Origin of the sequence: Streptomyces sp. NBC_01260 (assembly GCF_036226405.1) — a bacterium.
Lineage (GTDB): Bacteria > Actinomycetota > Actinomycetes > Streptomycetales > Streptomycetaceae > Streptomyces > Streptomyces laculatispora.
The window spans coordinates 971,074-1,086,416 of the sequence record NZ_CP108464.1; the positions used below are offsets into that span (position 1 = coordinate 971,074).

The 115,343-nt window shown below is 72.0% G+C and carries 78 protein-coding genes and 7 pseudogenes; 37 read left to right on the forward strand and 48 right to left on the reverse strand.

Annotated elements, in window-relative coordinates; all coding sequences use genetic code 11:
- Positions 1 to 150: 150 nt before the first annotated feature.
- The 5 genes from OG322_RS04430 to OG322_RS04450 all read right to left on the reverse strand — a co-directional run bounded on the left by OG322_RS04430 (position 151) and on the right by OG322_RS04450 (position 6,420).
- Complete coding sequence (locus tag OG322_RS04430) at positions 151 to 375, reverse strand: hypothetical protein (protein ID WP_123463954.1); 225 nt, start codon at positions 373 to 375, stop codon at positions 151 to 153.
- A gap of 31 nt (positions 376 to 406) precedes the next feature.
- A complete protein-coding gene (locus tag OG322_RS04435) occupies positions 407 to 2,560 on the reverse strand; it encodes an RICIN domain-containing protein (RefSeq protein ID WP_329307706.1) in 2,154 nt (717 codons plus the stop codon).
- A gap of 166 nt (positions 2,561 to 2,726) precedes the next feature.
- On the reverse strand, positions 2,727 to 4,127 hold the full coding sequence (locus OG322_RS04440) for a chitinase (protein ID WP_123463951.1): 1,401 nt from the start codon (positions 4,125 to 4,127) through the stop codon (positions 2,727 to 2,729).
- On the reverse strand, positions 4,127 to 5,401 hold the full coding sequence (locus OG322_RS04445; protein WP_329306066.1) for a ricin-type beta-trefoil lectin domain protein: 1,275 nt from the start codon (positions 5,399 to 5,401) through the stop codon (positions 4,127 to 4,129). Before OG322_RS04445 ends, OG322_RS04440 begins: the two co-directional genes overlap by 1 nt.
- 452 nt (positions 5,402 to 5,853) lie before the next feature.
- On the reverse strand, positions 5,854 to 6,420 hold the full coding sequence (locus tag OG322_RS04450; RefSeq protein ID WP_123466305.1) for a GNAT family N-acetyltransferase: 567 nt from the start codon (positions 6,418 to 6,420) through the stop codon (positions 5,854 to 5,856).
- Between the two features lie 194 nt (positions 6,421 to 6,614).
- On the opposite strand from OG322_RS04450, the gene OG322_RS04455 reads away from it, so the two are divergent.
- From OG322_RS04455 to argB, 3 genes and pseudogenes are all read left to right on the forward strand, one after another.
- The gene (locus OG322_RS04455) at positions 6,615 to 7,334 is read left to right on the forward strand and encodes a DUF2470 domain-containing protein (RefSeq protein ID WP_311316976.1); all 720 of its coding nucleotides are present in this window, start codon (positions 6,615 to 6,617) and stop codon (positions 7,332 to 7,334) included.
- A 25-nt stretch (positions 7,335 to 7,359) separates the two neighbouring features.
- Positions 7,360 to 7,587: pseudogene (locus OG322_RS41490) on the forward strand (isochorismatase family protein); the annotation flags it as partial.
- Positions 7,588 to 7,753: 166 nt separating this feature from the next.
- Positions 7,754 to 8,572, forward strand: coding sequence for an acetylglutamate kinase (gene argB, locus OG322_RS04465; RefSeq protein ID WP_123466301.1), 819 nt, complete (start codon positions 7,754 to 7,756; stop codon positions 8,570 to 8,572).
- Positions 8,573 to 8,619: 47 nt separating this feature from the next.
- On the opposite strand, the gene OG322_RS04470 is transcribed toward argB, so the two are convergent.
- The 4 genes from OG322_RS04470 to OG322_RS04485 form a co-directional block, all read right to left on the reverse strand.
- Positions 8,620 to 9,150 carry a GNAT family N-acetyltransferase gene (locus OG322_RS04470; protein WP_443066526.1) on the reverse strand — a complete coding sequence of 177 codons (531 nt, stop codon included), beginning with the start codon at positions 9,148 to 9,150 and terminating at the stop codon, positions 8,620 to 8,622.
- Positions 9,151 to 9,338: 188 nt separating this feature from the next.
- Complete coding sequence (locus OG322_RS04475; RefSeq protein ID WP_206432423.1) at positions 9,339 to 10,238, reverse strand: ABC transporter ATP-binding protein; 900 nt, start codon at positions 10,236 to 10,238, stop codon at positions 9,339 to 9,341.
- 80 nt (positions 10,239 to 10,318) lie between these two features.
- Positions 10,319 to 11,419 carry a FecCD family ABC transporter permease gene (locus tag OG322_RS04480; RefSeq protein ID WP_123463948.1) on the reverse strand — a complete coding sequence of 367 codons (1,101 nt, stop codon included), beginning with the start codon at positions 11,417 to 11,419 and terminating at the stop codon, positions 10,319 to 10,321.
- Positions 11,416 to 12,483 (reverse strand): FecCD family ABC transporter permease, encoded by a 1,068-nt coding sequence (locus tag OG322_RS04485; protein WP_443066527.1) that lies wholly within the window; start codon positions 12,481 to 12,483, stop codon positions 11,416 to 11,418. The genes OG322_RS04480 and OG322_RS04485 overlap by 4 nt, the downstream gene beginning before the upstream one ends.
- Before the next feature lie 244 nt (positions 12,484 to 12,727).
- On the opposite strand from OG322_RS04485, the gene OG322_RS04490 reads away from it, so the two are divergent.
- Both OG322_RS04490 and OG322_RS04495 read left to right on the forward strand, forming a co-directional pair.
- Complete coding sequence (locus tag OG322_RS04490; RefSeq protein ID WP_329306067.1) at positions 12,728 to 14,425, forward strand: ABC transporter ATP-binding protein; 1,698 nt, start codon at positions 12,728 to 12,730, stop codon at positions 14,423 to 14,425.
- A 65-nt stretch (positions 14,426 to 14,490) separates the two neighbouring features.
- Positions 14,491 to 16,317: an ABC transporter ATP-binding protein gene (locus OG322_RS04495; protein WP_329306068.1), complete on the forward strand. Its 1,827-nt coding sequence runs from the start codon at positions 14,491 to 14,493 to the stop codon at positions 16,315 to 16,317.
- A gap of 62 nt (positions 16,318 to 16,379) precedes the next feature.
- Here OG322_RS04495 and OG322_RS04500 read toward each other — a convergent pair whose 3' ends face one another.
- From OG322_RS04500 to OG322_RS04520, 5 genes are all read right to left on the reverse strand, one after another.
- A complete protein-coding gene (locus OG322_RS04500) occupies positions 16,380 to 17,633 on the reverse strand; it encodes an alpha/beta hydrolase family protein (protein ID WP_329306069.1) in 1,254 nt (417 codons plus the stop codon).
- 227 nt (positions 17,634 to 17,860) lie between these two features.
- On the reverse strand, positions 17,861 to 18,070 hold the full coding sequence (locus tag OG322_RS04505) for an MbtH family protein (protein WP_123463937.1): 210 nt from the start codon (positions 18,068 to 18,070) through the stop codon (positions 17,861 to 17,863).
- Complete coding sequence (locus OG322_RS04510) at positions 18,067 to 32,379, reverse strand: amino acid adenylation domain-containing protein (RefSeq protein ID WP_443066528.1); 14,313 nt, start codon at positions 32,377 to 32,379, stop codon at positions 18,067 to 18,069. Before OG322_RS04510 ends, OG322_RS04505 begins: the two co-directional genes overlap by 4 nt.
- A 123-nt stretch (positions 32,380 to 32,502) precedes the next feature.
- On the reverse strand, positions 32,503 to 33,546 hold the full coding sequence (locus tag OG322_RS04515; RefSeq protein WP_221198138.1) for an iron-siderophore ABC transporter substrate-binding protein: 1,044 nt from the start codon (positions 33,544 to 33,546) through the stop codon (positions 32,503 to 32,505).
- A 143-nt stretch (positions 33,547 to 33,689) separates the two neighbouring features.
- Positions 33,690 to 35,039: a lysine N(6)-hydroxylase/L-ornithine N(5)-oxygenase family protein gene (locus OG322_RS04520; RefSeq protein ID WP_329306071.1), complete on the reverse strand. Its 1,350-nt coding sequence runs from the start codon at positions 35,037 to 35,039 to the stop codon at positions 33,690 to 33,692.
- A 248-nt stretch (positions 35,040 to 35,287) separates the two neighbouring features.
- On the opposite strand from OG322_RS04520, the gene OG322_RS04525 reads away from it, so the two are divergent.
- Complete coding sequence (locus tag OG322_RS04525) at positions 35,288 to 36,235, forward strand: methionyl-tRNA formyltransferase (protein WP_123463929.1); 948 nt, start codon at positions 35,288 to 35,290, stop codon at positions 36,233 to 36,235.
- Positions 36,236 to 36,396: 161 nt separating this feature from the next.
- Positions 36,397 to 37,461: a lipoate--protein ligase family protein gene (locus OG322_RS04530; protein ID WP_329307709.1), complete on the forward strand. Its 1,065-nt coding sequence runs from the start codon at positions 36,397 to 36,399 to the stop codon at positions 37,459 to 37,461.
- Between the two features lie 10 nt (positions 37,462 to 37,471).
- Here OG322_RS04530 and OG322_RS04535 read toward each other — a convergent pair whose 3' ends face one another.
- Together OG322_RS04535 and OG322_RS04540 are read right to left on the reverse strand one after the other, a co-directional pair.
- Entirely contained in the window at positions 37,472 to 38,161 is a 690-nt protein-coding gene (locus tag OG322_RS04535; RefSeq protein ID WP_329306072.1) for a response regulator transcription factor, read from the reverse strand.
- Positions 38,158 to 39,306: a sensor histidine kinase gene (locus tag OG322_RS04540; protein ID WP_329306073.1), complete on the reverse strand. Its 1,149-nt coding sequence runs from the start codon at positions 39,304 to 39,306 to the stop codon at positions 38,158 to 38,160. Before OG322_RS04540 ends, OG322_RS04535 begins: the two co-directional genes overlap by 4 nt.
- 169 nt (positions 39,307 to 39,475) lie before the next feature.
- Between OG322_RS04540 and OG322_RS04545 the strand changes: the two genes are divergently transcribed.
- Together OG322_RS04545 and OG322_RS04550 are read left to right on the forward strand one after the other, a co-directional pair.
- Positions 39,476 to 40,456 carry a carboxymuconolactone decarboxylase family protein gene (locus OG322_RS04545; protein WP_329306074.1) on the forward strand — a complete coding sequence of 327 codons (981 nt, stop codon included), beginning with the start codon at positions 39,476 to 39,478 and terminating at the stop codon, positions 40,454 to 40,456.
- Positions 40,453 to 41,262, forward strand: a complete 810-nt coding sequence (locus OG322_RS04550; RefSeq protein ID WP_123463898.1) for a class I SAM-dependent methyltransferase — start codon at positions 40,453 to 40,455, stop codon at positions 41,260 to 41,262. Before OG322_RS04545 ends, OG322_RS04550 begins: the two co-directional genes overlap by 4 nt.
- 24 nt (positions 41,263 to 41,286) lie before the next feature.
- Here OG322_RS04550 and OG322_RS04555 read toward each other — a convergent pair whose 3' ends face one another.
- Together OG322_RS04555 and OG322_RS04560 are read right to left on the reverse strand one after the other, a co-directional pair.
- Positions 41,287 to 42,738: an amidase gene (locus OG322_RS04555; RefSeq protein ID WP_123463896.1), complete on the reverse strand. Its 1,452-nt coding sequence runs from the start codon at positions 42,736 to 42,738 to the stop codon at positions 41,287 to 41,289.
- A gap of 372 nt (positions 42,739 to 43,110) precedes the next feature.
- Positions 43,111 to 43,473 carry a hypothetical protein gene (locus tag OG322_RS04560; RefSeq protein WP_124285603.1) on the reverse strand — a complete coding sequence of 121 codons (363 nt, stop codon included), beginning with the start codon at positions 43,471 to 43,473 and terminating at the stop codon, positions 43,111 to 43,113.
- Between the two features lie 199 nt (positions 43,474 to 43,672).
- On the opposite strand from OG322_RS04560, the gene OG322_RS04565 reads away from it, so the two are divergent.
- Entirely contained in the window at positions 43,673 to 44,446 is a 774-nt protein-coding gene (locus tag OG322_RS04565; protein WP_123463892.1) for a hypothetical protein, read from the forward strand.
- A gap of 85 nt (positions 44,447 to 44,531) precedes the next feature.
- On the opposite strand, the gene OG322_RS04570 is transcribed toward OG322_RS04565, so the two are convergent.
- The 3 genes from OG322_RS04570 to OG322_RS04580 all read right to left on the reverse strand — a co-directional run bounded on the left by OG322_RS04570 (position 44,532) and on the right by OG322_RS04580 (position 46,544).
- Positions 44,532 to 45,347: an SAM-dependent methyltransferase gene (locus OG322_RS04570; protein WP_123463890.1), complete on the reverse strand. Its 816-nt coding sequence runs from the start codon at positions 45,345 to 45,347 to the stop codon at positions 44,532 to 44,534.
- Between the two features lie 82 nt (positions 45,348 to 45,429).
- On the reverse strand, positions 45,430 to 45,648 hold the full coding sequence (locus tag OG322_RS04575) for a DUF397 domain-containing protein (RefSeq protein WP_242644420.1): 219 nt from the start codon (positions 45,646 to 45,648) through the stop codon (positions 45,430 to 45,432).
- Between the two features lie 29 nt (positions 45,649 to 45,677).
- Complete coding sequence (locus tag OG322_RS04580; RefSeq protein WP_123463886.1) at positions 45,678 to 46,544, reverse strand: helix-turn-helix domain-containing protein; 867 nt, start codon at positions 46,542 to 46,544, stop codon at positions 45,678 to 45,680.
- 363 nt (positions 46,545 to 46,907) lie between these two features.
- On the opposite strand from OG322_RS04580, the gene OG322_RS04585 reads away from it, so the two are divergent.
- Positions 46,908 to 47,312 carry an ATP-binding protein gene (locus tag OG322_RS04585; RefSeq protein ID WP_241200285.1) on the forward strand — a complete coding sequence of 135 codons (405 nt, stop codon included), beginning with the start codon at positions 46,908 to 46,910 and terminating at the stop codon, positions 47,310 to 47,312.
- A gap of 142 nt (positions 47,313 to 47,454) precedes the next feature.
- On the forward strand, positions 47,455 to 47,862 hold the full coding sequence (locus tag OG322_RS04590) for a recombinase family protein (protein WP_260146911.1): 408 nt from the start codon (positions 47,455 to 47,457) through the stop codon (positions 47,860 to 47,862).
- An 87-nt stretch (positions 47,863 to 47,949) separates the two neighbouring features.
- On the opposite strand, the gene OG322_RS04595 is transcribed toward OG322_RS04590, so the two are convergent.
- Positions 47,950 to 48,951 carry a TIGR03842 family LLM class F420-dependent oxidoreductase gene (locus OG322_RS04595; protein WP_124285602.1) on the reverse strand — a complete coding sequence of 334 codons (1,002 nt, stop codon included), beginning with the start codon at positions 48,949 to 48,951 and terminating at the stop codon, positions 47,950 to 47,952.
- Between the two features lie 11 nt (positions 48,952 to 48,962).
- Entirely contained in the window at positions 48,963 to 50,363 is a 1,401-nt protein-coding gene (gene hydA, locus OG322_RS04600; RefSeq protein WP_124285601.1) for a dihydropyrimidinase, read from the reverse strand.
- 348 nt (positions 50,364 to 50,711) lie between these two features.
- On the opposite strand from hydA, the gene OG322_RS04605 reads away from it, so the two are divergent.
- Positions 50,712 to 50,936 carry a hypothetical protein gene (locus tag OG322_RS04605; protein ID WP_329306075.1) on the forward strand — a complete coding sequence of 75 codons (225 nt, stop codon included), beginning with the start codon at positions 50,712 to 50,714 and terminating at the stop codon, positions 50,934 to 50,936.
- 124 nt (positions 50,937 to 51,060) lie between these two features.
- Positions 51,061 to 51,660 (forward strand): hypothetical protein, encoded by a 600-nt coding sequence (locus OG322_RS04610; RefSeq protein ID WP_329306076.1) that lies wholly within the window; start codon positions 51,061 to 51,063, stop codon positions 51,658 to 51,660.
- 95 nt (positions 51,661 to 51,755) lie between these two features.
- Here OG322_RS04610 and OG322_RS04615 read toward each other — a convergent pair whose 3' ends face one another.
- The 5 genes from OG322_RS04615 to OG322_RS04635 all read right to left on the reverse strand — a co-directional run bounded on the left by OG322_RS04615 (position 51,756) and on the right by OG322_RS04635 (position 56,298).
- On the reverse strand, positions 51,756 to 53,039 hold the full coding sequence (locus OG322_RS04615) for an aspartate aminotransferase family protein (RefSeq protein ID WP_329306077.1): 1,284 nt from the start codon (positions 53,037 to 53,039) through the stop codon (positions 51,756 to 51,758).
- Positions 53,036 to 53,878, reverse strand: coding sequence for a nitrilase-related carbon-nitrogen hydrolase (locus OG322_RS04620; protein ID WP_123463875.1), 843 nt, complete (start codon positions 53,876 to 53,878; stop codon positions 53,036 to 53,038). The genes OG322_RS04615 and OG322_RS04620 overlap by 4 nt, the downstream gene beginning before the upstream one ends.
- A gap of 186 nt (positions 53,879 to 54,064) precedes the next feature.
- Entirely contained in the window at positions 54,065 to 55,411 is a 1,347-nt protein-coding gene (locus tag OG322_RS04625; RefSeq protein WP_329306078.1) for a hypothetical protein, read from the reverse strand.
- Between the two features lie 153 nt (positions 55,412 to 55,564).
- A complete protein-coding gene (locus tag OG322_RS04630) occupies positions 55,565 to 55,945 on the reverse strand; it encodes a PPOX class F420-dependent oxidoreductase (protein ID WP_123463871.1) in 381 nt (126 codons plus the stop codon).
- An 83-nt stretch (positions 55,946 to 56,028) separates the two neighbouring features.
- Positions 56,029 to 56,298 carry a helix-turn-helix domain-containing protein gene (locus OG322_RS04635; protein ID WP_123463870.1) on the reverse strand — a complete coding sequence of 90 codons (270 nt, stop codon included), beginning with the start codon at positions 56,296 to 56,298 and terminating at the stop codon, positions 56,029 to 56,031.
- Positions 56,299 to 56,339: 41 nt separating this feature from the next.
- Here OG322_RS04635 and map point away from each other — a divergent pair, with 41 nt between their 5' ends.
- Complete coding sequence (gene map / locus OG322_RS04640; RefSeq protein ID WP_123463869.1) at positions 56,340 to 57,107, forward strand: type I methionyl aminopeptidase; 768 nt, start codon at positions 56,340 to 56,342, stop codon at positions 57,105 to 57,107.
- A gap of 6 nt (positions 57,108 to 57,113) precedes the next feature.
- Here the strand turns inward: map and OG322_RS04645 are convergent, their stop codons facing one another.
- Complete coding sequence (locus OG322_RS04645) at positions 57,114 to 57,935, reverse strand: glycoside hydrolase family 75 protein (protein ID WP_329306079.1); 822 nt, start codon at positions 57,933 to 57,935, stop codon at positions 57,114 to 57,116.
- Between the two features lie 147 nt (positions 57,936 to 58,082).
- Positions 58,083 to 59,891 (reverse strand): gamma-glutamyltransferase, encoded by a 1,809-nt coding sequence (ggt, locus tag OG322_RS04650; protein ID WP_123463868.1) that lies wholly within the window; start codon positions 59,889 to 59,891, stop codon positions 58,083 to 58,085.
- Between the two features lie 176 nt (positions 59,892 to 60,067).
- Here ggt and OG322_RS04655 point away from each other — a divergent pair.
- Positions 60,068 to 60,325, forward strand: a pseudogene (locus OG322_RS04655) (ISAs1 family transposase); the annotation flags it as partial.
- A gap of 260 nt (positions 60,326 to 60,585) precedes the next feature.
- Here OG322_RS04655 and OG322_RS04660 read toward each other — a convergent pair.
- Positions 60,586 to 60,786 (reverse strand): annotated as a pseudogene (locus OG322_RS04660) (transposase); the annotation flags it as partial.
- A 116-nt stretch (positions 60,787 to 60,902) separates the two neighbouring features.
- On the opposite strand from OG322_RS04660, the pseudogene OG322_RS04665 reads away from it, so the two are divergent.
- Both OG322_RS04665 and OG322_RS04670 read left to right on the forward strand, forming a co-directional pair.
- Positions 60,903 to 61,169 (forward strand): annotated as a pseudogene (locus OG322_RS04665) (ISAzo13-like element transposase-related protein); the annotation flags it as partial.
- Positions 61,170 to 61,432: 263 nt separating this feature from the next.
- Positions 61,433 to 63,127 carry an ISAzo13 family transposase gene (locus OG322_RS04670; RefSeq protein WP_329306080.1) on the forward strand — a complete coding sequence of 565 codons (1,695 nt, stop codon included), beginning with the start codon at positions 61,433 to 61,435 and terminating at the stop codon, positions 63,125 to 63,127.
- A 64-nt stretch (positions 63,128 to 63,191) separates the two neighbouring features.
- On the opposite strand, the pseudogene OG322_RS04675 reads toward OG322_RS04670, so the two are convergent.
- Positions 63,192 to 63,368 (reverse strand): annotated as a pseudogene (locus tag OG322_RS04675) (IS6 family transposase); the annotation flags it as partial.
- A gap of 201 nt (positions 63,369 to 63,569) precedes the next feature.
- On the opposite strand from OG322_RS04675, the gene OG322_RS04680 reads away from it, so the two are divergent.
- From OG322_RS04680 to OG322_RS04700, 5 genes are all read left to right on the forward strand, one after another.
- On the forward strand, positions 63,570 to 63,935 hold the full coding sequence (locus OG322_RS04680) for a WXG100 family type VII secretion target (RefSeq protein WP_164494471.1): 366 nt from the start codon (positions 63,570 to 63,572) through the stop codon (positions 63,933 to 63,935).
- A gap of 81 nt (positions 63,936 to 64,016) precedes the next feature.
- Complete coding sequence (locus OG322_RS04685; RefSeq protein WP_123463867.1) at positions 64,017 to 64,331, forward strand: WXG100 family type VII secretion target; 315 nt, start codon at positions 64,017 to 64,019, stop codon at positions 64,329 to 64,331.
- Positions 64,332 to 64,412: 81 nt separating this feature from the next.
- Positions 64,413 to 65,759, forward strand: coding sequence for an EsaB/YukD family protein (locus tag OG322_RS04690; RefSeq protein ID WP_123463866.1), 1,347 nt, complete (start codon positions 64,413 to 64,415; stop codon positions 65,757 to 65,759).
- Positions 65,760 to 65,850: 91 nt separating this feature from the next.
- On the forward strand, positions 65,851 to 68,568 hold the full coding sequence (locus OG322_RS04695) for a right-handed parallel beta-helix repeat-containing protein (RefSeq protein WP_329306081.1): 2,718 nt from the start codon (positions 65,851 to 65,853) through the stop codon (positions 68,566 to 68,568).
- A gap of 90 nt (positions 68,569 to 68,658) precedes the next feature.
- A complete protein-coding gene (locus OG322_RS04700) occupies positions 68,659 to 68,982 on the forward strand; it encodes a WXG100 family type VII secretion target (RefSeq protein WP_123463864.1) in 324 nt (107 codons plus the stop codon).
- A gap of 142 nt (positions 68,983 to 69,124) precedes the next feature.
- On the opposite strand, the gene OG322_RS04705 is transcribed toward OG322_RS04700, so the two are convergent.
- Positions 69,125 to 69,754 carry a hypothetical protein gene (locus OG322_RS04705; RefSeq protein ID WP_124285598.1) on the reverse strand — a complete coding sequence of 210 codons (630 nt, stop codon included), beginning with the start codon at positions 69,752 to 69,754 and terminating at the stop codon, positions 69,125 to 69,127.
- 171 nt (positions 69,755 to 69,925) lie between these two features.
- On the opposite strand from OG322_RS04705, the gene OG322_RS04710 reads away from it, so the two are divergent.
- The 3 genes from OG322_RS04710 to OG322_RS04720 all read left to right on the forward strand — a co-directional run bounded on the left by OG322_RS04710 (position 69,926) and on the right by OG322_RS04720 (position 93,218).
- On the forward strand, positions 69,926 to 70,378 hold the full coding sequence (locus OG322_RS04710; RefSeq protein ID WP_123463862.1) for a WXG100 family type VII secretion target: 453 nt from the start codon (positions 69,926 to 69,928) through the stop codon (positions 70,376 to 70,378).
- A gap of 121 nt (positions 70,379 to 70,499) precedes the next feature.
- On the forward strand, positions 70,500 to 74,648 hold the full coding sequence (gene eccCa / locus OG322_RS04715; RefSeq protein ID WP_124285597.1) for a type VII secretion protein EccCa: 4,149 nt from the start codon (positions 70,500 to 70,502) through the stop codon (positions 74,646 to 74,648).
- Positions 74,649 to 74,735: 87 nt separating this feature from the next.
- A complete protein-coding gene (locus OG322_RS04720; protein ID WP_329306082.1) occupies positions 74,736 to 93,218 on the forward strand; it encodes a hypothetical protein in 18,483 nt (6,160 codons plus the stop codon).
- Positions 93,219 to 93,355: 137 nt separating this feature from the next.
- Here the strand turns inward: OG322_RS04720 and OG322_RS04725 are convergent, their stop codons facing one another.
- The 3 genes from OG322_RS04725 to OG322_RS04735 form a co-directional block, all read right to left on the reverse strand.
- Positions 93,356 to 94,291, reverse strand: a complete 936-nt coding sequence (locus tag OG322_RS04725; protein WP_329306083.1) for an RICIN domain-containing protein — start codon at positions 94,289 to 94,291, stop codon at positions 93,356 to 93,358.
- A 294-nt stretch (positions 94,292 to 94,585) separates the two neighbouring features.
- Positions 94,586 to 94,735, reverse strand: a complete 150-nt coding sequence (locus OG322_RS04730) for a hypothetical protein (RefSeq protein WP_164494469.1) — start codon at positions 94,733 to 94,735, stop codon at positions 94,586 to 94,588.
- Positions 94,726 to 94,965: a hypothetical protein gene (locus tag OG322_RS04735; protein ID WP_164494468.1), complete on the reverse strand. Its 240-nt coding sequence runs from the start codon at positions 94,963 to 94,965 to the stop codon at positions 94,726 to 94,728. The genes OG322_RS04730 and OG322_RS04735 overlap by 10 nt, the downstream gene beginning before the upstream one ends.
- 6 nt (positions 94,966 to 94,971) lie before the next feature.
- On the opposite strand from OG322_RS04735, the pseudogene cas2e reads away from it, so the two are divergent.
- Positions 94,972 to 95,247 (forward strand): annotated as a pseudogene (gene cas2e / locus OG322_RS04740) (type I-E CRISPR-associated endoribonuclease Cas2e); the annotation flags it as partial.
- Between the two features lie 112 nt (positions 95,248 to 95,359).
- Here cas2e and murJ read toward each other — a convergent pair.
- Positions 95,360 to 97,048: a murein biosynthesis integral membrane protein MurJ gene (murJ, locus tag OG322_RS04745; protein WP_266413076.1), complete on the reverse strand. Its 1,689-nt coding sequence runs from the start codon at positions 97,046 to 97,048 to the stop codon at positions 95,360 to 95,362.
- A 195-nt stretch (positions 97,049 to 97,243) separates the two neighbouring features.
- Here murJ and OG322_RS04750 point away from each other — a divergent pair, with 195 nt between their 5' ends.
- Positions 97,244 to 97,480: a hypothetical protein gene (locus OG322_RS04750; RefSeq protein ID WP_123463854.1), complete on the forward strand. Its 237-nt coding sequence runs from the start codon at positions 97,244 to 97,246 to the stop codon at positions 97,478 to 97,480.
- A 58-nt stretch (positions 97,481 to 97,538) separates the two neighbouring features.
- Here the strand turns inward: OG322_RS04750 and OG322_RS04755 are convergent, their stop codons facing one another.
- From OG322_RS04755 to OG322_RS04775, 5 genes are all read right to left on the reverse strand, one after another.
- Positions 97,539 to 98,411 (reverse strand): amino acid ABC transporter permease, encoded by an 873-nt coding sequence (locus tag OG322_RS04755; protein WP_329306084.1) that lies wholly within the window; start codon positions 98,409 to 98,411, stop codon positions 97,539 to 97,541.
- The gene (locus OG322_RS04760) at positions 98,408 to 99,052 is read right to left on the reverse strand and encodes an amino acid ABC transporter permease (protein WP_329306085.1); all 645 of its coding nucleotides are present in this window, start codon (positions 99,050 to 99,052) and stop codon (positions 98,408 to 98,410) included. The genes OG322_RS04755 and OG322_RS04760 overlap by 4 nt, the downstream gene beginning before the upstream one ends.
- A 16-nt stretch (positions 99,053 to 99,068) precedes the next feature.
- Positions 99,069 to 99,980, reverse strand: a complete 912-nt coding sequence (locus OG322_RS04765) for a glutamate ABC transporter substrate-binding protein (protein WP_123463848.1) — start codon at positions 99,978 to 99,980, stop codon at positions 99,069 to 99,071.
- A 14-nt stretch (positions 99,981 to 99,994) separates the two neighbouring features.
- Complete coding sequence (locus OG322_RS04770) at positions 99,995 to 100,738, reverse strand: amino acid ABC transporter ATP-binding protein (protein WP_123463837.1); 744 nt, start codon at positions 100,736 to 100,738, stop codon at positions 99,995 to 99,997.
- A 156-nt stretch (positions 100,739 to 100,894) separates the two neighbouring features.
- On the reverse strand, positions 100,895 to 101,335 hold the full coding sequence (locus tag OG322_RS04775) for a DUF6278 family protein (RefSeq protein ID WP_123463834.1): 441 nt from the start codon (positions 101,333 to 101,335) through the stop codon (positions 100,895 to 100,897).
- A gap of 469 nt (positions 101,336 to 101,804) precedes the next feature.
- On the opposite strand from OG322_RS04775, the gene OG322_RS04780 reads away from it, so the two are divergent.
- Complete coding sequence (locus OG322_RS04780) at positions 101,805 to 103,001, forward strand: Cmx/CmrA family chloramphenicol efflux MFS transporter (protein ID WP_329306086.1); 1,197 nt, start codon at positions 101,805 to 101,807, stop codon at positions 102,999 to 103,001.
- The gene (locus OG322_RS04785) at positions 102,994 to 103,263 is read left to right on the forward strand and encodes a mycoredoxin (RefSeq protein WP_123463829.1); all 270 of its coding nucleotides are present in this window, start codon (positions 102,994 to 102,996) and stop codon (positions 103,261 to 103,263) included. The genes OG322_RS04780 and OG322_RS04785 overlap by 8 nt, the downstream gene beginning before the upstream one ends.
- Positions 103,264 to 103,276: 13 nt before the next feature.
- On the opposite strand, the gene OG322_RS04790 is transcribed toward OG322_RS04785, so the two are convergent.
- The 4 genes from OG322_RS04790 to OG322_RS04805 all read right to left on the reverse strand — a co-directional run bounded on the left by OG322_RS04790 (position 103,277) and on the right by OG322_RS04805 (position 108,156).
- A complete protein-coding gene (locus OG322_RS04790; protein ID WP_329306087.1) occupies positions 103,277 to 104,056 on the reverse strand; it encodes an exodeoxyribonuclease III in 780 nt (259 codons plus the stop codon).
- Positions 104,057 to 104,103: 47 nt separating this feature from the next.
- Positions 104,104 to 104,757, reverse strand: coding sequence for an MBL fold metallo-hydrolase (locus tag OG322_RS04795; RefSeq protein ID WP_185095558.1), 654 nt, complete (start codon positions 104,755 to 104,757; stop codon positions 104,104 to 104,106).
- Positions 104,758 to 104,779: 22 nt separating this feature from the next.
- Positions 104,780 to 106,057, reverse strand: a complete 1,278-nt coding sequence (gene pcaDC / locus OG322_RS04800) for a bifunctional 3-oxoadipate enol-lactonase/4-carboxymuconolactone decarboxylase PcaDC (protein WP_123463823.1) — start codon at positions 106,055 to 106,057, stop codon at positions 104,780 to 104,782.
- A gap of 1,229 nt (positions 106,058 to 107,286) precedes the next feature.
- The gene (locus tag OG322_RS04805; RefSeq protein WP_329306088.1) at positions 107,287 to 108,156 is read right to left on the reverse strand and encodes a hypothetical protein; all 870 of its coding nucleotides are present in this window, start codon (positions 108,154 to 108,156) and stop codon (positions 107,287 to 107,289) included.
- Here OG322_RS04805 and OG322_RS04810 point away from each other — a divergent pair.
- Genes OG322_RS04810 through OG322_RS04830 form a run of 5 tightly spaced genes read left to right on the forward strand, consistent with a single transcriptional unit; the run spans position 108,127 to position 111,427 of the window.
- Complete coding sequence (locus OG322_RS04810; RefSeq protein WP_329306089.1) at positions 108,127 to 108,837, forward strand: ATP-binding protein; 711 nt, start codon at positions 108,127 to 108,129, stop codon at positions 108,835 to 108,837. The genes OG322_RS04805 and OG322_RS04810 overlap by 30 nt on opposite strands.
- Entirely contained in the window at positions 108,834 to 109,241 is a 408-nt protein-coding gene (locus OG322_RS04815) for a roadblock/LC7 domain-containing protein (RefSeq protein ID WP_260146907.1), read from the forward strand. The genes OG322_RS04810 and OG322_RS04815 overlap by 4 nt, the downstream gene beginning before the upstream one ends.
- Entirely contained in the window at positions 109,238 to 109,606 is a 369-nt protein-coding gene (locus tag OG322_RS04820; protein ID WP_123463817.1) for a DUF742 domain-containing protein, read from the forward strand. Before OG322_RS04815 ends, OG322_RS04820 begins: the two co-directional genes overlap by 4 nt.
- The gene (locus OG322_RS04825) at positions 109,587 to 110,195 is read left to right on the forward strand and encodes a GTP-binding protein (RefSeq protein WP_123463815.1); all 609 of its coding nucleotides are present in this window, start codon (positions 109,587 to 109,589) and stop codon (positions 110,193 to 110,195) included. Before OG322_RS04820 ends, OG322_RS04825 begins: the two co-directional genes overlap by 20 nt.
- Complete coding sequence (locus tag OG322_RS04830) at positions 110,192 to 111,427, forward strand: cytochrome P450 (RefSeq protein WP_123463813.1); 1,236 nt, start codon at positions 110,192 to 110,194, stop codon at positions 111,425 to 111,427. The genes OG322_RS04825 and OG322_RS04830 overlap by 4 nt, the downstream gene beginning before the upstream one ends.
- Before the next feature lie 40 nt (positions 111,428 to 111,467).
- Here OG322_RS04830 and OG322_RS04835 read toward each other — a convergent pair whose 3' ends face one another.
- Entirely contained in the window at positions 111,468 to 112,496 is a 1,029-nt protein-coding gene (locus OG322_RS04835) for a terpene synthase family protein (RefSeq protein ID WP_123463811.1), read from the reverse strand.
- A gap of 537 nt (positions 112,497 to 113,033) precedes the next feature.
- Between OG322_RS04835 and OG322_RS04840 the strand changes: the two are divergent.
- Both OG322_RS04840 and OG322_RS04845 read left to right on the forward strand, forming a co-directional pair.
- Positions 113,034 to 113,284: pseudogene (locus OG322_RS04840) on the forward strand (DDE-type integrase/transposase/recombinase); the annotation flags it as partial.
- A gap of 176 nt (positions 113,285 to 113,460) precedes the next feature.
- The gene (locus OG322_RS04845) at positions 113,461 to 114,015 is read left to right on the forward strand and encodes a DinB family protein (RefSeq protein ID WP_123463807.1); all 555 of its coding nucleotides are present in this window, start codon (positions 113,461 to 113,463) and stop codon (positions 114,013 to 114,015) included.
- A gap of 211 nt (positions 114,016 to 114,226) precedes the next feature.
- Here OG322_RS04845 and OG322_RS04850 read toward each other — a convergent pair whose 3' ends face one another.
- Complete coding sequence (locus OG322_RS04850; protein WP_123463806.1) at positions 114,227 to 115,087, reverse strand: phosphotransferase; 861 nt, start codon at positions 115,085 to 115,087, stop codon at positions 114,227 to 114,229.
- Between the last annotated feature and the right edge of the window lie 256 nt (positions 115,088 to 115,343).

Here is a 115,343-nt window from a genome sequence, read left to right on the forward strand (position 1 = left end):
CGCCAAGGGGTGATCAAGGAATATCGCAGACCGTATTTCGCATACAGTCCGCAAGGCAAGAGGGGTGCTCACATAGCGGACGGTTTTTACTGACGATCGGATAACGGCGGGTGCGGAAGGCGTGAAGGCACCTGTCCGCACCCGCCGATGTCAGCCCTGCGCGATGAGCCAGTGACACTGTGCGGCCGGGCGGGCGTCCACCGAGGTCGTGACGACCGGGCTCCCGGGCGCCGGGCCTCCCCCGCCTCCCAGCCATTTCAGCCCGTTCACCACGAACCGGCTCTGCGTCTCACTGGCGAATCCGACGCGTTGCGGGGCGGCCTTCGGGGCGCCGATGCCTCCGCGGACTCCGACGGTGGCCCTGGATGCTGTCATGCGGAACCGTCCTTGTGAACGTCGCGCGTACTCAGGGCTGGCTGACGAGATTGGCCACGTTCGAGGAGGAGTTGGAGGGACCGCCCCGACCGTTGATGACGTGGCGGATCGTTCCGGTCCCGCCGAGCGAGACGGTCACCATGCTCTGGAACCGCACGTTCGGGTTGTCCGGGACCTCGAAGGCGTGCTCGGCCGCCACGGCCGGGTTCGAGCTGAAGAAGCAGTAGCTGCCGAGCCCGTACGCCTGATGGCTGGTGACCGAGGCCGCGACCTTGTAGGCGGCGTAGCCCTGGATGGAGCCGTTCATCCAGGACGCCTGGTCGGGCACGTCGTACGGCATCTCGTTCTGGTAGAAGTACGTGCGCCCGCCGTTGCCGTTCCAGATCGTCTGGTGCTTCTGGTAGTGCTCGACGAACAGTCCGTACATCGTCACGTCGTCGCCGTTGACGACGAGTCCGGTGTCCGCCTTGTTGCTGTTCCAGCCGATGCCGGTGCCGTGGTCGCCGCGCCAGATCCACATGTGGTCGCCGATGACGTGGTCGCTGTTGACCACCAGGCTGGTGGTCGCCCGGCCCACGGCCGCGCCGCCGACCCGGAAGAAGACGTCGTGCAGCGAGGTCGGATTCGCCGCGTGCGCGGCCGAGGAGCCGGCCGGGCCGACCTCCATCAGGGTCGGGGAGTTCGTCGTCCCGGCGTCGAAGAGGATGCCCGCGACCTTGACCCCGTCGACGTCCGCCACTGTCATCGCGGTGACCCCGTTGTCCGGAATGAACGTGGCGAGGCCGAGACCCAGGACGACGGTGTCGGGCCTGGTCACCTTCAGGGTCTGGTCGAGGTGGTAGACACCGGGGGTGACCAGCAGGTTCTTGCCCTCGGCCAGCGCGGCGTTGATTTGCGCGGCCGTGGCTCCCGCCTTCACGACGAAGAACTTGTCCAGGGAGAGCGAGGTGCCCGCGGCGTTGCCGCCCGCCCAGGTGGTGCCGGAGGCGTTGTCACGGAGGGCCGGGACGAACACCTGGTAGGCGCCGCTGCCGTCCACGTACAGGAAGGGCTTCTCCCGGATCACGGGGGCCTGGTTCACCGTGGTGTAGGGCGGGTTGGGGAAGCTGGTGGCCGGTACTCCCTGGCTGCCGACGAAGACCATGTTCCAGTTGGAGCCGGTCCAGCTGCCGAGCGTGGAGTTACGGGTGATCCACTGCTGCTGCGTACCGGACCGCACCTGGCCGTCGATCTTGGTGTCGGCCATGAAGCCGCCGCTCGCCCAGCCGCCGTCGTCCAGGGCCAGGTTGCCGCGCACATGCATGCGCCGGTACGGGGCCGCCTGGGACACGGCCCAGCGGTCGGTGCCGCCGGTCGGGTTCACCGAGAGGTTCTCGGCGCCGCGCCAGAAGTTCTGGGTTGCGTTCTGCGGCGGGAACCAGTCCGCCTCGGCGTGGACGGCGCCGTTGATCGTCACCGAGTCGGGCGACTGGCCGAGTCCGAGGACCTGGGTGTAGAAGCCCACGTTGACGTCGTTGCTGTACGTACCCGGCTTGAACATCACCGCGTAGCGCTGGTTGCCGAACTGGTTGGTCTCCTGCTGCCGGAAGATCGTGTCGAGCCGGCCCTGGATGGTGGACGACGGCATCGACGGGTCGAAGACCACCACGTTCGGCCCGAGGTCGACATCGCCCGGCGCGGTGGCGACCGGTGTGACCTGGAACCGCTGGGCCGCGGAGTTGTTGCAGGTGTACTGGACGAGCTGGACGCTGTCGGCCATGGAGGCGGCGGGCACGTCCAGGCACTTGCCGCTGTTGCGGTTGACGAAGTGGTAGGCGCCGCCGCCCTCGTCGACGGGCTGCCACTGCTGGTTGGTGCCGCCGCCGTACGCCCAGAGGTGGACGGCGGCGTTGTCGGCGGTGGACACGTTGCTGACGTCCACGACCTGGTTGGCGTCGTTGCGGTTGTTGATGCGCACGTAGCCGCCGCTGGTCGCGGTCAGACTCCACTGCTGGGCGGTGGAGTTGTTGCACGTGTACTGCTGGACGGCGGTGCCGTTGACGGTCGCGGCGGAGCGGGCGTCCAGGCACTTGCCGCTGCCGCTGTTGACGACGGTCGCCCAGCCGGTCGGCAGTGCGGCGGCCGCCGCGGCGGCGCGCGGGGCGCTCCCGGCCGGGACCGCGGCCGGGGCGGGGGTGGCGGCCAGGACCGACCCGGCGAGGGCGCCGACCGCGAACACCGCGGTCAGCGCCCGCCGTCGGCGGGTCGGCGAGGGGCCGGATCGGCCCTCCGTGGGCCTTCGGACAGATCTGAGCACGGTTTACTCCTGTGCGGGTGACTGTGCGGGTGAGACGGTGCGATGGGCGGGACGGTCAGCCGGCGTACTGGGCGAACACCTTCGTGAAGTCCCAGGGCTGCTGGGAGACGCCCGAGCAGGTGTCGGCGCCGCCGCCGGTGCACGGGCGGTCCCGGTTGACGGACCAGAAGGTGAGCCGGGCCAGATGGCGCTGCTGGGCGTAGGCCAGGATGGTGCGGAAGTCCGCGACCGTCACCGTCTCGTTGTCGTCGGTAATGCCGTTCATCGAGGAGATCCCGGTGTGCCGGTATGCCTGGTCGTCCGTGTATCCGTAGGCGTTCTTGACCGCGTTCTTCAGCCCTTCGGCCGCGCTGACGGTGAGGTTGCCCATGTTCTTGCCCGCCCCGCCGAAGTCGAACGGCATGATCGTCCAGCTGTCCACGGTCAGCCCGGAGGCCGAGGCCTTGCGGATGAGGCTGTCGTCGGGTCCGCTCTGGCCGGTACCGAACGTGACGTACAACTTGATGCCCGGGTTGGCGGCCTTCACCGTCTTCAGGGCGTCGACCGTGCGCTGCTGCACCGTGGCACTGGCGTACGCGTCGGCCTCGATGTCGATGTCGATCGCCTTGAGTCCGTAGGCGTTGATCACCTTCTGGTACGCGGCCGCCAGCTCGGCGGCGCTGGAGCAGGAGCTCTCCAGCTTGTTGCCGCTCCACCCGCCGAAGGACGGGATGACATCGCCGCCCGCGGCGCGGACGGTGTTCACCGTCTGCTGGTCGACACCGCCGGTCAGCGGCCTGCCGCCGTCCCACTGCGGGTTGCAGTAGCCGTTGCTGAGGACGAAGGCGAGCGTGAACCACTTGACGCCGGTGGCGTTCATGACCGTGGTCGGGCTGGGCGGGCTGCCCCAGCCGTTGTAGAGGTAGGGCGCGACCGCCATGGCCCCGGGACCGGCCGGGTCTCCCCCTCCTCCCCCGACGGCGGGCGCGGTCCACTTCTGGTTGGCGGCCCCGGTGCAGGTCCAGATCTGGAGCCGGGTGCCGTTGGCCGAACTGTTCCCCGTGGCGTCCAGGCACTTGTCCGCCTGCGGGTTCACGATGTCGCGCGCGCCGCTCACGCTCCAGCGCTGGGCCGCCGAGCCGTTGCAGTCCCACAGCTGTACGACGGACCCGTTCGCCGTTCCGCCCGACGCGACGTCAAGACACTTGCCCAGCGCCTTGACCGTCCCGTCGCCGCCCAGGCTCCACTGCTGGGCGGCGGAGCCGTTGCAGTCGTAGAGCTGGACGGGAGTGCCGTTGGCGGTGCCGCCCGCGGCGATGTCGACGCACTTTCCGCCGACCCCGGTGATCTGTCCGGTGGCGGCGGCCGCGCCCAGGGCGGGCGAGCCGGTCAGCCCGGCGAGGAGGGCCGCGGCGGCCACGACTCCCAGGGCGCTCCGTACGGCGGGTGCGTGCCCGCGCAGCAGGTCTCGGCGCATCAACTGTTCACCGTCCACTTCTGGTTGGTGGCCCCGGTACAGGTCCAGATCTGGAGCCGGGCGCCGTTGGCCGAACTGTTCCCCGTGACATCGAGGCACTTGTCCGCCTGCGGGTTCACGATGTCGCGCGCCCCACTGACCGCCCAGCGTTGGGCCGCCGAGCCGTTGCAGTCCCACAACTGGACGACGGACCCGTTAGCCGTCCCGCCCGACGCGACGTCAAGACACTTGCCCAGCGCCCTGATCGTCCCGTCACCGCCGACGCTCCACTTCTGGGCGGCGGTGCCGTTGCAGTCGTAGAGCTGGACGGGGGTGCCGTTGGCGCTGCTCGCCGCGGCCACGTCGACGCACTTGCCGGCCAGGCCGGTGATGGTCCCCGAACCGGCCGGGGGCTGGCTGTCGCTGGTGGTGACGCGTACGTGGTCGACGACGAGTTGCTGGGGGAAGGTGGTGTTGTTGTCGGGGTCGCCGGGCCAGTAGCCGCCGACGGCGAGGTTGAGGATGAGGAAGAAGGGTTTGTTGAAGGCCCAGGTGTTGCCGCCGGTGTCGGCGGGGGTGCGGTGCTGGTAGACGTTGCCGTCGACGGACCAGGTGACGGAGTCGGGTGCCCAGTCGATGGCGAAGGTGTGGAAGGCGTCGGCGAAGGCCTGGCCGCCGGGGAGGGTGTATCCGGCGCCGATGCCCGCGGAGCCTGAGTAGCCGGGGCCGTGCAGGGTGCCGTGGACGGTGGAGGGTTCGAAGCCGACGTTCTCCATGATGTCGATCTCGCCGGAGTTGGGCCAGCCGACCTGTCCGATGTTGTCGCCGAGCATCCAGAAGGCGGGCCACATGCCCTGGCCGCGCGGGATCTTCATCCGGGCCTCGACGTGGCCGTAGGTCTGGGTGAACTTGCCCGAGGTGTTCAGCCGGGCGGAGGTGTACTGGCAGGCGCCGTACCAGCACTGGTAGTTGTTCGGGTTCTCCTTGCGCGCGGTGATGACCAGATGGCCCTGACCGTCCAGCGCGGCATTGCTGCTGCCCGCCGTGTAGTACTGCCGCTCATGGTTGTTGACGTTGTCACCGGTCTCGGTCTGCCATCTGGCGCCGTTGACCGCCGAGCCGGCGGAACCGTCGAACTCCTCGTCGAACGTCATGGTGGCCGAGGCCGCGGCGCCCGAGAGGGCGGGTGACCGCGCGGGGGCGCCGCCGCCCACGAGAGTAGTCGTGACCAGGGCAAGGGTCACAGCCGAGAGTACGGAGCGCAGCAGACGCCGCGACAAGCGTGGGGAGTCCATGACTCTCCCTTCCTGTGCATGAGGGGGAAAGAGAATCTGTCATGCATATGACATGACAGACGCAGGGCGCACTGGGACATGCCGAAGCTGCGCCGACCGGGGCGGGATGCCGCTTGGGGAGTGGGGCGAGTGCGGGTGGGAGTGCAGGCACGTGCGGTGAAATCACTGTGGGGGCACTGTGGAACTGCTGTGCACGGAGGCTTAATTCACTACGTGATTTAAGAAGTGAACCAATGGACTGTCAAGACCCTGGTCTGTACCAGTACACGTCCGCACCCTCACCCCGTCCGGCTTGGGCGGACATGCCTCAGGTGTCCACGCCACCACTCACGGCTCACCGGCAACAGGCGCCGCGTGAACAAGAGTCAAAGGCGGTACGCCCGATGCGCGACTGCGACCGTCGACCTCATGACGCCCACCCCATCGCGGACCCCGCGCCCCGGCGCCCCGAGTCAGGCCGGACCGCCGGCCTGTCGCACGTGCAAGTGACCGTCCCTCGGAAAGGAGGGCGGCCAGGCCGGAAGGACCCGGCGAAACCCGTACCGGGCCTTCTCCGCCACCCGGCAGGAGGCGGGATTGTCCACCTGGTGGAGCAGGTTGAGGCTTTCCAGGCCTTCGGCCGCGAAAGCCTGGAAAGCCCAGCCGGTGAGAGCCTCCAGAGCCCTGGGGGCCACCCCGCGACCGCGGGCGTGCGCCACCGTCCAGTAGCCGACCTCTGCGGACTCCCGGCCGGAACCCGCCCCCTTGATGACGACGCTGCCCACCAACCGCCCCTCGCCGGGACCGGGGCGCTCCTCGCGCACGGCGAAGCCCAGCCGCTCCCCGGTGACCCAGCCGCACCTCTGGACCTCCAGCCACCCCCGTACGTCCTCAGGGGTCTCCAGGGGGCCGCTCGCCCCACGACGCAACGCGGGGTCGCGGAACGCCTCGACCAGCGGCTCGATGTCCCCGTCACCCCAAGGGCGCAGCAGGAGCGCGGAAGCGGACGGCGTCGCGTCCACCCGCAAGGTGATGTTCATCAAAGTCCTCCCCGGAAGGCTCATCCGATCGTCCCTCATCCCGTGAGCTGTGGTCCGTACGGTCACAGGTCTCGGACCAGGGGCCGCAGGAGCCCCACAGCGCATCGCGCCAGGACGGCACACGGCGCATGACACATGGCGACACAACTAAGGTTAGGCTTACCTAATTCACATCCGTTCAACAGGGAGTCCCCTTGAGCATCGAAGCCGACACAGACACCGTCCCGGCCGGGCCGACCGACGCGGAGCAGGTCCGCACGGTGCTGTCCCGCGCGACCTCACTGTCCCTCACCACGACCGGGCAGGCCTACGACCTGATCGGACTGCACTCGGTCAGCACCAAGGGGCAGGTCACCCTCCACCCCCACCCCGGCAGCCCCCTGGCCCAGGAGGCCGTCGACGCGCCCATGCGCAGCCTTGCCGCCCTGCTGGAGTTCACCGACATCGCCCCCACCCCGCTGCGCGACCGCGTCCGCGCCAGGGTGACGGTCTCCGGCTGGCTGGCGCCCGCGGGCGGCGGCGCACTGCGGCTCGACGCGGCGCGGGTCTCCCTGCGGACCCCGGCGGGCGCGACGGATGTCGGGCTGGACGAGATCGCCCTCGCCGAACCCGACCCGCTGGCCGTCGAGGAGGCCGCCATGCTGACTCATCTGGCCGACTCTCACGAGGAGTTGATGGCCGGCCTGCTCGGGCTCGCGGGATCCCGGCTGCCGCGCGGCATGATCCGGTCGCTCCCCCTCGCCCTGGACCGCCACGGCATCACCCTGCGCTGCGAGTACGAATCCGGCCACTGCGACCTCCAGTTGCTCTTCCCGGCACTCGCACGCGACGCCACCGACGCCGGTGAGCAGATCCGGCGACTCCTCACCGCACCCCGGAGCTGTGCGCACCAGCACCACCACTCACACTCCTGACCCCAACGCCTTTCTGCACAGCCATCTCGGCCGGCTGCTGCGCTCCACGGGCCGCGATCAGCTCATCGTGTGCGGTGTGCACGCCCATCTGGGTGTCCTGCTGACCGCCGCGGACGCCTTCATGAACGATATTCAGCCCTTTGTCGTCGCCGATGCCGTGGCCGATTTCTCCGCCGAGGAGCACTCCATGGCGCTTCGCTGGGCGGCTCGCAGCGCGGTGGTCCGCACGACCGACGGCCTGCTGCGCGATCTGCTGCTCGGCCGGGTCCCCCCGCGACGCGTGACGGCATCCCCCACCTCTGGAGAGACGGAACAAGATGACCGTACGGGTCGCGACGGCCGGAGCCGGCGTCCATGAACAGTCACCACGGCCCGGGAACGGGATACGGACGGAGCCCCGCACCGGCCCGCTCCCGCCCATGGACTTGCGGGGCCGGGTGGTGGTGGTCAAGTTCGGCGGCAACGCCATGGTGGACGGCTCGCTCCAGGAGATGTTCGCGCGCGATGTCGTGGAGCTGTGGCACTGCGGCCTGCTCCCGGTGGTGGTGCACGGCGGGGGCCCGCAGATCAGCGCGATGCTCGACCGCCTCGGACTGGAGGTCCGCTTCGAGGCCGGTCTGCGCGTGACCACCGAGGAGACCCTCGACGTGGTGCGGATGGTGCTGACCGGACGCGTCCAGCGTGAACTGGTCGGTGCGATCAACGCACATGGGCCCTTCGCCGTGGGCCTGTCCGGCGAGGACGCCCACACCATGACGGCCGTGCGCCGCTCCGCCCGGGTGAACGGGCTGCCGGTGGACATCGGCCTGGTCGGCGACATCGTGAACGTGGCACCGGACACCGTCCGTTCGCTGCTGGAGCTGGGCCGCATCCCGGTGGTGTCACCCCTCGCGCGCGGCACCGGGGGGCAGGTCTACAACGTCAACGCCGATCTCGCGGCGTCGGCCCTGGCGGTCGCCCTCGGCGCCGAGCGGCTGGTGATGCTCACCGATGTCGAGGGACTGTACGCGGACTGGCCGCACAGCACCGAGGTCATCGAGCGCCTGACCGCGGCCGAGTTGGACGGTCTGCTGCCGGGGCTGGCGAGCGGCATGCTCCCGAAGATGGAGGGCTGCCTGCGGGCGGTCCGCGCCGGAGTGGGACGGGCGCAGGTCCTGGACGGCCGGGTGCCGCACGCCGTACTGCGCGGCACCCTGGACGAGAAGAGCCCCGGGACCACCGTCCTCCCGGACGCCTGAGGTGCCAGTGGTGGCGTGCCCCCGGCGTCCGGGGCACGCCACCGTCGTCACAGCGCCCGGGCGAGCACGCGCGCACCCCGCCGGGGGTCCAGAGTGCGCACCCAGGCGCGCGGAGCCAGACCCGGGCGGACCGGAGCGAAGCCATGGCGCAGGAAAAGGCGCCCGCTGCCGGTCGTCGCGGTGAACAGCGCCCCCAGCGACTGCGCCCGCGCCTCGGCGAGTGCCGCGCCCAGCAGCCGCGCGCCCAGGCCGGTGCCCTGCCGCTGCCGGGCGACACAGAAGTTGTAGAGAACCCCCGCGGCGGTCGCGCCGTGATCCTCACCGGGGTGGACACCGAGCGAGAGGCAGCCCCGAAGAGCGCCATCGGGTTCCTCGGCGACCAGGAAGTCGGCCGCCCGGGCGGCATAGACGCGGGCGGGCCGTCGGCGCAGTTCTCCCGAGCGGACGAACGGCTCGGAAAGCGCGACGAGAGCGGCGGCATCCGCTGGGCGCGCCCGGCGCACCCGGACCACGTCGGGAAGGGGTGCGTGCGGGGTGCGTGTCAGCGCGGTGGCGGAGTGCGGCGTAGCCGTGATCAAGGCGTTCCTTCCTCGGGTTCCACCGTGCGCGAAGGGCGGCCGGATCGCCGCACACCCTGGTGAACCATGTGAGTTAAGTTAGCCTTACCTAATTTCATTTATCAAGTCGGTACTCCAGGGGCGGTGTTGGTGCGGCACCGCACACCGCGACGGGCGTGAACACCGGGGTTCGCTGGCCGCCGGAGCACTCAGCGCACGGCCCGGCCGGTCTCGGCCGTCATGGAGTCGACGGGGGCCACGGGGCCGGCGCTCCGGACCGGGACGTCCTCGGGCACGTACCGCTGCGGCGCGGCCGGCACCATCAGGGGCGTGCCGGTCTCCGGGTCGTCGATGATCCGGCAGGGCAGCCCGAACACGTCCTCGACCAGTTCGGCGGTCATGACGGTGGCCGGATCGCCCTCGGCCGCGATCGTGCCGCCGGGCCGCATCACGATGAGGTGAGTGGCGTAACGGCACGCCTGGTTGAGGTCATGCAGCACCGCCACGACGGTGTGCCCCTTGCGGGCGTGCAAGTCGGCGCAGAGATCAAGCACTTCGACCTGGTGGGCGATGTCGAGGAACGTGGTGGGCTCGTCCAGGAGCAGGATCGAGGTCTGCTGCGCCAGCACCATCGAGAGCCAGACCCGCTGGCGCTGCCCCCCGGAGAGGTCGTCGACCGGGCGGTCGGCGAGATCCAGCACACCGGTCTGCCGCATCGCCTCCAGAACGGCCGCCTCGTCGTCGGCGGACCACTGCTTCAGCATTCCCTGGTGCGGATAGCGACCGCGCGCCACCAGGTCCCCGACGGTGATGCCGCCGGGCGCGGTCGAGGACTGCGGGAGCAGGCCCAGCCGGCGGGCGACCTCGCGCGAGCGGTACGTGGCGATCCCGGCGCCGTCCAGATACACCTGCCCGGAGCGGGGTTTGAGCATCCGCGCGAGTGCCTTGAGGAGCGTGGACTTGCCGCAGGCGTTCGGCCCGATGATGACGGTGAAGGAGCGGTCGGGAATCTCGACGCCGAGCGAACTGACCACGGTCCGCTGCTCGTAGGAGAGTGTCAGGTCCTCGGCCCGCAGTCGCGCGGCCGCCGCCGGGGGCGTCCCGTTCATATGAGTCCCCTCCGTCGTCGCGGAGTCCGCGCTCGGGCCGGTCCTTTCGGACATGCGTGTCGTGCGTGGCGTCTTTCGGGTCATGCGCGGCTCTTTCGCGACTCGGTGATCAGCAGCCAGATGAGGTAGAGCCCCCCGATGGTCCCGGTCGCCGTACCCACCGGGAGCAGTGAGGGGGCGAAGAGGCGCTGCGCCAGCAGGTCGCTCGCGGCCAGCAGCAGGGCGCCCATGAGGGCGGCGGGGACCAGCGCGGGGCCCGATGCCCGGGTCAGCCGCCGGGCGAGCTGGGGCGCCGCCAGCGCGATGAACCAGATGGGCCCGGTCACCGCCGTGGCGAAGGCGGCGAGGGCCACGCTGATGACGAGCAGCAGCGCCCGGGTGCGCGCCACGTCGACCCCTAGCGCCATGGCGGTGACGTCGCCCATCTCCACCATGGAGAGCCGGCGGGCGAGGAAGAAGGCAGGCGGGAGCAGGACGAGGACCGCGATCCCGATGGTGTTCGCCTGCTGCCAGCCCCGGTTGGTGAGGCTGCCGATCAGCCACGCCTGCGCCTCCAGCGCCTCCTGCCAGGTCGCCCGGGTGATCAGATACGAGTTGACGGCGAGCAGCAGTGCGCTGACGCCGATGCCGACGACGACCAGCCGGAAGCCCTGAAGTCCTCTGCCCAGCATGAGGAGGTACATGGCGGCGGCGGTGGCGAGGCCGCCGATCAGCGCGCCCACCGCGATCTGGGTCATGCTGCCGTGCAGCACGATGATGACGAGGAGCGCCCCGACGGCCGAACCGTTGGTGAAGCCGATGATGTCCGGGCTGCCGAGGGAGTTGCCGGTCAGGCTCTGCAGGACGGCCCCGCTGACCGCGAGGGCCGCGCCGACGCACATCGCGGTCAACAGGCGTGGCATACGCAGGGTGTTGACGATGAAGTCGGCGCCGCCCGAGCCGTGGCCCAGTACGGCCCGCAGGACTTCGCCGACGGAGAGTTCGAAGTCGCCGGTGGTGAGGGTGACGAGCGCGACCGCGACGAGCGCGACGAGCATCGCGGCCGTCACCACCAGGACGCGCCCCTGGACCCGTACGGACAGCCCGCCCGGCCCGGTGCGCAGGACCAGTCCGCTGATGACCCGCGGCTCCCCGGTGTCCGTACCGGCCCCGGCGGGACCCTTCTCGCGTACGGCGCTCACAGCATGACCAGCTTTCGACGGCGGCACAGGGCGATGAACAGCGGCGCCCCGAGGAACGCGGTGATGATCCCCACCTGGACCTCGCCCGGGGCCCCGAGGACCCGCCCCAGGACGTCCGCGCCGATCAGCAGGACCGGGGCGAGCAGCATCGAGTACGTCAGCACCCAGCGCTGGTCGGGGCCGGCGATGAACCGGGCGACGTGCGGCACCGCGAGGCCGACGAAGCCGATCGGTCCGGCGGCGGCGGTGGCGGCGCCGCACAGCAGCATGACGGCGACGGCGCCCAGCACCCGGGTGCGGCCGACGTTCAGGCCGAGGGCGCGGCCGAGCTGGTCGCCCATCGCGAGGGCGTTGAGCGAGGGGGCGAGCCCGAGGGCGATCAGGAGGCCCACGGCGATGAACGGCAGGATGACGTAAATGACGTCGTAGTACCGGCCGGACAGGGAACCCACCGTCCAGAAGCGGTACTGGTCGAAGGCGCGCGGGTTGAGCAGCAGCACCGCCGAGTTGAAGGCGTACAGCACCGCGGTCATCGCCGCCCCGGCCACGACCAGGCGGTCGGGTGTGGCCAGGGTGCGGCCCGAGGAGCCCAGGAGGTAGACGGCGACGGAGGCGACGGCCGCGCCGATGAAGGCGAACCACACATAGCCCAGGACCGAGCCGACCCCGAGGGAGGCGATGGCCACGACGACTCCGGCGGAGGCGCCCAGGCTGATGCCGAGGATTCCCGGGTCGGCGAGCGGGTTGCGGGTCAGGGCCTGCATCAGCGCGCCGGACAGGCCGAGGGCGATGCCCACGAGCAGCCCCAGGAGCGTCCTGGGGATGCGGTAGTCATGGATGATGATCGAGGTCTCGGAGCCGTCGGGGTGCCAGAGCACGCTCCAGGTGGCGGTGAACGGGATGCCGCGGGTGCCCACCCACACACTGAGCAGTCCGACCAGGACCAGGGCGCCCAGCGCCGCGAGCAGCCCCAGGGCCCGCAGGGTGTTGGCGGTCCGGGCCGGCTTCGGGACGTCGAGGACGTCGGCCGGCTGCTCGGGAGCCGTCCGGGTTTCGACCGACAACGACAACTCCCCCTGACGGCGGTTCGGGTGCACCGCGAGCGATAGGGCGCCGGAACGTGACGCAGGGACCCCGGATTCAACTTAGGTGAGGCTAACCGAACAGTGCCGCACGGTCAACGCGCTTCCCCCGCCCGGGAAATGGCGTACACCACCGTGACCGGGCACGTCGCGGCCAACGTACCGCCGAGGCCACCCATTTAGAGTAGCCTTACCTAACTTTCCCAGACTCTTCGCGGAGGCCCGCATGCCAGCTGGAGGACCGACCGGGGGGCACGTCCTGCGCAGGGCGATCAGGGGGCAGCGGCGGCGAGTCGTCACCGCGTCCCTGCTCGGCACGGTGCACCAGGGGTGTGAGGCCCTGGTGCCCGTCGTCATCGGCGCGGCCATCGACACGGCGGTGGCCACCGGCTCCTCCCCGTCGCTGCTGCGCTGGCTCCTGGTGCTCGCGGGGCTGTTCCTGGTGCTGTCGAACTGCTACCGGACCAGCGCCCGGCTCGCCGAGGGGGCGGGGGAACACGCCGCGCACCGGCTCCGGATGGAGCTCGGCGCCCGGGTGCTCGATCCGCGCGGCGGCGCCGACGCGAACCGGCTGCCCGGCGCGCTCACCAGCATCGCCACCAACGACGCCCGGCGGGTGGGCTCGGTGGCGACCGTCCTGGCCTACGGGGTCGCCGCGACCTCGGCGCTGGTGATCAGCTCGGTGGCGCTGCTGAGGATCTCCGTTCCGCTCGGGCTCCTCGTCCTGCTGGGCATCCCCCCGCTGCTGTGGCTCGGGCACCGCATCAGCCGGCCGCTCGAACGGCGCAGCGAGACCGAGCAGGAACGGGCCGCGCACGCCTCGGGCGTCGCCGCCGACCTGGTCGCCGGACTGCGTGTCCTCAAGGGCATGGGCGCCGAGTCGGCCGCCGTGGCCCGCTACCGCGCCACCAGCCAGGACTCGCTCGCCGCGGCGCTGCGGGCAGCCCGCAGCCGGGCCGGCCACGAGGGCGCCGTCCTCTCGCTCACAGGCGTCTTCATCGCGGTCATCGGGATCGTGGGCGCCTACCTCGCCATGCGCGGCAGCATCAGCATCGGTGACCTGGTGGCGGCGGTGGGACTCGCGCAGTTCCTCCTCGGCCCGTTCCAGCTGCTCACCTACGTCAACGCCGAGTTCGCCCAGGGCCGCGCCTCCGCCCGCCGGATCGCCGAGGTGCTGGACTCGCCCGCGGCCGTCGAGGGCGGTGAGTCCGAGGTGTCCGACGGCGCCGCAGGGCATCTGCGGCTCAGCGGGGTCCGGCTCGGCTCGCTGCGCGGGGTCGATCTCGACATCCGGCCGGGCGAACTGATCGGAGTGGTCACCGGGGATCCGGCCGCGGCGGCCGATCTGCTGCTCTGCCTGGCCAGGGAGCGGGACCCCGCCGACGGGCTGATCGAGCTCGACGGCGTACCGCTGACCGCGCTCGCCCCCGACGGGCTGCGCCGCGCCGTCCTGGTCGCCCACCACGACGCCGACCTGTTCGAGACCAGCCTGCTGGACAACGTACGGGCCGGGGCCCGCGACGACGCGGCCCCGGTCGACGAGGCCCTCGCCGCTTCGGCGGCGGACGAGGTCGCCCGGCTGCTGCCCGACGGCGGCGACACCGTGCTCGCCGAACGCGGCCGGTCCCTCTCCGGCGGGCAGCGACAGCGCGTCGCACTCGCCAGGGCCCTGGCCGCCGACAGCTCCGTACTGGTGCTGCACGACCCGACCACCGCCGTGGACACCGTCACCGAGTCCCGGATCGCCGCCCGGCTGCGGGAAATCCGCCACGGGCGCACCACCGTGCTGATCACGACCAGCCCGGCCCTCCTCGCGGTCACCGACCGGGTGGTGGTCCTCGACGAGGGCACCGTGGCCGCGGACGGCCACCACACCGAACTCGTCGCCGGTGACGAGCGGTACCGGGCGGCGGTGCTCGCATGACGTCCACGTACGAAGACCGCGCGCAAGACACGGACGCGCGCGCAGAGGAAGAGGGGGAAGCGGCCATGAGCACACCCGGTGCGGACCGTGCGCTGCTGCCGACGGCGAGCGGTGCGGAGAGCCTCGCGGCGCTGCGCACCATGCTGCGCGACCATCGGCGGCTGACCGCGGCCGCCGTCACCGTCCTGGTCGCCGGGACCGGTGTCGGTCTGCTGACCGCTCCCCTGCTCGGCCACGTCGTGGACCTGGTGGTGGAGCGGCGGGGTTCGCGGGCGCTCACGGTGCCCCTGGTGCTGCTCGTCGTGGTGGCCCTGGTGCGCGGCGCCGCCGCCGCGGTCGGCAGCACGCTCGTGGCCCGGCTCGGCGAGACCGTACTCGCCGCCGTGCGTGAGCAGTTCATCGAGCGGGCGCTGCGGCTGCCGCTGGAGCGAGTCGAGGCGGCCGGTTCGGGGGATCTGGTCTCCCGCGTCACCAGCGATGTCTCCATGATCGCGAAGTCGGTGCGCCAGGCGCTGCCCGAGTTCACCCGCTCCGCGCTGACCATCGTGCTGACCTTCGTCGGACTCGCCGTGCTGGACTGGCGGTTCCTGATGGCTGCGCTGCTGGCAATGCCGGTGCAGGTGCTGTCGGTGCGCTGGTATCTGCGCCGGGCCGCTCCGGTGTACGCCGAGCACCGCGTCGCGACCGGCGCACTCCAGCACCAGCTGCTCGACAGCGTCGGCGGAGTGCGCACGGTACGGGCCTTCCGGCTGAACCGGGCGCACACCGCCCTGCTGGAGCAGCGCTCCGCGTCGGCGCGGGACCTCGCGCTGGGCGGCATCCACATCGTCACCGGCTTCTTCTCGCGGCTGAACCTGGCCGAGTACATCGGCCTGGCGGCCATGCTCGGCGCGGGCTTCCTGCTGGTGGACAACGGTTCGGTGAGCATCGGTACGGCGACCGCCGCCGCGCTGTACTTCCACAGCCTCTTCAACCCGGTCAACGCCACGCTGTTCCTCATCGACGACGCGCAGTCGGCGGGTGCCAGCTTCGCCCGGCTGGTCGGGCTGTCCAAGCTGCCGGCCGAGCAGACCGCGCCGGGCGGCCGCGCTCCGGCGGACGGTTCGGTGAAGGTGAGCGCGCTCAGCTACGCCTACGCCGCCGGGGTTCCCGTGCTGCGGAAGGTCGATCTGGAGGTGCGCGGCGGTGAACGGGTGGCGCTGGTGGGCGCCAGCGGCGCCGGCAAGACGACGCTGGCCAAGGTCATCGCGGGCGTCCACGAGCCGCACGGCGGGACCGTCTCGCTCGGCGGGGTCGACGCGGCCGAGCTGGGCGCCGCGGGTGTGCGGCGCGCGGTGACGCTGATCAGCCAGGAGGTGCACGTGTTCGCGGGCCCGCTGGCCGAGGACCTGCGCCTCGCCCGCCCGGAGGCCACCGACGAGGAGGTGCGCGCGGCGCTGTCCCGGGTCGGCGCCCTGGAGTGGGCCCAGGCACTGGCGGACGGCCTGGACACGGTCGTGGGCGAGGGCGGCCACCGGCTGACGGTGACCCAGGCGCAGCATCTCGCGCTGGCCCGGCTGGTTCTCGCGGACCCGCCGATCGCGATCCTGGACGAGGCCACCGCCGACGCGGGCAGCGCGGGCGCGCGGGTCCTGGAGGAGGCGGCCCTGCGGGCACTGGAGGGCCGTACGGGCCTGGTGGTCGCGCACCGGCTCCCGCAGGCGGCGACCGCCGACCGCGTCGTGGTCCTGGACGAGGGCCGGATCGTGGAGACCGGCAGCCATGACGAACTCGTCGCGGCGGGCGGCCGTTACGCGGCGCTCTGGGCGGCGTGGTCCGACAGCCGCCGGGAGCCGGTGGACGGCGCACCGGCGCCGGAGCGATGTGCGGCAGTGCCGGCGGACGCGCAGTGAACGCGCGGATTCCCGGACGGGGCGGGCGGGGGCTTCGTACGGTCGCGACAGGCGCCGTCCGGTCAGTGGATGAACTCGATGTCGGGGTATCGCCGGGACGGACCGGCCAGCAGGTGGCCGTCCCGGCCGCGCAGGTGGAGGTCGAAGAAGGCGCGCAGGTAGGCGCGTTCGGCGGCGACGGCCCGGTCGGCGCCGATCGTTCCGATGGACTCGGTCAGGGCGGCGACCGTCTCCGGCGGCAGCGGAAGCGCCCTCTCCAGCTGCTGCGCCAGCGGGGACATGTCCGTGAAGGTCTGGTGGCCGGAGTGGCGCAGCCGCAGTTCGAGGCGCCAGCCCCGCAGGTGTGACCAGAATTTCACCCACGACGGATCGTTGTACCGTCCGTGACCGGCATTGCTCATCAGGAGGAACGGGCGGTCGAGACCGGTGTCCGCGACGATTCCGTTGATGCTGCCGTCCAGGTCGGCGCCGGCAAGGATCCGGCGGTCCTCCGCCATGGTCCCCGCGGCCGTGTCACCGCCGATCGAATGCCCGAACATGCCGGTCTTCGACAGGTCGAAGGAGCCCCGCAGACCGCGGGGCAGCCGGCGGCCCCCGGCGTCGGGGTTCCTCCCGGCGTTCAGCAGTTCCAGTTCGTTCAGCACGAACCGGGTGTCTTCCTGACGGACTCGCAACGCCGCCGTCCTGTCCGGATTCCGCCCCAGCTCCACTCTGCCGCCGGGGAACTCCACGACGGAGGCTTCGTGGGTGTGGTCGATGGTGACCACCAGGTACCCGTGGGCCGCCAGGTCCTCGACCAGCGCGGTGCCCATGGCACGCATCATGTTGTAGCCCGGTGAGAAGAGGATCACGGGATGGCCGTGGCGGCGCACCTCCACGGGGGCGTTCTGCCAGGCATGGGTCACCGGGAAGCCGACGTTGTCCATCGGCGTCCGCAGGTCCTGGCCCACCTGTCGTCGGTACACCTTCGTCGCCGCAGGCGGGAGCCAGGGGGCGCGGCGGCAGCCGTGGCTGCCCGACGCCGGGTACCACAGGCTGATCATCAGTTCTCGGGGTGCGGCGGGCGAAGTCCACGGGTCCCGGCGCGAACGGTCGATCAGATGCACTGACGTGGTGCCGATCCGCCGCGGGCCGGTCGGCGCCGGCAGCGCGAGACGCACCCGGCCCTTCCCGGACCCGTGGTCCGTCGGCTCGGTCCTGACGGCCGGAGCGGCGCCGGACAGGCGGCCGTCCGCCCGCACCACTTCCGAGGTCGCGAGTACGAGCCCCGCCGTTCCGGCCGCGGCAAGCACCGACCGGCGCGCAATGTCCCTCATCCTGACCCCTCACCTGCACTCGACGGCTGGTTGACCGTCCACCGAGGCTGGCATCCCCGCAGCACCGGCGACAGGCCGCGAGCGCGATGTCAGGGTAGGTCCAGGGTCATCCCCGACCCTGCCCGGGGGCTTGGACCACCACGCTGTGCGCAGCAGCGCTCCGGACACGCGAACGCCGCCGCCCCCGGTGCGAAGGTCTTACCGAGGGGCGGCGGCGGATGTACGGGTCAGCCCTGGAGGGCGACGAGGCTCGCCGGTCGCAGGTCCGTCCAGTTCGCCTCCACATGGGCGAGGCACGCCTCACGGGTGTCAGCGCCGAAGACGGTCCGCCAGCCGGCCGGCACCTCGGCGAAGGCGGGCCACAGCGAGTGCTGGTTCTCGTCGTTGACCAGGACCAGGAAGGTGCCCTGCGGGTCCTCGAACGGGTTGGTCGTCATGCGTTGTCACTCCTCTTGGACGGTGCGGTGAACAGCTCGGACAGCGGCTGTTCCGGATGAGTTGTCACGCGGTGCAGCAACTCCAGGTACTCATCGGCCAGTTGCCGGGCCTCGGTCGCGCCCAACAGGTCGGTGGCGTGGATCAGCCCGCAGTGCACCGGGCCGTCGCCGCGCGGCTCGTAGAAGCTGAGGGTCAGCTCGGCCCGGGTGACGCCGGTCGGCACGGCCGCGAGCGAGCCGATGCCGCCCTCCAGCTTTTCCGCATCGGCCTGTTCGTGGTGGATCACCATGAACTGCGGCCCCCGGGGCGGGAGTCCGGTGGCCCGTACGACCGCGTCGAACGGGACGTCCTGCCGGTCGAGGGCGCTCAGCGTCGTCTCCCGTACCCGGGCCAGCAGTTCCGCGAAGCTCGGGTCGCCCGCCGTGTCGGTGCGCAGCACCACCGTGTTGAAGAAGCAGCCGACCAGATCGGCGAGCTGGTCGTCGGTGCGTCCCGCGACCATCGTGCCGATCGGCAGATCGGTGCCCGCGCCGTGCCCGGTGAGCAGCGCCGCGAGGGCCGAGTGGAGCACCATGAACATGCTGGTGCCGGTGGCCCGCGCGAGCCGGTCCACGGCGGCGTGCAGCTCCTCGTCGAGGACGAACCCGACGTGGCCGCCGGGCCGGGTGGCCGGGTCCGGCCCGGCCGGGCGGGGGCCGTCGGCCGACAGGGCCGGCCGCACCGGCAGTCCGTCGAGCGTCCGGCGCCAGTAGGCGAGTTGCCGGCCGCCCCGGCTGTCCGGGTCGGCGAGGTCGCCCAGGGCCTCGTGCGCCCAGTGGGCGTAGTCGGCGTAGCCGACCGGCAGCGGCTGCCAGCCAGGGGCGAGGCCCCGGGCGCGTGCCGTGTGGGCCGTGACCAGGTCGCGGAACAGCGGGACCACGGACCACTCGTCGACGGCGAGGTAGTGCATGGTCAGCAGCAGTGCCTGGCCGCCGTCGGGGCCGGTGAGCAGATGCGCCCTGATCGGCGCCTCAGTAGCCGGATCCGGCGCCGAGCCGGCGAGTTCGGCCAGGCGGGTGTCCAGGTCGGCGCACGTTTCCACGGTCAGGACGGGGGCCTCGGCGGGCCGTTGGAACAGGATGCCGTCCCGTTCGGTGAACGCGGTGCGCAGCGGTTCGTGACGGGCCACCACGTCGGCGAGCGCGGCGGCGAGCACTTCGGCGTCGAGCCCGCCCGTGGAGCGCAGCGTCAGCGCGTGGTCGACGCCCCGCCCGTCGCGGCTGGCCTGCCACTGCCAGTCCTGGACGGGCGCCGCCCGCAGCGGCTCGGCCCGCTGCCCGACCGGTCGCAGCGCGGGGCCGGCGGTGGCCGCGCCCTCCAGCGCGGCGGAGATGCCGGCGACCGTGAGTGCGTCGAAGACGTCCCTGATGCTCAGTTCGACGCCGAACTCGGCGCGGATGCGGCCCAGGAGCCGCATCGATGCCATGGAGTGGCCGCCCAGTGCGAAGAAGCTGTCGTGCACTCCGACGTCGTCGAGCTTGAGGATCTCGCAGAACAGCGCGGCGATCCTGGTCTGGGTCCTGGTGGCCGGCCGGGCGTCGCCCGTCATCGCCGACCAGTCGGGCGCGGGCAGCGCGGCACGGTCCAGCTTGCCGTTGGGCGTGAGCGGCAGCGGGCCGTCCAGCGGCACCACCAGGGCCGGAACCATGTACTCGGGGAGCAGTCCGGCCATATGCGCGCGCAGGTCCTGCGGGTCCGGTTCACCGGACTCGGGCACCGCGTAGGCGATCAGCCGGACGATGTCGCCGTCCCGGTCGGGGACCACCGCGGCCTGGGCGACGCCGGGGTGTCCGGCGAGCGCCGCCTCGATCTCGCCCAGCTCGATGCGGAAGCCCCGCACCTTCACCTGGCTGTCGGCCCGGCCGAGGAAGTCGAGGTTGCCGTCCCGGCGCCGGCGGGCGCGGTCGCCGGTGCGGTACATCCGGCTGCCCGGTGCTCCGAAGGGGTCGGCGACGAACCGCTCCGAGGTGAGGGCCGCCTTGCCGAGGTAGCCGCGGGCGAGTCCGCGCCCGGCGACGTACAGCTCGCCCACCACACCCGGGGGGACGGGCCGCAGCCGCTCGTCGAGCACATAGGCGCGGGTGTTGGGGTCGGGCAGGCCGATGGGCACTCGGCCGGCCGGGCTGCCACCGTGCTCGCGGGCGCGCCACAGCGTCGAGTTGACCGTCGCCTCGGTGAGTCCGTAGGCGCAGATCAGGTCGGCCGTGGCGCCGAAGCGGTCGAACAGGTCCGGCGGCACCGTCTCGGTGCCCACCAGGACGGTCGACCCCTCGGGCAGTTCGCAGCCGGGCGGGAGCGCCGACACCAGGGACGGCGGCAGGATCATGTGGGTGATCCGCTGGTCCGCGAGGAAGCCGGTCAGTTCCGGCCCCGCGACCCGTGCCTCGTCGGTGATGAGCACGAGGCGGCCGCCGTGGCACAGCGCCATGGAGAGCTCGAAGACGAAGACGTCGAATCCGGTGGAGGCGAACTGGAGCACCCGGCTGTCGCGTTCCAGGCTCATCCGGTCGACGGCGGTGGCCACGAGGGAGGAGATTCCCTCGTGGGGCACGACTACGCCCTTGGGACGGCCGGTCGAACCGGAGGTGTAGATGACGTACGCGGCCTGGTCCAGGCCGACGGGCCCGGCAGGCACGGCGGTCCGGGGCGGCGCGTCCAGCGCGGCGGCGGTGTCCGGCGCGTCCAGCAGGACCACCGGGACGCCCGCCACCTCGGGGATCTTCCCCGCGACGGGTTCGGTACCGACGACCAGGGCGGCCCCCGAGTCCTCGATCATGTAGCCGAGCCGGTCCCCGGGGTGGACCAGGTCGAGCGGCAGGAACGCGGCGCCCAGCTTCAGCGCGGCGAGCACGGTGGCGACCATGTCCACGGACCGGGGCACGGCCACCCCGACCACGCTCTCGGCCCCCACTCCGTGCCCGGCGAGCAGCCGGGCGATGCGGTCGGCGCGGTCGTCGAGCTGGGCGTACGTCACCGAGCGGGAGCGGTCCACCACGGCGACGGCGTCGGGCCGTTCGGCGAGCCGCCGCGCGAACAGCGCGGGCAGGGACTCCTCGTCGACCTCCCGGGCGGTGGCGTCGAAGCCCTCCAGGACCGACTGCCGCTCCGGTCCGGAGAGGATCTCGGCCCGGGACAGCGGCTGTCCGGGCGCGGCGACGAGCGCCGCGAGCAGGGTGCGCAGCCGCTCGCCGAGCGCCTCGGCGGTCTCCCGGTCGAACAGCTCGGTGGCGAACTCCAGCCGGCAGCCGAGCGAGCCGGGGCCACCGTCCGCCGCGATGTGCTCGGTGAAGCTGAACACCAGGTCGAACTTGGCGGAGCGGATCCCGAACGGCACGTACTCCATGCAAAGTCCGGGCAGTCGGAGCTCCTCACCGGTGCGGGCGTGATAGCCGACCATCACCTGGAAGAGCGGGTTGCGGGAGAGCGAGCGCGTCGGGTTGAGGGCCTCCACGACCGACTCGAAGGGCACGTCCGCGTGGGAGAACGCCGCCAGGTCGGTGTCGCGGACCCGGGCGAGCAGTTCGGTGAAGCTGGGATCGCCGCTGACGTCGGTGCGCAGCACCAGGGTGTTGACGAAGAACCCGACCAGCTCGTCCAGCGCCTCGTCGCCGCGCCCCGCGATGGGGGAACCGAGCGGGATGTCCGTCCCGGCGCCCATCCGGTGGAGCAGCGCGGCGACGGCCGCGTGCACCACCATGAACATGCTCACGCCGGACTCCCGGGCGAGCCGCTTGAGCCCAACGGCCACGGGGGCGTCGAAGGCGATGTCGAGTTCGCCTCCGGAGAACGCCGGGCGGGCGGGCCTGGGCCGGTCGGTGGGCAGCTCCAGCTCCTCCGGGGCACCGGCCAGGGCCGTACGCCAGTGGTCCAGCTGCCGGGCGGCCAGGCTGGTTTCGTCGGCGGGGTCGCCGAGCAGCCGGTCCTGCCACAGGGCGTAGTCGGCGTACTGGACGGGCAGCGGCTCCCAGTCGGGGGCCGTGCCGTCCAGGCGCGCCGCGTAGGCCGTGGCCAGGTCCCGCAGGAACGGCCGGTCCGACCACTCGTCGGTGGTGATGTGGTGCAGCAGCAGGACGACGACATGGTCCTCGGGCGACAGCTCCACGACCGTGGCGCGCAGCAGCAGTTCGGCGGCGAGGTCGAACGGCCGGTTGACGACCGTGTCGATGATGCCGGGCACCTCGTCCTCGGTGGCCCGGACGCACTCCACCACGGGGTGCGCCTGCTCGGCGGGCAGCACCCGCTGGAACACCTGACCGTCAGAGGTCGTGAAGAAGACCGTGCGCAGGGCCTCATGACGTGTCGTCACATCGGCGAGCGCGGTACGCCAGGCCCCCAGGTGCAGCGGGCCGCGCAACCGCAGGGCCAGCGCGAAGTTGTACGCGGCCGAGGTGCACTCGATCTGCTGGATGACCCACAGCCGCTGCTGGGCGTGGGAGAGCGGCAGCCGCTCCGGCCGGTCGCCGGCGGTCAGCGCCGGACGGGCGGCGCCGTCGGCACGGGCGGCGCGCGCCACCAGTTCGGCGACGGTCGGTGCCTCGAAGAGGTCCCGGATCGCCAGCTCCGCGTCGAGCGCGGCGCGGGCCCTGCTGATCAGCCGGGTGGCCAGCAGCGAGTGCCCGCCCAGATCGAAGAAGTCGCTGTCGGTCCCGACGCTGCCCGCGGGCAGCCCGAGCACCTCGGCGAACAGGGCGCAGAGCGTCTCCTCCCGCGGGGTGCGGGGAGCGCGGCCGGTGCCCGCGGCGGCGAGGTCGGGTGCGGGCAGCGCCCTGACGTCCAGCTTGCCGTTGACGGTCAGGGGCAGCGTCGTGAGGGTGACGAGCGCGGCGGGCACCATGTAGTCCGGCAGCCCGGCCTTCAGATGGTCGCGCAGCCGCCGGGTCAGCGCGTCGTCGGACCCGGCTCCCTCCTCCGGTACGACATAGCCGACCAGGCGCTTGGTGCCCGCCCGCTCCGACACGACGACCGCCGCGTGCGCGACCTCGGGGTGCACGGACAGGGCCGTGGAGATCTCGCCCAGCTCGATGCGGTAACCGCGGATCTTCACCTGGTCGTCGGTGCGGCCGAGGAAGTCGAGCAGCCCGTCGGGGCGTTGGCGTACCAGGTCGCCGGTGCGGTACATGCGCTCGCCCGGTTCGCCGAACGGATCGGCGACGAACCGCTCGGCCGTCAGCGCGGGCCGGTCGTGGTAGCCGCGGGCCAGGCCCGTTCCGGCGATGTACAGCTCGCCGGGGCTGCCCGGCGGTACGGGGCGCAGCATCGGGTCCAGCACATGGGCACGGGTGCCGCGGATCGGCACCCCGACCGTGGAGGTCGCGCTGTCGGCGGTGGACCCGCCGAGCGTGTTGATCGTGTACTCGGTCGGCCCGTAGAGGTTGTAGCCGTAGGTGCCCTCGGTGCGGCGCAGCCGGGTCCAGACCGTGTCGGGGACGGCCTCGCCGCCGAGCAGGACCAGTGCGGGCCGGTGCTTTCCGGCGTCCTCGTCCCGGTCGAGCAGTCCCTCCTCGATGAGCAGTTGGGCGTAGGTGGGCGTCACGTTGACCACGTCGATGCGGTGGCTGTCGCAGTAGGCGACCAGTGCCTCGGCGTCGCGGCGGAGCTCCTCGTCGCAGACGTGGACCTCATGGCCCTCGACGAGCCAGAGCAGTTCCTCCCAGGACATGTCGAAGGCGAAGGACACGGTGTGCGCGATGCGCAGCCGCCGTCCGCCGGCCGAGGCGATGGCCGGATCGAAGATCTCCTTCTGGTGGTTGAACTGCATGTTCGTCAGTCCGCGGTACGGGGTGACGACGCCCTTGGGACGGCCGGTCGAACCGGAGGTGTAGATGACGTACGCGGGGTGGTCCAGGCGGCCCGGCACCCCGTGCGCGAACGCGGGCCGCTCGGCGTCGGTGACCTCGTCGCCCGGGAGTGCGGCCAGCTCGGCGGCCACGGCCGCGTCGTCCAGCAGGAGTTCGGGGGCGACAGGGCCCTCCTCGTCGCGCAGGGACGGGGCGACGGCGGTGGTGGACACCAGGCACAGCGGTCCGGTGTCCCGCGCCATCAGGCGCAGCCGGTCGGCGGGGTGGTCCAGGTCGAGGGGCAGGTAGGCGGCGCCGGTGCGCAGTACGGCGAAGAGCGCGGCCACCATCTCGATGGAGCGCGGCAGCGCGAGTGCCACCACCTTCTCCGGACCGGCTCCGCGGGCGAGCAGCAGCCGGGCGAGCCGGTTGATGCGGGCGTCCAGCTCGGCGTAGGTGAGGGCCCGCTCGCCGAAGACGAGCGCCACCGCGTCCGGGGTGCGGGCGACCTGGGCGGCGAGCAGATCGGCGACGGTCTCGTCGGGCACCGGCTCGCGGCCGGTGAGCCGCGCGGCGGCCGTCGCGGTCCGCTCCGCGGGCAGCAGCAGGTCGACACCGGCGGTCCGGGCCCCGGCCGCGTCCCCGTCGTCCAGGCTTTCGGCGAGGCGGACGAGCACGGCCGTGAACCGGTCGAGGACGGTGGTCGCGGCCTCGGCGTCGAACAGGTCGGGCCTGGCCGCCAGGGTGATCCGCAGCCGGCTGCCGGGGGTGACGATCAGGGTGAGCGGGAAGTGGGTGCCGTCCACGTTGGACATGGCGGTGATGCCGTGCCGTCGCCGCAGCTCGGCGGCCCGGTCCTCGCCGTCGGCCGAGCGCAGGACGAACAGGGTGTCGAAGAGCCGGCGGTGGCCCGTCTCCTGCTGCAGGGCGCCGAGTCCGACGTACTCGTACGGCATCACGGCCGCGCGCTCGGACTGCATCCGGCGCAGCAGGCCGAGCAGCGGCTCGTCCGGGGTGAACGTGACACGCGCCGGGATGGTGTTGAGGAACATCCCGATGATTCCGGCCGCGTCCGGGACGTCCGAGGGCCGTCCGGCGACGGCGGTGCCGAAGACTACATCGGTGCGGCCGGTCGTCGCCGAGAGCACCAGCCCCCAGGCCGCGTTCAGCACGGTGTTCAGGGTGAGCCCGTACCGGCGGGCCGTGGCGCGCAGCAGTTCGCTGGTCCGCGGCGTCAGCACGGTGTCGTAGTCCGCCGGGATGACCGGACCGGTGTCGCGCCCGGAGGGGGCGAGCAGGGTCGGCTCGTCGAGGCCGGAGAGCGACCGGCGCCAGGCGGTGAGCGCGGCCCCGGTGTCCTGCTCGTCCAGCCAGCCGAGGTAGTCGCGGTAGGAGCCGGGGACCGGCAGTCCGGTGTCGTCGCCGGCGCGCTCGTACAGCGTGAACAGCTCCTCCAGGAACAGCCACGCGGACCAGCCGTCCCACAGGATGAGGTGATGGGTGATCACGAGCCGGTCGCGGCCGTCGCCGAGCCGGATGAGCAGCAGCCTGCACAGCGGGGGCGAGGACAGGTCGAAGCGCTGCCTCCGGTCGGCGGCCAGCAGTTCCCGGGTCCGGCTGTGCTGCTGCGCGGCGGACAGCCCGCGGAGGTCCTCCTCGACGAGCGGGATGTCGGCCCCGTCGGCGATGAACTGGACCGGGGTGGGCAGTCCGTCGGCGGTGAATCCGGCCCGCAGACCGGTGTTGCGGGCCAGCAGCGTCCGGCAGGCGGCGCGCAGCCGCTCCGGGTCGACGTGGTGGTCGAAGTCGAGGGTCTCCTGGGAGAGGTAGACGTCGAGCGCCTCGCCGGAGTCGTAGGTGGCGTGGAAGTACATGCCCTCCTGGAGGGGGGAGAGCGGCCAGATGTCGGCGACCGGGAGTCCGGCGGTGGCGGCCACGCGGCCGGTCTCCTCAGGTGAGAGCACCAGACCGCCCAGCGGGGCGGCCGGCTCCTGCTCCTGCTCCTGCTCCTGCGGGGTGCCCGTGGCGGAGGTCAGCTGCGCGAGCAGGGCCCGCAGGGCCGGGTCCACTTCGGCGCCGGACCGCTCCTGGAGGGCCAGCACTGCCTGGAGGGCCGCAGCCGCCTGTCCGGCCTCGGCGGCGGGCACGGTCACGGCGTCGGCGGGGGCGGCCGGTCCGGGGACGGCAGGTCCGGGGACGGCAGGTCCGGCACCGGCGGCCTGCGCCGCGACGGCCAGTGCGGCCGGGGTACGGCACTCGAACACTTCGCGGGGGCCGATGGTCAGCCCGTGCGCGCGGGCCCTGGTGGCGACCGTGATCGAGCTGAGGCTGTCGCCGCCGAGGACGAAGAAGTCGTCGTCGGCGCCGATCCCGGGCACGCCGAGCACCGCGGCGAAGATCTCGCACAGGGCGCTCTCGCGCTCGTCGCGCGGGGTCCGTCCACCGGCGCGGAGGGCGGGCGCGGCGGACGGCAGGGCGTTCTGGTCGAGCTTGCCGCTGGGCGTCAGCGGCAGTTCGTCCAGCGCCAGGACGGTGCCCGGCACCATGGGTGCGGGCAGCGCGTCGGCGAGTGCCGCGCGCAGGGCCCCGGCGTCCAGCACGGTGCCGGGGGCGGGCACGGCGTATCCGGCGAGTGCGCCGTCGCGGACGATCACCGCGGCACGGGCGACGGCCGGCAGGGCGGCCAGGGCGGCCTCGATCTCGCCCAGTTCGATGCGGTTGCCCCGGATCTTGACCTGCCGGTCGGTGCGGCCGAGGTACTCGACGACGCCGTCGGTGCGGCGCCGCACCAGGTCGCCGGTGCGGTACATGCGCTCGCCCGGTCCGCCGAACGGGTCGGCGACGAAGCGTTCGGCGGTCGTACCGGGCCGGTCGTGGTAGCCCCGCGCCAACTGCACACCGGCGAGGTAGAGCTCCCCCGGCACCCCGTCGGGCACTTGGCGCAGGAACGGGTCCAGCACATGCAGCCGGGTGTTCCACACCGGGCGGCCGATGGCGACGGAGGGTCCGGCGCCGCCGTCGTGGTCGTGGTCGTACGCGAAGAAGGTCACGTCCACCGCGGCCTCGGTGGGCCCGTAGAGGTTGTGCAGCGGCACGGGGGCCCGCCCGGAACGGGAGGTCAGCTCCGACCAGTCGCCGGCCTGGGCACCGGTGAGAGCCTCGCCGCTGCAGAACACCCGCCGCAGGCTCGCCGCCCAGTCCGGGTGGTCGGTGGCGGACTCCAGTGCCTGGGTGAACGCGGCCAGCATGGACGGCACGAAGTGCAGCGTGGTGATCCGGTGCGACCGGATCAGCCCGGCCAGGTAGCCGGGGTCACGGTGGCCCCCGGGGCGGGCGAGGACGACGGTCGCGCCCTCCACGAGAGGCCAGAAGAACTCCCACACGGAGACGTCGAAGGCGGCCGGGGTCTTCTGCAGGACCCGGTCGTCCGCGCCGAGCCCGTACTCCCCCTGCATCCACGCGAGCCGGTTGACCACGGCCCGGTGGGTGACGGCGACGCCCTTGGGGCGCCCGGTGGAGCCGGATGTGTAGATCAGATAGGCCGGGTGGTCCGGACCGGCGGGCTGTACGGGGACATCGGGGACAGTCCCGTCGCGGTCGGCCTCGTCGTGGCCGTTCTCGTCGCCGTCGGCCTCGTCGCGGTCGACGAGAACCAGGCCGAGACCCGGCAGGGCGGGCAGCAGCCCGGCCGCGTCCGCGGTGGTCACGACCGTACTGGTGCCGGAGTCGCCGAGCACGAACGCGACCCGCTCGGCGGGGTAGTCGAGGTCGACGGGCAGATAGCCGGCGCCGGTCCTGAGGACGCCCAGCAGCGCGACCATCAGTTCGGCCGACCTGGGCACGGCCACCGCGACGTAGCACTCCGGTCCGGCGCCGCGCGACCGCAGCCGGCGGGCCAGCACCTCGGCCCGCCGGTCGAGTTCGGCGTAGGTCAGGGTGGTGTCCTCGAAGACGACGGCGGGGGCATCGGGGGTGCGGGCGGCCTGCGCGGCGAACAGCGAGGCGAGCGTGGCCCCGGGGACGGGACGTGCGGTGGCGTTCAGCCCGGCGAGGTGTGCGTGCTCCCGTTCGGACAGCAGGCCGGTCCGGGCCACGGTGCGGCCGGGCTCGGAGACCAGGGTGCGCAGCAGCGCGGTGAACCGGTTGGCGAGGACGGCCACGGTCACCTGGTCGAAGCGGGCGGCGTCGTGCTTGAACCGCAGCAGCAGCCCGCCGCTGCCGGGCTCGACGACGAGCGCGAGGGGGTAGTGCACGGCGTCGAAGACCTCGCTGCCGGTGATGCGCAGCGCTTCCGCTCCCCGGTCGGCGGACAGTTCGGCGGCCGGGTGGTTCTCGAACACCACGAGCGTGTCGAAGAGTTCGCCGCCACCCGCGATCCGCTGGATGTCGGCCAGGCCGAGGTGCTGGTGGTCCAGGAGCGCCGTGTGCTCGTCCTGGACCCGGCGCAGGAGTTCGGTGAGCGACTCCTGCGGGCGCAGGCCCACCCGGGCGGGGACGGTGTTGATGAACAGGCCCACCGCGGCGTCCAGGCCCGCGACCTCGGTGGTCCGGCCGGACACGGTGGTGCCGAAGACGATGTCGCGGCTGCCGGTGAGCGCGCCGAGCAGCAGCGCCCACGCGCCGTGCACGACGGTGCTCAGGGTGAGGCCGTGGGTGCGTGCGTAGGCGGTGAGGGCTGCGGTGAACTCCTCGGGCAGCCGGGTGTCGACCTGCTCCGGCCTGGCCGGGGCCCGTTCGTCGTCCGCCGCCGTGGAGAGGACGGAGAGCCGGGTCGGCCCGTCCAGTCCGGACAGCGCCTGCCGCCACGCCTCCCGTGCGGTGTCCCGGTCGCGGGCGGCCAGCCATGCCAGGTACGGGCGCGGGGAGGCCGGTGCGGGAAGTTCCTCGCCCAGGTAGGCGGCGGTGAGTTCGCGCAGCAGCACGGAGACCGACCAGCCGTCGGCGACGATGTGGTGCAGGGTGAGCAGCAGCCGGTGCCGGTGGCCGTCCCGGACCAGGGTGGCGCGCAGCAGCGGTGGCCGGGCCAGGTCGAAGGGCTCCGCGCGGTCCTCCCGGAGCACGTCGTCGAGGGTGGTATCGGCGGTGTCGGTCTCCCGCCAGGGCAGGGTGACGTGGCCGGCGAGGCGCTGGACGACGTCGCCGCCGGGGAGCTGGCGGAACGAGGCCCGCAGCAAAGGGTGCCGGTCCAGAAGCAGTTGCAGGGCCCTGCGCAGCCGGTCCGGGTCGATGAACCCGTCGAGTTCCAGGAGTTCCTGGACCAGGTAGTGGTCCGCGGAGCCGGCGTCGAACGCGGCGTGGAAGAAGAAGCCCTCCTGGAGCGGGGAGACGGGCAGGGCGTCCTCGTCCAGCCCGTCCGCCGCGGTCGCGGCCGGATCCGGGGCCGTCCCGGCGGCGCGGGCCAGGGCCTCGACGGTGCGGAGCCGGAACACGTCGCGCGGGCTGATGGTGAGTCCGGCGTCGCGGGCGCGGTTCACCAGCTGGATCGCGACGATGCTGTCGCCGCCCAGCTCGAAGAAGCTGCTCCGGACACCCACGGAGGGCAGTGCGAGCAGTTCGGCGAAGAGAGCGGCGAGCGCGGTCTCGGCCGGGCCGGTGGGCGCGTCGGTGCCGCTGACCGCGGTCCACCGGGGCTCGGGCAGGGCGCGGCTGTCGAGCTTGCCGTTGGGGGTGAGCGGGAGGGGCCCGTCCAGGACGACGACGGCGGTCGGCACCATGTGGTCCGGCAGGGCGCCTGCCACCTGGGCCCGTGCGGCGGTGACGGCCGCCTCGGTGGCGGTGGCGTCGCCGTCCCCGGCCAGGTAGGCGACGAGGCGCTTGACGCCCCGGTGGTCGTCACGGACCAGGACGGCGGCCTGGGCGATCCCGGGGCCGGACATGAAGGCGCTCTCGATCTCGCCCGGTTCGATCCGGTGACCGCGGATCTTGATCTGACCGTCGGTCCTGCCCAGGAACTCCAGGTTGCCGTCGTCGGCCCAGCGGACCCGGTCGCCGGTGCGGTACATCCGGGCGCCGGGCTCCCCGTACGGGTCGGCGACGAAGCGCTCCGAGGTCAGGGCGGGCCGGCCCAGGTAGCCGCGGGCCAGGCCGCGCCCGGCGACGTACAGCTCGCCCTCGACACCCACCGGGACCGGACGCAGTGCCGTGTCCAGGACGTAGGTGCGGGTGTTGGGATCGGGCCGGCCGATGGGCGTGGGGCCGGACCGGCCGGAACGGGCCTTCCACAGAGTGGAGTTGACGCTCGCCTCGGTCAGTCCGTAAGCGACGACGACCTGGAGCCGGCCGGACCACCGGGCGATCAGCTCGCCCGGTACCGCTTCGGTGCCGACGACGAGGACGGCGTTCTCGGGCAGTTCGCATTCCTGCGGCAGCGCCGAGACGAGCGACGGGGGCAGGATCATGTGGGTGGCGCGGTGGTGTGCGATGTAGTCGGTGAGGGCGGGTCCGGCGACCCGCCGCTCGGCGGGGACGACGATGATCCGGCCGCCGGCGCACAGCGACATGATCAGGTCCCAGACCGTCACGTCGAAGCCGACGGAGGCGAACTGCACGACGCGGCTTTCGGCGGTGACACCGATCCGGTCGGTGGCCGTGGCGATGAGGCTGCCGACGCCGTCGTGGGTGACGATCACGCCCTTGGGACGGCCGGTGGAACCGGAGGTGTAGATGACGTAGGCGGCCTGGTCCAGGGCGACCGGGGCGCCCGGGTCGGTGTCGTCCTGGGCGGCGAGGGCGGCCGCGGTGGCCGGATCGTCGAGCAGCAGGTGGGCGGCGTCCGCCGCCGGGAGGTGGTCCGCGAGTTCCCGCACGGTGAGCACGGTGGTGGCCCCCGCGTCGGACAGCATGTAGGCGGTCCGGTCCTGGGGGTGGTCGGCGTCCAGCGGGAGGTAGGCGGCGCCGGCCTTCATCACGGCGAGCAGCGCCACCACGAGTTCCGGGGAGCGCGGGAGGGCCACGGCGACGACGTCGGCGGCGCGCACGCCGCGGGAGGTGAGGAGCCGGGCGAGCCGGTTGGCGGCCGCGTTGAGCCCGGTGTAGGTGAGTTCGCGGTCCTCGCACACGAGCGCGACGGCCTCGGGCGAGCGGCGCACCTGCGCTTCGAAGGCGGCGGGCCAGGACAGTTCGGCCACTTCGCGCGGAGAGGCGGCGAACTCGCCCAGCAGCCGGTCCCGTTCGGCGCCGGAGGTGAGTTCGATGCGGCCCACGGGCCGGTCGGGGTCCTCGGTGAGGGCGCGCAGCACGGTGCGGAAGCGGCGTTCGTGGCCGCGGAGAGCCTCCTCGTCGCAGCGGTCCGCGTCCGCGTCGAGGTGGACGGCGATGCCCCGGCCGCCGCGGGTCTCGGCGAATCCGAAGGCGAGGTCGCTGACCGGGCCGAGCCACTCCGGGCGGAGTTCGGCGCCCAGCCCCTCGAAGCCGAAACCCTCGCCCCTGGGCAGGATGTTGACGGTGGGACCGACGAGCTCCGGGACGCCGTCGACCAGGCCGAGGTCCCTGGCCAGGTCCTCGGCGCGGTGGCGCCCGTGCGCGACCGCTTCGGAGATCTCCTGGCGTACGTCGGCGACGAGGGCCGCGCCCGTGGTGCCGGGGCGCACGGTCAGCCGCAGCGGGACGATGTTGGAGACCATGCCGGGGACGACGGCCGACGCGGCGTCGTGGCGGGCGGTGACCGGCAGGCCGATGACCAGGTCCTGCTCGCCCGTGACCCGGTGCAGATAGGCGGCGACGGCGGCGACCAGCAGCCGGGACGGCCGGACCGCGGCGCGCGCGGCGGCGGTGTGCAGCCGCTCGGTGTCCTGCGGGGAGAGTTCGAGGGTGCGCCGCAGCCGACGCGCCATGAGGGACGGGGCGCGTTCGACGAGGCGTACGGGCTCGGGCCGCCCGGCCAGGTGCCGCTGCCACCAGGCGCGGTCCGCCTCGTGCTGTGCGCCGGCGCGGTAGTCCCGGTCGGCGTCCGCGAGCCGGGCCAGGGACCAGTCGGGGCGGGCGGGGGCCTGTGCGCCCAGGGTGTACAGCTCGCCGGCCCGGCGGGTGATCAGCGCCACGCCCATGCCGTCGAGAACGATGTGGTGATAGCGCTGGTACCAGCGGACCCGGTCGTCCCCGAGCCGGAGCAGCGCCTGGGCGAAGAGCGGTGCTCCGCCCAGGGCGACGGGCCGCTCGCGTTCGGCTGCCATCCAGTCGGCGACGGCCGCCTCGGGGTCCGGGGCGTCGCGCAGGTCGACGACGGGCACCTCGACGGAGACGGCCGTGGGGGTCTGGCGCGGGCCGCCGTCCCCCGGGGTGAACTCGACGTGCAGGCAGTCGGCTTCCCCGACGGCCTGCCGGACCGCGGCGGCGAGCCGGCTTAGGTCGGTGTCGCCGCGCAGATCCAGGGCGAAGACGATGTTGTAGGCGGAGCTGTCCGGCTCGATCTGCTGGGCAAGCCAGATCCCGGCCTGCCCACCGGTCATGGGGATTCCGGCGACTGATGTCCGGTCCGGCTCGGCGTCAAACATCGTACGAAATGGCCTTTCCCTGATGATGTCGGCAAGGAGAGGACGTCCCGTCCGACGGTGTGCCGGGTCGGCACACCGTCGGACGAGCACCCCTGTTCGGTCCTGTTGAGGCGGGGCGGTGCGCTACTTGACGGCCGTCAGCAGCGGCACGATCTCGTCGATCGCGTAGGGGATCGAGAGGACCGTGTTGAAGGAGAACGCGGCACCGATGTCCGGGCCCTGGTAGGGCACGAACAGGTCGCGCTTGTCCTTGCTGACCTTGAGGTTCTTGTAGAGCGGCTCGGCCTTGATCCGGTCGTTGGCGTCGGTGCTGGAGGTCACCCAGACCAGCCGGTCGACGTCGAGCACGTTCAGCTTCTCGGCGCTGAGTTCGGCGGCGTTCCAGCCCGGCTTGGCCAGCTTGTCGATCTCGGGCTTCAGCTTGAAGCCCAGCTCGGAGAAGAAGATCGACTTGGGGTCCGTCTTCGTGAACGCCGAGTACTTCCCCGCCTCGAAGCTGTCGGCGACGGCGAGGGTCTTCGTGGCGAACTCGGGGTGCGCGTCACGAACCTTCTCGAAGTCGGCGTCGATGCCCGTGATCAGTTTCTCGGCCTGCGCCTTCTTGCCCAGCGAGGTGCCGATCTGCCGGGTCATCACCTGCCACGAGGCCCCGTAGTCGGGCAGGTCCTTGGGCTGGGCGACGACCTTGGTGAACTTGGAGAGGGTGTCGTACTGCTCCTTCTTCATCCCCGAGTACTGGGCGATGACCAGGTCCGGCTTGAGCGCGGCGATCTTCTCCATGTTGTACTCGTCGCGCTCACCGACGATGTCCGGCGTGTCGGACCCCCACTTGTCCTTGGTCCAGGGCCACTTGCCGTACGGCTTCTCCTTGAACCAGTCCACCGAGCCGACGGGCTTGATGCCGAGCGCCAGGACCGCGTCCTGGTCCGAGAGGCCCAGGGTGACGATCCGCTTGGGCTCCGACTCGATCGTCGTGCTGCCGTACTTGTGCTGGACGGTCACCGGGAAGGCGCCGGACTTGCCGCCCGCCTCGGCCGGGGCACTGGACCCGGCCTTGTCGTTGCCGCCCCCACAGGCGGCCAGAGCGACGGCGGCGACGGCCGCGACGCCCACTCGGGGAGCGAATCTGACGAACCGCGTCAGCGCGGGACGTGTACCAGTGGACACGGATGTTCCTCTCAAGGGGTTTTCACTGTGCGTGCCGGGCCCGCCGCGCCGTACACGGGTACGGCCGGCGGGCGTGGCGGTTTGTGGGGGGCGGACCGATGACGGACCAAAACGGGGATGACCGGAAGACCGTGGCCGCCGGATCAGGGCGCGGCGACGCCGTCGGCCAGCGGGCGGGGCTCGTCCGAGGCGTTCTTCAGCCCGCGCTCGACGATCGAGTCGAGGATCTCGCCGACCCTGATCGCGGTGTTGGACAGCAGTGACGAGGTGATGCCGTGGGTGTGCTCGGTGCCGCCCTGGAGGTAGATGCCGCAGCGCAGTTCGTCGTCCGTCGCGATGCGGTAGTCGCGCTCGACCCGGACGCGGCCCTCCTCGTCGCGGTGGCAGTGCCGTGCGACGTCGCCGAGGAGGCCGAGGGGCTCGACCGGGCTGTACCCGGTGGCGAGGACCACGACATCGGCCTCCAGCGTGCTCTCCTCGCCGGTGACCAGGGACGTGACGGTGGCGCGGACCTTGTCCCCGGCCTCCTCGACGCCGGTCAGCCGGGAGATGTTGATGAAGTGCAGCCGTTCGGCGCCGAGCACCTTCTCCTGGTACGCCTGGCGGTACAGGTCGTCGATCAGATCGATGTCCACCACGGAGTAGTTGGTGTTGCCGTGGTAGCCCATCAGCTTGCGCTTGATGTCCTCCGGGGCGGTGAAGTACTCGTCGACCGCGTCCGGGTCGAAGATCCGGTTGGCGAAGCTGCTGTCGTCGGCCGGGCTGTAGCCGTAGCGGGAGAACACGGCGCAGACCTCGGCCCGCGGGAAGCGGCGGTGGAGGTACGCGACGTTCTCGGCGGCGCTCTGACCGGCGCCGACCACGACGAACCGGGTGGGGTCGGTGCCCTCCAGGGCGTCGACCTTGGCCAGCAGGTCGGAGTTGTGCCAGACCCGGTCCGTGCGCTCGACGCCCTCCGGCATCAGCGGGCGCAGCCCGGTGCCGACAACGAGGTTGCGAGCGCGGTGGACCACCGTCTCCGTGCCCGAGCGGGCCGTCACATCGACGTACTCCACCACTCCGTCACGCAGGACGGGCTCGACGGAGAGCACCTCGTGGCCGTACGAGACCATGTCGTCGACCTTCGCCGCGGCCCACTCGAAGTAGTCGTGGAACTCGACGCGGAGCGGGAAGAGGTTCTTGTGGTTGACGAAGTCGATCAGTCGACCCCGGCTCTGCAGATAGCGCAGGAAGGTGTATTCGCTGGACGGATCCCGCAGCGTCACCAGGTCCTTGAGGAACGACACCTGCATCGTCGCGTCGTCGATCAGCATGCCGCGGTGCCAGCCGAAGGCCGGCTGGCACTCGAAGAAGTGCGCCGTGACCGCCTCCTGCCTGCCGACTCGGGCGTTGTGCTCGCTCAGCGCGATCGCCATGGCCACATTGGACGGCCCGAAGCCGATTCCTATGAGGTCGTGGATCAGAGGTGCGTCGCCAGGATCAACCTGTGACATGTCACTCCCATCGTGCGGGACAGCCGCCTGTCAGGCGTGGACGAAAAGTACGGGACGCGGGCACACCGAGAGCGGCAGCCAGTCGAACTTAGGTAAAGCTAACCTGACTTCAACGCCCCTGTCGACCAGGCAAACCGGACGAATCGCCAAGCGCCCTACCTAACGCGCCGGAAATCAGGGCCCGTTGCGTCATTAGGTAAGGCTTGCTTTACTTGGCGTCGATCAGTCGCTCACCTGAGGAGGAACCCATGCGGGTCGCCATGTTCGGTTACCAGACCTGGGGCCACCGCACCCTGCGAGCCCTCCTGGACTCCGAGCACGACGTGGTGACAGTCGTGACGCACCCCAAGAGCGAGCACGCGTACGAGAAGATCTGGAGCGATTCGGTCGCGGACCTGGCCGAGGAGCACGGCGTCCCGGTGATCATCCGCAACCGGCCCGACGACGAAGAGCTGTTCCGGCTGCTCCAGGAGGCCGCCCCGGACATCATCGTCGCCAACAACTGGCGCACCTGGATCCCGCCGCGCATCTACAACCTGCCCCCGCACGGCACGCTGAACGTCCACGACTCGCTGCTGCCGAAGTACGCCGGCTTCTCGCCACTGATCTGGGCGCTCGTCAACGGCGAGACCGAAGTCGGCGTCACGGCCCACATGATGGACGAGGTGCTCGACGCCGGTGACATCGTGGACCAGCGCGCGGTGAAGGTGGATCCCGCCGACACCTCCGTGGACCTGTTCCACAAGACCGTCGAACTGATCGCCCCGGTCACCATCGGCGCGCTGGACCTGATCACCTCCGGGCAGACCGAGTTCACCCGGCAGGACCGCTCGCAGGCGACGTTCTTCCACAAGCGCGCCGAAGAGGACATCCGGATCAACTGGGACTGGCCCGCCGAGGTGCTGGAGCGCCTGGTCCGCGCCCAGACGTCGCCGTACCCGAACGCCTTCACCTTCCACCGAGGCAAGCGGCTGGAGGTGATGTCCGCCGTCGTGTCCGAGGGCCGCTACGGCGGAACGCCCGGCCGCGTCTTCTACCGCGAGGGCGAGGCAGTGGTGATCGTCGCCGGCGCCGACGCGCGCACGGGCCTCAACCACGGCCTCGCCATCACCCGGGTGCGGACCGAGGACGGCCGCGAACTGCCCGCGAGCGAGTACTTCACCTCCATGGGCGGATACCTCACCCCCCGCCCCTGAGCGCCGGAAGGACCCGGCCGGTACCGGACCGGCCGGGCCGCGGCGTGCCTCGACGTGTCCGGGGGGGCGTACGGTGCGGGATGATTCGGGGGGAGAAGCGCGTTATCGGTGCGTGCGTCCGGCTCACCCAGCGAGCCGTTCCCCGAGGTGGAGGCATGACTGTGCACGGTGAGTACAAGGTCCCCGGCGGCAAGCTCGTCGTGGTGGACCTGGACGTCGAGGGCGGCGCGCTGCGCAACGTACGGGTCGCCGGGGACTTCTTCCTGGAACCGGACGAGGCGATCCTCGCGATCGACGCGGCGCTGGAGGGGGCTCCGGCCAACACCGGCACCGCGGACCTCACCGCCCGGATCGACGCGGCGCTCCCCGCGGCGACCGTGATGTTCGGCCTCACCTCCGAGGGCGTCGCCGTCGCCGTGCGCCGGGCGCTGGCGCACGCCACCGAGTGGAGCGACTACGACTGGCAGCTCATCCACGAGCAGCCGCAGTCCCCCGCCCTGCACATGGCCCTCGACGAGGTCATCACCGCCGAGGTCGCGGCCGGGCGGCGCCCTCCGACGCTCCGGGTCTGGGAATGGGACTCGCCCGCCGTGATCATCGGCAGCTTCCAGTCGCTGCGCAACGAGGTCGACACCGAGGCCGCCGCACGGCACGGGGTGACGGTCGTGCGCCGGGTCTCGGGCGGCGGGGCGATGTTCGTGGAGCCGGGCAACACCATCACGTACTCCCTCTCCGTCCCCGACTCCCTCGTCTCCGGGCTCTCCTTCGCCGACAGCTACGCCTACCTGGACGACTGGGTGCTCGAAGCCCTCGGCGACATGGGCATCAAGGCCTGGTACCAGCCGCTGAACGACATCGCGACCGATGTCGGAAAGATCGCCGGGGCGGCACAGAAGCGTGTCGTGGGCCACGACGGCGGGCCGGGCGCGGTGCTGCACCACGTGACGATGTCCTACGACATCGACGCCGACAAGATGCTCGACGTCCTGCGGATCGGCCGCGAGAAGCTGTCCGACAAGGGGACCAAGAGCGCCAAGAAGCGCGTCGACCCGCTCCGCCGGCAGACCGGGCTCCCCCGCGGGACCGTCATCGACAACATGATCGAGTCGTTCCGCAACCGTCACGGGCTCGCCGTCGGCAAGGTGACCCAGGAGGAACAGGACCGGGCCGAGGAGCTCGTCCGCACCAAGTTCGGCACGGCCGGGTGGACCGCCCGGGTGCCGTAGCCGGACCCGGTCAGCGCCTCGGTTCACGAGGGGTGACGAGACCCGACTCATAGGCGAACACCACGAGTTGGGCTCGGTCACGGGCGCCCAGCTTGATCATGGCGCGGCTGATGTGGGTCTTGGCCGTGAAGGGGCTGATCACCATGTGCGCGGCGATCTCCTCGTTCGTCAGGCCGCGGGCCGCGAGGGCGCTGACCTCGCGTTCCCGGCGGGTGAGGGACTCGAATCCGGGTGCGGTGGACCGGTCGGGGGGCCGGGCGACGAACTCGCCGATCAGCCTGCGGGTGATGGCGGGCGAGAGCAGGGCGTCGCCGCGGGCGGCGACGCGGATGGCCTGGAGCAGTTCGGCCGGCTCGGTGTCCTTGAGCAGGAAGCCCGCGGCTCCGGCACGCAGCGCCTCGAACACGTACTCGTCCAGGCCGTAGTTGGTCAGGATCACGACATGGACCCCGCGCAGCAGCGGGTCGGCGGCGATGGCACGGGTGGCCTCGATCCCCGTCATCACCGGCATCTGTACGTCGATGAGCGCGATGTCGGGGGTGTGCAGCCGGGCCAGTTCCAGACCCGCGCGGCCGTCCGCCGCCTCGCCGACCACCTCGATGCCGTCCTCCGCGTCGAGCAGGGCCCGGAAGCCGGCCCGCATCAGCGCCTGGTCGTCGACGATCAGCACCCGGATCCGAGCGTCGGTGTACTCGCTCACGCGGTGGCCCGGACGGTGCGCAGCGGCAGTTCGGCGCGCACGGAGAATCCGCCCGCCCGCCTCGGCGCGGCGTCCAGGGTGCCGCCGAGCGCCGTGACGCGTTCGTGCATGCCGGTGAGGCCGGTGCCCGCGGTGACGGCGTCGCCCGGGACGCAGGGCCCGTGGTCGTCGATGTGCACGGTCAGTGTCCGTTCCCCGTAGGCGAGCCGGACGGTGGTGCGGGCTCGGTCCGCGTGCCGGGCCACGTTGGTGAGGGCCTCCTGCACGATGCGGTACGCGGCCCGGTCCACGTCCGGGGGCAGCGGGCGTTCGTCGCCGCTGACGGTGACCGCGAGGGCGATGCCCGCGCTGCGGGCCCGCTCGGCCAGTTCACCGATCCGGTCGAGTCCGGTGCCGGGTTCGACCACGTCCGTGCGCAGCACCTCCAGCGTGGCGCGCAGCTCGCGCATCGCCTCGCCGCTCGCCTCCTGGATGGCGAGCAGGGCGGGTTCCACCTCGGTGCCGCGCTTGCGGGCGAGGTGTACGGCGACTCCCGCCTGGAGCTTGACGATCGAGATGGAGTGGGTGAGGGAGTCGTGCAGTTCGCGGGCGATCCGCAGCCGCTCCTCCCCCGCCCGGCGCAGCGCGATCTCGTCGCGGCTGTGTTCGGCGTCCAGTGCCCGCTGCTCGGTCTGGCGCAGATACGCCTGCCAGTTCTTGTCGATGAGCCCGGTGACCCCGGCGCAGAGGAACCAGCCGAGCAGCAGCAGGGTGCGTTCGACGGTGTCCCCGGCGGCGGGTGCGGCGGCCATCATGACGGTGAAGTAGCCGGTGAGGAAGAGGGCGCTCGCCGCGACTCCCCAGAGGCGGTGCCCGTTCCGGGCGGCGGCGTGCACCGCGGCCAGCACGGGGAACGCCGCCCAGCTGCCCGGATGTGCGTGGAGCACGTATCCGGACATGGCGAGCGTGGTGACGATGAGTACGGTGCGAGGAGCCCGGCGGTGTTCGGCCAGGGCCAGTGAACCGGCCGCGACGAGCACCAGGTCGAGGGCGTCGGGCGCCGACGCGACCGAGGCCGCGGCGACGACCGCCGCCCCGATCGCGACGGCGAGCGCCGCGTCCAGCAGACGGGCGCGCCGGCCGGTGTCCCCCGCGTCCCCCTTCATGTGCCGCACCCTAACTCCCTTACGGCGGTGGCGGCATCGCCCGCAGGGACCGGCCGGGCACTACTCCCGGGGCAGTAGTCCGGGACCGGTCGGCGTCAGGCCGGATCAGCGCGGACTGCCTTCGGGGGTACGACGACCTGGGGCGTGTCCGTGGGTGAGCATCGTCCCCATGACCGGACCCTTCCGCTACACCTCACCCGAACCACCGAAGTCGGCGACCGGAGTGGTCGCCGATGTGTACGCCCAGATGGCCACGGATTTCGGCATCGAGCGTGCCTCGGCCTTCGTCGTCCTGTCCGCCTCCCCTCCGCTGCTGTCCGGCGCCTGGGCACTGCTGCGCGAGTCCTTGCTGGCCGGGCAGGTGTCCCGGACGGACAAGGAGGTGGTGGCGGCCGGGGTGTCGCTCGCCAACCGCTGCCCGTTCTGCGTGGACGCGCACACCGTGCTGCTGCACGCCACCGGTGACCACCGGCTGGCCGAGACGATCGCCCGCGGCGGACAGCCCGAGGACCCGGCCCGTCGTCAACTGCTGTCCTGGGGGAAGGACATGAGCACCGCGCAGCCGTTCCCGTCGGCCGATGCGCCCGAGATCATCGGGACGGCGCTCTCCTTCCACTTCATCAACCGCATCGTCTCCGCGCTGCTGACCGAGAGCATGCTGCCCTGCGGCCTCCAGAAGCTCCGTGCCGTACGGAGCGCGGCGGGCCGCAGACTGGCCCGGACCGTGCGCCAGGAGCTGACGACGGGGCTGAGCCTGCCCCTGCTCGAAACGGAGGGCGAGGCGCCTGCCTGGGCCGCGGGCACCGCCATCGGCACCGCGTTCGGTGCGCTGCGCACCGCGGCGGAGCTCGGTGCCGGGCTGCTGAACGACGAAGACGCCGCGCTCGTACGGGAATCGGTGGCGGCCTGGGACGGGGTCACGCCGCTCCCGCTGCACGCGGTGCTGCCGGACCGGGCGGAGCGGCCGGGCGCCCGGCTGGCCCTGCTCGCGGCACGTGCCCCGTACCGGATCACGGACGAGGACGTGGCTGCCTGGCTGGTACCGCCGTTCACCGATCACTGCCTGGCCCATCTGATCGCGTACGGCGCCGGCTGCGCCGTCGGACGCGTCGAGGCCACCCTGACCACACAGACGAAGGAGCTCGCGTGAAGGTCGCCGAAGCATGGAACGGACCGGTCGGAGAGCACTGGGCCGCACACCCGGACCGCTACAATGCGATGCTGAAGGCCTTCGACGCACCACTGTTCGACGCGGCTTCGATCGGCGCCTCGGACCGGGTGCTGGACATCGGCTGCGGCAGCGGGCTCACGACCCGGATGGCCGCCCGGCTGGCTCCGGAGGGCCGTGTCACCGGTGTCGACATCTCGGGGCCGCTGGTCGAACGGGCCCGCGAGCTCACCGACGACGACCGGTTCCCCGCCGTCACCTACCGGCTGGCCGATGCGCAGACCTGCCCGTTCGAGCCCGGCGGGTACGACCTGGCGATCAGCCGGGGCGGGGTGATGTTCTTCGCCGACGCCGTCGCCGCCTTCACGAACATCGCCGCCGCGTTGCGGCCGGGCGGCCGACTGGTGTTCGTCTGCCCGCAGCCCGCGTCGCCGGGCGGCGAGGAGCGCGAGGCGCTGGGCCTGCTGGCCTCGTTGCTGGGCGAGGACCATACCCAGGAGAACGCGCCGGCCACGGCGATGGCCTCGCTCTCACAACCGGACCACCTGCACGAGGTGCTGGGGGCGGCGGGTTTCACGGACATCGAGGTGACCGGCGTCGGAGCGGACTCCGTCTGGGGGAAGGACGCGGCCGACGCGGTGGACTTCTTCGTCTCACGCGCCCCCGGCCGCACCGTCTCCGAGGCCACGCGCGCGGCGATGGCCCGCGCGCTGCTGCCGCACGAGACCCCGCGCGGGGTGCTGCTGCGCGCGGGGGTGTGGGTGGTCGGCGCCCGCCGCCCGGAGTGAGGGGCACGCCGTGCGCGGTGAGCGCTACGGGGCGGCCGGCGGGCGGTGTTCGTACCAGCGCCGGTCGGCCTCCAGCTGGGCGGCCAGCGAGATCAGCCGTTCCTCGCTGCGGGAGGGACCGAGCAGCTGCGCGCCGACGGGGAGGCCGTCGGAGGTGAACCCGGCGGGGACGTTGATCCCTGGCCAGCCCAGTACGTTCCAGGGCCAGGCGTACGGGCAGGCCTCGGCGATCGCCACGTCGGTGCGCCAGGCGCTCAGCCCGTCGAAGCTGCCGATCCGGGGCGGCGGGAGGGCGGTGGTCGGGGTGAGCAGCACATCGAATCCCGATCCGGCCCGGCCGCGGGAGGGGTGGAACAGCGCACCGATCCGGCGGTGCTGGCGCACCTCCCGCTCCCTGGCCGCCCGCACCACCCGGCCGCCGAGGCGGGTGCCGGTGCGCAGGGCGCTGCGGGTGCGCGCGTCCAGGAGCGCGGGTTCGGGGTGCAGCGCGGCGAGTTCGGCGATCCCCGCGGTGGCGCGGGGCACGAAGCCGAGGCCGATCAGCCCGTAGCGGGGCCGGGCCTCCTCGACCTGGTGGCCCAGCGCGGCCAGGGCCTCGGCCAGCGCGGTGACCGCGCGTCGTACCTCCGGGTGGGGCGCGGTCCTGGTGAGGGTGAGCGGGGGCCGCCAGGCGACGGCGATGCGCAGCCGGCCCGGGTCGCGGCGGGCGGCGGCGCGGGCCTCGACGGGCGGGGGGCGGTGCGGGTCGTCGGGGTGCGCCCCCGCGACGGCGTCCAGGAGCAGGGCGGCGTCGGCGACGGTCCTGGCCAGCGGTCCGTTGACGGTGAGGCCCTGGAAGGCGTCGCTGTGGGGGTGGACCGAGATCCGGCCGCGCTGCGGTTTGATGCCGACGAGGTGCGTCCAGGCCGCCGGGATGCGGACGGACCCGGCACCGTCGGAGCCGAGCGCGGCGGGCACCAGCCCGGCGGCGACGGCGGCCGCCGAACCGCCGGACGAACCGCCCGGGGTGTGGTCGGTGTTCCACGGATTGCGGGTGGCGCCAAAAGCAGGCCCCTCGGTGAACGGCCACTGGCCCAGTTCGCAGGAGTTGGTCTTCCCGACGATCACGGCCCCGGCGGCACGCAGTCTGCGTACGGCCTCGCTGTCCGCGGTGGCGGCGGGCAGCTCCCCGGCGCAGCCGAAGTAGGTGGGCATCCCGGCGACATCGGTGTCGTCCTTGACGGCGACGGGCACTCCGAGCAGCGGCAGCCGCTCCCCCGCGGCCAGCCGGCGGTCGGCCTCGGCCGCCTCGGCGAGTGCGGCCTCGGCCCGCAGATGCCGGAAGGCGTTGAGCGTGCCCTGGCTCGCCTCGATCCGGGCGAGAGCGGCGGAGACCAGCCGCGTGGCGGTGGTGCGGCCGTCCGCCAGGGCCCGTGCGCTGTCGGCCAGTCCATCCGGGACCGCCACGTCCGTTCCGATGGCATCCGCTGAGGACATGTGCTGCCCGCCTCCCTCGTACCGTCAGGTGCGCGCACCTGTCCGCCCGAACGAACTTACTGGAGGGTAACGAGTCGGAGCGGTCCGCTCAACCGTTCGGCGGGGAGTGTCGGTGTCGTTGGCCGGGGGCTGTCCCGTAATCCCTGGTGGATCAGCACGCGGCGTCAGCTGCGGTCCGTCGCAGGGCGGAGTGGCATCCGGGCTATCGACGCGTGGCCCGCGTCGGGCGCGGGAACGTGTGGGGCCGCGGAAGCGCTCGCACAGCTCCCACGGCCCCACAAGTCCAAAAGCCCTACCGCTCTACCGCTCTACCGCTCTACCGCTCTACCGCTCTACGGCTCTACGGCTCTACGGCTCTACGGCTCTACGGCTCTACGGCTGGACCGTGATCTCGCCGATTCCGGTGCCGAGGCCCGCGCAGTGCGCGGTCGACTGGCCGGACTGGCCCGGGTTGAGCGTGACGTGCTCGCCGTCGACGTCCGGGGACCAGCCGCACACCAGGTGCACCCAGAAGGTCCGCGCCGTGCCGCCGTTGTTCCGGCACAGCGCGTAGCCGGTGTAGTCGTCGACGGCGTGCTTGCCCGTCTCGCAGGACAACCCGGGCGGTGTCGCCGCAGGGGCGGCGGCCGAGGCCGCCGTGGCCAGGCCGGTGGAGACCGCGAACGCCGCGGTCAGCCCCGCGACAGCGGCGCCCCGCAGCACGGTCACGGACAGACTCCGCATGGTCTTCTTCATGATTCCCTCTCGGTCGTGACGAACCGGGTGCCGTGGCAACCGTCCCCCGCCCCCATAACCGAAAACGCCGCGAGACGTCACGTTGTGTGCCCATCCCTGCGCCGTCCCTCCATCGGGCGGCCACCCCTGCCCCGGCGTACGCTCGAACGATCGGACCGCAGACCCGAACAGCCCCGCCACGACCCTTCGAGGAGGCGACGTGACCGGTCCACACCTCGGCACACGCCCGGCCGCATGGACCGCGGCGATCGTGCTCTCCGTCACCGGCAGCGGCCTCGTCGGCAGCGGCACGGCACAGGCGGACGACATCGGCAACCTCACCGCCCAGCAGATCGCCGACCGGGCCCGCGACGCCCTGCTCGACGCACACTCCCTGCACCTGCGCACGCACGGGGACCTCGGCAGGAACAGTACGCCGATGTCCCTCGACCTCACCCTGGACCGGAGCGGCAACTGCGACGGCTCGGTGGACCTCGGCGACAGCCAGGGCTCGGTACGGATCGTCAAGCGCGGCAACGACGTCTGGGTCAGACCGGACGCGGACTTCTGGAGGAACCAGGTCCCCGACGGCGGCGCGGCCTTCGCCGCGATCCTGAACGGCCGCTACATGAAGGCCTCGGCCACCGACCCCCGGCTGCTCACACTGACGAAGGCCTGCGATCCGCACACCTTCCAGAAGCTGGTCAGCGACAACGCGGACAACGACGCGGGCACGCTCAACAAGGCCGCGACGACCACGCTCGGCACGGCGTCCGTCGTACCGCTGACCAGGATGCGGGACCGTACGACGCTGGTCCTGTACGTGGCGGCCACCGGAAAGCCGTACCCCCTGCGGCTCACCCTTCAGGGCGACGGGGCGGACGCGACCGCGGACTTCTCCGCCTTCGACAAGCCGGTGCCCACGTCCACGCCACCGCCCGACGAGTCGTTCGACATCAACGCCCTGCTGGGCCGTCCGACGGAGACGGCGTGATGCCGGGCGGTGAGCACCGCGTACAGCGTCCGGTGCTCCCACTCGTCAACCGCGCCGCGGACGCGGGCTGTCGGTCCGACCCCGGTCAGCGTTTGATGGCTACGCCCGCCAACAGGCCGATCTGGGCGTCCGTGGGCTCCGTCCCGTCGGCGGGTTCGGCGGGACGCCAGCGGTGGCAGCAGCAGACGCCGGGGTCGATCAGGTCGAGCCCGTCGAAGAAACGGCGGACGTCGCTGTGTGAACGGAACTGCACCGGGGTCCCCGAGCCGGTGTAGATCTCCGCGACCTTGTTCCAGGTGACCGGGTCGAAGTCGGGCGTGCAGTGGTTCATCGCGAGGGCGCTGCCGGCCGGGAGGGAGTCGAGCAGCCGGCGGACGATGGCGTACGGATCGTGCGGGTCGGTGATGAAGTGCATGAGCGCGTTGAGGGAGAGGGCGATGGGCTGGTCGAAGTCCAGGACCTGCGAGGCGTCCACGGCACTCATCAGCGCGTCGGGGTCGGTGACGTCGGCCTCGATGTAGGCCGTGCGTCCCTGCGTGGTGCTGCGCATGAGGCGTTCGGCGTACTTGAGGACGAGGGGGTCGTTGTCGGCGTACACGACGCGGGCATCGGGCGCGACGGACTGGGCGACCTGGTGCAGGTTGGGCTCGGTCGGTATGCCCGTGCCGATGTCGAGCCACTGGCGGATGCCGTGCTCCTGCGCCAGGACACGGGTGGCCCGGTGCATGAACGCCCGGTTCTCGCGGGCGGTCACGAAGATGCCGGGGTGAGCGTCGGCGGCGACCAGAGCCGCATCCGTGTCGACCTCGAAGTGATCCTTGCCACCGAGAAAGTAGTCGTACATCCGGGCCGAGTGCGGCCTGCTCGTGTCGAGATCCCGGCCTGCCTGCCTGGCGGTCATGTTCTCCCCTTCATGTGTATCTCTGTCGGCCCGCAGGCCAGGAACGCGACCGGTGCCGCCGTCCCTTCCGCCCGCCGCCGGTTCACCCGGCGGCCAAGTGATCTGCCAGGCCCTCTTTCACCCCGCGGACGAACGCGGCGATCTCCTCCGGCTCGTAGATCAGCGCCGGCCCGGCCGGGTCGGTCGACTGCCGTACGGCCACACGGCCGTCGGCGAGCTTCTTCGTCTCGACGCACTGACCGCCGTTCGGCCCGCTCCAGGGACGCTCCCAGCCCTGCTCCCCGAGATCGCGAGCCGACATACCGTTGTAGACACCCTCGTCGGTGATCGTCACGAGTACTCCTTGCGCATGCGGTTCAAGAGCGCCCTGCTGTCCTCGGACGACGTCAGCAGCGCCATACGGGAATGCGCCTCGAGATGCGCGACGACATCCGCGCGCTGATCGAGGTATACGGAGGCGGACAGGAGTTCGCTGTAGACGATGTCGGGCAACTCGGGTTCCGCGAACCGGAAGTACGTGAACGGGGCACACGCCCCGACATGCGCACCCGCGGCGAAGGGCACGATGTCGAGGCTGACATGCGCGAGCTCGGACATGTCCAGGAGCCGCTCGATCTGCTCCCGCATCACGTCGGGGCTCCCCACCATCCGGTGCAGGACGGCTTCTTCCATGACCACCCACAACGTGGGGGCGTCCTCCCGCTCCAGCAGGCTCTGGCGGCGCAGCCGCAACTCCACGCGGCGCGCGAGCTCTTCCTCGCTGCCGTTCGGCAACCCGCCGAGCAGCACGGCGCGGGCGTAGTCCGGGGTCTGCAGAAGGCCGGTGACGTACTGGGGTTCATAGGTGCGCAGAGTTTTGGCGCCGGTCTCCAGGCTGACGTAGGCGGTGAACCAGCTGGGGACGGCGTCGCGGTAGGAGTGCCACCAGCCGGGCTCGTTGGCCTGTTCGGCCAGGGCGACGAACTCGTCGATCTCCTGGCGGTCCGCGCCGAAGGTCTCCAGGAGCTTCTCCACGTAGAGAGGCCTCAGCGCGACCTCGGCCTTTTCCAGCCGCCGGATCGTCAGGGTCTTCACGCGCAGTGCTTTTGCCGCGTCCTCCAGCGAGGCACCGGCGCCGAGCCGCATGTCCTGCAGCCGACGGCCGAGGATCATACGCAGGACTGTCGGTGCGCTGGTGCCGGAACGGGCTTCACTCACGCCCAACCTCCTGAGACTTCGTCAACAAGACCATTCTTGCAGTGGCTTGAAGGAGACGCCAGTCTGATACCCGCGCTCCTGAAATTATCAGGGAGTCGGTTGCAGCGTGAGGTCGATCACCCGCATAGTTGACATGTGAGCGGTCAAGTCACGACTCCGACGCAGCATCCGGCCCGGACGGGACACGTGATGCTGATGCCGTCGTCGGCACCCCACCGCAGGGCGCCTGCCTCGGCACACACCTCTCACCCCTCGAGCTGCAGCCCGCACCCCCACACCGCGTCTGCCCCCGGACGGCGCTGGAAGGCAACATCCGTGACTCTGCCCACGCCCTCAGCCCCGGCCTCCGCCTTAGCGAGGACCGTGCCCCGTCGGGAGTACTGGTTCGGCCTGCCCGCCCTGCGCACCAGCGCGAGATCCGCCCGCGACTCCGTGCGCGACCGGCTCCGCGCCTGGAAGGTGCCCGGCGACACCTGCTGCGACGCGGTGCTGCTGGTCTCCGAGCTGACCACGAACGCGGTACTCCACACCGACAGTGGTCAGGTCCTGTGTGGCCTCACGCTGACCGGCGACGAGCGGCGCCTGCGTATCGAACTCCACGACGAAGGCCCCACCCCGGTCCGCCCGCCCGAGCACCTCGCCGGCCCCTGCGAGGAGAACGGACGAGGCCTGTTGCTCGTCCGGCAAATCGCGGACCGCTGGGGCTCCGCACACTCGACGCGGACCGAAGGCAAGTTCGTCTGGGCGGAGTTGACGTCCTATCCCTGATGCGGCGGGTGCCGGCCGGCACCGAGTGCGCGCCCGCCCGGCAGCGACAGTCCGGACACGGCGTGGACAGGACCGGCCCCCGCTACGTCCCCTTCGCGCGGCAAGGACTCCGCTCTCCCCGGTCCACCTACAGAAGGCGCCCATGACCCCCCACGGTGAAACCGCTTCTCCCGTCGTGCTGTACGTATGCGCCGACCGGGCCCCGGGCTCGCCCGGGGCAGCCACACAGCGCGCGCAGACAGAAGGCCAGGCATTCGCCCAGGAGCGCGGACTGACGATCGCCGAGGTCGTCACCGACACCTACGGTGAGCCCGACCCGGCCCATCGCAAAGGGTGGCGGCGTGTGAGACGGCTGGTGCAGACAGGCAACGTCACCGCGGTACTCGTCCGCTGGCCCAGCGCCATCGCCCCGGAGTCCGCGCACGAACTCCGGCACCGCGAGACCGCCTGGCTCCACGACCGCGGCGTCTGCGTCCGGTACACCTGGGCTCCCTTGTCGTCAGTGAGCGACGAGCCCGGTGATCCCGCTCGGCGATGTCCAGATCTTTGATCACCTGGCCAGTGGACGGCAGCCGCCGTCCACTGGCGGTTCCGACGGTGCACGGAACGCCCGCCGCAACGAGGCCGGCGGGGGCGGTCAGTCGGAGAGGGCGGGGATGATCTCCGCGCCGTAGGCGTCGATGGTGGCCTCGCGGGCGTCGTGCATGTTGTAGACGGCGAACTGGTCGACGCCCAGCTCGCGCAGGGCCCGGAGCTTCTCGATGTGCGCCGCCGGCGGTCCCAGCAGGCAGAACCGGTCGACGATCTCGTCCGGTACGAAGGCCGTGTCGGGGTTTCCGGCCCGGCCGTGGTGGCTGTAGTCGTAGCCCGAGCGTCCCGCGATGTACGCGGTCAGCGCCTCGGGGACGAGGCCGGAGTGCTCGCCGTACCGGGTGACCAGGTCGGCGACGTGGTTGCCGACCATGCCGCCGAACCAGCGGCACTGCGCGCGGGCGTGGTCGAGGTCGTCGCCGACGTAGGCGGGTGCGGCGACGCAGATGGTCACGGAGTCCGGGTCGCGGCCCGCATCGGCCGCCGCGTCCCGTACCGCTTTGATCATCCATTCGGTGAGGAAGGGGTCGGCGAGCTGGAGGATGAAGCCGTCGGCCTTCTGCCCGGCCAGCGCGAGCGCCTTTGGCCCGTACGCGCCCATCCAGACGGGCAGCCGGCCGTCCTTGACCCAGGGGATCTGGATCGGCTGCCCGTCGACCACGGCCTCGCGGCCCTCGGCGAGGTCGCGGATGGCGTCGATCGCCTCGCCGAGCCTGGCCAGGGTGTTGGGGCTGCGGCCCGCCACCCGCATCGCCGAGTCGCCGCGGCCGATGCCGCAGACCGTCCGGTTGCCGTACATGTCGTTGAGGGTGGCGAACGTGGAGGCGGTGACCTCCCAGGTGCGGGTGGACGGGTTGGTGACCATGGGCCCGACCACGAGGCGTTCGGTGTGTTCGAGGATGCGGCTGTAGATGACGAAGGGCTCCTGCCAGAGCACCGCCGAGTCGAAGGTCCAGCCGTAGCGGAAGCCGTTGCGTTCGGCGCGGCGCATCAGGCCGACGACGGCCGAGGCGGGCGGGTCGGTCTGCAGGACGAGTCCGAAGTCCATGCCAGATGCTCCTAGTCCAGGTACTGACAAGTGGCGCGCGGGGTGTACATGCCGTGGCCGGCGCGGCCGGTGAACGTGCGGCGGTCGATGACCACCTCACCGCGCGAGAGCACGGTCTCCACCTGTCCGGTGAGCCGCTTTCCCTCGTACGCCGAGTAGTCGACGTTCATGTGGTGGGTCTCGGCGGAGATGGTCTGCTCGGCGGCCGGGTCGTAGATGACGATGTCGGCGTCGGCGCCGGGAGCGATGGTGCCCTTCTTCGGGTAGAGGCCGAACATCCGGGCCGGCGAGGCGCAGGCGATCTCGATCCACCGGCGGCGGGAGATATGACCGTCGACGACCGCCTGGTGCAGGAGGTCCATCCGGTTCTCGACGCCCGGCATTCCGTTGGGGATCTTCGAGAAGTCGCCGCGGCCCATCTCCTTCTGCCCGGAGAAGCAGAAGGGGCAGTGGTCGGTGGAGACGACCTGGAGCTCGTTGTTCCGCAGGCCCCGCCACAGCGCTTCCTGGTGTTCCCGGGGCCGCAGCGGCGTGGAGCAGACGTACTTGGCGCCCTCGAAGCCGGGCTCGGCGAGGTTGTCGGTGGAGAGGAAGAGGTACTGCGGGCAGGTCTCCCCGAAGACGGGAAGGCCCTTGTGGCGGGCCGCCGCGACCTCGGCGACGGCCTCGTCGGCGGAGACGTGCACCACGTACAGCGGGGCGCCGGCGACACGGGCGAGCTGGATGGCCCGGTGGGTCGCCTCGGCCTCCAGCGCCACCTTGCGCACATCTCCGTGGTAGCGCGGATCGGTGCGGCCGTCGGCGAGCGCCTGCTCGACCAGGACGTCGATGGCGATGCCGTTCTCCGCGTGCATCATGATCAGGCCGCCGTTGGACTCGGCCCGCTGCATGGCCCGCAGGATCTGGCCGTCGTCGCTGTAGAAGACGCCGGGGTAGGCCATGAACAGCTTGAAGGAGGTGACGCCCTCCGCCACCAGCAGGTCCATCTCCTTGAGTGAGGAGGCGTTCACATCGGCGAGGATCATGTGGAACGCGTAGTCGATGGCGCAGTTGCCGTCCGCCTTCGCGTACCAGGCGTCGAGCCCCTCGCGCAGGGAACGCCCCACCGACTGGATGGCGAAGTCGACGATCGTGGTGGTGCCGCCCCAGGCCGCGGCCCGGGTCCCGGTCTCGAACGTGTCCGCGGCGAAGGTGCCGCCGAAGGGCATCTCCATGTGGGTGTGCGCATCGACGCCGCCCGGGATGACGTATTTACCGGTGGCGTCGATGGTCCGGTCGGCGGTCCAGCTCGCTGCGGCGTCGGTGCCGTGCGCGGCGAGAGCGGCGATGCGGCCGCCCTCGACGAGTACATCGGCATGGATCTCGTCGGATGCGGTGATGACGAGGCCGCCGTGGATGACGGTGCGGCTCATGTACCCCTCCTCACTGTGGCGGAATGGGTCTACGCACGTAGACCAGTGCGTGGTGAAGAACGTAGAAGTGGGTTGCCCACTGTGGCAATACCGCTGCGGCTAACCGCTGAAGACGTTTCCGTTTCACCCGTCCGGCACTCCACCGGCCCAGTGCGCGGCACGGTTCGGGCGCGCGGGTGCGGCGTCGGGCCGGGTCGTATACGCCGGTGGGCCGGGCGGTCGGCGGGCGCACCGGCCGGCGCGCCCGGCTCCGGACGGGCGAGTGCCGCGAGTCCGTGCGGGGGAACCCGCCGGACGGCGAGCGGCGGTCCTCCCCGGACCCGCCGGGCGGCCGCCTGGCTTCGCTCCATGATCAGAAACGCAGTCATCGCCTCGGCCGTCCTCTGCGCCTGCCTCGCCACCGCTCCCCCGGCCGGCGGAGCCGCCGGCCCGTCCGACGGCTGGCAGCGGGTGGGCTCCGGCGTCCTGGGCGGGGGGAGCGGCATGCGTCGGCCGAGGGGGCACCCGTGGGCCACGGCCTGGCCGACGCCGTCGTCGTACGGGACAGCACGGGCGCTCGCGAGTCCAGGGTGACGACGGTACGTCTGCGGCCGGGCCGTGACCCGGTCGTCGGGGAACTCCCGTGGTCCGGCACGCTCCCCGCCGGCCTGGAGGCGCTCGACGCGGTCCCCGGCCGCCCCCCGGTCACTACATCGCCGTGGCGAGCGGGGGCGACGCCTTCCACATCGTCGTGGCGAACGGCCGGGCGACTCTCCAGGCCGGTCCGGTCGCGCTGCCGGGCCGGCGCGACGGCGACGACTACGAGAGCTTCGCACTGCACCGCGACAGATCGGGCAGGACCTTCGCCGTGTGGGCGACGCGGGGCAGCGGCGACCGGCCGGCCGTCGTGCACGCCTCCTCGGTGCGCATCGGTGCGTACGGCCCGGACTTCGGCACCGTCAGCGCGCGGCAGGAGTTCGCCGTGCCGTTCCCGGACCGGGGCGACGTGCGGCAGATCAGCGACCTGAAGATCCTGCCGGACGGCACCGTCATGGTGTCGTCGGCCTCGGGCACGGACGCGGGCGACGGGCCGTTCGCCTCCGCCGTCCACGACGCCGGCCGGCTCACCGTCAACGCGGCCCATGACGCGGTGCTGCGCCTGAAGCCGAAGCCCGAACCGACTCCGCTGAACCTCTTCACCGAGCGGGACAACCGGAAGATCGAGGCCCTCGCCTTCCTGCCGGGCCGGCACGCCAGCTGGGGCACCGACGACGAGAACAACGGGGGTCGCGTGAAGTTCGACCGCGTCGGACGGTAGCCGTTGCGGCGGAATCGGCCCTGTCCGGCCGCGACGGGCGCGCCGCGTCGGCGGCGCCCCCTCGCAGGTACCGGGAGCGCCGCACCCCCGCGGGCTCACCCCGCCGCTTGCAGCGCGTCGGCGAGGATCGCGGCACCCTCCTCCGCCTCCGGGATGGAGAGCGAGAGAGGCGGGGCGATGCGCAGCACGCTGGTGTTGTGGCCGCCGCCCTTGCCGAGGAGCAGGCCGCCCTCACGGGCCGCCTCCAGGACGGCCGACGCCGCTTCGGGGTTCGCCTCGTCCGTACCGGGTTTCACCAGTTCGATGCCGATCATCAGGCCCCGGCCACGCACCTCCCGGACGCACTCCGAACCGGCGGCGATCGCCCGCAGCCGCTCGATGAGCAGGCCGCCGACCCGGCGGGCATTGCCCTGGAGATCGTGTTCGAGGAGGTACGAGAGGTTGGCGAGGCCGGCGGCCATGGTGACCGGGGAGCCGCCGAACGTCGAGATGGAGTTGGCGTCCAGGCAGTTCATGACGTCGGCACGGGCGATGACACCCCCGACCGACATGCCGTTGCCGATGCCCTTGGCGAAGGTGACGATGTCCGGCGGGCCGCTGCCCCCGTGCGCCTGCCAGCCCCAGAAGTGCTCACCGGTGCGCCCCCAGCCGGTCTGCACCTCGTCGGAGATCCACAGGATGCCGTGCCGGTCCAGGACTTCGCGGAACGCCGCGTACAAACCGTCGGGCGGTGAGGTGAACCCGCCCACACCCTGGATGGGTTCGGCGATCAGCGCTGCGGCGTCCCTGGTGTGGCCGAGCAGGTCCTCCAGGTCCGCCACGCAGGCCGCGATGAACTCCCCGTCACTCAGGTGCGCATACGGTCCGCGGCTGCGGACGCCCCCGTGCACGTACAGCGTCTGGAGCGGTGACAGGCCGGTGGGCGACCACGCGTGGTTGCCGGTGATGGAGACGGCGGAGAAGGACCGGCCGTGGTAGCTGTTGCGCATCGCGAGGATCTGGTTCGACCTGCGGTACGTGGTGGCGAGCAGCAGCGCCGTGTCGTTCGCCTCGGTACCGGAGGTGGTGAAGAAGACCCGGGCGTCCGGGATGCCGGAGAGGGTGACGACGCGCTCGGCGAGCTCCACCATCGGCCGGTTCAGATAGAGCGTGGAGGAGTGGATGATCCGCCCGGCCTGTTCGGCGACCGCCTTGGTGACCTCGGGCAGTGCGTGGGCGGTCATGGTCGTGAGGATGCCGCCGAAGAAGTCGAGGTAGCGGTTGCCCTCCGCGTCCCAGACGTGCCGGCCCTCGCCGTGGGTGATCTCCAGCGGGTGCCGGTAGTAGAGCGCCATCCAGTCGGGGCTGACGGCGAGGTGGCGATGGTGCAGACCGCTCACGGCTCCACCAGTCCCTCGTACGCGTCGGGGCGGCGGTCCCGGTAGAACGCCCACTGCTGGCGGACCTCGTCGATGAGCCCGAAGTCGAGGTCACGGACGAGGAGTTCCTCGGCCTTGTCGCTGGCCACGTCGCCGACGAACCGGCCTCGCGGGTCCACGAAGTAGCTGGTGCCGTAGAAGTCGTTGTCGCCGTACTCCTCCTGGCCGACGCGGTTGATCGCGGCGATGAAGTACTCGTTGGCGACGGCGGACGCCGGCTGCTCCAGCTGCCAGAGGTAGCCGGAGAGGCCGCGCGAGGTCGCCGACGGGTTGTACACCAACTGGGCTCCATTGAGTCCGAGTTGACGCCAACCCTCGGGGAAGTGCCGGTCGTAGCAGATGTATACGCCGACCTTGCCCACCGCCGTGTCGAAGACCGGCCAGCCGGCGTTGCCGGGCTTGAAGTAGTACTTCTCCCAGAATCCCTTGACCTGCGGGATGTGGTGCTTGCGGTACTTGCCGAGATACGAGCCGTCGGCATCGATCACGGCGGCGGTGTTGTAGTAGAAGCCGGACTGCTCGACCTCGAAGACCGGGACGACGATCACCATGCCGGTCTCCCGGGCCAGCTCCCGCATCCGCTGCACGGTCGGGCCGTCGGGCACGGCCTCGGCCCAGCGGTAGTGCTCGGGGTCCTGCACCTGGCAGAAGTAGGGGGCGTTGAACACCTCCTGGAAGCCGATGATCCCGGCCCCCTGCCGGGCGGCCTCGCGGGCATGCTCCTCATGCTTGGCGATCATGGATTCGGTGTCGCCGGTCCAGGTCGCCTGGACGAGTGCGGCGCGTACGACTTGGGACATGAGCTGCTCCTTCGACGCGGCGTCAGAGAGCCTCTTGGCAGTTTCTACGCCCGTAGACACGTGCGTAGAGGAGAACGTAAGCCCCGTCACACAGCGGGGCAAGACCATCGCCGTGAACCAGCGGAGTCGATCATGTTTCACACCCGTGCGGTCCAGCCCGGGGAGCGGGGGCGAGCCCCGCGGGCGCTAACCGATCCCCGCGACCCTCAGGGCGTGCACCACGTCCCGCTCCCGCGCCTCGGACACCCCACGGGCCGCCGCCAGCAGTTGCGGTACGAGATGGCGCGGATCGCGCTCCGCGATCCTGGCCGCGTCCTGCGGTGTCCGGACCCGGACGAAGGCGCCGAGCAACGCCTGCGCCTGGGAGCCCCGGCCGGCCCGGTCCAGCGCGGCCACGGCATCGGCGATCTCCGCGGCGGGCCGCGCCACACCCTGGCGCAGCAGCCGGCCGCAGTCCTCCGGGCGCCCGGCCTCGGCCAGCGCGGCGGCCGCTGCCGCGAGTGCTGCCGGAGACAGCGAGGAGACCTCCCACAACAGGGTGGCCCAGTCCGCGTCGAGCCCCGCCCGCTGGAGTTCCGCCGCCAGCACCGGCAACCGGTCAGCGGGCTGCCCGGCCGCCTCGCAGAGCACCCCGTGCGCCTCCCCGCTGCGGCCCTCCGTCCGCAGCCGGAGCAGGGCCGCGACGGTGTCCCGGGCGGACTTCAGCGCCGCGGGGTCCAAAGCGGCCGCGACGCGCGCGGCCGGGTCCTCGTCCGCGCCGGGCGCGCCGCCGAACCGGGCGCCGCGCGGCACGGCGGCCGCCACCGGCGGGACGGGCAGGACGGGCGCCATGAACACGGGGCTCTCGTCATCCACGTCCAGCCCGGCGAACCGGGCGCCCCGCGGTCTTTTGCCCACGGGCGGGGTGCGGACGGAGGGCGGAGTCCGCCGGGGGGCGGGTGCGGCCGGTTCCGCTTCCGCTTCCGGGACGGCCTCCCGCTCCGCGCCCGGCTCGTTGTCCGCCACCCCGGCCACGGAATCCGCCTCCTCGCGGAACCAGCCCGCGGGCACCGCCACCGCCGCCAGCCGTCGGCGCAGCTCCGTGCAGCGGGCCGAGGCGCGTTCGTGGTCGTCGCGGGCCCAGGCGACCGACTCGGCGCCCACCGCACCCGCCTCGCCGCCCGCGTGGGCCGTACGCAGCCGCCGGGCGGCGTGCGCCTGCTCCCGCAGCATCAGCTCCAGCCGTTCCACGAGCTGCTGCCGCCCGCCGGGGCGGCGGTCGTGGGCCGCGGCCGCGGCGGCGTAGAGCTCGGCCGCGCGCACCGACTCCAGCTCGGCGAACCCGGCGCCACGCACCGTCGCGAGATCCGAGAAGAGCGACTCCATCACATCCCAGGGCGGGATCTCGGCGCCCTCCAGACAGGCCCGCATCCCTTCCGGATCACGTCTGCAGAAGACGCCGTACCAGCCCCGCGCAGGATCGAGCAGCTGCGTCAGATGGCGCAGATATCGCGCGAACTCGCTTATGGACACCGCATGTTGATGCACCGTCACCGTCGCCCTCGGCCGCCGTCGGCTGGAACCTTCCAGTCCGCAGGCATTCGACCGCAGATGCGTTACGGGACGGCTACGCACTCTTTTCGTCCCGGGTGCGAGCGGCGCACGGCCTCCGCCGCGAGCGCCCCCGCGGAGGCGGGCGCCCGGGGCTCAGAAGGTGACGGCGATCCCGGTGTGCGGCCGCTTGCCGAGCCGGAAGATCATCGCCGGGTAGTCCAGCAGCCAGTACTTCCAGGTGTACTTGCGGCCGATGGCCCGGCGCACGGCGTCCGTACCCTTGGCATCGAGCAGCCGGCCGGTCCCCTCGGCGCTCGGGGCGCCCTGCGCGATCCGGCCGCGGACGTCGCAGACGGTGACGAGGACGCGGCTGTCGTTGCGCAGCCGCTTGACCTTCCACGAGTCGGCCTTGGTCCAGATGAGCAGCTCGTCCCCGTCGACGGCCGCCCAGACCGGTGTAGCGACGGACGTGCCGTTCTTCCGGTACGTGGTGAGGCTGACGTACTCGCTTCGGGCGAACTCCTGAAGGCTCATGGGCGCAACCCTACGCACCACGCGAGCGGGGTTCACGACGCGGCGGGGCTTTCCCGGCACACCCCCGGCCGCTGCCGCGACCGCTACCCGGCCAGTGGGACGACGTCCGGCTCCGGGGCGCACCGCAGGAGCAGTTCGTCCATCGAGAGGCCGAGCGCGCCGGCCAGTGCCGCGACGGTGAAGAAGGCGGGGGTGGGCGCGCGTCCGGTCTCGATCTTGCGCAGCGTCTCGGCCGAGATTCCGGCACTGCCGGCGATGTCGACCATGCTGCGGCGACCGCGCGCCTCACGGAGGAGGCGGCCGAGCCGCTCGCCGCGCAGGTGCTCTTCGGGGGTCAGGGGCGTTCGTACCATGCCGTCATTCTAATACCGCTTGAACCGGTATAGTAATTGGCATGGTGCAACTCAAGACAGACACATCCATCGAAGCCATGCGCGAGGCCGGCCGGGTCGTGGCGCAGGTACTGGCGGCCACCCGAGACGCGGCGGCGGTCGGCGTCACACTGCGCGAACTCGACGAGGTGGCCCGCGGCGTCCTGCGCGAGGCGGGCGCCGGGTCACCGTTCCTGAACTACCGGCCGGACTTCGCCCCGGTCCCGTTCCCCGGCGTGATCTGCACGTCCGTCAACGACGCGGTCGTGCACGGAATCCCGACCGACCTGCGGCTGCGCGACGGCGATCTCGTGAGCATCGACGCGGGCGCAACGCTCGACGGCTGGGTCGGGGACTCGGCGATCAGCTTCACCGTCGGCCGCGCCCGGCCCGCGGACACCCGGCTGATCGAGACGGCGTTCGCGGCGCTGGAAGCGGGCATCGCGGCGGCTGTCGTCGGCAACCGGATCGGTGACATCGCGCACGCGATCGGCCGGATCTGCCGCACGGCCGGCTACGGCATCCTGGAGGGGTTCGGCGGCCACGGCGTGGGCCGGTCCATGCACGAGGACCCGGGCGTCCCCAACGAGGGACGACCGGGCCGCGGGATGCCGTTGCGGCACGGCATGGTGCTGGCCATCGAACCGATGCTGCTCGGCGGAGGCCTGGACGCGTTCCACACCGACCCGGACGGCTGGACGCTGCGCACGTCCGACGGCAGCAGGGCCGCCCATGCCGAGCACACGGTGGCGATCACGGACGACGGACCCCGCATCCTGACCGCGCTGTGACGGACGCTAGTTGTTCAGCAGGAACTGCTTGGCGAGGGCATCGCCGGCTGTCACGGCGGCGGCGTGATTCTCGATCGGCGACACCACGGAGTTCTTGAACAGGATGTACGTGACGCCGGATTCGGCACCGCCGGTCTCCGGATCGGGATCGATGCCGAGGGCCTTCGCCGTGGCGTAGGAGGCCTCGCCGATTATCTTGTCGGGGCCGGTGTCGCCGACGACGGCGTACTCCACCTTGCCGCCGTAGATGACGGCGACCACTCCGCCGCCCTTGATCCCGGCGCCGCCGTAGTTCCAGATACTGCTGCTGCTCGGCACGACGACGTACGGCAGTTTCTCCGCGCTCAGCGGCTTGCCGCCGGAGGTGTGGAACGCGGTGTCGTCCTGGAACCACGGGTCGGTGTCCGCGTTGCAGGCCGTGGTGATCTGTCCGTCGCAGTCGATGTCCATGTCGGCCTTCCAGAACACGGCACCGTTCTTGCCGCAGACCGGGACCGTGGCCGACGTCTCCTCGTCCGTACGGTATTTGCCGTTCGAGATCTGCGAACAGGACGAGACCTTGGCCAGCAGGTCGGCCGCACTGACGGAGCCCTCCTTGATGCCGCCCGCCGTGGAATCGTCGCCGCCGGTGGGGCCGTCGTCGGACAGCCGGGCGGTGTGGGCGACGGGTGCGAGGCGCACCACACCCGGGTGCGCGTTCCATGCTGCCGCGGGAGCGGCGTAGGGGGAGGTGGAGGGGGAGCCGCTCGGGGCGACCTGTGTCAGCGATCCGGCCGCGAGCAGAGCGGCGCCGGAGGCTGTGGCGAGGGCAAGCGTTCGCATACGCATGGTGGGGGTGCCCTTCTATTAGGAAAGTTTCCTTACCGAGATGCCAAGATGCTCCCCTAGCCATGTCCACGTCAAGACCGCAGGGCCCGGCCCACCGCGACTCCCCCGCGGTGGGCCGGCCCCTTCCGGACGGCTGTCGGCGTCCGATCAGGACCGTCCGCTCGGCGTCACCACCATCGCCGAACCGCCGCCCCGTCGCTCCGTCTCGGCAGCCGCGAGCCATCGCCCGTCCGGCAGCCGCTGCACACCTGTCGCCGCCCCGATCTCCGGATTCGGCTTGAAGACATGCCCCAGGGCTTCGAGTTGTGCCCGCACCGGGCTGTTCCACAGTCCCGGTTCGAGCTCCGTCGTCGCGGCGTTGCGCTGGCTGGCACGGGGCGCCGCGATGGCGTCCACCAGCGGAAGCCCCCGGTCGACCTTGCCGATCAGCGACTGCAGCACGGTCGTGATGATCGTGGCACCGCCCGGCGAACCCAGCGCCAGCACGGGCTGTCCGTGCTTCAGCACGATGGTCGGCGAGATCGACGACCGCGGCCGTTTGGCCGGACCCGGCAGGTTCGGGTCGTGGACGGCCGGGTCGGCGGGCGCGAACGAGAAGTCCGTCAGCTCGTTGTTGAGCAGGAAGCCGCGCCCCGGCACCGTGATCCCGCTGCCGCCGGTCTGCTCGATCGTCAGCGTGTACGCGACGACGTTGCCCCACTTGTCGGCAGTCGTCAGGTGAGTGGTGTTCTCCCCCTCGTACGTCGTCGGCGCGGCCTTCCCACCGGTGGCGCAGTCGGCCGGATGGCGGGGGTCGCCCGGCGCGAGCGGGCTGCTCAGCACCGCGTCGTCCTTGATCAGGCACTCCCGCGAGTCGGCGAACCGCTGGCTGAGCAGCTCCTTCGTCGGCACGTCCTCGAACTTCGGGTCGCCGACCCAGCGCCCTCGGTCGGCGAACGCGATCCGGCTCGCCTCGATGTAGCGATGCAGATACTGGGCCTCGCTCGCCTTCGAAAGATCCGTGGTCTCAAGGATGTTGAGGGCCTCGCCCACCGTCGTACCACCGGAGGAGGACGGTGCCATGCCGTACACGTCGAGCCCGCGGTAACCGGTCTGCGTCGGCGCCTGCCGCAACGCCCGGTAGGAGCGCAGGTCCTTCGTGGTCAGGTCGCCCGGCCGCACCACCCGGGAGGACTTGGGGTCGACGGGCGGATTGCGTACCGTCCGCACGACGTCCTCGGCCAGCTTGCCCCGGTAGATCTCGTCGAGGCCCGAGCGGGCGACCTCCTCATAGGTGCGCGCCAGATCAGGATTCTTGAACACCGATCCGACAACCGGCAGTTGACCGCCGGGCAGGAAGAGCTTCCTGGTCGCCGGGAAGTCGGCGAACCTGGCCTGGTTGCCCTCGGTCTGGGAACGGAAAGTGCTGTCGACGACGAAGCCGTCCCGGGCCAGGCGTTCGGCCGGATCCAGTACCTGCCGGAGCGATTTGCTCCCCCAGGTGTCGAGTGCGGTCTCCCAGGTGGCGGGGGTGCCGGGCGTACCGACGCCGAGTCCGCTGGTGACGGCGTCCTCGAAGGCGAGCGGCTTCCCGTTCTCCATGAAGAGCGAGGAGTCCGCGCTGCGCGGTGCGGTCTCACGGCCGTCGATGGTCTGCACGGTACGGGTCCTGGCGTCGTAGTGGACGAAGTAGCCACCACCGCCCAGCCCCGCCGAGTACGGCTCGGTCACCCCGAGTGCCGCCGCGGTCGCCACCGCCGCGTCCGCCGCGTTGCCGCCCTTGCGGAGCACCTCGATGCCGGCGGCGGTCGCGTCGGCGTCGACGCTGGAGACCGCTCCCCCGTATCCCACCGCGACGGGTGACTTGGCCGGCGGTGCGGCCGTTGGTGCGGACGAGGACGGGGCTGCCGCCCCGACCGACACCAGTGCGGCGAGAACACCTAAGAACGACACATTCCGCGCGACAGAACGTCGCATGCGCACCTCCAGTGAAGGATCGTCCGCGCAGGGTAGCGCCGCCCGGGCCACCCCGTCAGGTCCGCCTCGAACTTGAGGCCGGATACCGGGCGCCGTGCGGCCACCGACCGGCAGCTGCACGAGACCGTGACCGCCCAGGCGTGGATCCGCGAACGCCAGTGGGGCAGGTCCGCGAGCAGCGGGCCACCGCAGTCGAGATCGCCTCCTGGGCGCGCGGGCACTGGACGGTGGCGAACACCGCCCACTGGGTACGCGACGTCGTCTTCGGCGAAGGTAAATCCCAGGTCAGGACCCATAGCACGCCCGCCGTATCGGCCGCGATCCGCGACCTGATCCGCGGCGCGCTCAGACTCGCCGGGTACATCAACACCGCCGCCGGACGCCGAGCCCACACGGAACGCCACCGCGTCCTCGCGCTCTACGGCATCACATGATCAACCAGACATCCAAGGCACTCGCCGGAGCCCTGGCACATCGGGGGTACGGCTCGGTGAACTCCCACTCCTGGTGCGACAGTTGCACTCGCGTCATACAAGTCGATCTACCGGATCGGCGACCGCCACGAGGGTGAATCCCGCAAACAGATCACGATGGGACGCGCACCCTGCTCCACGTCGGTAGCGACCTGGGGCGCCGCGGTACCCGACGCGTATCACCCTGGCACCGCTCGCCCGTTCGACCGGGGCTGCCCGCCGAGCGCGACATCCAGAAGGATCTTGCCTGGATCATGCACCGTCCGCGGTTTGCGCCACGGCTCCAACGCCGTCGATATCGCGGTGTCCAGACCCAACTTGCGGACCGTCTCGACCAACAGCACCGCGCCGGCCTGCGAGACCGTCCCGCTGCCACCGCCCTCAACACGGACACGCGGGTACAACCCGATACGCTTACTCACCTGGAGAGTGCTTCTTTCCGTGCAGCCAACAGGACCCTAGACAAGTCCCATCGTTGCAGGTCAGAAGCACTCTCCGCTTATTTGATCAAGACCCGGACAGGCTCACTCGCGAAAGCCCGAGGTTAGGCAAGGCGATCCCTTACGGGGTCTACCACGTGTCAGTGAACACCGGCTGGGTGAACGTCGGAGTCGACCACGACACCGCCGCGTTCGCCGCGGAATCACTGCGCCGCTGGTGGAACGCGATCGGCCGGGACACCTATTTGCAGGCCGGACGGCTGCTGATCACCAGTGACGCCGACGGATCCAACGGCTACCGGCGCAGGTCCTTCAAGACCGAGCTCGCTGTGTTCGCCGAACAGACCGGCCTGGCGGTGACCGTCTATCGCCGAGCTGTTCGGCGTCACAGCCAAGACCGTCAACCGCCGCATCCGCGATCTGCGGCAACTCCTCAACGAAGACGGCACTGCCAGCCCACCAGCCCGAACCAGACCACGAACCCTCGAAGACCTCGACCGCTACACCGACCGGAAAGGCATTATCCGCCACCAGAAGATCAAACCGGCGTGTTAATTCGCGGCAAGCCCCTTAAGGGCCTGCGGAGAATCAAGTCGTTGCTTCCCGCCTTGAGCCTCGTTGATGTGGTATGGGGAGTTCGGAGGAGATCGAGGAGGCGTTGGCCGCGAAGTTTCAGGCGCTGTTCCCGCACCTGGACGAGCGTCAGCGTCGGCTGGCCATAGGAGCGGAGGCTCGCTCGCTGGGCCATGGCGGGATCCGGCTGGTGGCCCGGGCCGCTGACGTCCGTGAGGGCACCGTGTCGCGTGGGGTGGCTGAACTGGAGTCGGGCGAAGCCCCGTTGGGACGGGTGCGCCGGGAGGGCGGCGGCCGCAAGCGTGCGGTGGACCTAGACCCGGGCCTGCGGCCCGCGCTGCTGGCCCTGGTCGAACCGGACATGCGGGGTGATCCGATGTCGCCGCTGCGCTGGACGACGAAGTCGACCCGTCACCTGGCCGCCGAGCTGACCGGGCAGGGACACCGTGTCTCGGCGGAGACTGTGGCCGACCTGCTGCGGGAGGAGGGCTTCAGTCTGCAGGGCAACGCCAAGACCATCGAGGGCAGGCAACACCCGGACCGAGACGCCCAGTTCCGTTACATCAACGAACGCGCCAAGGACTACCAGGCTGGCGGGGACCCGGTGGTCAGCGTGGACACCAAGAAGAAGGAGCTGGTCGGTAACTACAAGAACGCCGGCCACGAGTGGCAGCGCGAGGGCGAACCGACCCGGGTGCACACTCACGACTTCCCGGACCGCGAGCTGGGCAAGGCGATCCCGTACGGAATCTACGACCTGACCGCAAACACCGGCTGGGTCAGCGTGGGCACCGACCACGACACCGCCGCCTTCGCCGTCGAATCCGTCCGCCGCTGGTGGAACAGCCAAGGACGCGGCGCCTATCCGCACTCCCGGCGGCTTCTGATCACCGCGGACGCGGGCGGCTCGAACGGCTACCGCACCCGCGCCTGGAAGAGCGAACTCGCCGCCCTGGCCGTGGAAACCGGCCTGGAAATCACCGTCTGTCACTTTCCGCCAGGTACTTCAAAATGGAACAGAATCGAGCACCGGCTGTTCTCCCACATCACGATGAACTGGCGCGGCAGGCCGCTGACCAGCCACGAAGTCATCGTGAACAGTATCGCCGCGACCACCACGCGCACCGGGCTTACCGTGCACGCTGAACTCGACACCGGCGCCTACGAGACCGGAGTCCGCATCGGTGACCGGCAGATGGACGCGCTGCCCCTGCACAGCCACGACTGGCACGGCGACTGGAACTACACGCTGCAGCCCCAGGAGCACTGCCGGGACGGGATCCCGCCGCTCCCGCCCCAGAACCAGCCCGGCCACGGCCGGGAGTGGCTCGCTCATCCGGCCCTGACCGGCATCCAGCCGGATCAGTGGGACCAGCTGATCGCCGAACTCGCAGCGGCCCGCGAGACCCAGCGGGAGGAAGTCCTGCAGCAGCGACGCGGCGGCGACCGGCAGAAGGTGCCCGCAGCCGGCCTCTATACCGGCCGGCGCCCCGGCCTCAGCCTCGTCGACCGGCTTCTGGCCACCCTCCTCTACGAACGTCACGGGCTCCCGCAAGTGACGATCGCCCCGCTCTTCGGAGTAGTACCCCAGAGCCTCAACCGGGTCATCAGCCAGACCCGACATCTTCTCCACGAAGTCGACTACACCATCGAACCCACCGAGACACAGCTGGCCACCCTCGACGATCTCACCGACCTCGCCGCACACCTCGACATCCCCACCCCAGAGATCAACACGGCGAGTTATTGATCCGCAGGCCCTAACCACCCGGCCTTGGGTCAAGGCCCGTGCGGCGAGGTTCCGGCTTCTGTGCTCAGGGTGTAGCAGACAGGCCGGCGGCCCCGGTGATCTTTTTCCGGATGGTGAAGCGGTGACGCATTTCGGTGCGGCAGTCGGTGGCGGTCATCAGGTGGCGACGGGGACGGAAGCGAGGTGAGATGTCACTGGAGGCGGAGAGGAACCGCCGGGCTCCACCCACGCTGCGGAACCCCAGACTCCACAAGCAGTCCCTCCCCGGCCATCCCACTACCCAATGATCGTCCCACAGGCAGACGTTCAGCCAAGTTGGCAGTGCCCCGCCCGGGGAACGCGGTGGCGCGTGCGCCGCGTATGCTCAGGCCTTGTCCAGGGGCGGATGGGGCCTGTGCGATGTTTTACTACATCAGGTAGCAGGCGAGAAGGGCGGATTCCCATGGCTGAACAGCCCGCTGTGAGTGTCGGCGGCGTCACGTACCGGGTGACTCCCGAGTATTTGGCCAACGCCTCCAGCAACACGGCCCGCACGGCGACCGAGATCGCGGGGCAACTCGCGGAGCTCAAGGCGTACGTGACGAGCCTGGAGGCGAGTTGGCAGGGCATCGCCCACACCCAGTTCCAGACCCTCATGGCCGAGTACGACGTCTACGCGCGGATGCTCCACGACGCGCTGGAGGGCATCTCCAAGGGTCTCCAGGGCAACTACGTGAACTACAAGGAATCCGAGCAGCAGAACCTCAACAACCTCGCCGCGCTCGGCCAGGACGTGCCGAAGATCCCGTCGGGGACCAACTTCAACTGATCCGCCGCCCGGGCCGGTTCGCGCACACCGCCCCGGCGGTCCGCGCGCGGCCACCGGGCCGGGCGCATCCGAGGAGGAGCCATGGCCGATATCGACGGCACACCGATCTACGTCGGTGAGGGACTAGCCGCCGCGGGCGGCACGCTCAACGCCAGGGCCGGGGAGATCTCCGGTGAACTCCAGGCACTCAAGTCGCAGCTCGCGCCGCTCACCGACGCCTGGCGCGAGAGCCAGGCCGCGACGTACTACCAGGATCTCCAGAACGAGTGGGACCTGGCCGCCGACGGCCTCTTCGGGCCCGACGGCGTGCTCGGCCGCATCGCGCAGGCCATGCATGTCAACTGGAACAACTACAGTGACGCCGAGTGGTCGAACATGTCGACCTGGCGGCACTGAGCCCACCGCGGCCCGCGGGCCGGTGGCCCCGTACGCCCACACCGAAGCGGCCTCGTACGCCCCACACCGAAGGAAACGTCCGTGCCCGATGAACGCTGCCGGGTCACCGTGGTCGGCGAGCGCAGGCGAGTCGACCTCGCGCTTCCCGCGCAGGCCCCCATCGCCGAGTACACCCCCCGGCTCGCCACCCTGTGTGGCCAGCCCGAGCCCGAGGACCTGGCTCCGGTCTGGTCGCTCGCCGAGTCGGGCGGCCTGCCCCTCGCCCCCGGCGTCTCGCTGGCGGCGGCGGGCATCCTCGACGGCGCCGTGCTCTACCTGCGCGACCAGCGCGCCTCCGAACGCGAGGAGTTGAGCGTCACTGACCTCGACGAGCAGGTCGGGGAGGCGCGGGGGGACAGCTCGCTGTGGAGCGCCCGCCGCCGTGCCCAGAGCGTCGTGCTCGCCGGGCTCTTCGTCATGTTCGCCTCGGCGGTGTGGCTCGGCGCGTCCCGGCTCTCCGGCGCCTTCGCCGCCCTCGTCGCGGTCGCGGCACTGGGCAGCGCGCTCCTCGCCTGGTACGCCACCCGCAAGAACTGGCCGCTGCCGCTCGCCGTGCGGCGGCTCATCGCGCTCGCCGCCTGCCCGTTGATGGCCTGCGCGGGGCTCGGCGCCCCGGTGCACGGGCCCGTCGCGACACCCGTGCTCGTCGCGGGTACGGCCGTGATCGGCGCGCTCGCCGGGCTCCTCGCGCTGCCCTCGGCCGCCACCGTGCTGCTCCAGCTGTTCACGCTCGTCGCCGCGGCGTTCGTGGTCCCGCTGACCGTCCTGCACGCCGGTCTCGCCGGTTCCGCAGCCGTGGTCGCGACGGTGCTGTTCCTGCTCGCAGGGCTCCTGCCCCGGGTCACCAGCCAGATCGCGGTGCTCGTCCCCTCGGGGCGGGACACCGGCGCCGCCGTGATCGACTCCGCCGACGTCGCGGACATCGTCCGCCGCGGCAACCGGCTGCTGACCACGCTCAGCAGCGTCTCCTCCGCCGGTCTGGCCGCCGCGCTGCTCGTCCTCGCCGCACACGAAGACGTCTACGGTCTCGCGCTCGCCGCTTGCGTGAGCCTCGGCCTGCTTCTCCACGCCGGGACCGTCCGGGTGCTCAGCGCCGTCGCCCCCCAGCTCGCGGCGGGTGTCGTGGGACTGCTGGCGCTCGCCGTGCGCGTCCCCGAGTACGCCCTCGACTCGCGGACGGCCGGGCCGCTGGCCGCCTTCCTCGCTGGGCTCGTCCTGCTCGCCTGTGGTCTCTTCCTCGCCTTCGGCGCGGCCCTGCGCCCCGTCGAGCAGGAGCGCCCGAGCTGGCCGGGCGGACTCGCGACCTTCCTCGCGGTCGTCTGCGTGCCGCTCGCCGCCGGGGTCTTCGGCCTCTTCGACAAGCTGGCCAACCTCGGGAGCAGCCTGTGACGGGCCGTCAGGGGCACAGCTTTCCCGTACCTTCCCCGTCAGCCGGCCCGTCCGGCGGCCACCGGACGGGGGCCCGGCGGAGGCAGGCGCGGTGAGGCTCGCCGCGGAGCGCGTGGCGCCCGGGAGCTGGGGCGGTCACCGCACGATCGGGGCGGCGGTACGGGCGGCGAAGCCCGGCGCCGTCATCACCGTCCAGGCCGGTACCTACACCGAGAGCCTGGTGCTCGACAAGGACGTCAGCCTCGTCGCCAAGGGCACCGTGCGGCTCGTCGCCGCCCGGGGGCCCGCCCTCACCGTGCACGCGGGCCGCGCCGAGGTGCGGGGCTTCGCCCTCGAATCCGACGCCCCCCGGGACCCCGTCGTCCTGCTGCGCGGCGGCGAGCCGGTGCTGCGCGACTGCGAGATCACCGGCGGGCGCGTCGAGATCGCCGGGACGACGACCGCCCGGCTCGGCGGCTGCACCGTGCGGCGTGCCGGGGCGGCGGCGGTCCGCCTGACCGGCACCGGCCACGCAGTCTTGGAGGACGTGACGCTCGCCGGGTGCACCGGTGAGGGCCTGCGCGTGGAGGACGAGGCACGGGCCGAGGTCTCCGACTCCCTGATCGACGGCGTCACCGGGCACGGTGTCCTGGTGAGCGGCGGGGCGCACGTACGCCTGAGTCGCTGCGAGGTGCGCGCCAGCGGCGAGTCGGCCGTCCTCGTCGGCGGCCACGCCACCGCGAGCCTCGACGAGTGCCGCCTCCACGGGGCGGGCGGACAGGGCCTGTGGACGCGCGGCACGGCGGGCCGTCGCGCCCCCGCGGCCGAGGGCGCCGCGCACGAGGCCGGGGACCCGGGCCACGGGGTGCGGCTGCGGGACTGCGAGATCTTCCGCACCGCCGGTGCCGGCGTTCTCGCGGAGGACGACAGCGCGGTCCGCCTCCACGGCTGCCACGTGCACCACACCGAGGGCGCCGCCGTGTTCGTCACGGGCAAGGCCAGTGGCGAACTCATCTCCGTACGGGCCGTCGACTGCGCCGACAGCGCCCTCGTCGTGAGCGCCGCGGGGCAGGTCACCGGGCGGGACTGCACCTTCGCCCGTACCGGCGCCAACGGCGTCTACGCGGTGGGCGAGCCGGACCTCGCGCTGACCGACTGCACCGTGCGCGACACCGCCTACACGGCCGTCCACCTGGGCGGCTCGGCACGCCTGAGCGCCAGCGGCTGCACCGTCACCGGCACCCCCGAGTACGGTCTGCGGGTCACCGCGCGCGCCGAACTCCTCGCGACGGGCTGCGCGGTGAGCGGCGCCGAACTCGCCGGGGTGGTGGTCGAGGACGGCGACGCCGCCCTGCGCGACTGCCGCGTCTCCGGCGGCCGGGACGGTGTCCGGCTGCGCACCAGCCACCGCCCGCTGCTCGCGCGGTGCGCGATCGAGGGCAGCGCCGAGACGGGCGTCAGGATCGGCCCGGGGACCGGTGCCCGGCTGGAAAACGTGACCGTCATCGGCAGCGGCGGCGCGGGCCTGCTCCTCGAGGAGGACAGCACGGCCGTGATCGAGGACGGCACCGTGGACGCCTCCGGCGGCAGCGGCGTCGTCGTCCGCGCCGGTGCCAGGCCCGAGGTGCACGGTCTCACCGTCGAGGGGGCGGCGAAGAACGCGCTCTACGTCGACGAGGGCGGCGCGGGCCGCTACGAGGACTGCCGGCTCACCGGCAGCCGCTTCCCCGCCGTCTACGCCGCCGCCCGCTCCCGTGTCCTGCTGCGCCGCTGCACCGTCACCGGCACCGAGACCGACCTGCTGCGCGCCGAGGACGCCGAGGTGCGCGCCGAGGACTGCCACGTCGAGGACGTCGCGGAGCCGCTGCTGCCCTCGCTCGCGCCGCCGGGCGAGGCGCGCGCCGTCCTGACGGCCGTGCCCGCGCACCGCGCCCCCGCGAGGACCGGGCCGGGCGACCCCGAGGAGGGCGCTCGCGACCCCGAGGAGGCCGCGGCCAGACTGGCCGGACTCCACGCCGAACTCGACCGCCTGGTCGGGCTCGACGGCGTCAAGCGCGAGGTGCTGACGCTGACCAGGCTCATGCAGATGGTCAAGGTGCGCCAGGAAGCCGGGCTCGCCCCGCCGCCGCTCAGCCGTCACCTCGTCTTCGCGGGGAACGCCGGTACCGGCAAGACCACCGTCGCCCGGCTCTACGGCGGCTTCCTCGCCGCCCTCGGCCTGCTCAGCCGCGGTCACCTCGTGGAGACCGACCGCGGCGACCTCGTCGGCGAGTACGTGGGCCACACGGCGCCCCGTACGACCGCCGTCTTCAAGCGCGCCCTCGGCGGGGTCCTCTTCATCGACGAGGCGTACTCCCTTGTCCCGCAGGGGCAGATGACGGACTTCGGCTCCGAGGCCGTCGCGACGCTCGTCAAACTCATGGAGGACCACAGGGACGAGGTCGTCGTCATCGTCGCGGGCTACCCGAGCGAGATGGACCGGCTCCTCGGCTCCAACGCGGGCCTCGCCTCACGCTTCACCCGCACCCTCCACTTCGACGACTACTCCCCGCCCGAACTGGTGCGCATCGTGCAGTACCAGGCCGCGCGGCACGAGTACGCCTGCGCGCCCGAGACCGTGGAGGCGTTGCACGACTACTTCGAGACCCTGCCCCGCGGCGAGCGCTTCGGCAACGGGCGCAGCGCGCGGCAGGTCTTCCAGCGGATGACCGAGCGGCACGCCGCGCGCGTCGCGGAACTTGACCTCAGCCCCGCCGGACTGGCCGCCGCCGAGCCCGACCTGCTCACGGCGCTGCGGACGGCCGACCTCCCGCCCGAGGGCGCGCTGTGACCTGCGCGCCCCTTCCCCCCGCGCGCGTCCCGTACGCCGCGCCGCGACCGCAGACCCCGGAGGACCGGGGGAGAGGCAGGTGTACCACGGATGGCTGAGGAGATCACGTTCGAGGAGTTCAAGGCGGACCTCGCCGAACTGAGGGAGACGCTCGGCTACGTGCGCAGGGGGTCCGGGCGGGTCACCGAACTCATGCAGGAGATCGACCACGCCATGAAGGGCGTCGGCGAGCACTGGAACACCCCGGCCTACGGGACCTTCGACGAGATCGAGTCCTGGTTCCACAAGTGCCAGCACGACCTGGAGCGGGTCCTCGCCGACATCGTCGTCAAGATGCAGACGAGCTACGACAACTACCACGCCGCCGAGGAACAGAACGAGAAGAACCTGCACGGCGGGGGCTCCCATGGCTGAGTGCTCGCACCGCGCCGCCGGTACGGCCCTACGGCCCGGGGCGCTCTCCGCGCCGCTGCCCGTACGGCCGCGAGCGGGCGCCGTGCCGCGCCGCCGCCCCGCGAGGCACGTGGGGCGGGGCGGGGCCGGGCACGCACCCCGCTCAACCGGCGGGCGGCGGCGGGAAGCGCGACTCGCGGTCGGTGTGCGCGTACACCTGCCCGGAGTGATTGAGCAGGGCGATGTACTCGCCGAACTTCTCCAGCGCCGAGCCCACCTGAAGCAGCGCGCGCTCCATCGCCGGGTTCATCTCGGCGGCGAACTCCCGGGCGGCCGGCGCGAAGGGGTTGTCCGAGTCCTCCTGCGGCGGCTTGTAGCCGCTGGCCAGGCTCGTGTGCCCCTCACCGGTGTCGGCCTTGTCCTTCGCGGTCTGGCCGAAGACGGTGTCCTTGACCGAGGCGACGTGCGCGCGCACCTCCTCGTACTTCGCGACCGCCTCGCGCGCCTCGACGAGCATGGACTTCTCCCCCGTGCGCAGCGAGGCGAGGTCCACGCGCAGGTTTCCGGAGGGCGGGCCCGGCTTCGGCTCGGGGGGATTGGAGCCGCTGCTGTTGACGTCCTTCGGGTCGAGATTGAAGGAGGGCGGGGTGTCCCAGGCGACCTTGTCCTCCGGGACCAGGCCGCTGAGGTCCTTGCCGTTGTCGGCACTCGGCTCCGGGGCCGTGCCGTCGGCCGGTTTCTCCGGCTCGGGCAGGGGCGTCGTGTCGTACTTGGAATCTATCGGGCCGCTCACGGTCTCTCCCTCGTCTGTCCGGCACCGTCCCGGTGGCACGCCGGCCGGGGACCGGTCCCCGGGAACTCTGCCAGGTTTATCACTCGTGTGCCGAATTGTCAGTGCGGACCCGGTGGCGAGTACGGGAGCAAGTCCCTTACCGATCAACGGGTTTCGCCGGAAAGGTGCGTCATGGCCGATAACGGCAAGACCGACTACGACACCTCCCTCCTCGACGCCTCCCCGCAGGGGATGGCGTCCTCGGCCAAGCGGCTCCTCGACCTGAGCAAGGAGGTCTCGGAGACCACCCAGGCCATCGGGGACCGGATCTTCGGGCTGCGCCTGCGCTGGGAGGGCAAGGCAGCCGCCGACGCCCAGGCCGTCGTGGACGAGTGGAACCGCGTGATGCGCGAGCTGTTCGGCTTCAAGGACGACCCGAAGCCCGCCGTCCTGCCCACCCTCGCCGACGGCGTCGGGAGCGCCGAGCATAACTACAGCATCGCCGAGAACGGCATCACCGGCGCCTTCGGCAAGTTCCACGACGCGCTGACCGGCGGCGGGGACGGGAAGGACCTCAAGGACACCCCGCCCGGCGCGGAGACCGACACCAACAAGACGGCGATCACCATGACCTTCCCCTACTGAGCCACGGCGCCCGCGACCGCGCGGGCGCCCCGCATCCGCCCCCGCGCACCCGTGCCCCCGCCAGGGCCGCACCCGTGCCCGCGCCCCGCTCCGTCCGCAGACAGCCCGCTAGGCAGCCACCGTGAGTCGAATCCCCTTCCACCGCCCCGTCCGTATGACGCCGCCCCCCGTGCCGGAGGGCGGGACGACCCTCGCCGCCCCGCCCCAGCGACCCCAGCCGCAGGGCGCGGCGGGCTGGCTCATGCTCCTGCTGCCGCTGCTCTCCAGCGTCAGCATGGCCGCCTACATGGTCGCCTACGGGCGGGCCTGGATGATCCTGCTCGGCATGGCCTTCGTCGTGGTCTCCGTCGGCATCACCATCGGCGTCCGGATGCAGTTGCGCGGCAGCCGCCGCCGCAACCAGTTCCGCCAGCGCGAGCGGTACATGGAGTACCTGTCGGGAATGCGCAAGCAGGCGCTGCACTCGCGCGCCGAGCAGCGCGCCGCCGACGCCTGGCGGCACCCGCACCCCAACCGGCTGTGGGCGCTGGCAACGCGCCGCCGCCGGGTGTGGGAACGCCGCTCCGGCGACGACGACTTCCTCCGCCTGCGCCTGGGCACCGGCACCGTGCCACCCGTCGCGCCGTTGCGCCTGCCCGAGCAGAACGACCCGACCGTCGAGCTCGACACCGCCTGCCGCCACGCCGCCGCCGAACTCGTCGGCCAGCACGCCGCCGTCGACGACCAGGCCGCCTGGCTCGACCTCGGCAACTCCGGCGTCGTCAGCCTCCTCGGCCCCCGCACCCGGGGCCGGGAACTCGCCCAGGCACTCCTGCTCCAGCTCTCCGTGCTGCACGCCCCCGACGACGTACGCGTCGCCGTCGTCACCGGCGGGCACTCCGCCTGGGACTGGGCGAAGTGGCTGCCGCACGCGCAACCGGCCGACCAGGAGGGCGGGGCGCGCGAGCAGGAGGTCGTGCCGATGCTCGCCGACGACCTCACCGGACTCAACGACCACCTCCGCGCCGTCCTCGACCAGGCCGTCACGGCCCGCGCCGAGCGCGGCAACCGGCTGCTCACCCAACGCGGTGCCGCTGCGCGACAACACCTCGTCGTCTTCATCGACGACTACGAGCCCGAGGCCGTCTGGGCCCGCTCCGCGCTCCTCAACGAACTCCTCACCGAGGCCGGGCCCGAGATCGGCCTGCACCTCGTGTGCCTCGTGGACGAGGAAGGCTCGGAGCCGGGCCGCGTCGACGTCCGCGCCCGTACGAACGCGCGGGGCGGACTCGTCCTGCAGGGCCGGGACCCGGCCCTGCACGCGAGCGTCGAGAAGGCGAGCGCCGACGAGATCGCCCCCGGCGTCCTGGAGGCGGCCGCCCGCGCCCTCGCCCCGCTCCAGCTGTCAGGCGAGCGCGAGCAGGTCCTCTCCGCGCACGTCTCCCTCGCCGGAATGCTCGGCATCCCCGACATCGCCTCCTTCGACCCGGCCGACCGGCGCCGGGCCCCCGACGACCGGGACCTGCTCAGCGTCCCCATCGGCGTCACCGGCACCGGCGAACCCCTCGTCCTGGACCTCAAGGAGTCCGCGCAGGGCGGTGTCGGGCCGCACGGCCTCGTCGTCGGCGCCACCGGCTCCGGCAAGAGCGAACTGCTGCGCACCCTCGTCACGGGGCTCGCGCTGGTGCACTCCCCGGAACACCTCGCCTTCGTCCTGGTCGACTTCAAGGGCGGCGCGACCTTCGCCGGGGTCACCGAACTCCCGCACGTCTCCGGTCTCATCACCAACCTCGCCGACGACCTCGCCCTCGTGGACCGGATGCGCCAGGCGCTCCAGGGCGAGCAGCAGCGCCGCCAGCGGATGCTGCGCGAGGCCGGGAACGCCGACTCGGTGCGCGAGTACCAGCTGCGCCAGGCGGCGGGCGGCACCGACTCCGAGGGCAGGCCGCTCGAACCGCTGCCGCACCTGCTGATCGTCGTCGACGAGTTCGGTGAACTACTCTCCCAGCGACCCGACTTCATCGACCTGTTCGTCCAGATCGGGCGCGTGGGCCGCTCGCTCGGTATGCACCTGCTGCTCGCCACCCAGCGCCTGGAGGAGGGGCGCCTGCGGGGCCTTGAGTCCCATCTCTCGTACCGGATCGGACTGCGCACCTTCAGCGCCGCCGAGTCCCGGGCCGTCCTCGGCACCACGGACGCCTACAGCCTGCCCGCCATCCCCGGCTCGGCCTACCTGAAGGTGGACGAGACGGTGTACGAGCGTTTCCGCGTCGCCCACGTCTCCGCGCCCTACCGGGGCTTCGACCCCGACGCGTCCCCCGCGGCCCTCGCCCCGGTGCCCTTCGCCGTGCACGGGGAACTCGCGCCGCTCGCGCGCGAGGAGGAGGAGAAGCCGGCCTGGGAGTGGACCGGGACGGGCGGTACGACCGAACTCGCCCTCGCCGTCGAGCGTGTGCTCACCAAGGACACCCCTGGCCACCAGGTGTGGCTGCCCCCGCTGCCCACGCACTTCGGTCTGCTGCCGCTGCTCGGTGAGCCCGAGGTGGACCCGGAGCGCGGGCTCGTCGGGCCGCTGTGGCCGCTCCCGGGGAGCCTCAAGTTCCCGGCCGGTGTCATCGACGTACCGGCACGCCAGGAGCAGCGCCCCATCGGCATCGACCTCACGGGCCGCCAGGGGCACCTCGCCCTCGTCGGTGCCCCGCAGAGCGGGAAGTCCACCTTCCTGCGCACCGCGATGCTGAGCGCGATGCTCACCCACACCCCCGACGAACTCCAGTTCTACGCGATCGACATGGGCGGCGGCACTCTCCACGGGCTCGCCGACGCCCCGCACGTCGCGGGCATCGCCGGACGCCGCGACGAGGAACGCGTACGCCGGGTGCTCGCCGAGGTCGGCCGGATCGTCACCGCCCGCGAGACGATGTTCCGCGACCTGCGCATCCAGTCCGCCGCCGACCTGCGCGCACGCCGCGTGAGCGGCGAACTGCCCGAGGGCGTACGGGCCGCCGACGTCGTCCTCGTGGTCGACAACTGGGCCGCGCTGCACGCCGCGGAGGATGAGGCCGCCGCCGCGCTCACCGACATCTCCGCGCGCGGTCTCGGCGTCGGCGTCCACCTGTGGCTCACCGCGAACCGCTGGGCCGAGATCCGTGTCGGGCTGCGCGACAGTATCCCTGGCCGCCTCGAACTGCGCCTCAACGACCCCGCCGAGTCCGAGATCAACCGCCAGGCCGCCCGCGCGCTCGGCCAGAGCATCCCTGGCCGGGGCATCCTGCCGCCCGGCCTCACCCACCACGTCGCGCTGCCCCGTCTCGACGGCGTCGACTCCGTGGACGGACTCGCGGAGGCGGAACGCGCGCTCGTCGCCCTGATCGCCGCGAGCTGGAAGCGGCCCTCGGCCCCGACCCTGCGCGTCCTGCCGCAGCGGGTCACCGTCCGCGAACTGGCCGCCGTCGTGCCCGCCCCCGCCGACCACTGGGAGGGCCACGGCCCGGCCCTCACCGGCCGCGAGGTGCCCATCGGGCTGCGCGAGTCCGACCTCACCCCCGTCGGCCTCGATCTCACCTCCGGCGAGCCGCACTTCGTGGTCCTCGGTGACTCCGGCTCCGGCAAGACCGCCTTCCTGCGCGCCTGGATGCGCGGCCTCGCCGCCCAGCACTCCGCGCGCGACGCCCGCTTCATGGTGGTCGACTACCGGCACAGCCTCCTCGACGTCGTCCCGCCCGAGTACATCGGCGCGCGCGGCGGCAACGCCGACCTCGTCGCCGGGCAGGCTCAGGCCCTCGCGGAGACCCTGCGCAACCGGATGCCCCCGTCGGACGTCACGGCCGCCGAACTGGCCGGGCGCACCTGGTGGCAGGGGCCCGAACTGTACGTCGTCGCCGACGACTACGACCTCGCCGCCGGCGGCATGGGGCAAGGCCCGCTGGCCCCGCTCGCCCCGTTCATCCCGCAGGCAGAGGAGCTTGGCTTCCACCTCGTCCTGGCCCGCAGGGTCGGCGGCGCGGGGCGTGCCCTCCTCTCCGACCCGCTGCTGAGCAAGCTCAAGGAGAACGGCACGAGCGGGCTGCTGCTTTCCGGCGACCACCGGGAGGGCGTTCTCATCGGTGAGCAGCGCGCCCGGCGCGGCGAGCCGGGACGCGGTCTCCTCGTCCGCCGGGATCAGGGCCCCACCGTCGTTCAGGTCGCCCTCGACGAGCGCGACCTGCCGGAGGAGGCCACCGCGGGCCCGGCCGCCGCCCCCCGGGAGGACGGTCCGCCGCACCACGAACCCGTCGCCGCCCGCAGCTGACTGCCCCGGTCGCGGGGCCCGCCGGCCCCGCGACCGTCCTTGCCACGACGCCCGATCCCCCGCAGTACGCCCGAGGAGGGCGCTTCCATGTCTTCCGCGGAATCCGTACTCAACACCATCAAGCTTGAGGACATCTACGCCCTGGGCAACGCCTGGATTCAGCTCGGAGACGAGCTCCACGAGCGCCGGGTCGCCGCCAACGGGCATGTGGAGGGCATCGAGTGGAAGGGCGCGGCGGGCGACGCGGCCCGTCTCGCCTGGTCCGACGCGGCCGCCAAGAACCTCGACGACGCGATCGAGACCGCCTGGACCATCGGCCAGTCGATCAACCGCTACGCGGACAAGCTCCACGAGGCGGCGGAGGAGTACGCGAAGAAGCTCAACGCCATGATGTGGGCGGACATCCTCGGCGCGATCTTCAGCGCCGTCTTCTTCTACCTCGGGCCGCTCCTCGAAGGTGTGCTCGCCATGATCGGGCAGCTCATCGCCCGGCTCATCCCGGTGATCGCCTCGATGGTGGGGCGGCTCGGCCCCATCGGCAGCGCGGTGGTCGGCTCGATCGGCGGGGCCGTCATCGGCTCCGCCTCGGGCCTCGCCTTCGACCTCGGCATCGGCGCGGCGGGCGCGGCCATCGCGCACACGGACTACGACATCGATTGGGGCGCCGAGGCGCTGACCCTCGGCATCGGCGGCGGTTTCGGCGGCATCGCCGGAGGGCTCGGTGGCTACCACGGCGTCCCGAAGGGGATCACGCCCGACGGGGTACCGAAGGCGGGCAGCCCGCCGCCGCACTCGCCGCCGGTGACGAAGCCGGGCGGCTCGGACGGGTTCGCGCCCATCGGCGGGAGCGGCGGCAAGAACACCTTCACGCCGCCGCCCGCCCAGACCCGCCAAGGCGGCGACCACACCGTGCCCCTCCCCGGCGGCCCGGGGAAGGGCGAAGGCGCGCCCCCCGTCACGGGCGGCGTCTCCGCCAAGGAGAACCCCCCCACGAGCAGTGGCCCCGCGGGCGGCCGTCCGGGCGACGTCGGGATGCCGCCGCCCGCGCGCGGCGAGGGCTCCGGCACCCACACCTCCACCCCCACCGGGGCCCCGGTCCCGCTCAGCGGTGGGCCGAACCCGCAGGGCGGCTCGCACCCCACGCCGTCCGACCGACCCGCCGGTGGCGACGGTTCTGGTACGGCCCCGCCGCCCACCCCGGCACCGCAGTCGGGAAAGCCTCACACCGTCACGGCGGGCGAGACCCCCGGCAAGCCCGTCCCGGGCGCGCAGGGCGGCGGCGATCGCGCCGGTTCGGACGCGCCCCCGCGCGGGGAGGCCTCCCGCACCGGCTCCGCGACACCCAACCCGCCGGTACGGGGCGAGGGCCCGCGTACGGAGGCCGCGCCGAACCCGCCGGTGCGGGACCAGGGCGCGGGGTCGGTGCCGCCGCCCGCTCCGGAGTCGGGGAAGCCGCATGTGGCGGGTGGTTCGGAGACGCCGGGTCGGCCGGTTCCGGGGGGTCCAGGCGGGGATCGTGCGGAGTCGCAGGGGCCGCGTGGCGAGTCGGCGGCGCCGAATCCGCCCGTGCGGGACCAGGGTTCGCGGTCCACGCCGGTTCCTCATGGCGAGGCTCCCGACCAGACACCGCACGCCGGCACGCCCGCGCGGCCGGGGCCCGAGCGGTCCGAGGGGACGGACGCGGGCGGTCCCGTTCCGCACGGCGACGGCGGAAGGCGTACGGAGACGGGCGGTTCCGTGCCGCCCCCCGTGGGGGAACGGTCCGAGGGGCCCGGTTCGCGCGTCACCGACACGGGGAGCCGTGGCAGCGACGGGAACCAGGGGACGGGACGGCCGCCCGCGAGCGGGAATCCGGCCGAGGGCGTGACCGGTGGCGTACGGCCAGGGCCCGGCACGGATCACGTCGTGCCGCCCCCCGCCGGGCGTCCCGGTGGCGATCACGCCACCACGGGCGACCCGGCGCGGCAGCCCGCCGCGCCCGGCGGCACCCCGCGCGGCGGCGAGCAGCAGGGCGCGGTACCGCCGGGCGGCGGCGGGCGCGCCACGGACGGGCCCGGGACGGGCGATCACGCGGAGACGCCCGTACCCGGACAGCGGCCCGGATCGCCCGATGCGGCGGATACGCCCGCCCCCGGGCAGCGGCCCGGGACGGACGAGCACCCGCGGACGACCCCGCCGGGTGAGGAGCCCGGGTCCACCGCCCCCCGCCCCGGCGGCGGGCACGAGACGCACTCGGCCCCGCCCCCGGCGGGCGGCGGGCGGCGCCAGGACGGCTCCGGCGCGGACGGCGTCGACGGTTCCGAGACGACCGGGAAGGGCGGCGGTGGCCGAACCCCGATGCCGCGCGAGGAGCTGAAGGACTGGCAGAAGCGCTTCACGGACGCGGACGCCTCGGGCGACGCGCAGGCACAGCGCCGCGTCGAGGACGCGTACGACGCGCGCATGGACGAACTGGAGGGCGTCAAGAGCAAGCCGTCCCCGGACAGCCCCGAGGGCATCGTGAAGACTGCGGACGCGATGGAGAAGTACGCCCGCGACCACGGCGTAACCGCGCCCGAGGCGAAGCAGCTCGCCGACCAGTACGCGAAGGACAGCCTGTCGGGCGACCCGGGGGCCCGCCAGAAGGCGGTCGACAAGTACAACGAGACCGTGGGGGACGCCCGCCGCGACCAGCAGTTCAAGGAGTGGATCGGGGACCGGGCCGGGCGCGGGAAGGGCGCCGGCGGAGGCCGCGGGAAGATGTCGAACGAAGAGCTGAAGGACTGGCAGAAGCGCTTCGCCGGTGCGGAAGACTCCGGCGACAAGGACGCCGTGACCCAGGCGGAGCACGACTACGGCAAGCGCCTCGACGAACTGGACGAGGCGCTGCGCGGACCGGTCCCGGGCAGCCCCGATTGGATCGCCAGGCGCGCGGACGGCATGGAGAGGTACGCGCGGGACCAGGGCGTACCGGGCGAGGACGCGAAGCAACTCTCCGACCAGTGGGCGAAGGCAGCGGCCTCCGGCGACCCGGGGGCGCGCTCGAAGGCGGGCTCGGACTGGAACGAGGCCGTCACGGACGCGCGCCGCGACCAGTGGATCGACGCCTGGAACAAGGACCGGGCCAAGACCGGGGTCGGCAGCGGCGACCGCGTCCGCATGACGCCCGGCGAACGGAAGAACTGGTTCGACCGCTTCGAGGAGGCGGAATCCTCGGGCGACAAGGCCGCCCTGGCCCGCATCGAGCACGACCTCGACGCGCGCCTCGACGAACTGGGCCACTCGGCATACGTGCCGCACGACCTCGACACCTCCGCCTCGGCGGGCCCGGACGTCACGAGCGGCCCGAAGACCGGCGGCGAGGTGCCGGACGGCGTGGCGAAACCGGGGGCCCGCCCCAGCGGCACGCGGGACGGCGAGCACGGTTCGCGCGACACGCGTGCGGGCGGCGGTGACGGCTCGCGGGACACACGTGCCGGCGGCAGCGACGGCTCGCGCGACACACGTGCGGGGCGTGGCGGCGGCGAGGACGACCACCGCGACGGACGCGTCGGGCGCGACTCGGACCAGGACGAGCTGGGGGACGGCTCCTGGCGCTTCCTGGGCGGGGACGACAGCCTGGTCCCCGAGCAGCCGAAGAACGTGCAGGTCGCGACCGCGTACCCCGAGCCGTCGCGCCGCCCGGACCTGTGGAGCGCCATCAACGACAAGGGACGCGGCGATCTGTGGGACTCGATCAACGAGCACAAGGGCGTTGACGCGGACGGCGGCCCCGCCCCGGCCCGGGAGACCAGCCCGGCGGACACGGCACCGCCCGCCCGTACGAGCGACGACGCGGCCCCGGTCCCCGGAACGAAGGACGGCGACGACACCGCTCCGGTCCCGGTGACGAAGGACGGCGACACCGCCGCCGCGCCTCCCGTCCCGGAGCGTGAGGCGGGCGGTGACCGTACCGAGGGCGGCAGGCCCGCACCGGCCGTGGCGGAGGACACCCCGGCGCCCGCTCCCCAGCCCGGGAAGGGGACGGAGACGCCGCAGGCCCCGTCCGGACACCAGGTCTACGAGGGGCTGTTGCAGGATCAGGGGCTCCTCGGCGAGGGCCAGGGCGTGCCCCGCTGGAACCGCCACGGGGTCCACGAGTTCTCCCCCGAGGGGAACCTCCGCTCCGAGACCACGAGTCCGCAGCACGAGCGGGTCGCGCGGGTGACGCCTCAGCAGTGGGGCGAGGCGATGGAGCGCTTCGCCCGGGGCCAGGGCCTGAGCCCGCGTGAGGCGGCCCAGTGGGGTCAGGCGTACCGCGAGGCGCGCATGGACGGGGGCGAGTCGGCGTGGAGCCGCGTCGAGGACGGCGTGGCGAGTCGTCTCCTGGACCGCGAGATCGAGCATGGCGCGGCGCAGCGCACCCCGGAGCAGATGGGGCAGGGCGTACGGGATCACGCCCTGGATCGCGGCATGTCCCCGGAGGAGGCCGCCGACTGGGGCAAGCGCGCGGAGGACGCGTGGGCCCCGGACGGCGACCGTGGCGCGTTCCACGGAAAGTTCGAGAAGCGGCTCGAGGAGATCCAGGCGGCGAAGCAGCAGGGCGAGGGCAAGCGCGAGAACGCACCGGCACCGGACGGCACGCGCGAGACCACCACCACGACCAGGCCTCCGGCCCCCGAGCGCGACGTGCCCGGCGACCGGACCGAGAACACGAGGCCGGCTCCGGCGGCGGGCGAGGACGCGCCCGCTCCGGTGGCGGAGAAGGATACCCCGGCCCCCGTTCCCCAGCCGGTGAAGGAGCCGGAGACGTCGCAGGCTCCGGCCGGACACGAGGTCTACGAAGGGCTGTTGCAGGATCAGGGTCTCCTCGGCCGTGGCCAGGGCGTGCCGCGCTGGGACCGGCACGAGGTGCACGGACGAACCGGCGGGGCCAATCCCCTGGCCGGGACGGCGCAGCACCAGCGGGAGCGGGTCAACGAGATGACGCCCCAGCAGTGGGGCAAGGCCATGGAGCGCTTCGCCCGGGGCCAGGGCCTGAGCCCGCGTGAGGCGGCCCAGTGGGGTCAGGAGTACCGCGAGGCGCGCATGGACGGGGGCGAGTCGGCGTGGAGCCGCGTCGAGGACGGCGTGGCGAGTCGTCTCCTGGACCGCGAGATCGAGCATGGCGCGGCGCAGCGCACCCCGGAGCAGATGGGGCAGGGCGTACGGGATCACGCCCTGGATCGCGGCATGTCCCCGGAGGAGGCGGCCGACTGGGGCAAGCGCGCGGAGGACGCGTGGGCCCCGGACGGCGACCGTGGCGCGTTCCACGGAAAGTTCGAGAAGCGGCTCGAGGAGATCCAGGCGGCGAAGCAGCAGGGCGAGGGCAAGCGCGAGAACGCGCAGAACCCCGAGGTCACGGGGGAGAAGGACGCCGGTACGGAGGAACCGGGCAGCGTACCGCGCGGTGAGCACGAGAGCACCGACACGCCCGTCACGACCACGCCTCCCGCCCCCGACCGTGACGCGCCCGGCGGCCGGACCGAGAACACGAGGCCGGAACCGGCCGTGGCGGAGGACTCCCCTGCCCCTGCCCCTGCCGGGCACCAGATCTACGAGGGGCTGTTGCAGGATCAGGGGCTCCTCGGCCGTGGCCAGGGCGTGCCGCACTGGGACCGGCACGGGGTCCACGAGCTGACCGGCGACGGCAGGCCGTACGCCGGGTCCGGGGACCTCCAGCGCGAGCGGGTCGCGCGGGTGACGCCTCAGCAGTGGGGCGAGGCGATGGAGCGCTTCGCCCGGGGCCGGGGCCTCAGTCCGCGTGAGGCGGCCCAGTGGGGTCAGGCGTACCGCGAGGCGCGCATGGACGGGGGCGAGTCGGCGTGGAGCCGCGTCGAGGACGGCGTGGCGAGTCGTCTCCTGGACCGCGAGATCGACCAGCGCGTGGCACAACGGACCCCGGAGCAGTGGGGGCAGGGCGTACGGGACATCGGCCGGGATTCCGGGATGTCCCCGGAGGAGGCCGCCGACTGGGCCAAGCGAGCGGAGGCCGCCTGGAGTCCGGGTGGCGACCGTGGCGCGTTCCACGGGAAGTTCCAGGAGCGCGTTCAGGAGATCCAGGGGGCCACGCGGGCCGCACCGTCGGACCACGCCACGAACAGCGGCCCCGTACGCGACGAACCGGGCACCGGGGGACACGCGTCCCCGAAACCGGCCCCCGAGGAGGGCAAGACCACCCCGGACACGGTGGAGCCGACGTCTGAGGTGGGTAAGCCGGTGGGCGAGCTCGTGGAGCCGACTCCGGTGACGGGCAGGCCGGTTCCGGGCGCGCTGAAGCCGATTCCCGGCGATTCCGGGCAGATCCCTGCCCTGGTGGAGCAGACTCCCGACCCAGTGGAGCAGCCCCCCACCACGGCCACCCCCACCCCCGCACAGTCGTCCCGTGGGACGCGTTCCGTGCCGCCGGCTTCGGAGGAGGTGCGGTTCGCGCCGCTCGCTCCCGGGCAGGCGTCCTTGGACGACGCCGAGCCGCTCGGCCCGGTGATCAACGCGCGACCGAGGGGGGCTGCCGGGCAGACGCCGCCCGAGATCATCACCGACTGGGTGCGGCAGTCCGGCAGCTCCCGCCGCTCCGAACCGCTCCAGGCGGTGGACCTGGCCGTACGGGCCCTCGTCAACGGCTGGGGCGGCGAGCAGGAGGCCACGCACCGCACGCGGGTGCTCCAGGCGATCACGGCGTGGAAGGACTCCAAGAGCGGCAGGAGCGCGCGCGACAAGGCGATCGCGCGCCTCGGCCAGGCGGTCGTGGACCGGGGCAAGGCGCTGACCGCCGCCGCCCCCGCGACCCGGCGCTCGCTTCGGGACATGGGGCGGCCAAGCCCCCGGCCTCTGGTGCCGGTACCCCCGCACCAGCAGGAGGCCGAGGGCTACGGCCCCGCCCGGGGGTTCGAGGTGGAGGTCCACCTCATGCGGGTGCGACTGCCCCGGGGAGAGAGCCACCAGACGTACGACCAGATCGTGAACGTCCCCGGCCTGCTCGACATCACCCTCGACAAAGCGGGCGGCCAGCCGGTCCTGGAGATCGTCTCGGCCCCCACCCGCTCCCTGGTCCACGGCGCGCCCGATGGGCGGGCCGAGCCCGAGGCGGTGGCCAACGCCTTCCTCGACTCGCTCCACCGCATCACGCACGCCGCCGGCAGCACGCGCTTCCCGGGCATCTTCCCCGCGTCCCACGGGTACGTCGTCGACGACGACGCGGCGGAGCTGTGGCTCCAGGAGAACCCGTCCGCGCACATCCTCGTGCACCACACGGTGGCCGTCCCGCTCTCGGGCTTCGTGCCCCTCATCCGCCATGTGCGGGACCGGATGCGCCCCGCCGCCGGTGAGACGCTCGGCGCCGCGCACGCGGACAGCGACCGGGCGATCGCGTACGGGGAGAGGGGTGGCGAGCGATTCGCGCGCTGGATCGACGCACACCCCACACAGCGCGCGCAGGTCACCGCCTTCGACGCGCCGGACCTCGTCGGCGTGCTCACCCTCGGCTTCGCCCAGGTCGTAGCGGCGCTGCGGGGCAGCGCCGCTGGCGCGGACTACCCGAAGGACTGGACGGCCGCCACCTCGCGCGACTCCCTCTCCGCCGTCCGAGCCGGGCTCGGCCCCGTGCCGCGCGCCTTCCTGGAGGACCAGGCGGACGTCCTCGCGCAGGACTTCGTCGCGGCCGTCCCCTTCGACGGCGACCCGCTGGAGCAGCGTCTGCGGGACGTCGGCAGGGGACAGAGCGCCACGGTCGGGGAGTACCTGGACAACCTGCTCCTTGAGCACCCCGATCGCGTCGTGGACCAGTACGAGGCACTCGTCGTCCGTTCCAACTTCGACGCGCTGGACAGCAACCCGGACGAGGACGGACGGCCGCGCATCGTGCCGTCGGTGGTCCGCGTCGAGGTGCGGTCCTACGCGCCGGTCGATTCGCGGGACGTCGATGTCCTCACCCAGTCCGACGCGCTCGCCGAGGTCTCCCTGACCACGTACAACGAGGCGCGCGTCCGGCGTGGCCTGCCCCCTGTCGGCCCCGCCGTCCGCCCCGCGCCGCCCGCCCCGGTCCTCGACCGGCCCGCCCCGGCCACCGCCACGCCCGCCGCCCCGGTCACCGTGCCGCGCCCCGCGCCCGCCCGGCCCCGGCCCGCCGTGCCCGCGCCGGGCGCGGGGCTGCCGCCCGCGCTCGGCGCGCTCGCGGCGGAGCTGCCCCGCCTCCCAGCCGCGGAACGCGCCGCGCGGGTCGCCGCGCTCTCGCCGGGCGAGCGCGCCGCGCTCGTCGCCGACCCCGGTCTCGTACGGGAGATGCGCGAGACGCTGACCGGCGAGGAGTTCCGGCAGCTGGCGGCCGAATGGTTCGTCGTCGTGCCCGTGGGCGTCCACGAGCCCGCCGACTCGCGGGCCGAGGCCGAGCGCATCGTCGGGGAGATGACCGCAGACCCCGACATCGCCGAGGCGCTTCTCACCGGGGGCCGGCAGCTCCTCGTGGTGCCCCGTGACGTCCCGTTCAGCGGCCTTGAGGCATTCCACGGCCTTCAGGGCGCCCCCGGCCGTTCCCTCGGCACCGAGCGCGGCGGCTTCGCCAGGGGCTACGCGGGCGTGCCCGAGGAGAACCTGCTCGGCGAACCCGCCGCCGTCCACGGCGCGGGCACCTACGCGGACGGCTACTCCAGCGCCCGCCACGAGTGGGCGCACGCCGTCGAGTCCGTGCTCGACCCGGCGGACCAGCAGTGGATCAAGGACGTCTACGAGGCGAAGCGGGCCGCCGAGGCGGCCGGCGAGACCGTGCCCTGGCCCGACGGCCGCTTCCCCAACTACTCCTCCTCCGACGCGCACGAGTACTTCGCGCAGCTCACGACGGCCTACCACGCCGCGAACGCAGGGGTTGACGAGCTGTCCGGCTCCCGGCGCAACAACGGCGCGGACTGGGTGGAGCAGCACGACCCCGCGCTGCTGCCGCTGCTCCACCGGCTCTACGGGCCGGGGCGCCCGGCCGCGCGCGACGGGCTCGACAACCCCCTCGTGCTCACCGGCTTCCGGGCCTTCTGGGGCCGCGTGGAAGGCACCGCGGACACTTCCTCCACTCCCCTCGCCGAGCAGCCCGCCGCCGCGTCGCGCGAGGACGGAGCGGCGGACGTGCGCCGGGACGGGGCGCCGGGACAGGCCGGGCAGGGGACCCCCGGGGAGCGGACCGCGCCCGGCACCGGCGGGCAGCGGCTCGCCCCGCCCGCCGGGGAGGGCACCGCGACGCGCCCCGCCTTCGACCCCCGGCTCGTGGGTGTGCTGCGACGTGCCTTCGGTCCCGGCATCGAGCAGACCGGCCAGTTTTCCGGGCTGTACGGCGCCCTGCACATGCTCGTCGGGGCGTACGGGGCCACCCCGCGCTTCAGCGGCGTTCCGTTCGACCTGGACACAGTGACCCGTCACGTCCTGCGGACGGACCCGGCCGAGGACATCACCCCGCAGCGGCGCATGGAGCTGTTCCAGACGATCTCCAGCGCCGCCCGGGCCGGTTGGGCGGGCGGGCTCCCCGGGCTCGTCGCCTACCGCGTGCGGCGGATGGGGGCGCTGGGCCCCGCCTCGGTCCTCACCGACGCCTCCGGCAACTTCCTCGGCCGCAACCTCACCGGCCACGCCGGGCTGACGCTCGACGCCGGCCAGGTCCTGAGCCCCGGCGCGGACGGCAACCTGCGCTCCGCCCCCGCGCCTTGGCCGGGGAAGCCGCACGTCGTCGTCGCCGAGCGCGAGGAGGACACGGGCCGCGTCCGGGTGGCCGTCAACGGGGGCGGGACGGTCTCGCTCGACGAGGAGGAGTTCGCCGCGCTCGTCGCCCAGGACCCCGACCGGTCCCCCGAGGCGCCCGTCGCCGTGGGCGTCGGGCCCCGTCAGGGCGGTACGTCGGAGAGTCTGTCCCGGCTGATCGCGGACGGTACGGCCACCCGCGCCTGGGGCGTCACCCGCCCCTTCCGGCTCCAGCCGGCTCCCGGCGGGGCTCGCGTCTTCGCCTTCCCGCCGCCCGAGCCGGACGAGCAGCCCGTACCGGTCGGCTCGTGGTTCCCGAGCGACCCGGGCCTCGTACCGGCCGGGCCCGAGGGACGGGTGACGGCGAGCGACGGCTCCACGTACCCCGACTCGGACGTGCGCTCGTACCCCATCGTGACCTCGGACGGCCAGGAGCTCACCGGCCGTTCCTATCTCGACGAGGCCGACATCGCCCGCCGGGAGGAGGCGCTGCGGATGGTTTCCGAGATGACGCACTACTACAACGAGACCGAGGCGATTCCCGGCCTCTCCACCGCCCGGCGGGGCCCGTTGATGCTGCTGCCGCGCGGACTCGCGGACGCCTACGTCACCCTCGGGCACGGAGAGGGCGGCCGGGTCGTCCTGCCGATGCACAGCACCGGGCGCAACCACCAGGTCGCGCCCACGGAACTGGGCCGCGAGCTCCGCCGCCGCCCCAGCGTGCAGCGGCTGCGCCCGGAGGTGCCGCTGTGGCTCCTGTGGTGCGAGATCGCCATGGCGCGGCCCGGCTCGGACCCGCTCGTCCGCCCGGTGGCGGCGCAGGAGGTCTCCAACCAGACCCGGCGCCACGTAGTGGCCTCCGATGCGCTGGTCGCGCTCGACGAGGGCGACGAGCAGCACCCCGCGGGGCTCATCAAGACCGATGACCCCGACCGGCCCCGGTACGAGTGGCACCAGTTCCTGCCGGAACCCCTCGTGGACCGCCTCATCGCGCTCGCCGACCACGCCGGACTGCCCGGGGACGTGGCGCGGCGTACGACCCGGGTCCTGCGCTGGGTGCGCGCTCTGCGCCTGGCCTTCGGCTTCGACATCGACACGCGCGCCGATCGCCAGGAAGAATTTCTCGCCCTCATCTCGGACTTCGGCGCGCTGGAGCAGCAACGCCTGTGGCAGGGCGGCGCGGAGGGCGCCGAGCCGCTCACGTGGCGGGATCTGGAGGACCTTACGCAGGCCCACGCCCAGCAGTCGGGCCACACGGCGGGCCCGGTGACCGCCGGCACGCTGCACGGAATGCTCAGCGGGGCGGGCAACGGCACGCTGCGGCTCCCCGCACCGCGCGAAAGCGACGCGGTGCGCCAGGCGCCCCCGGCCCCGGGCGGCGCGACCCCCGGCCCCTCCTCCCGCGTCCTGCTCGCTCCGCCGACGCCCACCCCCACGGCTCCGGCCCCGGGACGGCAGGCGGCGCCCGGCCGCTCCCGCGTCGCCGAACTCGTCGGCAGGTACGAGGAGATGGCGCGGGCGTTCGACGACCACGAGCGGCGGGGCACACTGCCCGGACAGGAGCAGGAGACCCCCTCCCCCGCCTCCCTGGACGAGCACCGCGCTCCGGCTCCGGCAGAGGAAGTGCGTGCTCCGGTCCCCGTTCCGGCGGAGGAGGTGCGTGCTCCCGTGGCGGAGGTCCCCGTTTCCCCGGACGCCTACCTGGAGGAGCACGGCCTGACGCCGGTGCACATCCTGCCGGGCGGCGACACGCTCGCCCACCTGCTGACCGCCGCCGCCCCCGTCGAAACCGGCCGGCTCTCACGGGGCGAACGACCTGCCACACCCGGAGAGTTGCGCGAAAGGTTCGCGAGCGCGCTCGCCACCGAGTTCGCCGTGCCCCCGGCGGAACGCACGCTCGGGCTGCCCGCGGAAGGCCCCCGGCCCGGCACCCCGCTCCTCCCGGCCGGTGAGCCGGACGCCCTCGTCCAGGGCGTGCGGACCGGCCAGGGACCCGGCGCGTCCGACTGGCTGACCCTCGCGGTCGCCGCCCCCGTACTGAACCTGCGTCTCAGCGTGCTGCTGCCGGACGGCAGGACATGGACCGCCGGTCCGCGCGAGGGCCGCGCGGCGGTGCTGCTCCACCAGGAGAACCCCCCTCCGCACACCTCGCCCTGGCTCGCGACGGAGCCCGCCGACACCGCCGCCCAGGAGCCCGCGCGCACGGTCGCCGCCATGCCCCCCGTGCGTACGGCGGCGGCGCCCCCGCCCGGCCGTACGGCGCCCGAGGTCTTCTTCGGCGTCGAGACCCGCCCGGTCCGCGAGGACCCGCGCCCGGCCGAGACCGTCCCCACCCCGCCGCCCGCCCGCACGACGCTGCCCGAGCCCCGTACCGAAGCGGTCCCGCCCGTGGAGACCGGCACCACGACGGAGACGGTGGTCGACGACGAGACCACGACGGTGGTGCCGCCGGTCGAGGACGAGACCACGACGGTCGCGCCGCTCGTCGCGACGGAGACGGTGCCCGCCTTCTCGCCGTACATCCAGACCTACGGTGCGCGGCACGACGGCTCGGTCGGCTTCGTGGCCTACGAGGTGCCCTCCGACGAGGTCCTGCACGGCCTGCGCGAGCAGGTCATGGCCGCGCTCGGTGTCGAGACGGGAAGCCCGCACGAGGAGGCGGTGCGCGCCCATCTCGACCGCGTGCTCGACTCCACCGAGATCGCCGGGAACCTCCCGGCGTTCCGCGGCCCCCGGGGCCACCGCGTCACGGTGCCCGTCGGTGGCGTGGAACGCACGGTGGACGTGCGCCTGCGGCTGACCGGGCCCGGCCCCGACGCGCGCACCGGCGTCAGCCGGTCCCTGCCCCGTACGCGGCGCCTCGAGCGGCAGAGCGAGGGCATCCAGGCCCTCACATCGGCGCAGAACTCCGGCACCGCGCGCACCGTGTCCCTGCCCTACCTCGCGCTCCCCGAGGCCGCCTCGGGACCGCTGCGCTGGGTCTCCGTCACGGTGGCGCCCAGCCTGACGCTCCGGCAGCGCTCGCTCAACATCGGCGTCAGCGAGAGCCTTTCCGTCAAGATCCTCCAGCGCGCGGGCGACGACGCCCGTTCGGTACGGTTCGACGGGGCCTGGCAGGTCCGCGCGGACGCCGAACCGGCTGCCGCCGACGGCTGGGACACCGAACAGGTCCACGGCCCGCTGCACGTCTGGTTCCCCGGGAACCGGGTCGGCGCGGAAGGGGACGCCGCCGAACTGCCGCGCGCCGCCGGGCTCGACACCTTTCCCCTGTGGGGAGTCGAGGACATCCTCGACGCGGGCCTCCTGACACGACAGGTGCTCGACCACGAGGATCTTCCCGCGCAGCGCGACCTCGGTGCGGAGTCCCGGGCGGCTCTGGAGGACTTTCTGGACGAGCAGCTGACACGGGGCTCGCTGCACCTCCAGCGCGACCGGGGGGTCATGTCCCCGCTCCTCACAGACACCGACGGCACCGTCATCGGCTTCGTCCGCGTCCGCGCCGTCGTCACGCCCGGCACGCCCTACCACCGGACGGCCGACGGGGACAAGGCGCTGGAGGTCCGCTTCACGCACAGCTCCAGCACCGACCGCTCGGCCCGTGTCGTCAGCGGTGCCGGCCTCGGCGTCGCCATCGCCCCGATGTTCACCTCCCGGACGGAACAGGGTCACCCCGGTGCCGCCGACCACTGGGGCGGAAGGTTCCAGTTCAAGGGCGCGCCCTCCTGGCAGTCGGGCGACGCGCTGAACACCGGTGCCAAATCGGGCATGATGCACGGCCTCACCACCTCCAACGGTCAGCTGCTGACGCCCGCCGACCTGACGTACGAGGTGACGTTCGTCCGGGCGGGCGGCGGGACGCAGGGCCCGGTCCGGATCGGGCGCGGCGAGGAGAGCGTCCAGCTGCGGCTGCTGCCCCACGACATCGTCGCGGGGGCGGCGCCCACGGAGGAGCGGCGCGGGCTGCCGCCCCACCTCGACAGCCTCTCCGCCATCGGGTACACCGCCGTCCCCCTCTCACTCGAAGGGGCCGACGAGGTCTTCGACCGGGCCGAGGCGCGGTTGCGAGCCCTCCACTACCTGCCGCCGCTGGAGCACCAGCCCTGGGAGAGCCGTATCCAGGGGCGGCGCGCCCGCGCCCAGTTGGCGAACCTCCAGCGGTTCGAGCAGTTGCGCTCCGGCATCGGCCAGGCGACCGCGCTCCCGGACGGCGTCGAGGGCGGCAGGCCCATCTGGCTGGACCTGCCCGGCCTGACGGGCGGCAGCGCGCGCGTCGAACTGCGCATGACCATCACCCGGGACCGCACCCCGCGCGCCGGGGAGACCGGACCGCCCGCCGCGACGCACGAGCTGCGGCTGGCGGACGTCGAGACCGTCGCCACCGGCTCCCACGAGGCGCGCGGCACCCGCGAGCGGTCCACCGCGCTAGGTCTCGACCTCAGCATCGGCGGAGGCCCGCGCCAGCCCGCCGGCAACTGGTCGGTGGACTACCTCGCCGACGGCACTTACGCCCGTACGTGGGCGCGCTCCGCCACCGCGGGCTCCGCCGTCGCGAGCGAGCAGGCCAACACGAGCAAGAGCGGGGGGACGGAGATCTTCGCCGTGCCCGCCCGGCTCGCGCTCGACCTCTACCAGGGCACCTCGCAGGTGCCGGAGGCCCGCTTCGCCGAGCCCCCGGCGCCACCGCGCCCCGCGGCGGACACCGCCCCCCGGCCGGTGACCGCCGCCGGTACGGACACCGTCCCCGAGGTCCCGGACCTCGGGGACGTCCCGCCCGGCACCGGGATCTTCCCCCTCAGGGACCTCGCGCCGGGCACGGAGACCGCACCGCCCACGGACACCGAGCCCGGTACGGAGGACACCGACCCCGAGGCCGGGATCGTGCCTGCGCGGGGGGAGGCGCAGCCCGTCACGGCGCCCGTCGTGGTCCGGCTCGCCGTTTCGCACCACCGCACCCTGCCCCGCCCGGCGGACGCGGCGCCCGCAGAGGTCCCCGAGGCCCCGGGCTACACGATCCGCGCACCGCGCACCGGGACCGGCGCGGACAACGACCGCACGCTTCTCGGGCTCGTGGACGAGGAGGGGAACCCGCTGCCCGACGTCACCAAGCTCCTCGACGACTCCCACGCGGACCTCTTCCGGGCCGCGGAGGCGATCCAGGCCGCTCTGCGCCTCGTCGCCTCCGGCGACTACCCCGGTCGGCCGGACCGCGGCACCTTCGGCCAGTTGTCCGAGTGGGCCCGGCAGGCCGCCGCCCTGCCGGGCGTGCGCCCGGTGAGTGACCACCTGGTGGGCCAGGACCCGCGGGACAGGGGCACCTTCGCGAACGAGGCGGCCTTCCAGCAGACGCGGGTCGCCAGCCTCCTCGGCCGCGCGCACCAGATCCTCAACGGCGTCTACACCGTCGAGGGGATCGTCCTGCCGGGACTCGGCGCCGACCAGCACCTCGCCATGGACGTGGAGGGATACCTCCACCACCCCACGCGCGACGCCGAGTTCGCCACGCACGGCCAGAACGACGTGAACGCCACGGACCTCGCCGCCGAGCGACGTACGAAGAGCAGCTCCACCACCGGCGCCTTCGGGGTGACCGGCCTGCGGGGCGCGCCCAGGCCCACGCCCGAGGGCACCGTCGCCCGTATGGTCCGGGGCAACATCGCTGGTACGGGCTCCCGTACGCACCGCGGGGAGCACGTCGAGGACACGTCCTCCAGCAGCGCCACCGTGCGCGGCGGCACCGAGGGGGCCGCCCAGCACCTCATCACGGCCGACCTCACCCTCCTGCTCACCATCCGGCACGGCACGGCCAACGTCGTCGGCAACGCGGTCGGACTCGGCAGCGGGAGCGACATCACGCTCGCCATCGACGTGCCGCGCGCCGTCCAGTTCCGGCTCTACCCGGGGCAGCTCATCCGCGAGGCGCGGTGGTTCAGCGGGATCGAAGGGCTCGTCGTGCCGACGGCACCGCCATACACGGTGTCGCTCCCGGACGACTTCGTCCGCACGCGCGAGCCGGGATTCGGCGCCGTCCTCTCGGTCACCCAGCTCGACGACCCGGTCACCCGCCGCCCGAGCCGCAACCGTATGTGGCACGAGGTGACCCGGCTCGTGGAGCGCGTGGCATCCGGCGTCACCCGGCCCGGGAACATCGCCCACCTCTCCGGGGTCGCCGCCCTCGTCGCCGACCAGACCTCGCCGACGCGTCTGCGGACGCTGCCGACACGCGGTTCGGTCAGCCTGTGGTTCCGGTACGGGGCCCGCGCCGACGCCCACCTCGTCGAGGTGACGCTGCGCGCCGATCCCGAGGCGCAGACCCCGGGCCTGCGCGAGATCCAGGGCCGCCCCGCCGGGGAGAAGACGGGCGTGGAGCAGCAGAGCACGCACGCCCCGGACAACAGGATGGAGAGCGACACCGTCTCCCGCACCGTCACGGGGCTCCTCGACCTCGGGCTGCGCGACCCGCGTCCGGGCACGTCCCGCTACACGGACCGCTGGTCCCTGCTGCCTTCGGCCGTCCAGGGGCGCGCCCTCACCCGGCGCTCCGACCGCACCGCCGACGACCGCTTCTGGCAGCGCTCCGACAACGTCGCGGACTTCGACCGCGTCGGCTACCGCTTCACCGTCTCGGTGCGCACCAGCCTCATCCCCGAATCGCTCTTCGACCTGGTCGGCGGCCTCCTGGGCCGGGGGCTCGCGTCGATGGCGGACCGGGGAGACCGCTACTGGCTCCCGGCCTTCCTGAGCGGCTTCTTCCACGGGGCACCCGCGCAGGAGGTGGTCGTCCCGGTCGACGTGGCGCTGCGCTTCGCAGGCTCCGACAGCGTCGCCCGGACCGACACGGGGCACACGGCGGACGGCGTCCGCGAGTGGACCCCGCTGTCCCCGCGGGTCAGGGAGAGCGACCCGCTGCTGCCCGCCGCCGACGAGGAGACCACCCCGGCCGGGGAGCGCACCCTGAGCGCGTACCCCCGGTTCGTGCCCACGAGCACCACGCCGCTGAGTCACTTCAACGCCTTCCCGGAGCTGGCCGAGGCGATCCGGGCGGTCTCGCCGGGCATCGAGGGGCACTGGGGCCTGACGGCCGACGCACACCCCGACGCGGGCAACGCGCGCCTGACCGACCTCGCGCAGTCCGGGCGCCCGGCGGCGCTGACCGGACCGGCCACGGCGGCCGGTCTCCACCCCCGGATGCCCGGCGGCTGGCCCGTCCTCAGCGGCACCGGATCGCCCGTCACCCTCCAGGTGACCGTGCACGACCCGCGCCTCTTCGCACCGGGGGCGGCGGACATCGCGGCGGACGGCGCCAGGACCCGTACGCGCGTCGCCGTGAGCACCGCCACCAACAGCCGGGGCCTGGAGCTCGGGCAGCGCTTCGCCCTCAGTGCCACGCCGCGCAACGACCATCTGACCGGCGCCGGTCAGCCCTTGCTCTCCGCGCAGCCCGCCACCCGGGGCAGCGACAGCTCGGTGACCACCGGGAGCCAGAACCGGGTCAAGAACGGCACGACCTCGGCGGGCGACACATACACGTACCTGGCGCACGCCGATGTCGTCGTCACCGTGACCGGCCCCGAGGGGGTCCGGTACGTGACGGGCAGTGCCACCGTGCGGGCCGGGGAGCGCGACCTGCTCGGCTACGGCGTCGTCACCGCTCCGTCCGTGCCCTGGGCGTACGACCTGCCCTCGGTGGTCCGCGAACGCCGGGCCGCCGACGACCGCGCGCGGCACGCCGCGCCGGACGAGGGGATGGCCCCCGCGCCCGCCCGGACCCCGGCGGACCCCGGCGCCTGGCGCACCGAGCCGGTCACCGAGCTGCCCGCCCTGCTCGCCTCCGGGATCGCCCCGGAGCAGGAGGCTGTGCAGTTCTGGCTCGACCTCGGCGCCGACCCGGACGCCTCCGCGCTCGCGCACGCGCTCTACGTGGGGACCCGCGTCGCCGCGATCTCCCACCGCCGCGTGGAGCTGGCCGTACGCGGCACCACGGGGCTGCGGTTCTGGCCCATCGAAGCCGACGGCTCCCTCGCGGACGTCACCCCGGCCACGAGCGGCGGCTGGGAGCAACTGCGCCGGGCCGTCGACGCGTACACCCGGGCGGTGGACCGGGAGGCCGCGGCCGTGGCGGCCCAGCAGCCGCTGGACGCACGCCTGCCGGACCTGCGCCAACAGGTCGCGGAGGCGGACGGGAACCGTCGGCAGCGGCAGCTCCGGATGGAGGAGGCGGAGGCGCTGCACACGGCCGCCCACGACACGCACACCGCCCTCGTCGCCGAGTGGAACACGCGACGGGAGGAACTGGAGCAGGCCGGACGCGACCGCACGGAGCGGAAGAACGAGGTGACCGCCGCGGAGCGCGACCTCGCGGCCGCCGACGAGGTCGTGCGCGCGGCGACGCGGGCCGTCGTCCCCGCACCTGACGGCACGCCCGCCCCGGAGTCGGCCGCGCACGCCCTCCAACGCGCCGAGGCCAGGCAGCGCGACGCGGTGCGCGCGCTCGGCGCCAGGGAGGAGGGGGAGCGGACCGCGCGGCGCGAGGTCGACCGGCTCACCACTGAGGTCGGCGGCCTGGACCACGCCCTCGCGAACGCCAAGCGCGTCATGGACGACAACCGGCAGGAACGCGACAGGGCCCGGGGCAGGCACCGGGACGCCGTCGCACGGTACGAGACCCGGGACGGCGAACGCGCGCAGGTGGAGGAGCGCTTGGAGGCCCTGCGCGGGGACCAGCAGGCCCACGCCCAGCAGGCACGCGACGCCTGGGCGAGCATGCCGGGCCCTGCCGGGCGGCTCAGCGCCGACCGCTGCGCCGAGCGGACCGGGGGCTCCGGCTTCCCGCTCACCTCGCGGCCGCGCGGGCGGTGAGCCGGGGCGGGCGGCCCCGGGGCCGGTGCGCCGCGCGGTCGGCACCCGGCGCGTCGCACGCGAAGGCCCCGGCGGGAGGATCCCCGCCGGGGCCTTCGCGGCTGCCCGGGTGGTGAACCCGGGCCTATGCCGCCGGGTCAGCCGATCACGGTCCAGCGGCTGTCGGGATCCGTACCGCAGTCGTCGAGCTGGAGCTGCGTGGCACGGGCCATGGAGTCGTCCTTGACCTCCATGCACAGGTTGTTGCTCGCGGCGTTGCGCACGCGCACCGTGCCGTCCCCCACCGGGTCCAGCCACCACAGCTGGTTGTCCCGTGTCGAGCCGTCGCAGCGCGCCTCGATGAGCTTCGTCGCGGGCGGCTGCGCCCCGAACATCGGGACGTCCAGGCACAGGCCGTCCTTGACGTTGGCGAACAGCACGAGGTCGGCGCCGCCGGGCCCCTGGCCCGCGCCGCGCACCGACATGCTCCAGAGCTGGTTGTCCTTGTCGGTGCCGTCGCAGTAGTACTGCATGATCGGCTGGTCCACAGCGCCCTTGCCGTAGCCGGAGACGTCGGCACACATGCCGCTGTGCGCGTTCTTCAGCAGCACGCGGGAACGGCTCGAGTCCGCGAGCGTGCTCTGCTTCTTCTCGTTCGGCGCTTCCTTCTCCTTCTCCTTCTCCTTCTCTTCCTCCTTCTTCTCCGCCTCCGGAGAGGGGGAGGTGACGGTGCCCGCGCGGGGGAGGGCTGCGCCCGCCCCCGCTCCGGCGCCGGCGGGGTGCTCCGCCGGCGCCTTCTTCCCGGTCTCCCGGCCGCCGGTCGGTGAGGAGGAGACCGAGGGGCTGATCCGCCGCAGCTGGGCGGCCTCCTGCGCGGCCAGGTGCTGTTTCTTGCCGTCCTCGTCCGACTGGTAGCTGCGCCACGCGCCGAGGCCCAGGGTGGCGCCCGCGGCGAGCGCGAGCAGGGCCGTGGCCCCGGCGATCCTGGTGCCCACACGGGAGCGTTCGCCCGGTTGCTGGGCGGTCTTCGTCAGCGCCTCGACGAACCGGGCCCGCTGTCGTCGCTTTGCGTCGTCCTGCTCGGTGTCACTCAACGCTCTTCCCCAAGTCAACGATGGTCCAACTGTCGGCAGCCGGCCGCTTCCGCTTCCGTCACTGCCGCCCCGCCCCCGTCCGATCCGTGCGTCAGCCAACCACCGCGCCCGCCGCCCCGGGTGGCACGCCGGACGCGGTGGGCACGGGATGGGCACGACTCGGACAGGGCCCGCGCGGCACGCTCGCCCCGGGGGCGGGGCACGCGTCCTTCCGCGCGAATCCGCACGGGGAGATTCTTTCACGGACCGCGCCCCCGGCGCGGCCGGGCGGTGCCCGGTTCGGCCACCCCGCGTTCACCGCGCCGCCGTCCCGTACAGCTCCCGGTCCCGGAGCAGTTCGGCCGCCTTCGTCAGCGCCGCCGAGAGCCGCCGCCGGTAGGTGCTGAAGGGCAGTCGCGCCCGGCTCGCCGCCGCCTGCCGGCTGCGCGGCCCGCTCAGAAGCACGCCGTTCGTTCCGAAACGAACTGCGCCTCCTCCAACCACTCCCCCGCACCGTCGCCGACATCCAACAACTCCTCGACTCGAACCACACCGACGAATGCCCCGACCCCGAAGAACAACTGGTCGCCCTTGGGGAGCCGGTCGTCGGCTCCGTACCCGCCGGCGTCAACGATGGAAACGCACCATGACTCACTCACCGGAAAGGCACGGCCCATCTCCTCGATGATCGTCATCTAAGGGCTGTCCCCGACCACCTACGCGGCGCCCTCACCCGTTGGCTCCTCGAAGTCACACCCGAGCTTTATGTCGGCACCGTCTCGGCCAAAGTCCGCGACGAGCTCTGGGCAGCCGTATCCGCCTGCGCCGAGGACGGCATCGCAGTCCTCGCCCATCCCGCAGACAACGAACAAGGCTTCCAGCTACGGACAGTTGGCGCCCGCCGCCGTGAGCCCGTCGATTTCGACGGCCTCACACTCATCGCCTTCCGGAGAGAAAGCCAAGAAATGGCAGTACCTGCCCATGCTCCCTTACCGGTCCAAATGAGTTGTGTGCATCGTGAAGTTGCCGGTAACGGGCTGGTGTGCGGGTGTCTTGCCGTGCTCGCGCTGGTCGGCCGGTGGGCGGCTCTCAGCTCCGCCGCAGCCGGCTCCGGACGGCCGCCAGCGCGGCGCTGACCTCCGTCAGCCGCAGCGGACGGGCCAGCAGCGCCACCACCAGGAGGAGGACCGCGACCCCCGCGGCCGCCGCGCCGAAGTCCCCGAGCCCGGAACCCTCCGTGTCGACGGCACGGGCCGCCGCGTACGCCAGCAGCCCCGCGGGCACGCAGGCGGCCACCAGCCGCGCGTGCGCCCGCACTCCGGGCGAGCGCACCAGCGAGGGCCGGTCCACGCCGCTTCCGGAGACCCTTCGGTGCAGTACGTACGCGGTGACGGCGAAGCCGGCGAACAGCGCGACGGAGTACGCCCCGGCCATTCCCGTGACCGCCCAGCGCGGTGGCAGCACCAGGTACGCGGCGACCGCGAGGCCGGCGTTGAGCGCCGCGATGACCAGGTTCAGGAAGAACGGGGTTCGGGTGTCGCTCATCGCGTAGAACCCGCGGGAGAGCACGTACTGCCCGGAGTAGGCGATGAGCCCCGGTGCGAAGGCCGCCATCATGCCCGCCATCACGGTGATGTCGGCCGGGCCGGTCTCTCCGTGGCCGAACACCGCTCCCATCACCCACGGCGCGAGCGCGAGCAGCGCGGCGGCGGCCGGGATCACCGCCGCGGCCGAGGTCCGCAGCGCGTACGAGACGTCCCGCCGCACCCCGGACAGATCGCCCTCGGCCGCCGCCCTGCTCATCCGCGGCATCAGTGCCGTGACGAGGCTGACGGTCACGATGCCCTGCGGCACCACCCACAGCTGGAAAGCGTAGGTGTACGCGGTGTAGCCCGCGCCGCCCGCCACGTTCTGGTCCACGGCGTGCTGGCCGGTCGCGGTGGAGAGCCGGGTCACCACCCAGTAGGCGGCCTGGTTGGTCAGCACCAGCATGACGAGCCAGCCGGCCGCGCGCAGCGGCCGGGTGAGGCCGCTGCCGCGCCAGTCGAACCGCGGCCGCCAGCGGAACTTCGCGGCGCGCAGGGCGGGTACGAGCGCCAGGGTCTGCACAGCGATCCCGGCCGTGGTCCCCCAGCCGAGCAACTGGGCCTGCGCGGCGGTCAGACTGCCCTCCGAGCCCGCCGCGATCCAGAGGTAGAGCCCGAACACGCCGATGATCACGACGTTGTTGAGGACCGGGGTCCACATCATCGCCCCGAACCTGTTGCGGGCGTTGAGCACCTGCCCGAGCAGGGTGAAGAGTCCGTAGAAGAGGATCTGGGGCAGGCAGTAGCGGGCCAGGGCGATGGTGAGTTCGGCCTGGTCCCCGCGGTAGGTGGGGGCGTACAGGGAGATGATCAGCGGGGCGCCGACGACGGCGAGCGCGGTGAGGGCGAGGAGCCCGGCCGTGCAGAGGGTGAGGAGCCGGTCGGTGTACGCGGCCCCGCCGTCGGCGTGTTCCTTGGCGACCCGGACCAGTTCGGGGACGAATACGGCGTTCAGGGCGCCGCCGATCAGCAGCATGTAGAGGATGTTGGGCAGGGTGTTGGCGACCGTGTAGCCGTCGGCCGGCACTCCGGTGCCGAGCGCGGCGACGACGACCGCCGAGCGTATGAATCCCGTGGCCCGCGAGACGACGGACCCGGCGGCCATGACGGCACCGCTGCGCAGCACCGAGCCCGAGCCCGGCTGCTCGCGCTCCTGCGTGGCGACCCCGGTGCTCGCGTCCGCGGCCGTCACCGGTGCGCCGGGCAGGGCCGGAACGTCCGGTACGGGGTTGTGCCGGGCTGCTCCGCGCACCGATGTCTCCCACTCTCCGAAAGTCCCCACGGCCTCCTCGCCGGTGCCGGCTTGCGGCGCGGCGGTGCGACGGGGCGGTCGTCGGGATCGAAGGGGGGAGAATATCGGACGCGGAGAACCCGGCTGTTCACCGGTGTGCACGAGCGGACCGTGGACCCGCCGGTGCGTTCCGGGCGGACGCCGGGCCGGCCGTTCCCCGTGGTTCCGGAGTTTTCCTCCGGCTCCCACGGCGACCCGGCCGGTCACCGACGCGCCCTGATAGCCGACATGGTCGGCCCGTTGCGCACCGAGCACAGCCCGGCCGGCTCACAGCTGACCTTCCCCTCGCCGGCGCGGACCGGCGTGCGGTCCGTGCCGTTGCGCGAGAAGTGATCACCGGCTGCTGCCGGGCGGGCACCGCTCCCGGGTACCGCCTCGCGGCGGTTCCCGGCTACTGCGCTCCCGGCAGGAGCGTTCCTGGACCGGCCGGTGCGACGTCCACCGCCTCGGTCCTCGGATTGCGCCGCTGCCGCTTGGCCACCCAGGTGGCGAACCAGGAGAGCAGCATGCACATCCCGATGTAGATCGGCGAGATCACCATCACCACGGGGATGAAGGGAAGATCGTAGTCGAGGTTGGAGGCGATGAGCTTCCCGGCATGGAGGAATTCCTCGTATGTGATCAGATAGCCGAGCGAGGTGTCCTTCAGCGCCACCACCAGCTGGCTGATGATGGTGGGCAGCATCGCGCGCACCGCCTGCGGGGCCAGGACGAAGGTCGTGACCTGCATCTTGCGCATGCCCAGGGCGAACGCCGCCTCGTGCTGGCCGCGTTCCACCGAGTTGATGCCGGTACGGAACACCTCGGCGAGCACCGAGCCGTTGTACAGGGTCAGCCCGGCGACCAGGGCCGGCAGCGGCTGCACCTTCAGCGCGACGAAGATGAAGAAGATCATCACCAGTACGGGCATGGCGCGGAAGAACTCGACGAGGACCGTGGCGGCCCAGCGCACCGGCCGGTGGTCGGAGAGCCGCCCGACGGCGAGGACGGCCCCGAGCGCCAGCGACAGCACCGCGGCGATCGCGAACGCCTTGAGGGTGTTGCCGAGGCCGCGCAGCAGCAGTTCCTGGATGCCCTTGTACTCGAAGGGCGACCATTTGGCGCTGGTGAACTGGCCGGTGTCGAAGAGCAGGTAGATGACCCAGCCGACCAGGGCGAGGATCAGGACCGTCGAGACGACCCCGTAGACGAGGTGCCGTCTGCGGCTCAGCGGTCCGGGGATGTCGTAGAGCGCGGTGGCGGAGGGTGCGGAGTGGGTGGTCATCGGGCGACTCCCCAGCGCTTCTCCATCACGTTGAACACCGCGCTGATGGACAGCGTGATGATCAGGTAGCCGACGGCGATCCAGACGAAGGTCCAGATGATGCTGTATCCCAGCTCGTTGAGGGTCTTGTAGGTGCCGAGCAGCTCGGTGACGCTGAACGCCCCGGCGATCGCCGAGTTCTTGGCCAGCGCGATGAGCGTCGAGCCGATCGGCGGGATCACCGAGCGGAACGCCTGCGGGAGCACCACGTTGCCGAGCGTCTGCCCGAACGTCATACCGAGGCTGCGTGCCGCCTCGCCCTGGCCCTTGGGCACGGTGTTGATCCCGGAGCGCAGCACCTCGCAGATGAAAGCGGAGGTGTAGCAGCCGAGAGCCATGACCGCGAAGACCTTGAACGGCAGCACCAGGCCGAAGCGCGGCAGACCGAGCAGCACGGCGAAGAAGAGCAGGGTAAGCGGGGTGTTGCGCAGCACCGTGACCCAGACCGCGCCGAGCACCCGCAACGAGCCGACGGGCGCCACCCGGCAGGAGGCCATCACGAAGCCGATGACCATCGCCAGGATCGAGGCGTAGACGGTGAGTTCGAGGGTTCCGAGGAAGCCCTCGCCGTACAGCGCGAAGTTTTCGGTGAGTACGTCCACGGTTCTGGTCGTCCTCTCAGGTCGCCGGGTAGCGGTCGATGGGCGGCGGCTTCGGTGCGGGCACCCCGGAGAGGCCGAGCGTGGCCTCGAAGGCCTTCTTCCAGTTGCCGTTCTTCTCGTTGGCCTCCAGCGCGTCGTTGAGCGCGAAGCGCAGCGCGTTGTCGCTGCGCGGGACGCCGATGCCGTACGGCTCCCGGGAGAACGGCTTGCCGACGACCTTCATCTCGTCGGGCGCCTTGGCCGCGAAGCCCAGCAGGATCGCGTCGTCCGTGGTGACGACGTCGACCTGGTAGGTCAGCAGGTTGTCGACGCAGATGGAGTACGTGTCGTAGGCGACCAGGTCGGCCTTCGGGTAGTCGGCGGCGATCCGCTGGTACGGGGTCGAACCCGCCGCCGAGCAGACCGTCTTGCCCGCCAGGTCCTGTGGGCCGTGGATGTCGTTCTCGTCCGTGCGGACCAGCAGCCCCTGGCCGGCCATGTAGTAGGGGCCGGCGAATCCGACGAGCTTCTTGCGCATGGCGTTGATCGTGTAGGTGCCGACGTAGTAGTCGATCTGCCCGTTCTGCAACGCCGTCTCGCGGTTGGCCGAGGCGATCGTCTTGAACTGGATCGTCTTCGGGTCGAAGCCCAGCGAGGCCGACATCATCCGGGCGATCTCGATGTCGAAGCCGGAGTAGACCCCGGTGGCGGGGTCCTTCTCGCCCAGGTAGGGCTGGTCCTCCTTGGCACCCACCCGCAGGTATCCGCGTTTCTTCGCCGTCGTCCAGGTGCTGGAGTCCGGCAGCCGGAAGCCGGTGTCGACCTGGTAGACCGGCAGCGCTTCGGCCTTCGGCCCCTTCACCGGCGGGCTGCCTTCCTTGCCGCAGCCGGCGGCGAGAACGGCCAGCAGGAGGGCGGCACAGGCGGCCAGTACTTTCCTCGTACGCAACACAGGGCCTCCCGTCAGTGCTTGAGGATCTTGGACAGGAAGTCCTTGGCGCGGTCGCTCTCCGGTGCGGTGAAGAAGTCCTCCGGGGTGCGGTCCTCGATGATGCGGCCGTCGGCCATGAAGACGACCCGGTTGGCGGCGGACCGGGCGAACCCCATCTCGTGCGTGACGACGACCATCGTCATGCCCTCCCGGGCGAGCTGCTGCATCACTTCCAGCACCTCGTTGATCATCTCCGGGTCGAGCGCCGAGGTGGGCTCGTCGAAGAGGAGCGCCTTGGGGTCCATGGCGAGGGCGCGGGCGATGGCCACGCGCTGCTGCTGGCCGCCGGAGAGCTGGGCCGGGAACTTGTCGGCCTGCGAGGCGAGTCCCACCCGTTCCAGCAGTTCGCGGGAGCGCTGGTCGGCCTCGTCCTTCTTCCGCTTGCGGACCTTGAGCTGGGCCAGCGAGACGTTCGCCAGTACGGTCTTGTGCGCGAACAGGTTGAACGACTGGAAGACCATGCCGACTTCGGCTCTCAGCTGCGCGAGGCCCCTGCCCTCCTCGGGAAGAGGCCTGCCGTCGAGCGTGATGTGGCCCGACTCGATCGTTTCGAGCCGGTTGATGGTCCGGCAGAGCGTTGACTTGCCTGAGCCGGAGGGGCCGATGACCACCACCACCTCCCCGCGGCCGACGGTGAGATTGATGTCCTGCAGTACGTGCAACTTTCCGTAGAACTTATTGACGTCACGCAGCTCGATCAACGGATCGACGGCCATACGCTGCCCTACCCACTTATCGCTTGGTCGAGGTCAGCGCAAACTATCCATCCCGGCAAGGGACTTCACACCCGACACGCGTAAATGGGGCATAAGGCGTTTTATCTCGTCGCAGCGCGGATCCGGGCGGGGACCACCCCGATCCGGACGGCCGCCTCAGCCCTCGGCCGACTCCGAGTAGATCTGGGACAGCTCCGGGCTGCCCGACATCGCCCAGCCCAGACCGGCCTCCACCACATCGATCTCGCGTCCGGAGGCGAGCCGCACCACGGGCTGGCCGCTCGGCCAGATGTGCCAGAGCGCGCCGGGAACGTTGCGCACCAGGACCGTTCCCAGGTAGAGCCCCGCGTCATTGCCCAGCCAGGGCAGCTCCTCCGGGTCGTCGCGCCAGCGCGGTGGCAGCTGGTCCAGTGCCGCCAACGAGGCCGGACTGTCGTCGAGTTCGAGCCCGCGCTCCCCGGCCCGGACGCGGAGCAGGTCACATTCGGCGAGCAGTTGGGCCACGCCTTCCGGATCGGCGTCGACGGCGGCGGCGAGCCCCGCCTCCCGCGTACCGTCGTGACGCTTACGCCAGTTGTCCAAGAAAGGGATGTTCATACCGCTCAGGGTCGCATCCCGGCCCTGATCCGCACCACAGGACGCGCGGTCTGTCGTTCGAGCACGGAACACCTGATGTACCTCGCACGTTCACCCGGACACGTCCGGCGGCCTCGGACGCAGGCCGGGAAAAGGGGTGGTGACATCCCGCCGCGCACTGATAGGTTCACGATCATGTGCAGCCCCGAATCGGACAGAAGCTAGCCACCGGTCCCCGGTGGCCTCCCGACCGGCCGGACCCCGTCCGCCCAGGTCACACACGGTTGCCACCCCGGACCCATGCGGTTGCGGGTTGCGCTTCGGCGTACGCACAAGGGTGAAGATTCCCCGGCCGTCACAGCTCCGCCGATGTGCCGTGTCACGGCCACGATCACAGTGACCGTTCCGCCGCGTTGCCGCTCGTCATGCGAGCGGGTGCGGCCCGCATCCCCAACCGGTTCTGTCCATCAGCCGTCCATGGGGTTCCTTCATGCCATTTTCCGTATACGCGCTCGGGCTCGCCGTCTTCGCCCAGGGCACTTCCGAGTTCATGCTGTCCGGCCTGCTGTCGGGCATCTCCGATGACCTGCATGTCTCCATCCCCGCCGCAGCCCTGCTGACCTCGGCGTTCGCCGTCGGGATCGTGATCGGGGCGCCGCTGATGGCGCTCCTGGGGCGCAATTGGCCCCGTCGGCGCGCCCTGTTGTTCTTCCTCTGCGTCTTCGCGGCCGTCCATGTCATCGGCGCGGTCACCAGCAGCTACGGTCTGCTGCTCGCGACGCGGGTCGTCGGCGCGCTGGCGAACGCCGGCTTCTGGGCGGTCGCCCTGGTGACCGCGGTCGCCCTGGCCGGGCCCGGGGCGCGGGCCCGTGCCACCTCCGTGGTGGTCGGGGGTGTCACCGTCGCCTGTGTGGCAGGGGTGCCGGCCGGGGCGTGGCTGGGCGCCCAGTGGGGGTGGCGGGCGGCCTTCTGGGCCGTCGCCCTCGTCTCACTCCCGGCGATCGCCGTCATCGCGGCGGCGATTCCGGCGGGGCGGCCCCCGTCCGCCCTGGCGAGCGCACACGCCGAGCTGCGGAGCCTGGCGGGGCGCGGGCTGCAGCTGACCCTGCTGACGAGCGCACTCGTCCAGGGCGCGACCTTCTGCGCGTTCTCGTATCTCGAACCGATCGCCACACATGTCACCGGGTTCGGCGCCGCGTGGGTGCCCGCCCTGCTCGCCCTGTTCGGGGTCGGCTCGTTCATCGGGGTCGCCGTCTGCGGCCGGATCATCGATTCCCGGCCGGTCGCGCTGACCGCGGCCGGGCTGGTGTCGCTCGCCGTCGGCTGGGCCCTGTTCGCGTGGACGGCGGGGAGCCCCGCGGCGGTGTTCGTGCTCGTTCTCGTCCAGGGGATGCTGGCGTTCGGCACCGGCACCGCGCTGATCTCGCACGTGTTCCGCCTGGCGGCCGGTGCGCCCACCCTGTCCGGTTCGTTCGCCACCGCGGCGTTCAATGTGGGCGGCGCGCTCGGCCCCTGGATCGGCGGGCTCGCGATCGATGCGGGGTTCGGCTTCCGGGCACCGCTCTGGGTGAGCGCGCTGCTGATGATCCTGGCGCTCGGCACCGCCGGAGCCGCGCGGGCCTGCCGCCCGGCCCCGGCACTAGGATCTGGCGCACACGCATACGAACAGGAGAGTCCGAGTGGCTGAGGACCGTGCCGGTGTGGTCGTCTACTGGCGGCCCGGCTGCCCGTACTGCATGAAGCTCCGGCTGCGCCTGCGGTTCACGAAGCTGGAATACACCGAGGTCAACATCTGGCGGGACCCCGAGGCTGCCGCGTTCGTCCGCTCCGTGGCGGACGGGAACGAGACCGTGCCGACGGTCACCGTGGGCGGGAAGGCCATGGTCAACCCGTCGAAACGCCAGGTGGTGGAGGCCGTACGGGCTCAGACGCCCGGGGCGGGCGCCTGAGCACGGGCCGTGCTCAGAGGTCGAGGTCGACGACCACCGGGGCGTGGTCGGACGCGCCCTTTCCCTTGCGCTCCTCGCGGTCCACGTAGCTGTCCTTGACGGCGGCGGTGAACGGGGCGTTGCCGTAGACGAGGTCGATCCGCATGCCCTTGTTCTTCGGGAAGCGCAGCTCGCGGTAGTCCCAGAAGGTGTACGGGCGGTCGTACTTCAGGGGGCGCGGCATGACGTCGGCGAGGCCCTCCTCGCGCAGCGCCGCGAGGGCGGCCCGCTCGGCGGGGGTGACGTGGGTGGCGCCCTCGAAGAGGGCCGGGTCCCAGACGTCCTCGTCGGTCGGGGCCACATTGAAGTCGCCGATGACCGCGAACGGCAGCGCCCCGGCGGTGTCCACCGCGACCGCCTTCCGCAGCGCCTCGAACCAGCGCAGCTTGTACGCGTAGTGCTCGTGCTCGACCTCCCGGCCGTTGGGCACGTACACCGACCAGAGGCGGACGGGGCCGCAGGTCGCACTGATCGCGCGGGGCTCCTGCACGGCGTCGTACTCGGGCCCGTCCGGCAGGCCCGTCACGACGTCGGACAGGCCGGCCCGGGAGACGATCGCCACCCCGTTCCACCGGCCGGTCGCGTTGACCGCGGACTCGTAGCCGAGCTCGCGGAGCGCCGCCGCGGGGAACTGCTCGGCGGTGCACTTGGTCTCCTGGATGCACAGCACGTCCGTGCCGGTGCTCTCCAGCCAGGCGAGCAGCCTCGGCAGTCGGGCGGTGATCGAGTTGACGTTCCAGGTGGCGATGCGCATGTACGTAAACCTAGCGGCTGCCACTGACAGCCGCCGGGCGCCGTCCCTCATACACCCATCGAGTCCCCCGGTGCCAGCCGTCCGTGGTCGGTACCGCCGAGGTCGCCGATCTGGGTGTCGTAGATCGGGCGGGCGAGATCGGTGAGCAGCGCGTCGTGGATGTCGATGGCGCGGCGCGGCTTGACCTCGCGGACGTAGTCGATAACCTCCGAGATCTTGTTCCACGGAGCCATCACCGGAAGCATCAGGGTGTCGACCGGGCGGTCGGGCACCGTGAGTGCGTCGCCGGGGTGGAAGAGCGAGTCGTCCACCAGGAAGCCAATGTTGGTGATCCTCGGGATGTCCGGGTGGATCACCGCGTGGAGTTCGCCGTGCACCTGGACGTCGAACCCGGCGGCCGTGAAGGTGTCGCCGTGGCCGACGGTGTGGACGCGCCCCGGGAACGCCGCCCCGAGCTGCCCGGCCACGCTGCGCAGGGTCCAGATCTCGGCGGCCGGGTTGGCCTCCAGACCGGCCCGGAGGCGCTCCTCGTTGAAGTGGTCGGGGTGCTCGTGCGTCACCAGGATCGCCTCGGCACCGACCGCGGCGTCCTGCTCCGAGAAGCCGCCCGGGTCGATGACGAGCGTGCGCCCGGCCTTCTCCAGACGGATGCAGGAGTGGGACTTCTTGGTCAGCGTGAGCGCGAACGGCTCGGGATTCACAGCGTTCATGTCTCCCATCCTGCTACGCGGGCGGTGTCGTTTCGGCCTGAATCACCGACTGCGCGATCGTGAAGGCCGCGCCCGCGGCCGGAATCCCGCAGTACACGGCCGTCTGCAGCAGGACCTCCCGGATCTCGGCCGGGGTGAGGCCGTTGCGCAGGGCCGCGCTGACGTGCGCGGCCAGGCCCTCCAGATGTCCGGAGGCGACCAGCGCGGTGAGCGTGACGGTGCTGCGCGTGCGCCGGTCCAGCCCCTCCCTGCTCCACACCTCGCCCCAGGCGTAGCGGGTGACGAGCTCCTGGAAGCCGTCGGTGAAGTCGTCGGAGGCGGCCATGACGCCGTCCACATGGGCGTCCCCGAGGACCTCGCGGCGGATCCTCATGCCCGGCTGATACGGGTCGGCGCGCCCCTCGGAGGGTGCCGCGGGCTGCGCGGTCGCCGCGGTGATCTCCGCTACGGGCAGCACGGGCGCGGAGAGCTGCGGGGCGACGGGGAGCACCGGGATGGCCGCCTGGGTGTCCTGCCAGGCCGCGGAGAAGTGGGTGAGCAGGAGGTCGGTGACGGCTCCGGGCTGCTCGACCGGGGCCAGGTGGGAGGCACCGGGGACCAGGGCGAGCCGGGCGTCGGGTATCCCCGCGACCAGGGTGCGGGCGTCGCCGGGGCCGGTGACCTTGTCCTCGGCGCCGACCAGGACGAGCGTGGGGACGCCGATGCGGCCCAGTTCCGTACGGATGTCGAAGGCGGCGAGGGCTTCGCAGGCGGCGATGTAGCAGCCCGGGTCGGTGGTGCGGACCATCTGGACGGCCCACTCGACGATGGCGGGCTGCGCGGCTGCGAACCCCGAGGTGAACCACCGCTCCGGAGCGGTGCGGGCCATCGGTTCCAGCCCGTTGGTCCGGACGATCACCCCGCGCTGGCGGAATTCGTCGGCGCTGCCGAACCGGGCCGAGGAGGCCACCAGAGCCAGCGAGGCGACCCGGTGCGGGTGGCGGAGCGCGAGGTCGGCGCCGATCGCGCCGCCGATGGAGCAGCCCGCGTAGCCGAAGCGCTGGACACCGAGGCCGTCGAGGGTGGCGAGCAGCCGGTCGGTGAGTTCACCGACGGAGGTGGCCGGGTGGGCGGGTGCGCCGCCGTGGCCCGGGAGGTCGAAACGGAAGACTCTCCAGTGCTGGGTGAGCTCGGCTATCTGCCGGTCCCACATGTGCCATGTAGTACCCAGCGAGGGGCCGATCACCAGGGCCGGCGCGTCTTCTGGCCCGTCAAAGCGGTATTGCAGGTTCTCTGCCGTCGTCTCACTCACCCGTTCAGACTCCCATCTCTCACAATCTCTCACGACCGCGCGGTATGTCCCTCACCCGGCCCATGCAGCCGCCTCACACTGTGGCAGCGTCACGTAGATCCTCCACACCCGGCTTGACGTACCACTTTCTTCGTGGTTTTGACGTTCGTGTGCCCCGCCCGGCGAGCCGGCAGATGGTCCGGTACACCCTTGCCGGCGAGGTACGTGAAGCAGGACGCCCGAGCGTCGTGCAGGCGCACCTGGCGGAGCCCAGGCAGTTCCATGATCCGGTAAGCGCGAAGGGCGAAGTTGCTTGATGTTCCGAGCCTCCCCTGTCTCGTCCACCAGGACGTAGCCGGAGTCGAGGCAGTCCGGACCGAGGGCCAGCTTTTCCTTGGCCTGGAGAGACTTGAATGAACGGAGCGCATCCCACACCGGTACCGGCAGGGGAAGCTCTCGCTCTCCGGCCATCGACGTAGTACTGAAAGGACACTCCGTGATGTTCCCGGCGTTTGTAGTGGCTGATGCGGGCCCGTGCTTGGCTTCTCGTCGAGGGGAGCTACCAGCGGGCCGTGGACTGCGCCCACACTCGGCCGAGCAGCGGATCGAGTGGACGGAGAAGCTGACGGAAATGCGGTCCGCGGCCCAGGCCGGCGTGACGGCGCTCGAACGAGTGGAAGCGCTGATCCTGCAGGTCTGATCTCACCGGGCCGGCCCCGGCTCGTGCACGCGGCAGCCGCACCCGTCACTGCCCCGGCCCCGTCGACGGCGCGGTGCAGAAAGAAGTAGCGCTTGCTGCACGACAGTTTCGGGCCGCATCAGGCGGCATCCAGGACGTGGCCGTGAGCGGGGGCGCGGCCGGCCAGATCGCTGACAGGCGCCCGCAGCCTCGGGAGCGAACCCGGATGGCACGCCGGACAGCAGCCGAACTGCCTTAACCCATAAGGCAACTTATGACCGCTATACGCGGTGGCAGAGCGTGGCGGGATCCTCACTCCCGCAACTCGGCCGGTTTGATCTCCCCTGCCCGGCAACCTATATGCTCCGCGAATATGCCGCCCGGCACGGCCAGACCTGCTGGGCGTTCCATACGTCTGAGTGCAGTGTCCTCACACCGATCGTTCGCTCCGAAGGATTCAATGGAAATCTCCACTCCGCCTACGGCGGCGAGGGCCCCCATCGCCTGGTACAGCTGGTGGCTGATGCCACTGGGTCTGGGAGGCGGAACCGTCGCCGCCACGTTCATGAGTTCAGAGCGGATATCCGTTGCGGTCGCCGGTGCAGCGGCGACGTCCGCCGGCGCGTTGTGCGTGCAACTCCTTCTGCGCGCCCGCGCGCAACTGCGCCAGGCCAAGTCGGCTCACCAGACAGAACGAGACAGGCAGGCGCACGACTCGCAGCGGCAAATGGCCGAACTTCAGACGAGGTTCACCGCCCAGAGCACCACTCGCGAGGGGCATCACGCCGAGCAGACGAAGGCCCTCACCAAGCAACTGTCCGACCAGAATGGCGCGTTCGAGTCCCGACTCGAAGAGCGCGATGGTGCCTGGGAGGAACGGCTGAATCAGTTCCTGTCCGCGGTGACGCTGCTCGCCGACGAGCAACTGCCTTCGGGCATCGGACGGTTGCGCGCCGGTGATTCCATCGAAGATATTCTGCCGGCCTCGGATCAGCACAGCGGTGCTGACGACCAACTGCAGGCCGTTCTCACCAAGGTACTGCGCACCGCGCTGACGGGCGTCGAGGCGGAGCTGAACCGCTCCACGTCCGCCGAGCAAGCTGTCATCGGTGTCGGCAACCGCATCCAGGTGCTGACCAGCCAGCTCCGTGGGCGGCTCCACGAAATGCAGGGCGAGCACGACCGGTCCCCCGCTGTCGCTCAGAGCCTCATGGAACTCGACCAGGCCGTCGGCCCCGCTGACTGTCTGGCGGCCAGCCTCGTCGTACTCGGTGGTTCTGATCGGCCTGGCCGCCAGTGGCAGGAGCCCCAGCACCTGCGGAGCGTCGTGCGCGGCGGCATCGGCCGCGTCAAGGACTTCCGCCGTGTACAGGTGGATCAGCTGCCCGACCTCGGCGTGGACGGTGGCCTGGTGGATCACCTCACGCTGCTTCTCGCCCACCTGCTCGACAATGCCGCACGCTACTCGCCCCCCAGCGAGCTGGTCACCATCTCGGGCAAGGAGGTGCCCAACGGCGTCGGCATCCAGATCCAGGACCTGGGCAAGGGCCTGAGTGAGGAGAAGAAGCGCGAGACCGAACACGCGCTGGCGGGCACCTCGCCCGGAGCCGGTATCGGTGGCATCTCCGAGGACGCCAACGTCGGGCTGCGTGTCGTGGGCCGTCTCGCCCGCCGCTATGGAATCCGGGTCACGTTCGCCGACTCGCCGTGGCTGGGTACCTCCGTCGTGGTCGTTATCCCCCACAAGTACTTCAGCACGCTGCCCGGCCCTTCATCCGCCCCAGCTCCGGTGCCTGCCGTTCCCGCACCGAAGAGCCCCTCGGTGACGGACGTGGTCCGGCCTGCCGGCGAAGGCGCGGTGGAGACCACGCCAGGCGGTCTGCCCCGTCGCCGGCGCCGCAGTGACCCGACTCTCCAGTCTCCGCCGGCAGGGCCCACTGGGCGGACCGCTGACTCGGCCGTTCCCCCCGATTCCTCGTTCGCCGGCATGGCCGCCTTCGCCAACGCCGCGCGAGCACACACCACGGCCGCCACGTCCTCGGAACCCGAGGCCGCCGGTGTCTCCGGTTCGACCGCCGGTGGTACGTCCGCCGAGCACCGCACGGAAGAGAGCGACAAGTGACAACCACCAACGACGTGAGCTGGGCGCTCCGCGACTTCGTCGAGAGCATCAGCGAGATCCATTTCGCCATCGTCGCCTCCAGCGACGGCAAGGCCATCACCTCCTACGGCCATGATGACCGCGATGAGGTGGACCGGCTCGCCGCGGTGGTGGCCGGGCTCCAGTCGCTGGCGGGGCCGGTGTCGGAGCACTTCGAGAAGGACGCCGGGGGGTTGCGGCTGGCGATGATCGAAGTCGACGGCGGGTACCTGTTCGTCGTCCGTGCCGGCCTGGAGACGTATCTAGGTGTCGTCGCGCGGGAGGGCCTGGACCAGGGAGTTCTCGGGCACCAGATGAACGACCTCGCTCGCCGAATGGGTGAACTCCTCGGCACCACGCCGCGTCTGGAGGAGCACTCTGGATGAGTGCTGCCCGTGGGACCGACCCGTCCGGTCTGGAGCGCTTCTACGTCGTGACCGGAGGGCGCAGCAAGCCGGGCGATGTGGCGTCGACCCTCGATGTGGCGACCCTCGTGCTCTCACGTGCCGCCGCGTCCCAAGGTATGCAGTACGAGCACGAGGAGATCATCCGGCGCTGCCGTGAGCCACTGTCGGTGGCCGAGCTCGGGGCCCATCTCCACCTGCCGTTCAACGTTCTCGCGGTGCTGCTGTCCGACCTGTTGCAGGCGGGTCGCGTCGAGGCCCGCGACCCTATCTCGGCGCATGACGCCGCTCGCGGGCCCGACCTCGCGCTCCTGGAGGAAGTACTCAGTGGACTCCAACGGCTTTGACCAATCAGGGCAGCAGCTTGCGGCTGCGGGCGCCCGCTCGGTGAAGGTGATGATTGCCGGGGGTTTCGGTACGGGCAAGACCACCATGGTTCGCTCGGTCAGTGACATCAGGCCACTGACCACCGAGGAAACGCTCACGCAGGCCAGCGCCGACGTCGATCACCTCATCGGTGTAGCCGACAAGACGCAGACAACCGTCAGCCTCGACTTCGGCAGGATCAGCCTCAACGACACGTTGATGCTGTATCTGTTCGGAACGCCCGGCCAGGAGCGGTTCTGGTTCCTGTGGAACGGTCTGTTCAAGGGCGCACTCGGTGCCGTCGTCCTCGTGGACACCCGGCGGCTGGATTCCAGTTTCCGGGCGATCGAGGAAATGGAGCGGCAGAAGGTACCTTTTGTCATCGCGCTGAACGTCTTCCCTGACTCCCAGGCCTACCCGGCCGAGGAGATTCGGGACGCGCTGGACATCCCCGCGCACACTCCGGTCGTCCGCTTCGACGCCCGAAGCCGATCGGCGAGCCGTGATGTCCTGGTCACCCTGATCCGGCACCTGAAAGAGCACTCGGCGGCCGCCCTGGAGGGCCGATGAACGACCAGAGCTGGGCCCAGGGCGGCTGTCCCGTCGTCCACGGTGGGGACACCACCCGCCTCTACGGCCCCGATGCGGCGACTGATCCCCACACCATCTACGCGCAGTTGAGGCAGGACCACGGCTCGGTCGCGCCTGTACTGCTGGAGGGCGACGTCCCCGCCTGGCTGGTCCTCGGCTACCGGGAGGTCCGGCGTGTGCTGGACAACCCCTCCCACTTCAGCCGCGACTCGCGGATCTGGCGGGACTTCAACAAGGGCCTTGTCGATGCCACATCGCCCCTGATGCAGATGGTCGGGTGGCGCCCGGACTGCGTTTCGCAGGACGGCGAACCGCACCGGCGGCTGCGCGGCGCGGTGACGGACAACCTGTACGCCGTGGCCGGCCGGGGCATCCGCCGGCACGCCACTCACTTCGCGAATCAGCAGATCGACGCGTTCGCCGAGGCGGGCCGGGCTGACCTGGTCGAGGATTTCGCCGAGTACCTCCCGATGCTGGCACTGACCCGTGTTTTCGGGCTGGCGGCGAGAGATGGAAGGTCTTTGGCGGAGTCCAGCAAGCAGGTCATCAAGGGTGGTGCGGACGCGCTCACCCATAACGAGCACATCATGACCATCCTGGGCGAACTTGCCGCCCGTAAACGTGCAAACCCCGGATCCGATTTCACCTCCGGTCTCATCGAGCACCACTCCGGTCTCGATGAGGACGAGGTCGTCAACCACCTCCGCCTCGTGCTGATCACCGCCCACACCACGACCAGCAACGTGCTGGCCAGGACTCTCCAGCTGATCCTCACGGACACCGACTGGCTGTCCGGGCTGATCAGCGGGCGACTCAATCTGTCCACCGTGGTGGAGGAAGTGATGTGGAACTCTCCCCCACTCGCGGTACTCCCCGGGCGGTTCGCCACCGCCGACACAGAGCTCGGGGGCTGCCCGGTCAAGGAAGGCGATCTGCTTGTCCTGGGCCTCGCGGCCGGAAACCACGATCCGGAGATCCGCCCGGACGCCGGTGTCTCAGTCCGGGACAACGCCTCACACCTGGCCTTCAGCGCCGGCCCGCACGAATGCCCTGCGCAGAACATCGGTGCGGCCATCATCGAGACAGCGGTGGACGTCCTGCTCCACCGGCTGCCGGGGCTACGGCTGGCCGTGCCGCCGCAGCAGTTGACCTCCACAGCCTCGACCTGGGAGTCACGACTGGACTGCCTACCGGTCGAATTCCCCATCTGACGCGAGTGCCCGGCCGGGACCGACCCGGCCGGGCACTCCTTCAAATGGTCAGCAGATCGTCCACTGACCCACGCCCGGCCAGCTCAGCCGTGGCCACCGCGCCTTCCTTGTCGGCGTACCTGCCGGACGTCAGCGCCCACTCGTAATTGCCGTTGATCCAGTGCTGAATGGCCTCCACCCCCATCTCCACCCGTGATCGCTCGCCCGCATCGAGCCCGAGCTCGTCACACATCTGAGGAATCCGGGCCTCAAGCACGAGGTACTCCTCCAGGCACCGGGTCGTCATGCGGTGCGCCTCGTCGATGGCCTCCTGCCATGAGCAGTTCCGCTCCCGCTGCAGGACAGCAATGAGGTTGTGCCCGTCCCCCCGGCGCCGCTCGCGCTCGAAGGAGTGGACATCGTTCATGAACCCGATGGTGTCCGCCGCCAGGTCACGCATCCGTTCCATCAGCGGATGCGCCATCGCGGCCGGCGGCACCTCGAACGCGCGACTGCGCTCACCCGCGTCGATGCTGTGATGGATACCGACCGTCCGGCGCCGCAAGGCGGTGTATGCCTCAAGCCCGAGCGTCCCGGCACGCCCCTGGCCCGCGAGGTCCACCTCCTCGCAATGCGCCACCAGGAAGCGCCCCCAGGACGCGGCGAACCGCGTCTGCCAGGTCAGTGACATCCCCTGCGAGAGGTCTTCCCACACTTCGGCCCAGGCCACGGTGATGGGACACACCACCCGCGGCGCCGTGCCTGCGGGACGCAGCGGAGTGACGATCAGTTCCCGCGCTACCTCGGCTATTCGGTCCATCCGGTCCGGCCGCACGACGTCGAACTGATCATCGAAGAGGAAGGCCAACGAGAACCAGTTCATCAGGGTGCTCAAGTCCGCTGCCGAGGCGTGCGGGTAGGTGCGCGCCGCAGCCTGCGCAAGGTCCCAGGACCGGTACTCCTCGAATCCGGCCTGACTGCGTACCAGGCCCCTGTCCCGTACCCACCGCAGATGGCGCTCTCGGGCACATGCCAGATGCGGGCTGACCGGGGTGTTGAAGGGAAGGTCGAACCGCACGTCCTGAGGCATGTTGTGTCCTTTCAGATGATGAGACCTCGCGGCAGAGAAACCGGGGCCACCGCCGTCTCGAGTACAGCCGGCCCGGCCACCTTGTGAGAACGTCGAAGTGGATCAGGCAAGGCATCCACCACCGTAAATGATCTACAGTGCGGCCACTCGGCGAATGCGCCTACGCCCACCCGTTTTTGGTGGGGCGGCCTGACTGTCGCCCGGCCGGTGGCTACGCCGAAGCGTTACGCCACCAAAGGTGCCTGGGCCTGTTTCACAGGTGGATCTTTCGAGGTGCCACTGGCGGTAGCCCGCCATCGGTTCGCAGAGCGAATGGCTGAACGTCACCCGGTACATCCCGAGCGCCTTGGCGGCTTCAGCGGGGACTGGGCGTTGCGGTCCCGTAGTGCGGAGCCGCTCGGGTTCGGTATCGTCCACCGCGTGGACACCACCCGGCCGGTCGACATTCCGACTCTGCTGGCGTCACTCACAACCACACATTTACGGTGGCCCCGTAGCAAACGGGCCTTGACCCCAGATCCGGCCATGGCGAAGGCCCCGGACCTCGTCGGCCGGGACTCCACCGCCACCGAGGCGAACACGAAGTACGTCGGTGACATCACTTATCTCCCGCTGGACGGCGGGAAGTTCCTCTACCTGGCCACCGTCATCGACCTCGCCTCACGCCGCCTGACCAACTGGGCCCTGGCCGATCGCATGCGCACCGATCTCGTCACCGACGCCCTGGCCGCCGCCGAGCGCTGCCGCGGCAGCCTGGCGGAGCGGTCCTGCACACCGACCACGGCGCCCAGGGCGGATTCAACTGATCGTCGCAACACCTCGTAGCCGGAGGTGGAGTGATGGGTGTCGGCCCGCAGCAGCGCAGGGTTCGTGGGTATCGAGGACAGATGCCGTCGCCGGGTCGACCGACCCATCTATCCTGATCATCCCGACCGCCCCGGAACCACCGTGCCCTGGAGCTGACATGGCTGACATGATCGTGCCCGACCCCGTCACGCGCGACATTCTCGCGGCCTTCGAAAACGTACGATTCCGGCTGTTCGAGCGCCTGGAGGGCCTGACCGACGCCGAGTACCACTGGGAGCCGGTCAGCGACTGCATCAGCATCCGCCCCGGCGACGACGGTGTCTTCCGCGTCGCCACGCTGTTTCCGGAATCGAGTCCGGAGGCACCGGACCCCTTCACGACGATCGCCTGGCGCATCTGGCACATCGGCAGCCTCTGCCTGCGCGGCTATGTGATCCACTTCTTCGAGGACGTTCCCGAGCTCGGCGACCTCCACGAGTGGCCGGGCACCGCGAAAGAGGGCGTCCAGGCACTCGCCGAGGACTGGGAGCACTTCATCTCCCGTATCGCAGCACTCGGCGACGAGCGCCTCCTTGCGCCGATAGGCATGGGCCCAGGCGGTTGGGCCGATGAGACCTATCTGAAGCTCGCGCTGCACGCTCTGAAAGAGGTCACACATCACGGCGGCGAGATCGGCCTGCTGCGCGACCTGTACCTGCGCGAAGGCGTCTGATTTGGCGGTGGGCGACCTTGTCCGGCGGCCGGGGTGCGGATGGCCAGATCGTCGATCCGGTGGCGCTCGTCGAGATCGATGGCGTCGTGGGTCACCGGGTGCCCTGGGCGCTGTGGCGTCCGGCGAACTGAGCACGTTCGTCTGTACCCGGCTGGGAAGCAGGACGCGTACCCCCGACACCTTGCCGCTTTCACGTGACCTTCGGCGATTTCTACAGACCGTCCAGTCGCCTGGTCACTGTGTCGAGTGTCGGCCAAGGAGGACCCTCGCGCAGCAAGCGCAGGAATTCCTCTCCGAATCGCCTCCCATTCGGAAACTGGTCGCCAAGCTCCCAACGCCACGCGGCGACCATCGCGATAACGAGCTGCCGACACTCGTCCAGCAGCCCTTGGTCAACACTTGGGTAGTGCTCGCAGACCGCCTCGGGAACATGGGCGAGATCGAACTCGACGGGTCCACGGCAGCACGTCTCAAGGTCGATGAACAACGGGCCGTTCTTCGTGCTGAGCACGTTGCCTGGATGCGGCTCGCCGTGGAGCAGCTGCTCCACGGCGCCGCGGTCGTCGATCGCTCGTCGCAGGCTTGCCAGCCTGCCGCTGAGAAACACGCGGTCCACATCGGTGAGCTCCGGCGAGCGATCCGGGTCGGCGACAACTTCTTCCGCCTCCGTGATCCGGTCCGTGAACCTCGGGCTCGGCACATCGGCCTTGCGCATGCCGGCGTGCAGTTGCTCCAGCGCCTTGGCGTAGTCGACTGGTGAGGTGTGACGTGTCACGGGCTCGTAGTAGGTCCACAGCGTCACTGCGAAGCCATCGCGCGTGTACACACGCGGGTCCGCCCGAGGCTCCAAAGGACACACCGGGCACCCGACCTCGGCGAGCCGCTGAGCGAGATCGACTTCGAACTGTGCAACCTCTTGTCCCACAGGGGCGACCCGGGCAAAGACATCGCATGGCGTCAGCCGCAGTGCCAGCTTGTTCGAGTTGTGGAGAACGATTGCATCGTTCGCTGGCAGGTCGAGCGATGCGGCGACCGAAGTCGCAGCCGCGATCGCACGCGTGACGTCGGTCATATCCACCCTCGAATCTTGGCATAGATGAGCGAGGGGCGATGCCAACCAGCGTGGCCAGGCGCCAACTATCGTGGCTCGGCACAACGTCGCCCCAACTTCACTGGCACCAACTACGCAGTGATCCATCTTCAGTGGCACAAAAAGCCGTTGGCTCAACTTCGGTGGCAAGCCGTCCACCTTTGCTGTCACAGGTCAGTTCCGCCGGCACCGCTACAACACCCGGCGCTGCCGAGCGCGGTGCAACACCCGAGTGCAA

What these genes read in the sequence shown, in the direction of transcription:
- OG322_RS04850 (WP_123463806.1), bottom strand. Translation starts at nt 115,087, where the DNA reads ATGACCGACGTCACGCGTGCGATCGCGGCTGCGACTTCGGTCGCCGCA.
- OG322_RS04510 (WP_443066528.1), bottom strand. Translation starts at nt 32,379, where the DNA reads ATGTTTGACGCCGAGCCGGACCGGACATCAGTCGCCGGAATCCCCATG.
- OG322_RS04590 (WP_260146911.1), top strand. Translation starts at nt 47,455, where the DNA reads ATGACCCCCCACGGTGAAACCGCTTCTCCCGTCGTGCTGTACGTATGC.
- OG322_RS04575 (WP_242644420.1), bottom strand. Translation starts at nt 45,648, where the DNA reads ATGTCGGCTCGCGATCTCGGGGAGCAGGGCTGGGAGCGTCCCTGGAGC.
- hydA (WP_124285601.1), bottom strand. Translation starts at nt 50,363, where the DNA reads ATGAGCCGCACCGTCATCCACGGCGGCCTCGTCATCACCGCATCCGAC.
- OG322_RS04670 (WP_329306080.1), top strand. Translation starts at nt 61,433, where the DNA reads ATGGGGAGTTCGGAGGAGATCGAGGAGGCGTTGGCCGCGAAGTTTCAG.
- OG322_RS04495 (WP_329306068.1), top strand. Translation starts at nt 14,491, where the DNA reads ATGAGCACACCCGGTGCGGACCGTGCGCTGCTGCCGACGGCGAGCGGT.
- OG322_RS04570 (WP_123463890.1), bottom strand. Translation starts at nt 45,347, where the DNA reads ATGACCGCCAGGCAGGCAGGCCGGGATCTCGACACGAGCAGGCCGCAC.
- OG322_RS04505 (WP_123463937.1), bottom strand. Translation starts at nt 18,070, where the DNA reads ATGACGACCAACCCGTTCGAGGACCCGCAGGGCACCTTCCTGGTCCTG.
- OG322_RS04685 (WP_123463867.1), top strand. Translation starts at nt 64,017, where the DNA reads ATGGCCGATATCGACGGCACACCGATCTACGTCGGTGAGGGACTAGCC.
- OG322_RS04605 (WP_329306075.1), top strand. Translation starts at nt 50,712, where the DNA reads ATGATCAGAAACGCAGTCATCGCCTCGGCCGTCCTCTGCGCCTGCCTC.
- OG322_RS04500 (WP_329306069.1), bottom strand. Translation starts at nt 17,633, where the DNA reads ATGAGGGACATTGCGCGCCGGTCGGTGCTTGCCGCGGCCGGAACGGCG.
- OG322_RS04450 (WP_123466305.1), bottom strand. Translation starts at nt 6,420, where the DNA reads ATGAACATCACCTTGCGGGTGGACGCGACGCCGTCCGCTTCCGCGCTC.
- OG322_RS04630 (WP_123463871.1), bottom strand. Translation starts at nt 55,945, where the DNA reads ATGAGCCTTCAGGAGTTCGCCCGAAGCGAGTACGTCAGCCTCACCACG.
- OG322_RS04560 (WP_124285603.1), bottom strand. Translation starts at nt 43,473, where the DNA reads ATGAAGAAGACCATGCGGAGTCTGTCCGTGACCGTGCTGCGGGGCGCC.
- OG322_RS04520 (WP_329306071.1), bottom strand. Translation starts at nt 35,039, where the DNA reads ATGTCACAGGTTGATCCTGGCGACGCACCTCTGATCCACGACCTCATA.
- map (WP_123463869.1), top strand. Translation starts at nt 56,340, where the DNA reads ATGGTGCAACTCAAGACAGACACATCCATCGAAGCCATGCGCGAGGCC.
- OG322_RS04475 (WP_206432423.1), bottom strand. Translation starts at nt 10,238, where the DNA reads ATGAACGGGACGCCCCCGGCGGCGGCCGCGCGACTGCGGGCCGAGGAC.
- ggt (WP_123463868.1), bottom strand. Translation starts at nt 59,891, where the DNA reads ATGCGACGTTCTGTCGCGCGGAATGTGTCGTTCTTAGGTGTTCTCGCC.
- OG322_RS04700 (WP_123463864.1), top strand. Translation starts at nt 68,659, where the DNA reads ATGGCTGAGGAGATCACGTTCGAGGAGTTCAAGGCGGACCTCGCCGAA.
- OG322_RS04430 (WP_123463954.1), bottom strand. Translation starts at nt 375, where the DNA reads ATGACAGCATCCAGGGCCACCGTCGGAGTCCGCGGAGGCATCGGCGCC.
- OG322_RS04490 (WP_329306067.1), top strand. Translation starts at nt 12,728, where the DNA reads ATGCCAGCTGGAGGACCGACCGGGGGGCACGTCCTGCGCAGGGCGATC.
- OG322_RS04735 (WP_164494468.1), bottom strand. Translation starts at nt 94,965, where the DNA reads ATGACGATCATCGAGGAGATGGGCCGTGCCTTTCCGGTGAGTGAGTCA.
- OG322_RS04755 (WP_329306084.1), bottom strand. Translation starts at nt 98,411, where the DNA reads ATGACCACCCACTCCGCACCCTCCGCCACCGCGCTCTACGACATCCCC.
- OG322_RS04525 (WP_123463929.1), top strand. Translation starts at nt 35,288, where the DNA reads ATGCGGGTCGCCATGTTCGGTTACCAGACCTGGGGCCACCGCACCCTG.
- OG322_RS04820 (WP_123463817.1), top strand. Translation starts at nt 109,238, where the DNA reads ATGAGTGCTGCCCGTGGGACCGACCCGTCCGGTCTGGAGCGCTTCTAC.
- OG322_RS04770 (WP_123463837.1), bottom strand. Translation starts at nt 100,738, where the DNA reads ATGGCCGTCGATCCGTTGATCGAGCTGCGTGACGTCAATAAGTTCTAC.
- OG322_RS04545 (WP_329306074.1), top strand. Translation starts at nt 39,476, where the DNA reads ATGACCGGACCCTTCCGCTACACCTCACCCGAACCACCGAAGTCGGCG.
- OG322_RS04620 (WP_123463875.1), bottom strand. Translation starts at nt 53,878, where the DNA reads ATGTCCCAAGTCGTACGCGCCGCACTCGTCCAGGCGACCTGGACCGGC.
- OG322_RS04780 (WP_329306086.1), top strand. Translation starts at nt 101,805, where the DNA reads ATGCCATTTTCCGTATACGCGCTCGGGCTCGCCGTCTTCGCCCAGGGC.
- argB (WP_123466301.1), top strand. Translation starts at nt 7,754, where the DNA reads ATGGACTTGCGGGGCCGGGTGGTGGTGGTCAAGTTCGGCGGCAACGCC.
- OG322_RS04680 (WP_164494471.1), top strand. Translation starts at nt 63,570, where the DNA reads ATGGCTGAACAGCCCGCTGTGAGTGTCGGCGGCGTCACGTACCGGGTG.
- OG322_RS04720 (WP_329306082.1), top strand. Translation starts at nt 74,736, where the DNA reads ATGTCTTCCGCGGAATCCGTACTCAACACCATCAAGCTTGAGGACATC.
- OG322_RS04645 (WP_329306079.1), bottom strand. Translation starts at nt 57,935, where the DNA reads ATGCGTATGCGAACGCTTGCCCTCGCCACAGCCTCCGGCGCCGCTCTG.
- OG322_RS04540 (WP_329306073.1), bottom strand. Translation starts at nt 39,306, where the DNA reads ATGAAGGGGGACGCGGGGGACACCGGCCGGCGCGCCCGTCTGCTGGAC.
- OG322_RS04835 (WP_123463811.1), bottom strand. Translation starts at nt 112,496, where the DNA reads ATGCCTCAGGACGTGCGGTTCGACCTTCCCTTCAACACCCCGGTCAGC.
- OG322_RS04445 (WP_329306066.1), bottom strand. Translation starts at nt 5,401, where the DNA reads ATGGACTCCCCACGCTTGTCGCGGCGTCTGCTGCGCTCCGTACTCTCG.
- OG322_RS04830 (WP_123463813.1), top strand. Translation starts at nt 110,192, where the DNA reads ATGAACGACCAGAGCTGGGCCCAGGGCGGCTGTCCCGTCGTCCACGGT.
- OG322_RS04845 (WP_123463807.1), top strand. Translation starts at nt 113,461, where the DNA reads ATGGCTGACATGATCGTGCCCGACCCCGTCACGCGCGACATTCTCGCG.
- OG322_RS04790 (WP_329306087.1), bottom strand. Translation starts at nt 104,056, where the DNA reads ATGCGCATCGCCACCTGGAACGTCAACTCGATCACCGCCCGACTGCCG.
- OG322_RS04555 (WP_123463896.1), bottom strand. Translation starts at nt 42,738, where the DNA reads ATGTCCTCAGCGGATGCCATCGGAACGGACGTGGCGGTCCCGGATGGA.
- OG322_RS04635 (WP_123463870.1), bottom strand. Translation starts at nt 56,298, where the DNA reads ATGGTACGAACGCCCCTGACCCCCGAAGAGCACCTGCGCGGCGAGCGG.
- OG322_RS04440 (WP_123463951.1), bottom strand. Translation starts at nt 4,127, where the DNA reads ATGCGCCGAGACCTGCTGCGCGGGCACGCACCCGCCGTACGGAGCGCC.
- OG322_RS04710 (WP_123463862.1), top strand. Translation starts at nt 69,926, where the DNA reads ATGGCCGATAACGGCAAGACCGACTACGACACCTCCCTCCTCGACGCC.
- OG322_RS04595 (WP_124285602.1), bottom strand. Translation starts at nt 48,951, where the DNA reads ATGGACTTCGGACTCGTCCTGCAGACCGACCCGCCCGCCTCGGCCGTC.
- OG322_RS04775 (WP_123463834.1), bottom strand. Translation starts at nt 101,335, where the DNA reads ATGAACATCCCTTTCTTGGACAACTGGCGTAAGCGTCACGACGGTACG.